The following is a 115,343-nucleotide window of genomic DNA, read 5'->3' on the forward strand; positions in this document are numbered from 1 at the left end:
GTCGGGGCGTCGTCACGCGATGTGCGGGGAACGCGCATCGCCGGACTCGGACGCGCGCCCGGGCCCGCGCCACGCCGCATCCGGCGAATCGTTCGGAAACGAAATGATGATCCGGTACCGTTGGCGCATAACGAACGAGTGAACTTCTGCACCATCAGTCACTGCAGCACCACCGCGGGCCGCGGCGCCCGGAGAGGAGACCCATGGACATCCACATGGCGATGAGCCAGTTCATCGCGGAGGACGGATCCTTCACCTTCCCGCCCACCATGTCCGTGCCCAACCTCGCCGAGATGGTGTTCTCCCTGGCCTCGCTGTCCGGCAACGTCGACGGCAACCAGCTCGACCACCTCGACTTCGGCTCCTCCCGCGACGGCGAGATCCGCTCCTTCACCCGCCGCGAGGTCAACACCCGCATCAAGGCCGTCGCCGCGCGCCTCCAGCAGGTCGGCGAGCCCGGCGACCGCGTCGCCATCCTCATGGGCAACTCCCCGGAGTACCTCTTCGGATTCCTCGGCGCCCAGTACGCCGGCCAGGTCTCCCTGCCGCTCTACGACCCCACCGAGCCCGGCCACGGCGACCACCTCGCCGCCGTCCTCGACGCCGCGACGCCCGTCACCGTGCTCACCAACCGCGCCTCCGCCCCCGCGGTCCGCGCCCTGTTCCGCGCGAAGCCGCAGGCCGAGCGCCCCCGCGTCATCACCGTCGACGCCCTGCCCGACACCCTCGCGGAGGACTGGGTCTCCGGCGAGGCCGACCCGAAGTACGCCGTCGGGCTCGACGACGAGACGTTCCTGCTGTTCACCTCCGGCTCCTCCCGCACCCCCGAGGGCGTCCGCATCACCTCCGGCTCGATGCTCGCCAACGTCTTCCAGATCTTCCACGCCGCGAAGCTCGAGACCCCGCTGCGCCTGGTCACCTGGCTGCCGTTCCACCACAACATGGGCATCATCCTCGGCGCCTTCGTCACCGCCCTCGGCCTGCCGTTCTCCCTCATGTCGCCCCGCGACTTCATCCAGCACCCCGACCGCTGGGTCCGCCAGCTGTCCAAGCGCAGCGACGAGGAGAACGTCTACACCGTCATCCCGAACTTCGCGCTCGAGCTGGCCAACCGCCACGCCGTGCCCGCCGAAGGCGACGGCGTCGATCTCTCCCGCGTCCGCGGCATCGTCGTCGGCTCCGAGCCGGTGACCGAGAAGGCGACCCGCGAGTTCATCGCCAACTTCACCCCCTTCGGCCTGCCCGAGGGCGTCATCCGCCCCTCCTACGGCCTCACCGAGGCGACGCTGCTGGTCACCACCCCGCAGCGCGAGGAGCGCCCCCGCGTCACCTGGGTCACCCGCGACTCCCTCGCCGCCGGCGAGCCGGAGCGCTGCGACGCCGGGGCCGACGGCGCCGTGCCGCTGATGTCCGTCGGCGAGGCCGCCGGCAACCAGCGCCTCGTCATCGTCGACCCGGAGACCCGCGAGGAGCTCCCGGACGGCCGCATCGGCGAGCTGTGGGTCGACGGCCCCAACATCCCGAACGGCTACCTCACCGACCGCGAGCAGTCGGAGCGCGTCTTCGGCAACCGCCTCGCCGCCGTCCGCGGCGACGACACCCGCGCCGCCGGCGTCGACGTCGCGGAGGCCGAGTGGATGGCCACCGGCGACCTCTGCGTCTTCCTCGACGGCGAGCTCCACATCACCGGCCGCATCAAGGACCTCATCATCGTAGCCGGCCGCAACCACTACCCGCAGGACATCGAGGCCACCGTCGACGCCGCCACCGACCACGTCCGCCCGGCGGTCGCCGCGGCGTTCTCCGTCGACGGCGCCGACGCCGCCGCCCGCGGCTTCGACGACTCCGTCGAGCAGCTCGTCATCGTCGCCGAGCGCGACCTCGGCCGCGACCCCTCCGGCGACGCGGCCGCCGCCGACGCCATCCGCGCCGCCGTCACCTTCGGACACGGCGTCCAGCCGGCCGACGTCCGGATCGTCGACGTCGAGGCCATCCCGCGCTCCTCGGCCGGTAAGATCGCGCGTCGGGTGTGCCGCGCCGCCTACCTCGACGGCCGGTACGACGACTGACGACGGCCCCCGCCGCGCCGCCCGCCCGGACGGCGCCCGGGGGACCATGACGAGGGCCCGCGGAGGCCGCGCCCCGGAGACGGGGCGGGCGCGCGGGCCGGCCTCACCCGCGGGCCGCGCACCGGATGCGCGGCCCGTCCGCCGCCCCGGGGCGGACGTCGACGACGGAAGGACACCAGCCGACATGCACGACGCACATCCGAACGAGGGCGCGATGACCGTCGCCGACATGCGGAGGTGGCTGCGCGAGTGGGTCGCCGACGCGACCGGGCTGCCCGTCGCCGAGGTCACCGCCGAACGGCCGATGGAGGAGTTCGGCCTGTCCTCCCGCGACATCGTCGTCCTGTCCGGCGAGCTGGAGAACCTGCTCGGCGAGCGGCTCGACGCGACCGTCGCCTACGAGTACCCCAGCATCGAGAAGCTGGCCGTCCGCCTCGTCGAGGGCGGCCGCGGCCACGCCGACGACGGCGCCTACGACGCGTTCCAGGAGGGCGCGGAGGCCGCCCGCGACCGCCGCGTCCGCGACTCCCAGCTCACCGACATGGACATCGCCGTCGTCGGCATGGCCGGCCGCTTCCCCGGCGCCGCGTCCGCCGACGAGATGTGGGAGATGTTCGCCGCCGGCCGCGCCGGCACCGGCGAGCCGCCCGCCGACCGGTGGTCCGAGTACTCCGGCGACCCGTCCGTCGCCGGGCGGCTCGCCGACGTCGACCTGCGCGGCGGCTACCTCGACGACATCGCCGGCTTCGACGCGGAGTTCTTCGGCCTGTCGCCGCTGGAGGCCCAGAACATGGACCCGCAGCAGCGCATCATCCTGGAGCTGGCGTGGGAGGCGCTGGAGGACGCGCACCTGCCGGCCTCCGGCCTGCGCGGGGAGCGCGTCGGCGTGTGGGTCGGGTCGACGAACAACGACTACTCCATGCTCGTCGCCGGCGACCCGACGGCGTTCCACCCGTACGCGCTGACCGGCGGCTCGTCGTCCATCATCGCCAACCGCGTCAGCTACGCCTTCGACTTCCGCGGCCCGTCGGTCCAGGTCGACACCGCCTGCTCCTCCTCGCTGGTCGCCATCCACCAGGCGGTGCGGGCGCTGCGCGACGGCGACGCCGACGTGGCGCTGGCCGGCGGCGTCAACATCCTCGCCGCCCCGCACGCCTCCCTGGCGTTCGGGCAGCTCGGCGTGTTCTCGCAGACGGGCAACATCCACGCGTTTTCCGACGACGCGTCCGGCATGATCCGCGCCGACGGCGCCGGCCTGGTGGTGCTCAAGCGCCTGGAGGACGCGGAGGCCGACGGCGACGACGTCCTCGCCGTCGTCAAGGGCTCCGCCGTCAACTCCGACGGCCGCTCCAACGGGCTCACCGCCCCCAACCCCGACGCGCAGGTCGACGTGCTGCGCCGCGCCTACGCCGACGCCGGCGTCGACCCGCGCGACGTCGACTACGTCGAGGCCCACGGCACCGGCACCATCCTCGGCGACCCCATCGAGGCGTCCGCCCTGGGCACCGTCCTCGGCCGCGGCCGCGACATCGACCGGCCGACGCTGCTGGGCAGCGCCAAGACGAACTTCGGCCACTCGGAGGCCGCCGCCGGCGTCGCCGGCGTCATCAAGGTCGTCCAGGCCATGCGCCACGACGTGCTGCCGCCGAGCCTGCACTTCAACGGCCCGAACCCGTACATCGACTTCGACGAGGGCCGCCTCGAGGTCGTCGAGGACGCCCGCGAGTGGCCCGAGTACTCCGGCCGCAAGATCGCCGGCGTCTCCGGCTTCGGCTTCGGCGGCACCAACGCCCACGTGGTGCTGGCGTCGCCGAAGCCCGCGGCCGACGGGCCGCGGCGGGCGGGTGCGGGCGCCGCGTCGCGTGCCGACGGGACCTCCTCCGGCGCGGGCTCCGCCGACGGCGCCGACGCCCCGGCCGCCGTCGACCTCGGCTCCGCCGCCGCGGACGCCCTGCCGTCGCTGCTGCCGGTGTCCGGCCTGCTGCCGTCGCGCCGCCGCGTCGCCGCCGGCGACCTGGCCGACTGGCTGGAGCGGGAGAACCCGGCGGGCCTCTCCGACGTCGCCCGCACCCTCGCGTCGCGCTCCCGCGGCCGCTCCGCCGCCGTCGTCTCCGCCACCTCGGCGGAGGACGCGACGGCGCTGCTGCGTCGCGTCGCCGACGGCTCGTCGGCGCCGGGCATCGTCTCCGCCGACTCGCCGGCGGCGCAGGGGCCGGTGTGGATCTTCTCCGGCTACGGCTCCCAGCACCGGAAGATGGGCAAGGAGCTCGCCGAGCTGTCGCCGGTCTTCCGCGCCACCCTGGAGCGCCTCGACGCGGTCATCCGCCACGAGGCCGGCTGGTCGCTGCTGGAGCTCATCGCCGACGACGAGAGGAACTACGACCTGGAGTCCGCGCAGGTCGGCATCACCGCCATCCAGATCGCGCAGGCCGACATGATGCGCGCCCTCGGCGCCCGCCCGGCGGCCGTCGTCGGCATGTCGATGGGCGAGATCGCCGCGGCCTACGCCGCCGGCGGCCTCTCCGCCGAGGACGCCATACGCGTCGCCTGCGCCCGCGCCCGCCTGATGGGCGAGGGCGAGGCGATGATCGGCGACTCCGACGCCGCCGGCGGCATGGCGATGGTCGAGCTGTCCGTCGACGGCCTCGACGCCCTGCTGGCGGAGCACCCGGAGTTCGCCGGCATCGAGCCCGCCGTCTACGCCGCCCCGGAGATGACCACCGTCGGCGGCCCGCTGGAGGCCATCGGCCGCCTCTGCGAGCACCTCACGGAGCAGGGCAAGATGGCCCGACCGCTGCAGGTCAAGGGCGCCGGACACACCTCCGCCCTGGACCCGCTGCTCGGCGAGCTGTCCTACGAGTGCTCGGACCTGGCGCCGGCGCCGCTGGCGGTGCCGCTGTTCAGCTCCGTCGACCGGGGCCGCACGTACCACGCGGGCGAGACGGTCCACGACGGCGACTACGTCGTGCGCTGCACCCGCGGTTCCGTGTGGTTCGCCGACGCCGTCGAGCGCGCCGTCGCCGCCGGCTACACGACCTTCCTGGAGTTCGCGCCGAACCCCGTCGCACTGATGCCGGCGATGGCGACCGCGTTCGCGGCGGGCGCCCAGGACGTGCGCCTGCTGCACGTCGCCAAGCGCAAGGAGCCCGCCGGCCAGTCGCTCGGCCACGTGCTGGCGACGCTGCACGCGCACGGCCACGACGTCGACCTGGCGCCGCTGGCGGGCGCGGGCCCGTGGGCGCCGGTGCCGGGCATGCGCTGGCGGCGCGAACGGCACTGGACGCCGGCGCGCCCGTCGTCGACCGGCCGCACGTCGCTGCCCGGGTCGCGCACGGTGCTGCCGGACGGCTCCGTCGCCTACGCCGCCCGCGCGGAGAACGCGCCCAGCGCCCACGCGGTCATCGAGGCGGTCATCGCCGACGCCCTCCCCGGCGCCGCGATCCTCGAGGTCGAGGAGCGCGACGTGCTGCCGCCGCAGGGCGACCTCACGACGCTGCTCACCCGCCACCCCGGCGGCGCGGTCATCGCGGTGCACGCGGTGGAGGGCGAGGTCACCCGCCCCGTCGCCGTCGCAGGCGTGACGACGGCCGGCTCGCGCGCCGGCCTCGGCGCCGCGCCGGGCGCCGCGGCCGGCGGTGCGGCGGGGGAGCGGCCCGGCCAGGGCGCCCCGGGTGCTCCGGCCGCCGACGCCGGCGTCGCGCGGACCCCCGCCCCGGGCGGCCTGCCCGGTGCGGCGGAGACCGCCGGCGGCTGGGAGCCGGACGGCGGGGTGCCCGTCGCCGACCACCTGCGGACCATCGTCGGCGAGGCCATGGGCTACGACGTCGACGACCTGCCGCTGGAGCTGCCGCTCATCGACCTCGGCCTGGATTCGCTGATGGGCATGCGCATCAAGAACCGCGTCGAGCACGACTTCGGCATCCCCGCGCTGCAGGTCCAGGCGCTGCGCGACGCCGCCGTCCGCGACGTGATCACCCTGGTCGAGGGGATGGCCGTCGACGTGCACGGGCCGGGCGCCGACCGCGGCGAGGCGGCGGGCGCGGGCGCGTCCGGCGGCCCGGCGGGTGACGCCGCCGCCGACTCGGCCGAGGACGCCGGTGCCGCCGACTCCGGCGCCGTGCCGCCCGCCGACGACGCGGTCCCGGCCCCCGCGCCGGACGCGGCCGCCGCGACCGACCCCGCCAACGCCGCCGCGACCGCCGGCGCCCCTGCCGGCGCCGCCGACCCCGCCCCCGGCCACTCCGGCATCGACGTCCCGCCGCGCGACGACGCGGAGCGCCTCGCCTTCGGCACGTGGGCGGTCGTGACCGGCGAGTCGGCGGGTGGCGTCGTCACGCAGCTCCCCCCGATCGGCGGTGACCTCGCGGACCGCCTCGCCGCGCGCCTCACCGAGCGCGTCGGCGCCGACGTCGCCGCGTCCGACGTCGCCGCCTGCGGCACCGTCGAGCAGCTCGCCGACCTGGTCCGCCCGCTCATGGAGGGCGAGGTCGACGGCTCCATCCGCGTCCTGCGCGAGCGCCCCGAGGGCTCCACCCGCCCCGCGATGTTCCTGTTCCACGCCGCCGGCGGCACCACCGCCGTCTACCGGCCGCTGGTCCGCCGCCTGCCCGCCGACATCCCGGTCTACGGCGTCGAGCGCGTCGAGGGCGACCTCGCCGACCGCGTCGCCGGCTACCTGCCGGACATCGAGCGGCTCGCCGGCGACCACGGCATCATCCTCGGCGGCTGGAGCTTCGGCGGCATCCTCGCCTACGAGGCCGCCCACCAGCTCCGCGCCAGGGGCGTCGACCCGGAGCTCATCGCGCTGCTCGACGTCGTGCAGCCCGCCGAGCCCGCCCCCGACACGCCCGAGGAGATGCACGCCCGCTGGGACCGCTACGCCGCGTTCGCGAACAAGACGTACGGCCTCGACCTCGAAATCCCGCACGACCTGCTGGATCAGCAGGGCGAGGACGGGATGATGGCGATGCTCGAGCAGATGCTGTCCATGATGGACGGCTCCAGCCACGGCCTCGCCGGCGGCGTCCTCGAGCATCAGCGCGCCAGCTTCGTCGACAACCGCATCCTCGGCGCCGTCGACTTCCGCGGCTGGTCCGACGTCACCGCGCCCGTCGTCCTCTTCCGCGCCGAGCGGATGCACGACGGCGCCATCGAGCTGGAGCCGCGCTACGCCGACATCCGGGAGGACGGAGGCTGGGCCGCCATCGTCGACGACCTCGAGATCGTCCACCTCCGCGGCGACCACCTCGCCGTCGTCGACGAGCCCGAGATCGGCAAGGTCGGCGCCTGGCTCACCCGCCGCCTCGGCGGGTAGCGCGCCGGCGCGCGGACGCGGCGCGGGTTCCCGCGCACCGCATCTCGCGTGACGACGGCTCCCGCCCGCGGCGCGGGCGCCGTCGTCACGCGGACGGCGCACCGCGGGATGCCGCTCCCCCGGGGGCTCCGCGGGGGCCCGGCGGAGCCCCCGGGGGAGCGGCGGCGGAGCTTCGCCCGCGGAACGTTCCGCGCGGCGCCGGGCCCGCCTCCCCGGAACCGGCGCCCCGCACGGTTAACATCGGGGCGTCGGGCGGCGACGTACCCCATGGGCGGCGCCGCCGCGCCGTGGACGGCACGCCCCGGCGCGACGACCACGGACCACCACGCACGCGAGCACACGGAAGGGGGCGACGGACGCCAGTGACCGACGAGAGGACCACCGACGCCGGAGCCCCGGAGGCTGCGGGCGCCGCGGCTGCCGGTGCCGCCGGCGCCGGCGCTGCGGGCGCTGCAGCTGCGGGCGCCGCCCCGGGCGGGCCCGCCGCCGACGCCCCGACCGGCGCCGCCGTCGACGCGGCGACCACCGCCGGCAAGCTCGCCGACCTGCGCCGACGCCTCGCCGAGGCGCACGACCCCGGCAGCGAGCGCGCCCGGAAGCGCCGTGACGACGCCGGCCTGACCACGCCCCGCCAGCGTATCGACCGGCTCGTCGACCCCGGCTCCTTCATGGAGCTCGGCCAGCTCGGCCGCACCCCCGACGAGCCCGACGCCCCCTACGGCGACGGCGTCGTCACCGGCACCGCCCGCGTCAACGGCCGCCCCGTCGCCGTGTACGCCCACGACAAGAGCGTCTTCGGCGGCTCCGTCGGCGTCACCTTCGGCCGCAAGGTCTGCGACCTCATGGACCTCGCCGCCCGCGTCGGCTGCCCCGTCATCGGCATCCAGGACTCCGGCGGCGCCCGCATCCAGGACGCCGTCACCTCCCTGGCCATGTACTCCGAGATCGCCCGCCGCCAGCTGCCGCTGTCCGGCCTGGTCCCGCAGATCTCCATCATGCTGGGCAAGTGCGCCGGCGGCGCCGTCTACGCGCCCGTGACCACCGACTTCGTCGTCGCCGTCCGCGACCGCGCCGAGATGTTCATCACCGGCCCCGAGGTCATCCGGTCCGTCACCGGCGAGGACATCACCGCCGCCGAACTCGGCGGTGCCGAGCAGCAGGCCCGCAACGGCAACGTCTCCTACGTCGCCGACGACGAGGACGACGCCTTCGACTACGTCCACGACCTCCTCGACCGCCTGCCCACCAGCTGCCACGAGCCGCTGCCCGCCTACTGGGCGCCGTCCGACGAGCTCACCGACCGCGACCGGTCCCTGGACACGCTGATCCCGGACGACCCGAACGCCGGCTACGACATCATGGAGGTGCTCGTCCGCATCTTCGACGACGAGGACTTCATCGAGGTCCAGGGCGACTACGCCCCCAACCTCGTCACCGGCTTCGCCCGCGTCGACGGCCTCACCGTCGGCGTCATGGCCAACCAGCCGATGCACCTCGCCGGCTGCCTCGACGCCGACTGCTCCGACAAGGGCGCCCGCTTCACGCAGATCTGCGACGCCTACGACATCCCGATCGTCTACGTCGTCGACACCCCCGGCTACCTGCCGGGCGTGCAGCAGGAGCGCGCCGGCATCATCCACCGCGGCTCCAAGCTGGGCTTCGAGCTCGCCCGCGCCACCGTGCCCAAGGTGACCGTCATCGTGCGGAAGGCCTTCGGCGGCGCCTACGCCGTCATGGGCTCGAAGAACCTCGGCGCCGACCTCAACTTCGCGTGGCCGACGGCGCAGATCGCCGTCATGGGCGCCGAGGCCGCCGTCATCATGCTGCAGGGCCGGCAGCTAGCCGCCCTCCCGCCGGAGCAGCAGCCCGTGGCGAAGAAGATGTTCGTCGACTTCTACAACGAGAACATGACCAGCCCGTACGTCGCCGCCGAGCGCGGCTACGTCGACGCGGTCATCGAGCCGCACCAGACGCGCGTCCAGCTCCGCCGGGCGCTCGAGCAGCTGCGCGGCAAGCACGTCGACGAGCCGCGCAAGAAGCACCCCATCAACCCGATGTAGGGCCGGCGGGGCGATGCGGGGCCGGTTTCGACCGTCTCCGCGCCCGCCACCGCGCGCTCGGTCCCGCCATCGTGGGCTCAGTCCCGCCACCGTGCGCTCGGTCCCGCCTCTTGCTCGCAGACAACCGCCCGCGACTGCGGACCGTGCACCGCCCGCCGCTCGCTCGCGCTCCGCTGCTCGTCCGCCGCGACCCGACGTCGTCCAGTGCGGCGCATCAACCGCGCTTCGCACCATTCCACCGGGCACTCGTGCGTTGCGTGCCATTCTGCCGCCGCAGGTCGGAAGCCGACCTGGGGTTTTGCCGGCCGCCGCGGCGGATTTCTGGCCACTTGTGCACGGGTGGGTGGCATTGCCCGGCACGACGGCCGCGTCCCCGCTTCGGTCGGGTGAACGGCCGCTTGAAAGGCCGGGTTTGCGCGTTGGAGCGTCCCGGGAAGGACACTCGTGCGTTGCGTGCCATTCTGCCGCCGCGGGCCAGAATGCGACCTGGGGTTTTGCCGGCCGCCGCGGCGGATTTCTGGCCACTTGTGCACGGGTGGGTGGCATTGCCCGGCACGACGGCCGCGTCCCCGCTTCGGTCGGGTGAACGGCCGCTTGAAAGGCCGGGTTTGCGCGTTGGAGCGTCCCGGGAAGGACACTCGTGCGTTGCGTGCCATTCTGCCGCCGCGGGCCAGAATGCGACCTGGGGTTTTGCCGGCCGCCGCGGCGGATTTCTGGCCACTTTTGCACGGGTGCCCGCGTATCGGGGCCGCAGCCCCTCCGGAGGGCATGGTCTGCGAGGTCGGCCTCGGCAGGAACGATCATCCCGTCCTCCGACTGCGAGCCCGTCGGCGAGCGGACGGTCGGAGCGTGAGTTCGGTCGTGCACGGACCGCGGGTGCGTGCGCCCGCCGGTGCCCGGGCCGTCGCCGTGTGAGCCCGTCGGCCCGGAGGCGGACGGCGTCAGGCCGCTCCAGGGCGCCCCGGACGCGGATTCACCCCCGCCAATCAACCCCGTGAATTACAACTTTCGCGCGCCCACCTGTGCCCATAGGCGCGCGCCGCCGAAACGTCATCGGTCATTGCGCCGAGTCGCCAAGCCCGCCGGCTACCCCCGCCTGGAAAGCGGAGGGTTTCGTCGAAAAGCACTGTCACGCTGGGGTAACGCGGAAGCCTCAACCCTGCTTCGGGGGTAAAAAATTTGTTCGGATGAATACCTTCCCGAGCGGCTCCGGCGGCCCCGGGTTTGAATGTCGCCGGGTCGGAAGCCGGGGGGATTCCGGTCCAGCCGCGGGGGGAACCGCGGCGACGTGGCTGCGTGCAGCTTGGGTAGGGGTGATACCCGGCGAAAGCCGCTCCGCAGCCACGTCGCCGCAGATGGGGGGGAACGATGTCCGGAGTGGGCGACGCGGCGGGCACGGGGCGCACGGCCCGTACGGCCGGCGGTTCCCGGGTGACGGTGGAGGTGCCGTCATCCGGGGGCCGCGGGGCGGCCGGGGCGGCCGGCGGGCGTGGCGGCACCGGCCCGGCAGGCGGGAACGTCCGCACATCGCATGTGGCGGAACACCCGTCCGGTCTGCTCATTCCGTCGGCGCAACCCGGCGACCCCGGCTGGCCGGAGGTGAAGGCCGCGCTCCGGGCGGATCACGCGGTGCGGCTCTACCCGGGTGCGTACGTCGTGGCGGGGGCCTGGGATACGGCGGACCATGACGAGCGTCTGCGCCTCTGCTGCATCGCCGCCGCGCTCGCGCATCCGGGGCGGCATCTCGCTGGGCGGGCCGCGGCGGTGGTGCGGGGGTTTCCGCTGCTCCGGCCGCTCGAGGCCATCGATCTCGCGCACGCCGGCCGGCATAACGCGGGCAGGGTGACGGCGGGGGCGCCGGGTGCTCCGCCCGTGCGGCTGCGGCACGTCCGCACGGCCCGGGCGGAGCTCGTCGACGGTGTCGCGTGCGCGTCCGCGGGCGACGTGATGGTGGATCTCGCCCGTGCGGACGCCTTCGACGAGGCCGTCGCCGTCGGCGACGCGTTCCTCCGCCGCGGGGGCTGTGTGACGGATCTGCTGACCGGGATCGTCTCCCCGGGAGGCCGGGTGCGGTCGCACGCGGCGATGGAGGCCCTGGCGGTCGCGTCGCCCTATTCGGAGTCGCCGCTGGAGTCGAAGGGCAAGGCGGCGCTGCATCGGGCGGGCATCGGCGGCTGGGTCCAGCAGGACATGCTGGTCAGGGTCGCCGACGACAAGCCGCTGGGTCGCGTCGATTTCTGGTTCCCGGCGGCCGGCGTGGTCCTCGAGCTGGACGGCCGCGTGAAGTACGACGGCGAGTTCGGCGAGCCCGCGGCGGTCGTCCATAGGGAGAGGCGGCGGGAGAAGCTGCTGGTGAACGAAGGCGTACCCGTCGTCCGCGGTGGTTTCGAGGAGCTTGACGACGGCTCCCTGCTCGCCGCCCTCGGCCGCGTCCTCGGGGAGGCCCCGCCGGGCGGGTACGGGGCGGGGAGGGTGCGGGGCTTTCATCGGCACCAGCCGCTGCCGAAGTCCGTGCGCGGCCACTGGGACAGGGCCTGACCGGCCGCCTCCCGGCCTGCACCCGGCGGGACGGCACCCGTGCAATTTGTGCCATCCTGCCTCCGTCCGGGCGAGGGCACTCGTGCGTTGTGTGCCACCCTGCCGCCGTGCACACGATCCCGACCTGGGCTTTTGTGGGCTGCCGTGGCGGATTTCTGGCCACTTTTGCACGGGTGGGCAGCATGGCCGGGTTCAACGGCGGCGACCCTCCGCCAAGGGGCGGCCGGCCGTCTGAAGGCGAAGGGGGTGCGTCTCGACGTCCCTCCGCCATTCGGGCGAGGGAACTCGTGCGTTGTGTGCCACCCTGCCGCCGCGCCCGCGATCCCGACCTGGGCTTTTGCAGGCCGCCGCGGCGGATTTCTGGCCACTTTTGCACGGGTGCCGGGTGCCGGACGCCGGAACCCCGACACGGCGTCGCGGCGTCTTGGTTGCGCCCCGGCGCCCCGACAACGCCCCCGCAAACGCCCCGGCACGCCGAACGGCCCCGGCCGGACGCGTGGTCCGGGCCGGGGCCGTGGCGTGCGGGGCCGTGGGGCGCGAGCAATACCGGCAGCGCGGCGAGTGCTACCGCGGCGCGAGCGGCGCCTGCAGCGCCATCGCTATCGCATCGCTACCGCACGCCCTCGAAGCGGCGGAGCACCCAGTTCTTGAGCGCCAGCATGAGGACGCCCAGGACGATGGCGGCGATGCCGAGGGAGATGAAGAACGTGCGCTCGGCGCCGGCGTCCTCCGGGTTGTAGAAGCCGGCGAGGGAGCCGGACAGGGCGGTGCCCATGGAGACGGCCATCAGCCAGACGGCCATCATGCGGGACGGGAACGCGTCGGGGGCGACCTTGGTGGCCAGGGAGTTGCCGACCGGGGAGAGCAGCAGCTCGCCCATGGTGAACAGGAACAGGATCCAGACGATGGCGATCATCGGCGTGGAGTTCGCCCCGCCGCCGGAGAACGGAAGGAAGAAGAACAGGGAGATGCCGATGATGATGTTGGCGATTCCGAACTTCACCGGGGTGGATGGCTGGCGGTTGCCCAGCTTGGTCCACAGGGCGGCGAAGATGCCCGCGAAGACGATGATGAACAGCGGGTTGAAGGACTGGACCATGCCCGGCGGGACCTCCCAGCCGAAGAGGTTGCGGTCGAGTCGCTGGTCGGAGTAGATGGCCAGGACGGTGAACTGCTGCTGGAAGATGCCGAAGAACAGGACGCCGGAGATGAACATCGGGATGAAGCCGATGAGGCGGTGCTTCTCGTGGTCGCGGGTGAGCGGGGAGAAGTACATCTGGCACCAGAGGGCGACGGCGGAGGCGAGGGCGACGAGGGTCACGAGGTTGGACAGCTGGTCGAGCGGGATGATGCCGCCGCCGATGAGCAGGACGATGGCGCCGACGACGATGACGGTGCCGGCGCCCCAGGGCAGGTACTGCTTGGCGGGCAGGGGGTTGGGGACGCCGTGGCCGGCGTCGCGGATGGTGTCCTTGCGCATCAGGATGTACTGGATGAGGCCGAGGGCCATGCCGATGGCGGCGATGCCGAAGCCCCAGTGGAAGCCCTTCCAGCCCCAGATGGCGTTGGTGATGAGCGGGCCGAAGAGGCCGCCGATGTTGACGCCCATGTAGAAGATGGAGAAGCCGGCGTCGCGGCGGGGGTCCTCGCGGCTGTAGAGCTGGCCGAGGACGACCTGGGCGTTGGTCTTGACGCCGCCGGAGCCGATGGCGATGCAGACGAGGCCGATGGCGAGGCCGGTGACGCCGGGGACGAGGGCCAGGGAGATGTGGCCGATCATGACGAGGATGGCGGACCAGAAGAGGGTCCGCTCGGATCCGAGGAGCCGGTCGGCGACGAACGCGGCGGCGAGGGCGGCCATGTAGACGAGGCCGCCGTAGGCGCCGACGATGGAGGTGGCGACGGCCTCGGGCATGCCCAGTCCGCCGTCGGTGACGGCGTAGTACATGTAGTAGACGAGGATGCCCTGCATGCCGTAGAAGCTGAAGCGCTCCCACATCTCCACGCCGAACAGGTTGGCCAGGCCCCAGGGCTGGCCGAAGAAGGTCCGTCCGCCGCGGTCGACGGCGGTGGCGCCGCCCGCGGTGCTGTGTGCTGAAGGTCGGGCGCCGTCGTGCGCCGGATCCGTCGGTTTTTCTGCCATGAACGGCATTATCCCGCGCCGTTGTTTCGCGGTCGTGACGGGGTCCCCTTATTTCCGCAGGATGTGCATCAGATCACACCGGGTGCGCGGGTGCCGGCGTCCGCGTCGTTGCTTTGCGACGCCTGCCGCGCCGGTGCGTCGGCGCCGGTCGCGCGGCGGTCCTGCCGGGGCGTCCGCCGCGGCGGGCGGGTGCCCGCCGCGGCCCGGCGCAGGTCAGCGGCGGCGGGCGACGGCGGCGGCGATGGCGCGCCAGCCGAGGAGCACGACGGCGCCCATGACCGTCGCGACGATGATGAACGACCAGTGGGGGAACGCGGCGTGGCGGATGCCCCAGATGCCGAGGCCGATGACGGCGGCGGACAGCCACACGATGACGCCGCCCCATCGGACGGGGCGCACGTGCTGCTTGAGGGCGACGGCGATGCCCCAGCCGGCGACGACGCCGAGGAGGAACGGCCACCACGTGTCCAGCACGTTGACGAGGGTGAACGGGTCCTCGGGGGTGTTGTGCGCCAGGCGGGCGAGGATGGCGAAGACGAGGATCGCCAGGACGTCGGCGATCATCGTGGCGCCGGCGGACGGGGTGCCCGCGGCGGGCGCGGTGGCGGGGGAGGTGTTCATCGTTTCTGCTCCTGGTCGGCGGTGACGTCGGGTGATGCGGCGGCCTCCAGCGTATCCCCGTCCGCGGCGTCCCGGGCCCCTGCGTCCACGGCGCCCGCCGGAGCGGCGGCGGCCGGGGCCCCGCCGCCGGACGCGGCCGCCGCACCGTCGGCGTCCCCGTCCGCGGTGCGGGGGTCGACGCCGTCGAAGCCCAGCAGGAAGACGGCCCAGCCGACGAAGGCGGGCAGCACGAAGGAGACGGCGCGGTAGAGCAGCACGGCGGCGAAGGCGTCGGAGCCGACCATGCCGCCGGCGACGAGGGTGCCGGTGAGGACGGCCTCGACGGGGCCGACGCCGCCCGGCGTCGCCTGGATGAACCCGGCGACCTTGCCGGTGACGAAGGCGAGCAGCACGCCGGTCAGCGAGACGCCGTCGACGCCGATCGCGCGGACGGCGGCGTAGAGGCACAGCACGTCGGCGAGCCAGTTGAGCAGGGAGAACGTGAAGACCTGGCCGAGGTGCGGCAGCGTCAGCCGGACCTCCGTCAGCTGGGCGATGCGGGCGGCGAGGGCGTCGCCGCCCTGCTCCGCGGGCCGGCGGCGCAGCCGGTTGACGCCGCCGAGGATCCAGCGGGCCAGCTTCTCGATGAGGGTGGTGTTCCGGGAGAACCACCACAGCGCCAGCGTCAGCGCGAGCACGGCGACGCCGGTGGCGATGAGCATCGTCGGCGCCGGCTGCCGGCCGATGAAGAAGAGGCTGACGACGGCGAGCGCCGCCAGGCCCAGGAAGCTCAGGGCGCCGGAGAACACCACGAACCAGCTGACGACGACGGCGGACGCGCCCCACTGCAGCTGCCGACGCACCTGCAGGGCGGTGGCGAAGGCGACGCCGCCGGGCACCGACACCGACCAGGCGTTGGCGGTGAGGGTCAGCGCGTTCGTCGACGCCATCGTCGCGCGGCGCACGCCGGCGGCGCGGAACAGCAGCCGCATGACCTCGGCCATGGCGAAGAACGCCACGGCGATGGCGAGGACGGAGGCGAGGACCCAGCCGGGCTCGGCGGTCGTCAGGGTCAGCCAGCCCTCGGCGATGAGCTCGCGGTTGGCGTACGCGAGGACGGCGCAGACGATCAGGACGACGGCGCCGACGGCGACGCGCAGCACCCGGCGCATGGCCGGCGACGGGCCCTTCATCGGCCCTCCTTCGGTCCGGTGCCGTAGACGCCGGCGCGGTCGGCCGGGCCCTCGCCGGGGCGGGGGCCGGGGCCGGGCAGGGCGCGCGGCCGGCCGGGGGCGACGCGGCGCGCGGGTGCGCCGGACGGCTCCTCCGCCTCGTGGGCGCCGTGGCGGCGGATCGGGGCGTCGTCACGCACGGCCACCTGCGCACCCGCATCCGCGGGGGCGACGGCGATGGCGCGCGACCCCGCGGCGGCCGGGGCGTGGGGCTCCGCGGAGGCGGACCCGGAGGACGCGGACGCGGCCGGAGCCGGGGTGGCGTCGGCGGCCGGGGCGGCCGGAACCGGGCCCGCCGGCGCCGCCGACCCGTGGCCGAGCCGGCGCGAGATGCGCGTGACCCAGGCGGGCGCCCACCAGCAGTCGTCGCCCAGCAGCTTCATCACCGCGGGCACGAGCAGCAGGCGGATGACCGTCGCGTCGAGCGCCAGGGCGGCGATCATGCCGAAGGCGATGTACTTCATCATCACGATGTCGGAGAACGCGAACGCGCCGGCCACGACGATCATGATGAGCGCCGCCGCCGTGATGATGCCGCCCGTGTTCGCCGTGCCGAACCGCACCGCGTGCTCCGTCGACGCGCCGTCCTCCCGGTCCTCCACCATGCGGGAGACCAGGAAGACCTCGTAGTCCGTCGACAGGCCGTAGATGATGGCGACGATGAGCACGAGCACCGGGCTCATCAGCGGGCCCGGCGTGAAGCCCAGCAGGTCCGCGCCGACGCCGCCGACGAACATCGCCGTCAGGATGCCGAGCGTCGCGCCGAGGCCCAGCGTCGTCATGATGACGGCCTTCGCCGGCAGGATGACCGACCCGAAGACGAGCGCCATGAGGATGAACGTCGCCACCGTCATGTACAGCAGCATCAGCGGCAGGGTGGCGAACAGCGCCTCGATGGACTCGATCTCCATCGCCGGGGTGCCGGCGACGAGGACCTCCGCGTCGCCCGGCGGGTCGATGGCCCGCAGCTCGTCGATGATGCGGTCGTTGTCGGCGCGGTCGGCGATGCCGGCGGACAGGACGGTGACGCCGTCCTTCGTCGGCTGCGCCACCTGGAACCGGCCGGTCAGGCCCTCGATGCCCGCCGTCTGCTGGACGACGTGGCCGACGGCCGACGGGTCGCCGCCGTCGCGGACGACGAGCTTCACCGGGTCGGTGCGCATCGTCGGGAACAGCTCGTCGAACCGCTCCTGCGCCACGCGGGTCGGCTCGTCCGGCGGCAGGTACGTCTCGTTGATGCCGCCGAAGCGGATGCCCGCCATCGGCAGGGTCAGCGCCAGCAGCGCGATGCAGATGCCGACGGCGACGGTGCGCGGCCGCTTCATCGCCCACCGCGGGATCCGGCCCCACGCGCTGTTCATCTGCTGCTCGCGGGTGCGGCCGGCGCGGCGCACCGACCACTTGTCGATGTTCGGGCCGAGCAGCGCGAACAGCGACGGCAGCACCGTCAGCGACAGCAGCGCCGCCAGGCCGACGGCCGACATCGCGCCGTAGGCGACCGACTTGAGGAACGCCTGCGGGAACAGCAGCAGGCCCGACAGCGCCACCGCCACCATCGCGGCGGAGAACACCACCGTCTTGCCGGCGGTCGCCGTCGTGTTGGCGACGGCCCGCGGCACGGGCACGCCCTCCGCCATCTCCTCGCGGAAGCGGGACACCATGAACAGGCCGTAGTCGATGGCCAGGCCGAGGCCCAGGAGCGTGACGACGGACTGCGCGAACGTGTTGACCTGCGTTACCGACGCCAGGACGGAGAGGATGCCGAGCGAGCCGGCGATGGACAGGATGCCGACCGTCAGGGGCATCGCCGCGGCGATGACGCCGCCGAATACGATGAGCAGCAGCACCGCGACGACGGGCAGGCCGATGAGCTCGGCGCGCTTGATGTCGCCGGCCATGCCCTCGTCGAGCGCGCCCGCGATGGGGGTGGCGCCGGCGACCTGCATGTCGATGCCCTCGGCGGGGATGGCGTCCTCGATGGCCCGGTAGTTCTTCAGCACCTCGTCGGCGGTGCCCTCCAGGCCGATGGCGACGAACGCCGTGCGCTTGTCGGGCGTCGCCTGCTGCGCGAAGCCCGTCTCGAAGTAGCTGGTGACGTGCGCGATGTTCGCGTCGTGCTCCGCCGCCAGGCGGTGGAAGTGGTCGTTGACGCGCTGCGCCAGCGCCGGGTCGTCGACCGTCGTGCCCTCCGGCGCGTCGACGAGGACGATGACGTCGCCCGAGTCGTCGCGGCCGAAGACCTCCTGCTCGATCTGCGCCGCCCGCGTCGACTCGGAGCCCGGGTCGTCCCAGCCCTCCGTGTCCATCCGCTCGCCGAGCTTCGTGCCGGCCAGCAGGTACAGGGCGAGGATCCCCGCCACGACGACGACGGGGACGAGGATGCGGTGGCGGGCGGCGACGGCGCCCCAGCGGAAGAACACGGCCGGCTACCTCCCGGCGACCAGATCGGTGAGCGGGCGGAACGGCTGCAGCCAGGCGCCCTCGTCCGGCAGGGAGTCGAGGTCGGCGCGCGGCAGCGGCTCCCGGAACACCCCCTCGATGTCCTCCAGATCGATGAACTCGATCATGTCGGACTGCTGGGCCCACGCCGCGTGCTCGTGGAAGCCGATGACCGTCACCGGGACGTTCGCCGCGGCGAGCTCCTCCAGGCGGTCCTGGAAGTTGCGGCCGTCGGCGCTGGCGACGACGACGCTGCGCAGCACGCCCTCGCCGTCGCGGCGGTCGATGTGGTCGATCATGTCGGGGTCGATGTCGTCGTCCTCCGACTGCTTCGGCTTCGCGAACACGGCGAAGCCGACGTTGCGCAGCGCCTCCACCCACGGGCGGATGGTCTCCGCGCCGCCGGGGGCGACGTTGGTGAAGACGGTGGCCTCCGGCTCCACGTCCTCGCCGAGCTCCTCCGACAGGCGCTCCGCGCGGGCGACGAGCCACCGGCCGACGGCGTCGAAGCGCGGCCGGTGCGCGGCGGTCGGGCGGGTGCCCAGCAGGGAGCCCAGGCCCATGTCGATGTTCGGCGCGTCCCAGACCAGCAGCAGGGTCGGGAAGTCCTGGGGCGCGGAGCGGTACTGGTGACGCTGGACGCTCATCGGGGATCCTCCTCGTCGGCCGTGGCCGCGCCGCCGGCCGGGCCGGTGGCGGCGTCGCCGGACGCCGCGGCGGCGGCGCCGGCGCCGGCGCGGTTCTCGTCGTCACGCGCGACGACCTCGGCGGCCACGCCCTCGCGGCGGCGCCACACGTACTCGTGGATGCTGTAGTCCATGTTGAGGCCGCGGGCCTCGAACTTCGTCGTCGGGCGGTCGAGCAGCAGCGGGGACTCCGGCCACGGCCACGGCATCGGCTCCAGCGCCGGCTCCACGCCGACGAGCTCGTCGATCCACTCGGCGTAGCCCGGGTGGTCCGTCGCCACGTGCAGGACGCCGCCCGGCGCCAGGCGCGACGCGATGAGCCGCAGCGTGCCCGACTGGATGATGCGCCGCTTGTGGTGGCGGGCCTTCGGCCACGGGTCCGGGAAGAACACGCGCACGCCGGCGAGCGAGCCGGGCGCGATCATGCGCTGCAGCACCTCGACGCCGTCGCCGCGGACCATGCGGATGTTGTCCACGCCGCCGCGCACCGCCGCGCCCAGCAGCTTCGCCAGGCCCGGGCGGTACAGCTCCACCGCGATGATGTTGTGGTCGGCCTCGCGCGGGGCCATCGCGACGGTGGAGGTGCCGGTGCCGCAGCCGATCTCCACGACCGTCGGGCCGGGGCGGCCGAACCACTCCTCCACGTCGATGACCTCGTCGGACAGCGTCCGGCCGTAGCGGTCCCAGTTCTCGTCCCAGGTGCGGGCCTGGTTGTCGGTGAGGGTGCCGCGGCGGAAGGACACGCCGCCGATGCGCGGGTAGTCCAGGTCGCCGCCGAACTCGGTCTGCGGCGGGCGGCCGTAGGGCAGCGCGCCCTTGCCGAACTCCGCCTCGTGGTCGTGGGCGGCGGTGCCGGGGGCGTCGGTGGTGGCGGCGTCGGTCGCGTGGCCGGCGTCGGCCGCGGTCGCGTCGGTGCCGCCGGGAACGTCGGCGGCGTCGGGAATATGAGGATTATCGGTAGTCATCGCGTCCATTGTGGCCGATGAGGGTGGCCTCGCCCCAACCCCGGGTGGGCGCGTCGCCGCATCGTGGACGCCCCGCGGCCGCCGTCTTCCGTTTCCCGCCCCGGTGTGGACAACCCCGGGAGGGCCCTCGCGCCGGGCCCCGCGGGCGGCGATGATGGCCCGCGACGGCGGCCGCCGGGCCGCCCGGGGAGGGGAACCCATGCTGGCCGACGGGGCATCCGACGCGGACGCGATCGACGCGGACGCGGCGCTGCGGGACCGGGCGGTGGCCTGGCTCGCCGCGGCGCCGGCCGCCGACCCCGCCGCACCCGCGGTGGCGGAGGCCCTGGAGGACGCGACGGGCGCGCCGTGCGTCGTCGTCCGCGGGCCCGCCGGGTCGGGTGCGGCGGATCTCGCCGCCGCGCTGGCCGCCGAGCCCGCCGCCCGCGGCTGGCGGGTGCATGCGGAGGAGGGGACGGTCGCCGCGCGCCACGCCGACGCCGCGGTCGTCCTGGACCGCGACCCCGCCCGCCCGCCGCGGCCGGGGGAGGCGGTGGCCCGGCCGGGCGCGGACGCCCCGGGCGTCGCCGCCGCGGTCGCGGAGGTGCTTGACGACGGGGCCCGCGTGGCCGCCGCCCGCCGCACCCGGCTGCGCGCCGGGCTGGCGGAGGCCGCGGCGGCGTGCCCCGATTCCCGCGACGGCCTGGAGGCGCTGCTGTGGGCGTGACCGTGACCCTGACCGGGCCCGCGGCGGGGTGGGCCGACCTCACCGCGCTGCGGGCGGCGGGAGTGGAGACGACGGAGGGCCGCCATCCCGTCGTCCTCGTGGCCGTCGACGCGGCGCTGGAGCCCGCGCCCGCCGATCTGGAGCTCATCCGGGCGGTCAGCGGCGCCACCGGCCGCTGCGCCGTGGTCCTGGCGGGCGACGATCCGGCCGGCCGGTGGCGCGCCGCCGTTCCGGCCCCCGTGCCCGTCGCCCGGCCGGACGCCGCGCTGGCCCGGGAACTGGAGCTCATGGCCGCCGCCCCGCCGGACCCCGTCGACCCGACGCCGGGGCGGCTGCGGCGGGAGGGCCTGCGCCGGGCCCTGGAGGCGGAGCGCACCGGACGCGCCGCCCGCCTGCGCGCGGCGGAGCGGGAGTGGCGGGCCGCCGTGCCCGCCGCCGTCGCCGACGCGCTGGACGGCGTCGCCCCCGACGCGGACGCCGCCCGCCGCATCCGCGACGCCGCTGACCTGGACGCCGCGTCGCGCCGGGCGGCGCTGCGGGTGGCCGACGCCCTCGGGACGGACCCGCCCGCCTGCCCGCCGGCGGCGGACCCGCCGCGCCGGGCCGCGGCCGCCGACGCCGCCCTGGCGCTGCTGGCGCTCGGCGCCGGACTGGGCGCGGGCCGGATGCTGGCGGAGCCGCTGGCTGCGGTCGGGCTGCCGGACGCCGCGGTCGCCGTGGCCGCGGCGGTGGCGGGGCTGGTGACGGCGGGCATCGTCGTCGCCGCGCGGCTGCGCGCCCGCGGCGACGCCGGGCGCTCCAGCTGGATCGGCGCGCACCTGGTGCGCCTGCGCCGGGCGTGGGAGCGGGATCTGGCCGGGCTGGAGCCGCCGCCCGCGCCGGCGGGCTGGCGGGCCCGGCACCTGGCGGCGGAACTGGAGGGGGAGAGGCGATGACGGACATCTTCGACGCGCTGGCGGGCGACTGGCCCGGTGGGCCGGGCGACACCTCGGGCCCGGCCGGCGCCGACGGTGGCGCGCACCCGGAGCCGGGGGCGGGCGCCGCGCCGGGCGGCGCGGACGGCTTCGGGGCCGGCGCGGGCGGCATCGGCGCGGGCTCCGGCGGCGGCATGCTCGTCCGCCTCGGCGACGCGGTGCTGGACCTCGGGCCGGTCGACGCGGAGCCGGGGGTGGCCGACTCGGTGACGCTGGCGGACGACGACGGGCTGACGATTTACACGGACACCGACGGCGACGGGACGGTCGACGAGATCGTCACCGTGCGGTTCGACGGGACGTGGGAATCGTGGGACACCTCGGACGCCCCCACGGACGGGGGAGGGGCCGGGCGGGCGGCCGGTTCCTGGGGTGCGGCGGACTGGGAACTTCGGGAGTCCGGAACATGGGGGTGACCAGCGGGGGAGACGACCCGCGCAGTTCGGGCGGGAAACGCCGTGGTCGTGCACAAAGTTGCATGCGAGGGGGCGGCGGAAACGGGCGGGCGTCGGTAGCCTTGAACCCGAGACGGGAATCGACAAGTCAGGAGAACTGATGTCCGCAACCACCATCCCGGGCCTGGAGGGCCAGGCCCCGACCGAGAACGCCGAGCTGCTCCGCTGGATCGCCGAGGTCGTCGAGCTCACCACCCCGGACAAGGTGGTGTTCTGCGACGGTTCCGACGAGGAGTGGAACCGCCTCACGGAGGAGCTCGTGGAGAAGGGCACGCTGATCAAGCTCAACGAGGAGAAGCGCCCGAACTCCTTCCTGGCCCGCTCCAACCCGGCCGACGTCGCCCGCGTCGAGTCGCGCACCTTCATCTGCTCCGAGAAGGAGGAGGACGCCGGCCCGACGAACAACTGGTTCGACCCGGCCAAGATGAAGGCCGAGATGACCGAGCACTACCGCGGCTCCATGAAGGGCCGCACCATGTACGTGGTGCCGTTCTGCATGGGCCCGATCACCGACCCGGAGCCGAAGCTGGGCGTCCAGCTCACCGACTCCCCGTACGTGGTGCTGTCCATGCGCATCATGACCCGCATGGGCCAGGACGCGCTGGACAAGATCGGCCCCGAGGGCGACTTCGTGCACGCGCTCCACTCCGTCGGCGCCCCGCTCGCCAAGGGCGAGGAGGACGTCGAGTGGCCGTGCAACGACGAGAAGTACATCACCCAGTTCCCCGACACCAAGGAGATCTGGTCCTACGGCTCCGGCTACGGCGGCAACGCCATCCTGGCCAAGAAGTGCTACGCCCTGCGCATCGCCTCCGTCATGGCGAAGGAGGAGGGCTGGATGGCCGAGCACATGCTCATCCTGAAGCTGACCTCCCCGGAGGGCAAGAACTACCACGTGTGCGCCGCCTTCCCGTCGGCCTGCGGCAAGACCAACCTGGCGATGCTCACCCCGACCATCGAGGGCTGGAAGGCCGAGGTCGTCGGCGACGACATCGCCTGGCTGAAGTTCGGCGAGGACGGCCACCTCTACGCCGTCAACCCGGAGAACGGCTTCTTCGGCGTCGCCCCGGGCACCAACTACGACTCCAACCCGAACGCCATGAAGACCATGGAGCCGGGCAACACCCTGTTCACCAACGTCGCGCTCACCGATGACGGCGACGTCTGGTGGGAGGGCATGGAGAACAAGCCGGACCACGCCATTGACTGGAAGGGCCACGAGTGGACCCCGGATTCGGATGAGCCGTCCAGCCACCCGAACTCCCGCTACTGCACCCCGATCGCCCAGTGCCCGGTCGCCGCGCCGGAGTACGACGATCCGAAGGGCGTCAAGGTCGACGCGATCCTGTTCGGCGGCCGCCGCCCCGACACCGTGCCGCTGGTGACCCAGTCCTTCAACTGGCAGCACGCCACCTTCATCGGCGCGACCCTGGCCTCCGGCCAGACCGCCGCGTCCGCGGAGGCCAAGGTCGGCTCCCTGCGCCACGACCCGATGGCCATGCTGCCGTTCATCGGCTACAACGTCGGCGACTACCTGCAGCACTGGATCGACATGGGCGTCAAGGGCGGCGACAAGATGCCGCCGGTCTTCCTGGTCAACTGGTTCCGCCGCGGCGACGACGGCCGCTTCCTGTGGCCGGGCTTCGGCGACAACTCCCGCGTCCTGAAGTGGATCGTCGACCGCATCGAGGGCCGCGTCGACGCCCGCGAGACCGTCGTCGGCCACACCGCCAACGCGGAGGACCTGGACCTCACCGGCCTGGATACCCCGATCGAGGACGTCAAGGAGGCGCTGCGCGCCCCGGCCGCCAAGTGGCAGGGCGACCTCGCCGACAACGAGGCGTGGCTGAAGTCCCTCGGCGACCGCGTCCCGCAGGAGATCTGGGACGAGTTCGAGGCGCTGAAGAAGCGCGTCGAGGACAAGATCGCCGCGAACAAGTAAAGGCGATTCCCGCACGGACGCCCGTCCCCGCGACCACGGTCACGGGGGTGGGCGTTCCCGCGTCTCCGGGGCCCTTCGCCGACCGGCCCCGAACCCCGCCGGCGACCGCCCCGACCGGGGTGGCCGCGTAATCGGCGTGTCGCGTGCGGGTTTAGGATGGAGGGCAGGAGGAGGTGCCCGCCGTGCAGTTGACGATGTTCTCGGACCTGGCGCTGCGCATGATCATGCGCATGGCCGTCGAGGACGACGGGACCCGCTTCACCGCCGCCGGCGTCGCCGACGAGCTGCACGCCTCCCGCGCCCACGTCTCCAAGATCGTCACCCGCCTCGCCGACATGGGCGCCGTGACGTCCGTGAAGGGCCGCGGGGGCGGCATCTACCTCGCCGACGGCGCCCGCGACATGACCGTCGGCCGCATCCTCCGCGACCTGGAGGCCGGCGAGGTCGTCGACTGCATGCACCTCGACTGCCCGATGCTGCCCGCCTGCGGCCTCCGCGGCGAGCTCGCCCGGGCGCAGGAGGCGTTCTTCCGCCACCTCGACGGAGTGCGCATCGGGTCGCTCGTCGAGCGCAAACCCGTGGCGCTCGGCACGAGCATCGGGGTGCGCTCGCCGCTCTAGCGCAGGCTCCGCACGGGGCCCGGCGTCGTTCGCGTGACGACGTGCCGGGCCCGTTTTTTGTTCGCCACCAGCAGTGGACGCCGTTCAAGCGCACTATCTGAACGGCGATCAGACGGGGATGCCCCGCCGGTGCCCGCGTACGCGGAGATGAAGGCGTCCGGCCCGTCGGCCGAGTCGATCCGGAGGTCGGAGGGGATGCCCTCCGGGAACCAGGCGCCGTCGGCGCTGGCGATGACGCCGCCGGGGCGCACCAGCCGCGACCAGGCGCGCAGCGCGCCGACGGGGTCCGGCAGCGTCCAGAGGACGTAGCGGGATGCGACGGCGTCGAAGGGCGGGGTGACGGTCACGCCGTCCTCGCCGGTCCCGCCGCCGGCCGAGGCGCCGTCCCCGCCGAGCGCCGCCGCCGGGGCGAGCGCGTCGCCGTGGACGAAGCGGGGTCCGTCGCCGGCGAGGCGCGCCCGCCGCAGCATGCCCTCGGCGGAGTCGAGGCCCGTCACGTCGTGGCCCGGGCCCGCCAGCAGGTGGGTGAGGAACCCGGAGCCCGTGCCGACGTCGAGGATCCGCGCAGGTCGCGGCGGCAGGACGGAGCCGAAGACCGCCGCCCACGCCGCCCGATCGTGCGGCGCGCGGGGCGTGTCCGCCTGGCCGCGGTGGTAGGCGTCCGCGCGGCCCGACCAGTACCGGTCGAGGCGCGCCTGCAGTCGGTCCGCAGCCGGGCATGCGGGCGCGTCGGTCCGCAGCCGATCCGCGTCCGCGGGGGACCCGCCGCCGGCCCGCGGCTCATTCGCGGGGGCGCCGGCGGCGCCGCCGCCATCTCGCGGCGGGCTCCCGGCGGCGTCGGGAACGGAAGGGGGCGGGGGGGACGTCGTCACGCATCGAACAGGGAACCTACCTGCGCAGATGCGCGGACGGGGGTGGACCGCGACTTCTCAGGCGCCTTTAATGCGCAGCGCCAATGCGCCTTTAGTGCTACGCTCCCGGACATCGTCAGAACGACGCGGCCATCCACCCGAGGAGGTTCCAGCCATGACCGCCACCATCAACGCCCCCATCACCGTCAAGAAGAGCGCCCTGTCCCCGGAGCACGCGGAGATCGTCCGCGCCACCCTCCCCGCCGTCGGCGCCGCCATCGGCGACATCACCCCGAACTTCTACCGCCGCATGTTCGCCGCCCACCCGGAGCTCATCGCCGACACGTTCAACCGCGGCAACCAGAAGCAGGGCGCCCAGCAGCGCGCCCTCGCCGCCTCCGTCGCCACCTTCGCGACGATGCTCGTCGACCCCGAGGCCCCCGCCCCCGAGGAGCTCCTCGCCCGCATCGGCCACAAGCACGTCTCCGTCGGCATCCGCGAGGACCAGTACCCGATCGTCCACAAGCACCTGTTCGACGCCATCGAGGAGGTCCTCACCCCCGACGTCTTCCAGGGCGACGTCCGCGCCGCCTGGGACGCCGTCTACCTGGAGATGCAGCGCGTCCTCGTCGACTTCGAGAACGGCCTCTACTCCGAGCGCGGCGTCGCCGCCGGCGACGTCTTCCGCGCCGCCCGCATCGCCCGCCGCGAGGAGCTCGGCGACGACGTCCTCCGCCTCACGTTCACGCTCGACGACGGCACGGTCCCCGAGTTCCGACCCGGCCAGTACATCTCCGTCCGCTGGACCATGGCCGACGGTGCCCGCCAGCTGCGCCAGTACTCCCTGACCGGCGTGCCCGGCGAGCCGCTCAGCGTCGCCATCCGCCGCGTCGACTCCGTCGGCGACGACCCCGCCGGCGAGGTCTCCACCGCCCTGTGGGAGCAGGCGCACGAGGGCGACGCCATCGAGATCTCCCTGCCCGCCGGCGACCTCGTCCTCGACGAGGACGCCGACACCCCGGTGGTGCTCATCTCCGCCGGCATCGGCGCGACCCCGATGCTCGGCATGCTCGCCCACCTCGCCCGCACCGGCTCCCGCCGCCGCGTCCTGGCCCTCCACGCCGACCACTCCGAGGCCCGCGACGCCCTGCGCGCCGACCGCGACGCCGCCGTCGCCGAGCTCGCCGACGCCGACGCCCGCACCTGGTACGCCCCCGAGCTGATGAACCTCGCCGACGTCGACCTGCCCGCCGACGCCGACTACTACCTGTGCGGCGGCAACGGCTTCCTCCAGGCCGTCCGCGACCAGCTCGCCGAGGCCGGCGTCGACCGCGACCGCGTGCACTTCGAGCTGTTCGGCCCCAACGACTGGCTGCTCGACCGCTAGACCCGGGCGGCGCGGCCGCGCTCCCGCGGCAGCCCTCCCCGTGCGACCCACTCCGGTCCGTCCCGCCCCGCGCGGCACGGGCCGGAGTCGTCGTCTCCGGGGCCGGGGCCCGGTGCGCGCGGACGACGCGTGCGGCCGCGTCGTTCCCCGGCGCGGGTCTGGTGTGCGCGAACGGGGTCCCGGCTGCCGAATGCCCTCCATCCTGCGGGGTCGTCGCCCCGCCCCTTCCCGGATGGACCGGTTCCGGCAAACGGGACCTACATATACCGGGGTCCCATCCGCCGAAACCGCTCCGTCTGGCGCCAGGGGGCGGCGGGTGGGGTGGCCGCGGGCGTTCTAACGGGGTCCCGTCCGCCGAAACCGCACCGTCCACGGTGGGGGAGCCCCGCCCCGGCCCCGCCCCGGCGCCCCGTCTCCCCGCGGCGGGGGCATAATGGCCGCCATGAGCGACAACCACGAGTCCACCGACGGCCGCTACGACGCTGGCATCCGCGTCCGCCGCGACGTCATGGGCGACGACTTCGTCGACGCCGCCCTGTCCCGCAACGCCGGCACCGACGGCGAGGACCTGCAGCGCCACATCACCGAGACCGTCTGGGGCTCCGTCTGGACCCGCGAAGGACTGGCCAAGCGCGACCGCAGCCTCCTCAACATCGGCATGCTCGTAGCGCTGCGCGCCACCGGTGAGCTCCGCGGCCACGTCCGCGGCGGCCTGCGCAACGGCCTCACCCGCGAGGAGATCGTCGAGGCCGTCATCCAGACCGCCGGCTACTGCGGCGCCCCCGCCGCCCTGTCCGCCATGAAGGTCGTCCAGGAGGTCCTGGTCGAGGAGCTCGGCGAGCGCGGCGAGTAGCTCTCACCGACGGACGCCCGCCGCGGCCGCCCGCCCGCGGCCGTCCGCCCGCGGTTCGCGTGGGCGCGGCCGCCGGGCGGTGTCCGTCGTCACGCGACGACGCGGGCGCGCCTCAGCCCGCCATCTCGAGCAGCAGGCCGCGCAGCAGCTCCGCCGCGTCGGGCAGCGCCGCGAGGAACGCGTCGGCGCCCTCCGCCGCCTCGTCGTGGATGATGCAGTACTCCACGTGATCGGCGTGCGGCGTGTAGTTCACGCCGAAGCCGCCCTCGACCGTCGGCGCGAAGGCGTAGCGGACGATCTGGGCGTCGGAGCCGATGGACGTCGTCGACAGGAAGCCAGTGCGCGCCGCGGCGATGCCCGGGTCGTCGAACAGCGCCGGGATGGCGTCGAGGCGGCCGCGGGCGACGGCCTCCTCCGCCGTGAACCGCAGCGCCCACAGGTGGCGGTCGAAGCCGGCGCCGGCCTTGCACGCCTTCACCCAGCCGCGGTGGGCGTCGAGCGCCGCGCGGAGGAGATCGGCGGGGGAGGCCCCGTCGTCACGTGAACCGGCGAGCGCACGCGCGAGCGCCACCGCCTCCGGCGTCACCGCGCGCAGGCACTCGGTGCGGCCGGCGCGGTATTCGCGCATGTCGACGGCCTCGTACACCGCGCGCACCCGGCCGAACGCCAGCTGCTGCGCGATGGACAGGATGAACTGGGCCAGCGCGTCGGCGCTGACCTTGAACGGCAGCTCGTCGGCGGGCACGCGGGGGACGTCGAGGATGCGGACGCGCAGCCGGCCGGCCGCGCCGTCGTAGGCGGCGATGCGCTCGCGCAGCTCGCCGGCGGTCTCCGCGTCGGGGGCCCAGCGCAGCTCCTCCGGCTCCGGGGCGTCGGCCGCGCCGGACATCACCGTCGTGCCCTGCAGCCGGCGGATCGCGGTGACCAGCGTGGCGCCGTCGACCGTCGAATGCTCGACGTGCAGGCACGACCACCCGCCGTCGACCGCCAGCTCGTACGTCACCGGCTTGTACGCCCAGGCGTGGCCGGCGTCGAACGCGCAGCGGCGCAGCAGCTCCGCCTCGTCCGCGTCGCCCTGGTCGACGAGGTTCACCATGCACAGGAAGTCGGCGAGCCGCTCGTGCGCCGCCGCGTTCGCCGGGTCCTCCAGCATGCGGTCCAGCAGCGGCGCCAGCTCGCTCGAGCCCAGGTGGGACGGCGCGAGGAAGGGCACCGCGTCCGCGTCGCCGTCCGCGCCGGCGAGCTCCAGGAGCTTTGCGACGGCACCCCGCAGCGCATCGACCGGAAGCGGATGGCCCCGGTCGTCCGACACGCGCACCGCCCACACGCGGCCGTTCCGGGAGACGCCGACCTCGCGGTTCGCCGACCCCGACACGTCGCGCAGCACCATGTCGCCGCCCTCCGCGGGGACGCGGACGCCGCCGGCGAGGCACTCCCACTGGCCCGGGTCGGTGAGGTTGCCGCGGGCGTCGACCTCCGTCGGCATCAGGCCGCCGGCCTGCAGCAGGTGCAGCGAGGCGATGCGGTGCAGCGCCTCCGCCACCCGGTCGACGCCCTCCCCGGCGGTATCGAGGCGGAACCGGAAGCCGACGTTCGTCGTCAGCGGCAGCGGCGTGCGGACGGTCAGGTAGTCCTGCAGCCACCGGCCCGCCAGCCAGCTCGAGCCGTTCGCGGCGCGCTCGGCGGCGAAGTCGAGGAGGCGCTCCTGCAGCGCTGGGCCCTCGCCGTCCTCCGCGATGAAGGCGTCGAACGCGGCGCGCGTGGCCCGCGTCGTCGCGTCGTCGGCGACGGCGGACACGGCGCGGACGACGCGGTCGGCCGTGTCGGCGAGCTCGGGGACGGGCAGGGGCTTGCCGGCGCCCGGCTGGGCGCCCGTGGTCGCGGTGGCGGTCATTCCTCCAGGTTAGCGCCGCCGCCGCGGCGGGGGAGGGGGCGGCGCGCCGGTCGGCGGCGCGTCGCCCCGTCGTCGCGCCCCTACTTCGCGGCGGCCTCCGGCGGATCCAGCGGCATGCCGGACTTCGCGCGGTAGAACGGCACCTCCTCCTGGGAGATCGGCGCCAGCGGGGTGCGGCCGGCGATGAGGTCGGCGGCCTTCTCCGCGATCATCATCGTCGGGGCGTAGATGTTGCCGTTCGTGATGCCCGGCATGACGGACGCGTCGACGACGTAGAGGCCCTCGGTGCCGTGGACCTGCATCGTCTCCGGGTCGACGACGGCCATCTCGTCGTCGGCGGGGCCCATCATGCAGGTGCAGGACGGGTGCAGCGCCGTCTCGGCGTCGCTGCGGACCCACTCCAGGATCTCCTCGTCGGTCTGGACGGCCTCGCCCGGGGAGGTCTCGCGGTCCCAGTACTCGCGCATCGCCGGGGTGTCCAGCAGCTTGCGGGAGGTGCGGATGGCCTCCACCCACTCGCGGCGGTCCTGCTCGGTGGCGAGGTAGTTGAACACGATCTCGGGCTTCTTCGCCGGGTCGGACGACGTGATGCGCACGTGGCCCTTCGTGTCGGAGTACATCGGGCCGACGTGGAACTGGAAGCCGTCGTCGCCGTCCGGCTTCGTGCCGTCGTAGCGCATGGCCAGCGGCAGGAAGTGGAACATGAGGTTCGGGTAGGCCTCGTCGTCGTTGGAGCGGGCGAAGCCGCCGGCCTCGAAGTGGGACGTGGCGACCGGGCCGGTCTTCGTCAGGATCCAGCGCAGGCCGATGAACGGCCAGCGCCACTTCTCCAGCCAGCGCTGGGAGCTGACCGGCTGGGTGCAGTTGTACTGGACGTAGACCTCGAGGTGGTCCTGCAGGTTCTCGCCGACGCCCGGGAGGTGCTTGACGACGTTGACCCCGACCTCGTTGAGCAGCTTCTCGTCGCCGATGCCGGACAGCTGCAGCAGCTGCGGGGAGTTGAACGCGCCGCCGCAGAGGATGACCTTGTCGGTGCGCACCTGGTGGGTGCGGCCCTTCCAGCGGTACTCGACGCCGACGGCCTTGGTGCCCTCGAAGATGACGCGGGTGGTGTAGGCGCGGGTGCGCAGCTCCAGGTTCGGGCGGTCGAGCACCGGGTGGAGGTAGGCGCGGGCGGCCGACAGGCGGGTGCCCTTGTCGATGTTGGCGTCGAACGGGCCGAAGCCCTCCTGGCGGTAGCCGTTGACGTCCGGGGTGTAGTGGTAGCCGGCCTGCTCGATGGACTTGAAGAACGCCTCGAACAGCGGGGAGTCGGCCGGGCCGCGCTTCATGCGCAGCGGGCCGTCGTGGCCGCGGCGCGGATCGTCGTCGGAGCCGAGGGCGGTCTCCATGCGCTTGAAGTAGGGCAGGCAGGACTCCCAGCCCCAGTTCTCCAGGCCCTTGCGGTTGCCCCACTTCTCGTAGTCCATGGGGTTGCCGCGCTGGAAGATCTGGCCGTTGACGGAGGAGGAGCCGCCGACGACCTTGCCGCGCGCGTGGTAGATGCGGCGGCCGTGCATCTCCGGCTCCGGCTCCGACTCGTAGCCCCAGTCGTAGAAGCGGTTGCCGATGGGGAAGGAGAACGCCGAGGGCATGTGGATGTACAGGTCCCACAGCGAGTCCATGCGGCCGGCCTCGAGGACCAGTACGTCGGTGGTGAAGTCGTCGGACAGGCGGTTCGCCAGCACGGAGCCGGCGGAGCCCGCGCCGACGATCACGACGTCGCGGTGCTCGACGGTCGCGGGCCGGCGCCTCCTGCGGAAGCCGGCGAGGGGAAATGCAGCCATGGTTCCTCCTGTGTTCTCACGTCTCGGCCCCGGTCGCCCGCGACGGCGTCGTCGCGGACCCGGGGCCGGCCCCGCCCGGCCGGGCGGGTGATTCCCGTTCAGTTTCCCACAGGCCGATGCCCCCGGTCCACCCCGTCGCAACGCACCGCGGCGACCCGGCGCTTCCCCGCGCGAACTGCGGCGATGGTTCGTTTTCAAAATGAAGGGCGTCCGCGGCGGCTCCCCCGGAGCCGCCGGCGGACGTACCGGCCATTCCCCCGCGGGGGCATCGCCGCCATCGTTTCCCCTGGTGGTGTAGGTGGGCCCCGTCCGGTGACAAGCGGCCGATCGGAAACAACCGGTAAACCCTATACACTTTTTCGCGCACGTTATAGAGAGAACCCCGACACCCCAGAGGGAGTCCCCATGGTCGAAGGAAATCCGCCCGGGCGAGATTCGTCACACGCCCCCGCCGTACCCGTCGACGACGACGCGTCCCGGTCGCGCCACGTCGAACCCCCGAAGGTCAACTGGCCGGTGTTCCTCATCTCCGGCCTCGGCATCATCGCCATCGCGCTGTGGGCGATCCTCGCCCCCGAGCACGCGGCCGACACGCTGGCCAACATCGTCGCCACCGTGTCGAAGAACATGGGCTGGTTCTACATCCTCACCGCCACCATCGTGGTGGTGTTCATGATCGGCATCGCCCTGTCGAAGGCCGGCACCATCAAGCTCGGCCCCGATCACGCGAAGCCGCAGTTCCGCCTGTTCTCCTGGGCGTCCATGCTGTTCGCCGCCGGCATCGGCGTCGACCTCATGTTCTTCTCCGTCGCCGAGCCGGTCGCCCAGTACTACGGGCCCCCGTCCGGCGACGCCGAGACCGTCGAGGCGGCCCGCCAGGCCGTCGTCTACACCCTGTTCCACTACGGCGTCACCGGCTGGGCGATGTACGCGCTCATGGGCATGGCGTTCGGCTACTTCGCCTACCGCCAGAACATGCCGCTGGCCATCCGCTCCGCGCTGTACCCGATCTTCGGCAAGCGCATCCACGGCCCCGTCGGCGACGCCGTCGACGTCGCCGCGATGCTCGGCACCGTCTTCGGCGTCGCCACGTCGCTCGGCATCGGCGTCGTCCAGCTGAACTACGGCCTCAAGGTCCTGTTCGGCGTGGAGGAGGGCGTCTCCGCGCAGATCGCGCTCGTCGTCCTCGCCGTCGTCGTCGCCGCGTTCTCCGCGGTCTCCGGCGTCGACAAGGGCATCCGCCGCCTGTCGGAGATCAACGTCGGCCTCGCCATCGCGCTGGCCCTCTACATCCTCATCACCGGCAAGACGTCGTTCCTGTTCGACGCCCTGGTCATGAACGTCGGCGAGTACGTCTCGTCCTTCCCGTCCATGACCATGGACACCTACGCCTTCTCCGGCGCGCAGGAGTGGCTGAACGCCTGGACCCTGTTCTTCTGGGCCTGGTGGGTGGCGTGGGCGCCGTTCGTCGGCCTGTTCCTCGCCCGCATCTCCCGCGGCCGCACCCTGCGCCAGTTCATCGCCGGCACCCTGACCATCCCGTTCCTGTTCATCCTCATGTGGGTGTCCATCTTCGGCAATTCCGCGCTGTCGATCGTCCTCGGCGGCGACGACGAGTTCGGGCAGCTCGCCGTCGATCACCCGGAGCGCGCGTTCTACCTGCTGCTCGGCGAGTACCCGTGGCCGGTCGTCGTCATGGTGATCGCGTCGCTCATCGGCCTGCTGCTGTACATCACCTCCGCCGACTCCGCGGCGCTGGTCATGGCGAACTTCACGTCGAAGATCACCGACTCGCAGCAGGACGGCAAGGCGCTGTCCCGCATCTTCTGGGCCGTCGCCGTCGGCGTCCTCACCGTCGCCATGCTCTTCGTCGGCGGCGTGCCGACGCTGCAGGCCGCGACGATCGTCATGGGCCTGCCGTTCGCCTTCGTCATCTACATGATCATGTACAGCCTGTTCACCAGCCTGCGGCTCGAGCACTACCGCACCCGCTCCCGCACCCTGGCCATGTACGGCGCCATGTCCGGCCGCGCCTCCGGCGGGCCGTCCTCCACCGACTGGCGGCGCCGCCTCGCCCGCTCCATGTCCTTCCCCTCCGCCCGCCAGGTCGCCCGCCACGTCGACGCCGTCGTGGCCCCCGCCCTGGAGCAGGTCGCCGAGGAGCTGCGCGGGCGCGGCGCCGACGTGGATCTGTACCGTGGTCCCGTGGAGGACACGGGCATCGATCAGCTCGACCTGCACGTGAAGTTCGACGACGAGCGCGACTTCCGCTACCAGGTCTACCCGACCGCCCACCCCGTGCCATCGTTCGCCGGCCGCGTCCACCTGGACCACGACGGCGACCGCGAGTACTACCGGCTCGAGGTGTTCACCCTCACCGGCTCCCTCGGCTACGACGTCCACGGCTACACCGAGGCCCAGATCATCGAGAACGTCCTCGACCTCTACGAGGGCCACATGGAGTTCCTGCACCTGCAGCGCGACCTGCCGGGTGCGTCCGACGTCTCCGACAACGCAGATCCGGTCCGCGAATGGTCCGGCGACTACACCAAGGAGGACTGACCACATGACCGACGCCACCACGTCCGGCCAGAACGCCCCGCTGAACCCCGTCGACCACGGGGGCCGCACCATCTACGTCGACGGCGAGTGGGGCCCCGCCGACTCCGGCGAGACCCGGACCATCACCTGCCCGGGCACCGGCGAGGTCGTCGCCGAGGTCGCCGAGGGCGGCCGCTCCGACGCGGAGCGCGCCATCGCCGCCGCCCGCGCCGCCTTCGACGGCGGCTGCTGGGACGGCGTCACCGCGTGGGACCGCGGCGAGCTGCTGCGCCGCGTCGCCGACGGCATCGAGGCCCGCAAGGACGAGTTCGCCCGCGCCGAGTCCACGGACACCGGCAAGCGCGTCCCGGAGTCCGAGGTCGACATGGACGACATCATCGGCTGCTTCCGCTACTTCGGCACCCTCGCCGGCCACGACGCCGGCCGCGTCATCGACGCCGGCGACCCGACCGTCGTCGCCCGCGTCGTCCGCGAGCCCGTCGGCGTCTGCGGCCTCATCACCCCGTGGAACTACCCGCTGCTGCAGGTCGCCTGGAAGGTCGCCCCCTGCATCGCCGCCGGCAACACCTTCGTGCTGAAGCCCGCGGAGCTGACCCCGCACACCGCCATCCTGCTCATGCAGGTCCTCGAGGAGGCGGGCCTGCCGAAGGGTGCCGGCAACCTCGTCACCGGCGCCGGCGCCGAGGCCGGCGCGCCGCTGTCCTCCGACCCGCGCGTCGACATGGTGTCCTTCACCGGCGGCCTGGTCACCGGCCGCCACATCGCCGCCGAGGCCGCGGCGACGGTGAAGAAGATCGCCCTCGAGCTGGGCGGCAAGAACCCGAACATCATCTTCGCCGACGCCGACTTCGAGGCCGCCGTCGACAACGCCCTCAACGCCGCGTTCCTGCACTCCGGCCAGGTGTGCTCCGCCGGCGCCCGCCTGGTGGTGGAGGAGTCCATCGCCGAGCGCTTCGTCGACGCCCTCGTCGAGCGCGCCGGGCACATCCGCCTCGGCGGCCCGCTGGACCAGGAGGCGGAGACCGGCGCCCTCATCTCCGAGGCGCACCGCGACAAGGTCCACGCCTACGTCGAGCGCGCCCGCGAGCAGGGCGCCCGCGTCCGCTGCGGCGGCCGCTTCGCCGAGGGCCCGTCCGCCGACGGCTCCCTCGACCTCGCCTCCGGCTGGTACTACGAGCCGACCGTCATCGACCGCTGCACCCGCGAGATGGACTGCGTCCACGACGAGGCGTTCGGCCCGACCGTCACCGTCGAGACCTTCACGACGGAGGAGGAGGCCATCGAGATCGGCAACGACACCATCTACGGCCTCGCCGGCGCCGTGTGGACCACCGACGCCGGCCGCGGCGAGCGCGTCGCCGCCGCCCTGCGCCACGGCACCATCTGGATCAACGACTTCGGCCCGTACTTGCCGCAGGCCGAGTGGGGCGGCATGAAGGCCTCCGGCGTCGGCCGCGAGCTCGGCCTCGCCGGCATGGAGGAGTACACGGAGCAGAAGCTCGTCTACCGCAACACCGCCCCGGCCGTCACCGGCTGGTTCGAGGACCGCCGCGGCGAGTAGCGGATAGGGCGGGGCTGCGGCCGGGGACGGGCGCCTCGGCCGGCCCCGGTCCCCCGGTCCGCGCTGGCGTTTCGGACGCCGGGGCGGACGGGCCTTCCCGTCCTTCGTGAAGACGGACGGTTTTCGGCGGTCGGGACCCTGTTCGGGGAGGTGGGTGTCCCGCCGTCAGCCGTCGAGGCGCCTGGCGACGAGCAGCGCGTCGATCGCCCCGTCGCGCTCGACCGGCCCGCGCGCGAGGATCTCCCACGCGCCGTCGGCGGCCCCGTCCCCGCCGGGCGCGCCCGGGCTGCCGGAGGTCCCGTCGACAAGTGCGGCGGCGATCTCCGCCGACGTGAACCGCACCTCCTGCCCCGGGCCGTGGCGCGGCTCCGGCTCCGTGGCGCAGTGGCCGACGACGAACAGCAGCCCGCCGGGTGCGACCGCCGCGGCGAGGGTGCGCCAGAAGCGGGCGCGGTCGGCGTCGGGGAGGTGCAGGTAGGCGGCGACGACGAGGTCGGCGGGCGCACCCGGCCGCCACCGCCGGACGTCCGCCTGCACGTACGACGCGCGCAGGCCGCGCGATTCGAGGAGTTCGCGGGTCTGCCGCAGGCCGGTCGCGGAGAAGTCGACGGCGGTGACGTCCCACCCGTGCTCCGCGAGCCACGCGGCGTTGCGGCCCTGGCCGGCGCCGACGTCGTAGGCGGTGCGGGGCGGGGCACCGGCGTCGTCGCGGGCGAACGGGGTCAGGTGCTCGACGAGCAGCGCGTTCGCGTCGCCGTAGCGCGCGGGCGAGGACGCGAAGCGGTCGTCCCAGAAGGTCGAATCCATGCCCTGGAGGGTATACGCGTGATGCGTGACGACGGCGCCCGCCGCCGCCCAGGTGCACCCCCGCACGCGGAATACCGTCACCGCGCGGTCGCCGCACGCGCGCCCCGCCCGCGCGGACCCGGGCCCCGCGGCCCGCGCACGAAAAACGGACCGGTTCCGGCGGACGGGACCCCGGTTTACCAGGGTCCCGTCCGCCGAAACCGGTCCGTCTGCGCGGAAGGCGCGGCGGGCGCGCGAAGGAAGGCCCGCGCCCTGCGCCCGGTCCGCGCGCCCTATGCGCTGCCTACGCGCGGCCCGCGTGCGCGGCGACGGCGTCGAGGCCGGCGTGCGTGAGGTGCAGCGTCAGGTTGTACGGCAGCTTGTCGTCGATGACGCCGACGATCCAGCGGTCGGCGGAGCACATGTCGTGGCCGGTGGACATCGGCTTGAGGTCGACGAACTCGACGCCGGTGTCGCCGGCGGCCTGGATGACGGCCCACTGCAGGCCGTCCTCGATCTCGCGGATGTTGATGCCGGGGGTGCGGGCGCCGCCGGGGCCGAAGTTGACCAGGCAGACGCCGCCGTCCGGGGCGGAGATGGTAGGGAAGCCGACGAGCTTGATGCGCGCGTTCGGGGCGGCGGCGCGGATCTGGTTGACGGTGTCGCGGACGGCGACGCGGAGGTTCTCCTGGATCTCCGGGACCGGCATGCGCTGGTTCAGCACGTACGGGTAGGTGTCGTTGGCGCCGGCGAGGAGGACGACCTGGGAGGTGCCGGCGTCGAGGGCGCCGGACTCGGTCGCGCGGCGGACCTGCTCGGCGATGCGCATGCCGCCGGTGCGGAAGGAGGCGCCGGCGCAGGTGTAGTCGTCGGTGTGCAGGCCGGAGGCGGCGGAGTAGCCGGCGGCGAAGCGGCCGTCGGTGGGGCAGTCGGCGGCGTTGGCCTGGCCGGGCTGGGAGGCGCGGGCGTAGTCGACGAGGCTCGGGTTCGCGGTGAGCGAGTCGCCGAACGCGACGGCGTTGCCCGGGGCGGCGGCGGCCATGGGGGCCGCCGCGGCGAGCATGCCGGCGGCGGCGAGGCCGGCCAGGATCGGACGGATGCGCATGTGGGGCCTTCCTTCGGTGGTGCGGCTGCGGACGCGGGGGCGGCGTCCCGGGCGCGGGCGCGCGGGGGCCGCGGCGTTCCCCCAGGGTAGCCGTTGCCGGTTCGTTACGAAAATCGGATTGACGGTAAAACTAGCAGGTTTCACCCCCGCACGCGAGGGGTTGGTGGTGCGGATGGTGCGCAGGCGCTTCCGCGTGACGACGGCCTCCGCGTCACCCGCCCGCCCATCGTCCCGGATGGTCGGGTCCCCGTGCGTGACGACGACCCCCGCGTCACGGGGACGCGGGGGGCGCGGGGGCCGGGCCCGCCTGGCCCGGCGGTCGGCGCCGCCCGCGCGGGTGCGCGGGGGTCGCCGGCCGGTTTCCCGGGCCGGCGGCGGGGACTAAGCCCCCGGCCGGCCGGGGAGGGGGCTAGCCCTTCAGGGACGCCGGCGGGGTGAAGCGGTCGCCGTAGCGCTCCGCCAGCTCCTCGGCGCGGGCGACGAAGCCCTCGACGCCGCGGCGGTCGGCGTTGCCCTCGCCGGAGATGACGGTGGCGCCGTCGTAGTTGGTGATGAACTGGCGGGTGCCGCCGGTCCACGCCGGGTAGCCGATGCCGAAGATGGAGCCGATGTTGGCGTCCGCGTCGTGCAGGACGACGCCCTCGTCGACGCACTTCTGCGTCTCGATGGCCTCGATGAACAGCATGCGGTCGGCGAGATCCTGGAGGTCGGACTCCTCCGGGGCGACGGAGCCGCCGCCGAGGTGCTCGCGCAGGCCCTCCCACAGGCCGGCGCGGCGGCCGTCGGCGTACTCGTAGAAGCCCTTGCCCTCCAGCTTGCCGGGGCGGTCGAACTCGCCGAGCATGCGCTCGACGATCTCGGTGACGCCGCCGTCGTCCAGCGTGCGGCCCTCGGCCTCGGCGGCCGCGCGGTTCTCGTCGCCGATCTTCTTGATCAGCTTGAGGTTCAGCTCGTCGGCCAGCTGCAGCTGCGGGGCCGGGTAGCCGGCCTGGCGGGCGGCGGCCTCGATGACGGCGGGCTCGTGGCCCTCGGCCAGCATGCGGATGGCCTCGTTGATGACGGTGCCGATGACGCGGGAGGTGTAGAAGCCGCGGGAGTCGGTGACGACGATCGGGATCTTGCGGATCTGGACGGCGAAGTCGAGGGCCTTGGCCAGGATGGCCGGGTCGGTCTCGTCGCCGGAGATGATCTCGATGAGCTGCATCTTGTCCACGGGGGAGAAGAAGTGCAGGCCGATGAAGTCGCCGGTGCGCTTGACGTGGGAGGCGAGCTCCGTGATCGGCAGGGTGGAGGTGTTGGAGCCCAGCACCGCGGTCTCCGGCACGGCGGCCTCGATCTCGGCGTGGACCCTGTGCTTGAGCTCGGTGTTCTCGAAGACGGCCTCGATGACGAGGTCGACGTCGGACATGTCGTCGTAGGACTCGGTCGGGACGATGCGGTCGAGCAGTGCCTTCGACTTCTCCTCGGTGGTGCGGCCGCGCTCCAGCGCCTTGGCCTCGAGGCCCTCGGAGTAGGCCTTGCCGCGCTCGGCGTTCTCCAGGGAGACGTCCTTCAGCACGACGTCCATGCCGGCCTTCGCGCAGACGTAGGCGATGCCCGCGCCCATCATGCCGGCGCCGACGACGGCGACCTTCTTGAACTCGGTCTTCGGGTACGGGGTGCCGTCGGCCTGCAGCGGGCGGGAGCCGCCGCCGTTGCAGTGGTTCAGGTCGAAGAAGAACGCCTGCATCATGTTCTTCGACTGGGTGCCGCACACGAGCTCGGTGAAGTAGCGGGACTCGATGCGCAGGGCGGTGTCGATGTCGACCTGGGCGCCCTCGATGGCGGCCTGCATGGCGCGGCGCGGGGCGAGCATCGGAGCGCCCTTGAGCTGCTTGGTGAGGTTGGCGGGGAAGGACGGCAGGACGGCGCCGAGCTTCGGGTTGGTCGGGGTGCCGCCCGGGAAGCGGAAGCCCTTCTCGTCCCACGGCTGCGCGGCGCGGGCCTCGTCGGAGGCGAGCCAGGCGCGGGCGTGGTCGAGGAGCTCGTCGGCCGGGACGACCTCGTCGACGAGGCCGGTCTTCAGGGCCTGGGCGGGCGCCATCTGCTTGCCGGTCAGGATGACCTTCATGAGGGCGTCCTGCAGGCCGAGCATGCGGGTGACGCGGGAGATGCCGCCGCCGCCCGGCAGCAGGCCGAGGGTGACCTCGGGCAGGCCGATCTTGGCGGAGCGGGAGTCGACCGCGATGCGGTGGTTGGCGGCGAGGGCGACCTCGAGGCCGCCGCCGAGCGCCGCGCCGTTGATGGCGGCGACGACGGGGACGGGGAGGAGCTCGATGCGGCGGAGGCCGGCCTTCATCTCCTCGACCATCTCGAACATGTCGCGGGCGTCGTCGGCGCCCGCCTTGGACATCTGCTTGATGTCGCCGCCGGCGAAGAAGGTCTTCTTCGCGGAGGTGATGATGACGCCGGTGACGTCGCCGGAGCCGTCGCCGACGGCCTCCTCGAGGCGCTGCGCGACCTCGGTGAGGTCCTTGCGGAACGTCTGGTTCATGGTGTTGACGGGCGCGTTCGGGTCGTCCATCGTCAGCGTGACGACGCCGCCCTCCTGCTCCCACCGGAACATGCTGTCGGTCATGGTGCGTTCTCCTGGGTGTCTTCGTTGATGCGTTCGGGTGGGAGGGGCTAGACGCGCTCGATGATGGTGGCGACGCCCATGCCGCCGGCGACGCACAGCGTCATCAGGGCGTAGCGGCCGCCGGAGCGGTGCAGCTCGTCGATGGCGGTGCCGGTGATCATCGCGCCGGTGGCGCCCAGCGGGTGGCCCATGGCGATGGCGCCGCCGTTGATGTTGAGCTTCTCGTCGTCGATGCCGAGCGAGCGCTGGGCGTGCAGGACGACGGCGGAGAACGCCTCGTTGATCTCCCAGACGTCGATGTCGTCGACCGTGAGGTTCGCCTTGGCGAGGACCTCGCGGACGGCCGGCTCGATGCCGGTGAGCATGATGGTCGGCTCGACGCCGTTGACGGCGGTGGCGACGACGCGGGCGCGGGGCTCGAGGCCCATGTCCGCGCCGGCCTTCTCGGAGCCGACGAGGGTCATGGCGGCGCCGTCGACGATGCCGGAGGAGTTGCCGGCGTGGTGGAGGTGCTGGACCTGCTCGAGCTGCGGGTACTTCTTCAGGGCGACGGCGTCGAAGCCGCCCTGGGAACCCATGCCGGCGAACGCCGGGCGGAGGCCGGACAGCGACTCGGCGGTGACGCCGGCGCGGACGGTCTCGTCGTGGTCGAGGATGGTCATGCCGTTCTGGTCGACGACCGGGACGACGGAGCGGTCGAAGCGGCCCTCCTCGCGGGCCTTCGCGGCGCGCTCGTGGGAGCGGGCGGCGAACGCGTCGAGCTCGTCGCGGGTCAGCCCGTCGAGGCTGGCGATGAGGTCGGCGGAGATGCCCTGCGGGACGAAGTCGGTGGCGAAGGAGACCTGCGCGTCCATGGCCATGGCGCCGCCGTCGGACATCATGGGGACGCGGGACATGGACTCGACGCCGCCGGCGAGGACCAGCTCGTCGAAGCCGGAGCGGACCTTCTGGGCGGCCAGGTTGATGGCGGTGAGGCCGGACGCGCAGAAGCGGTTCACCTGGACGCCGCCGGTGCGGTACGGCAGGCCGGCGACGAGCGCGGCGGTGCGGGCGATGTCGGCGCCCTGGTCGGCGACGGGGGTGACGCAGCCGACGATGAGGTCGCTGATGCGCTCCTCGTCCAGGTCGGGGAAGCGGGTGCGGAGCTCGTCGATGAGGCCGACGAGCAGCTGGACGGGGCGGACCTCGTGCAGCGAACCGGTCTTCTTGCCCTTGCCGCGCGGGGTGCGGATGGCCTCGTAGATGAAGGCCTCGCCGCCCGCGGGGATGGTGGGGTTGGTCATGGGGTTTCGTGTCCTCGCGCAGTAGGTGACGATGTGTTGCACGTCACTGTATCCCCGCCATTTCCGCCGCGGCAACGCAATGACGTGTATTCCGGCAGAAGCACCCCCGGACGCCCGCGCGACCCCGCTACCGGCGGCGCAGGACCAGCACGAGGTTGCTGACCGCGACCTCGCGGAAGGCGGGGACGCGCGTCATCCACCACGCCCACCACGGGTGGTAGCGGGGGAACGCGGCGAGCAGATCGGCCTCGCCGGAGCGGTCCATCTCCCGGCCCCACTCCAGGCCCTCGCGGCAGTGGACCTTGAACAGGGACTCGCCGTAGTAGTTCTTCGGCCGCTTCCCGTGCTTCTCCTCGTACATCCGGCGGGCGCGGTCGCCGCCGAGGTAGTGCGTCAGCCCCATCTCGTGGCCGCCGAACGGGCCGTACCAGATGGTGTAGCTGTAGACGACCAGGCCGCCGGGGCGGGTGACGCGCAGCATCTCGCGGCCCATGCGCCACGGCTCCGCCACGTGCTCCGCGACGTTGGAGCTGTACGTCAGGTCGAAGGCGCCGTCGCGGAACGGCAGCTCCAGGCCGGAGCCGCGCACGGACGACTCCAGGCGGATGCCCGCCGCCGCCATCTCGCCGACGTCCGGCTCGCAGGTGACGTAGTCGGCGCCGCGACGGGCGAACGCCTCGGCGAAGTAGCCCGGGCCGCCACCGACGTCGAGGATCCGCGCCCCCGTCAGGGGGGAGTCGACGATGCCCGCGCCGGGGGCGTCCGCGGAGGCGGGGCGCAGCTCGCCCTCGGCGATGCCCTCCAGCAGCGACACCGTGTCATCGGCCAGGTGGCCGTAGAAGCGGGCGGGCTCCGGCTGCTCGTACTTGAAGGAGTCCAGCAGCCCGAAGGACCTGCGCAGCGTCGCGTGCGGGGTGAGCGTGCGCAGCGGGGCGGGGACGATCCGGTCGCGGAATGCTTCGATCACGGGATCAAAGGTATACCGGAAGAACCGGCGCGTTAGACTGCGCCGTCATGAAGATTCTCCTGCTGTGCTGGCGCGACACCGGCCACCCCGAGGGCGGCGGCTCCGAGCGCTACCTCGAGCGCGTGGCCGAGCACCTCGCCCGCCGCGGTCACCGGGTGGTCTTCCGCACCGCCGCCTACGCCGGCGCCCCGCGCCGCTCCACCCGAGCGGGGGTGCGCTACTCCCGCGCCGGCGGCAGCTACGGCGTCTACGTCCGCGCCGGGCTGTCGATGCTCGCCGCCCGCGCGGGCCTCGGATCCATCGCCCGGGAGCTGGGCGGCCGGCCCGACGTCGTCGTCGACACGCAGAACGGCATCCCGTTCATGGCGCGCGTCTTCTCCGGCGCCCCGACCGTGCTGCTCACCCACCACTGCCACCGCGAGCAGTGGCCCGTCGCCGGGCCGCTGACCGGCCGCATCGGCTGGTTCATCGAGTCCGTCGTCTCCCCGCTGGTCCACCGCGGCTGCCGCTACGTCACCGTGTCCCTGCCGTCGGCCGACGACCTCGAGGGCCTCGGCGTGCGCCGCGACGCCGTCACCGTCATCCGCAACGGCGTCGACCCCGTCCCCGACGGACCCGGCGCCGAGGCCGCGGCGGCCGCCGCCGCGGAGGGCGACGACGCCGCCGGCATGACCGCCATCACCGGCTCCGCCGCCGGCCCCCGCCTGGTCACCCTGTCCCGCCTGGTGCCGCACAAGCGCATCGAGCACGCCATCGACGCCGTCGCCGCGCTGGCCCCCGAGCACCCCGGCATCGTCCTCGACGTCATCGGCTCCGGCTGGTGGCGCGACGAGCTGCTCGACTACGCCGGCCGCCGCGGCGTCGGCTGCCACGTCATCTTCCACGGCCAGGTGTCGGAGGAGGAGAAGCACGCGATCCTCGCCCGCGCCGACCTGCACCTCATGCCGTCGCGCAAGGAGGGCTGGGGCCTCGCGGTCATCGAGGCCGCCCAGCACGGCGTCCCCACCATCGGCTACGCCTCCTCCGCCGGCCTGCGCGACAGCGTCGTCGACGGGGAGACCGGCGTCCTCGCCGGCGACGCCCCCGGCGACCTCGTCGGGGAGGTCCGCCGCCTCGTCGCCGACGACGACCTGCGCCGCCGCCTCGGCGACGCCGCCCGCCGCCGCGCGGAGACGTTCAGCTGGGACGCCACCGCCGAGGCGATGGAGCGCGTCATCCTCGACGTCGCGGAGGGCTGACGCCGCGGGCGGGTGCCGTCGTCACGCATCGTGCGGTGCGCGCGCGATCGCGCGCGCCGCGTGACGACGGCGGCCCCGCGCCCGCCTCAGCGCCGCGCCCGGGAGGCCGCGGCGCCGGCCCCGCGCAGCGCCGCGGCGAGCGGGCCCGACAGCAGCAGCGCCGCCCAGATCGTCAGCCCCGCCCACGCCGGCGCGCGGTCGGCGTCCGGCGTCCGCGCCACGGCGCCGGGGACGTGGAAGAGCGTCAGCGCCGCATCCGAGTACACGCGATCGAGCTGCGCCAGCACGCGCTCGGAGGCGCCGACCTCGCCCGGCGAGTTCTCCAGCAGCACCCAGCCGACGCCCTCGGCCCGCAGCCGCTCCACCGCGTCGCCGGGGGCGTGCAGCAGCACGTCCTGGACGCGGGAGGCGCGCGTCGCCTCGCCCTCTACCAGGCGGCCGCCGACGGCGAGATCGCCGGTGGACAGCACGTCGGCGGGAAGGATCTTCGTCGCCGGGTCCAGCACCGGCCGGCCCGCGATGGTGCGGTAGGTGCCCGCCGGCAGCACCGCCACGTCCTGGTCCGTCATGGCGACCAGGCCCGACACCGGCTGCCAGCCCGGCCACGACGCCACCGGCCGCAGCGGCGCCACCGCCGCCGGCAGCTCCGGCACCGCGACCATGATCATCAGCGCCGCCGTCGCCGCGGCCAGCGGCCGGCGGGGCCGCGGCAGCCGCGCCGCCAGCGCCGTCGCGCCCGCCGCCGCGAGCACCGCGTAGCCCGGCAGCGCCAGCGCCACCCACTTCTGCCCGTCGCGCAGGATGCCCGCGCCGGGCACGCCCGCGATGAGCCGCTCCATCACCGCCAGGCCCGGGCCGGTCGCCGCCAGCGCCGGCAGCACCACCGCCGCGGCGGCCAGGACGATGAGGCGGCGGCGCACCGCGATGGCCTCCGGGGCGCCGACGCCCGCGCGCACCGCGCCCGGCGCCCACGCCCGGCGGGCGCCCGCGGCGAGCAGCGCCAGCAGGGCCATCACCGCCAGGGCGGCGACGCCGTGCTCCCGGGAAGCGGGCACGACCTGCGAGTTCCAGATGCCGCCGAGGCCCGCCAGCGCCCCGAGCGTGCCGACGAAGTGCTCCGCCCGCGCCGCGAACGCGTGCGCCCCCTCCGGATCGGAGGCGGCGCCCGAGGCGCCGGCCGGGCCCGCGACCATCGCGGCGACCGTGACGACGAGCCACGGGGCGGAGGCGACGACGCCCGTCGCCAGGGCGAACAGCCGGTCCCGCCACCCGCGGGCGGCGACGACGGCGACCGCGGTGGCCAGCAGCGCGCCCGTCGGGGTGATGCCCGCCGCGGCCATCGCCGTCGCCCGCCACCAGCGGGCGCCGACCGCCCCGGCCACCGCGACGGCCGGCAGCAGCACCGCCCCCAGCACCAGCGACCACTGGCCCTGCAGCAGCCGCTCCACGACGAAGGGGTTCCACAGCGTCACCGTCACCGCGGCGATCTGGCCGACCGGGCCCGCGGTCAGCAGGCGCCGCACGAGCTCCGCGGCGCAGACGCCGCCGGCGATGAACGCCGCGAACAGCAGGAACGACGCCACCCGCGCGGCGCTGGTGACCTGCCCCGCCAGCGCCAGCAGCGCGTCCTGCGGCGTCGCCCGCGCGGGGGAGCCACCGACGCCGAGCGCCGCGTCGGTCAGCGCCGGATGCGCCGGGACGACCATGTCGCGCAGCAGCAGATCGCCCGGCAGCGCCAGCGGCCACAGGGCCAGGACGGTGAGCAGCAGCGTCCACGCGATGGCGGCGACGTGCACCGTGCCGCGGGGCACGGCGCCGGGGACGAAGGCGGCGGTCGCGCCGCCGGGCGCTGCGGGGTTCCTCGTGCTCACGCGGCAATCCTATGTTTTTCGGGGGCGGGCGTGCGGGGATGCGGCGGAGCGGAGGCGGCCGGTCCCGCCGGCCCCGGGATCGGCGGCGCCCCGCCACCGGGGTCTCCGGTGGCGGGGCGTCGGCGTGCCGGGCGGGGTGCGCCGTGCGGCGCGGGGCCGCAGGGCCCGGCGGTGAACCTGCCCGCGGGTGGCGGGTGCGGTGGACGCGGGGGCGTCGGCTAGCTGCGGCGCGCGCCGATGATGCCGGCGACGACGAGGACCAGGCCGATGATGCCCAGGATGATCGGGGCGACCGTGCCGAAGGTGCTCAGCTTGCCGGCGGACTCCATGGCCTTGCCGAGCTGGTTGGACTTGGTCTGCTCGGACCACTGGGCGACGAAGTCCATGGCGGTGCGGTCGCGCTCGCGCTCCTCCTTGGCCCGGTCCGGGCCGGCGATGCGCTTCGCGTCCTCCTCGTCCTCGGCATAGAACTGGAAGATGTGCTCCGTGCCGTTGACGATCATGCCGGTGGTCGGCTCGACGCGGACGGTGCGGACGTTGGCGTACCAGCGGTCCATGGTGACGTCCTCGTCGCCCTCGAGGCCCCACTTGTGGGCCGGGAAGGTCAGGCGCAGGGAGGCCATGTGGTTCTTGTCGGCCTCGGTCAGCTCGCGGCCGTTGGCCGTCTGGTGGGCCTTGAAGGACTCGTACAGGTTCACCGGCTCGATGGTCATCTCGTACTTGTAGACCGTCTCGCCGTCCTGCTCCTCCTCCGCGATGAAGTCGATCGGCTGCTCGATGAGGCCGACGACGTCGTAGTACGGGTAGGACTTCTTCTCGGCGCCCATCGGGAACTGGTACTGGATGCCCGGACGGGTGAACTCCTGCAGCTGGTCCGCGCCCGGCTGGTTCGGGTTGTGGTACTGCGTCGTGGAGATCGGCTCATCGACCGGGAAGGACGTGTAGCGGTCCAGGGTGATGCGGTCGATGGTCGCGTTGACGAGGTTCTTCGGCTCCTCGCGGTCGCCGCGGAGGATGGTGGTGCCGACCTCGAGCGTCACGACGTCGCCGTCGGACGGCTCCTCGGTGTGGACGTGGCGGTTCGACTGCAGCGGGGTCTGCTCGTTGATGAAGCAGTGGACCGGCAGATCCTCGCCCTCGCAGCGGGGATCGTTCTCGCGGCCCTTGACCGGCTCGTTCTTGCCCAGGGCACCGGAGTCGAGGAGCGAGCCCTCGCGCTGATCGGTGATGGTGGTGCTGACGGTGTCCAGCGGGATGGACTTCAGCTTCGGGACCAGGAAGGCCGGCAGCAGCACGGCCATGACGACGAGCGCTGCGCCGACGATGATCGCGATATGCGACAGGGTTTTCTTCATGTGTTCAGCAACTTTCCGTTCGCGGGGCAGGTTTCACAGCGGAAACTTAGCAGGGGTGACGGTTCCGGGGCGGAAAACTCGTAACATCCTGTCATGCACTCATGAAAATCATCTGCGCATCGCCAATCCGGCCCGGTCGGGGGAGGCGCCGGACACCCCCGTGCCCGCCCGTTTCCCCAGGTCGGGGATATGGCGGCCGCGCGGATGGCAGAGTGGCCCCCACGTCCCGGCCGGTTGCCCGCACGGCCCGGGGACTTTCCGACGACGCAGTGAGGAGCGGCCCGTGAATCACCCCCGCGAGACCTCCCCCGGCCCCGAAACCGCCGGTTCCACCGCGGATTCCGCCGCCGGCGACGCGACCGGCGCCGTGTCCGGTCCCGCGGCCGCGGCCCCGGCAGGCGCGGCCGGCTCGGCCTCCGCCTCCGCCGCAGCCTCTGCTTCCGCCGCGGCCTTCGCCGCCGTCGTCGCCCGCGAGTCCGACGGCATCGCCCCCGACTCCGGCGACCGCCGCGTCCCGGACGTCACGCCGCCGTTCCGCCCCGGCTTCCTGCCGGCGCTGGAGGGCCTGCGCGCGGTGGCGTCGCTGGGCATCATCGGCACGCACGTCGCGTTCCAGACCGGCCACGACGTCGGCGCCCTGTGGGAGCGCATCCTCGGGCGCTTCGACTTCTTCGTCGCCGTGTTCTTCACCCTGTCGGGTTTCCTGCTGTGGCGCTCGAACCGGGCGTCGCGCGGCGCCGCGCACTGGGGGAACTACTACCGCAAGCGCGCCGCCCGCATCCTGCCCGCCTACTGGGTCCTGGTCCTCGTGGTCCTGCTGGCGTTCCCCGTCGGCGCGGACGCCGGCTGGCGGGCGTGGCTGGCGAACCTGACGCTGACGCAGGTGTTCGTCGCCGACGGCCTGCACGGCGGGCTGACGCACCTGTGGTCGCTGTCGGTGGAGGTGTCCTTCTACGTCGCGATGCCGCTGTTCGTCATCCTGCTCGGCCGCATCGATCCGGTCCGCGGGCAGTGGGCGCGGATCGGCGCGCTGGCGGCGCTGTCGGTGCTGAGCTTCGGGTGGGCGTGGCTGCCGCTGCCGTACCCGGACGGGGTGAACCCGCACATCCAGCCGGCGGCCTACTTCTCCTGGTTCGCGGCGGGCATGGTGCTGGCGGAGCTGGAGTCCCTCGCCGGGCACCCGGATCCCCGCCGGCGGGCGCAGCTGGAGGCGATGCAGCGCGCGGCGTCGCACCGCTGGATCTGGCTGCTCGTCGCCGCGGGCGCGCTGACGCTGGCGGCGGTGCTGGGCCCGGAGGGCCTGGTGGAGCTGACGGACTGGGAGTTCCTGCGCCGCACGTGGTGCGGCCTGGTCTTCGGCGCGGCGATCATCGGCCCGTGGGCGCTGGCCCCGGAGTCGCGGGTGCTGGCCAGCCCGGTGATGCAGGCGCTGGGCCGCTGGTCCTACGGCATCTTCCTGTGGCACATGGCGCTGCTGTCGGTGGCGTTCCCGCTGCTGGGCATCAACCTGTTCGACGGCGGCCTGGTGCCGGTGTGGCTGGCGACCACGGCGCTGAGCATCCCGGTCGCGGCGGCGTCCTACGCGCTGGTGGAGGAGCCGGCCCGCCGGTGGCTGGGCAGGGTCTGGGCGGCGCCCAGGAGGGACAGCGCGGCGACCAGCAGGAGCTGAACGCCCCACGTCGCGGCGAGGTAGCCGGACTCCGGCCACGGCGCGCGGGAGGCGATGACGCCGGCCAGGGCGACCAGGCAGCCGGCCCCGACGGCGGCGAGCCCCGGCGCCCGCCGGCCCCACGTGGCGGGGGCGCGGCGGCGGGCGACGGCGGCGGCGACGGCCGCGCCGCCCTGGACGACGGCGGTGACGGCCAGCCCGGGCAGGCCCGCGACCAGGAACGACAGCACCGCGGTGACGGCGGGCGCGACGGCGGCGGGCAGGTCCGCGCCGCGCGTCCCCGGCGCATGCGCCGCCGGCTGCGGGTCGGGGGTGAATCGCCTGACGACGATCGCCGCGACGGCCATGACCGCCGCCAGCACGGCGCCCGCCAGGATGCCGCCGCGCCACGTCGATTCCGCGGGGAAGTCCACGGCGAACGCCCCGGACACGCCGGCGGGGACGATCCACGCCTGCTGCCAGCCGTCGACGAGCGTCGGCCGCAGCTCCACGCCGCCGACGGTGGCGCGCAGGCCCTCGTTGGCGGAGACGGGCCGCCAGATGACGCGGTCGACGTCGGCGGGGGCGACGTCGCCGGCGACGGTCTCCCCGGCCACGGGGGCGGGAGGGTAGGCGGCGACGTCGGTCAGCGCGACCCAGCGGGCGGGGGAGGAGACGACGTGGGGGCCGGCGGGCAGCGCGACCTCGGCGCCGCAGGCCAGCTCCTCGCCGTCGCCGACGCGGACCCACGAGGAGTCGGCGCCGCGGCGGCAGGCGTCGGAGTCGACGCGCAGCGTCACGTCGCGCGGCAGCTCGACGAGGCGGCGCATCGTGCCCTCCGGGATCTCCTGGCCCAGCAGCCACCGCACCGGGTGGGTGCCCTCCGGGGCCGGGGGCACGGCGGGCACGCGGGCCGGGGTGACGTCGGCGCCGGAGGAGCCGATGAGGCGGACCTCCGACAGGGCGAAGCCCAGCGGCGCCTGCGTGGCGGTGACGCGCACGGTCGCGGTCGGCCCGCCGGGCACGGCGACGTCGGCGGTCTCGCCGGGGAAGACCTGCGCGGACGTCGACGCGGAGTCGGTGCGCACCTGCACGCGGAACGGCCGCTCCGCGCCGGTCAGCCGCACCTCGCGCAGGTCCGTCGCCTCCGGCAGGGTGAACTCGACGTACTCGGCCTGGCCGTGGCCGCGCGCCGGCTTCCACCACGTCGACGGGTCGCCGTCGACCAGCGCGGTGACGGAGTGGGCGGGCTCGGTGCCGCCGAAGTTGTAGGGGTCGTCGGCCTCGGAGGAGGCGGCGACGGTGCCGCCGGACTCGATGACGGACGTCTCCGCGGCGCCGGCGACGGGGTAGTCGGGCACCGGGTTCGGCACCCGCGGCTCGTCGTCGTCCGGGCGGATGGCGGTGACGGCGTCGACGACCTCGCCGTAGTTGCGGGACCGGGTCGCCGGGGTGTCCGTCACCGTCACCGGCACCGGGTGCTGCCGGGCGGCGGTCAGCGGGGCGGTGGCGTCCTGCGCCAGGACGCGGGCGGAGGAGAAGCCGTCGACCTCGTCGAGGCGCGGCAGGACCTCCGGGCCGCCGGCGACCAGCGGCGGCGCGTCCGCCGGGGCGATGCGCGGCGCCAGCGCGTCGCCGGCGCCCTCGACCTCCCACACGACGAGGCCGCCGCGGGAGGCGTCGCCGAAGTCGGCGACCGGGCGCAGCCCCGGCGACGCCGCCAGCGTCCGCCCGATGGCGGCCGGGTCCGCGGTGCGGCCCGTGGCGCGGAAGTCGTGCTTGACCAGGACGTGGCCGACGCCCTGGGCGCGCAGCGTCGCCGCCAGCGTCGGCACGCCCTGCCCGCGGGAGATGGCGTCCTGCAGCCCGTCGAGGCCCCGGATCGCCTCCGGCGGCACCAGCGGCACCGCGTCGCGCACCGCCCACGGCACCTCCGCCAGCGGCTGGATCGGCTCGTCGCGGGTGAAGCCCCACTCCTGGTCGCCGAACGGCATCGCCGGCTCCACCAGGGTGCGGGAGCCGCGCCCGTGCTCGTTCAGCCAGTCCGCGGCCTCCGTCCAGTAGGCGGGCACCTGCTCGAACGGGCGGCCCGGGGCCAGGCGGCCCGTCCACGCCGGCGCCGTCGCGCAGACGGCGATGACCAGCACGGCCATCGCGCCGATGGCCCGGGGGTGCTTCTCCGGGTGCAGCCACGGCGCCAGGCGGGCCGCGCGATCGGCGCGGGCGCCGCCCTCCGCGGCCGCGGCGGCGTCCCCGTCGGCGCCGGCGGGGGAGCCGGGGCGGTCGCCGTCGTCACGCGCATCCGCGGCACCGTCCGCGGGCGCATGCGGCGGCAGCACCCGCGACGTGAGGTGCGCCAGGCCCATCAGCAGCGGGATGCGCCACACGGAGTCGAACTTGTGGACGTTGCGCAGCGCGGCGCCCGCGCCGTCGAGGAACGCCCGTCCCGGCTCCTCCAGCGGCGCGAACGGCCACGTCCACGACGCCATCGCGGCGATGCCGACGGCGCCGACCAGCCACCAGGTGAGGCGCTGCGGCATCGACCGCATCGCCAGGCCGGCGACGCCGACGGCGGCGACCGCCATCGTCGCGACGACGAAGAACGGCTGGGACACCAGCGCGTTGCCGCCCTCGCGCTCCACCGACACGAACGGCGCCCACGACGTCGCGCCGCGCAGCACCTCGGCCAGGTTCAGCCAGCGCGTCGTCACGCCCGCCGACTCGATGTAGTCCGTGAACGGCGGGGAGTAGCGGCCGAGCAGCAGCAGCGGAATCAGCCACCACACGCTCACCAGCGCCACCGCCGGGATCCAGGCGGCCAGCAGCCCCCACGCCCGGCGGCGGGCCGGGCCGAACAGGGCCGCGGCGAGGACCAGCACGCCCGCGACGACGCACGCCGCCGCCGTCGACGTCGCGTTGACCGCGCCCGTCAGCAGCACCGCCATCGCCGACGACAGCGCGGCCCGGACCACCTGGCCCTGCGACGTCGACCCCGGCTCCGCCCGCAGCAGCCGCACCAGCGGCACCGCGATCCAGGGGGCCAGGGCGACGGCCCACGCCTCCGACGAAATCGCCGACAGCGTCGAGACGATGCGCGGACCCACGGCGTACAGCAGCGCCGCCAGTACCCGCGCCCCGTGCCGGCCGACGCCCGCGGCCTCCGCCAGCCGGTAGAACCCCGTGAACGCCGCGCACAGCAGCAGCGACCACCACAGCGCCTGCGCGATCCAGGCGGGCAGCCCCGTCGCGTCCGCCAGCGCGAAGAACGCGCCCTGCGGGAACAGGTAGCCGTACGCCTGGTTCTGCAGCTGCCCCAGCGGCATCGTCTCCGACCAGATGGACAGGGACTGCGCCAGGAACCCCGCCGGATCCTGCGACAGATCGTGCTTCGTGTCGGCGACGATCCGCCCCGGGGACTGGATGAACCCCAGCAGGATCAGCGGAACCCACCATCCGGCCAGGGCGCGGATCGGCGCCCTGCGGATGGTGGGTTCGGCTGGCACGGGGGTCGGCGGGGAGGGGCGGCGGCTAGCGCTCGCCGTACTCGGTGCCGCCGAGCAGCGCATCCTCCTCGGCGACCCGCTGGGTGGCCTCGGGGATGTCGGTCTGGTGCATCGCCTGGCCGACGCCGAAGATCAGGGCGCCGCCCAGGAGGGCGCCGACGAGGGCGCTGGCCAGGGCGGGGCCCATGCTGCGGCGGGACTCGGACTCGGTCTCGTAGGGCATTCGTCGCTCCTTCGGTGGGCGGCCCCGTCGCGGGGCCCGCTCGTGGTGACGGTGGTGTCGGTGATGGCTTCGTGTCCCGGCGCCGCGGGTGCGGCTCCGGCGCGCCGCGTGGGCGGCGGACGTGAAGGACTGTAGTACGGCAAAACGTTTCGGGGGCAATTTCGGGAAATTCCCCCGGGGGTGGGGGCCCCGGCGGTGCGCCGCGGCGCCGCCGGTCCCGCTATTTCTCCGGCGGGACGATGAAGACGGGCTTGCCCGAGTTCTTCAGCACGGCCTCCGCCGTCGACGTCGTCAGCAGCCCCCGCAGGCCGGAGGAGCCGCGGGTGCCGGAGACGATGACGTCGACGTCGAGCTCCAGCGCCGCGTCGACGATGGCGGACCAGATGGAGGACTCCGTCTCCACCAGGTACGGCTCCGCGTCGAAGCCGGCCTCCTTGGCGACCTGGACGCCCTCGCGGCTGATCCGCTCCGCCTCGGCCTGCGCCGGGTCGTCGCCGCCGGAGTTGACCCACTCCGGCTGCGGCATGCCGGACGTGCCGGCGGTGCGGGCCGCCTGGCGGCCCATCGGCTCCCAGGCGGTGAGGATGTACGCCACGTCGACGCGCATGAAGCGCGCGGCGGCGGTGAGCGCCCGGCGGGCCTCCTCGCTGCCGTCGTAGGCGATCAGCATGGAATCGGGCATGTCGGTCGTGCCTCCTCGGATGGGTCGGTGCGGACGGCGCGCGGACGCGCCGCGACGTGCGCCAGCTTAGGCGGGCGCCTCCCGCGCGGGCCGCCGCCGGGGGAGCGCCCCGGGGTGGGGCGCCGGGGCGCCGCGGTGTGCGCCGGGACCGGGTGCTCGGATGCGCCGGCGGACGGCCCGCGCGGGATCAGACGTCGATGGCGGGGTGCAGCCTCGATATCGACCATGTCCTGTCGCGGTTGGCGGCCAGCGCCGTGATGCCCAGGAACAGGGCGATGACGAACAGCATGGCGGCGATGGATATCCACAGGCGCGCGTCGTAGGTGCCGTACATGACCTGCCGGAAGGCGTCGACGGAGTACGTCATGGGCATGAACGGGTGGATCCACTGCAGCAGCTGCGGCTGCGTCTCCGGCGGGTACATGCCGCCGGAGGACACCACCTGCACCATGAGCAGCGACAGCGACGTCACGCGGCCCGGGCCGTTGCCCAGCAGTCCGTTGAGCGCCTGGTTGATGGCGGTGAACATCATGGCGACGAGCATCGCCAGGGCGACGACGCCGATGACGGAGTCGGGGCGGAACGGGGTGATGGCCATGGTGAAGCCGACGACGCACAGCGCCTGGCAGATGGCGATGACCGCGCCGGGGGCGAAGCTGTCCAGGGCGGTGCGCACCGGCGAGGAGCCGGCGGAGACCTGGCGCTGGGACAGCGGGCGGATGACGAGGTAGGTCATGAGGCCGCCGACGAACAGGGCCATGGAGAAGAACATGGGCGCGAGTCCCGAGCCGAAGGTGTTCTGGCCGGCGGTGTTGTTCTGGCTGACGCCGACGGGGCCGCCCATGACGGTGGCGAGCTCCTGGCGCTGCTGCGGGTCCCAGTTGGGTACCTGGCTGGTGCCCTCCCGCAGCTTCGTCGCCAGTTCGCGGGCGCCGTCGGACAGACGGACGGCGCCGTCCTCGGCGCGGCCCGTGCCGTCCTTCAGCGCGTTGGCGCCGTCGAGCAGCTGGGTGGCGCCGGTGTTGAGCATGACGGAGCCGGCGTGGAGCCGGTCGGCGCCGTCGGCCAGCTGGTGGGCGCCGTCGTCGATCCGCGCGACGCCGTCGACGAGGCGGCCGATCTGCTCGCCGCTGCCCTCCAGGGTGGCCATGCCGGTGTTGAGCTCGGAGTTGGGGTCGTTGAGCTGCTGGTCCAGCATCGCCGCGGTGTCGGCGGCGTTGTTGATGTCGGTGACCAGCTGGGACTCGGGGCCGGCGGCGCCGTTGGTGAGGTCGCGGGCGACCTGGTCCAGCTGGGCGACGACGCCCTGGACGGCGGGGTTGTCGACGGGGCGCAGCTGGTCGGCGAGCGCGGTGATCTGCTGCGCGGACTGGCCCTGCGCCTCGGCGGCGCCGTTGGCGACGTCGCGGGCCTGCGACAGCGACTGGTTGGCGCTGGCGGCGGTGGCGCCGGCGTTCTCGATCTGGCCGGAGAACTCCGCGATCTGGCCCTGCATGTCCTCCAGCTGCGCGGCGCCCTGGTCGACGTTGGTGCGCAGCTCGGAGGTGCCCGCGGCCAGCTGCTTGGCGCCGTCGCTGAGCTCGGCGGCGCCGGCGGTCAGCTGGGTGGTGCCCTCCTTGTTGCGGACGAGGCCGTCCTGCAGGCGGCCGGCGCCGTCGTCGAGCTGCACGATGCCGTCGCGCAGCTGGTCGGCCCCTCCAGCGACGCGTTCGGCGCCGTCGGCGGCCATGGAGACGCCCATGCCGGCGTTGAGCATGCCGACGAGGAGCCGGTCGACGGCCTGGGCGCCGATGCGGTCGCCGACGGTCTGCAGGACGACGCGCATGGCGTTCTCGCCGATGACGGAGGAGAGGTAGCCGTTGCGGTCGTTGTAGGTGGCCAGCAGCTTCGCCTGCTCGGGCTTGTCGCCGGAGGCGGAGGTCACGGCCTCGGAGAAGTTCTCGGGCAGCTCGACGGAGAAGTAGTACTCGCCGGTGCGGACGCCCTCCAGCGCCTCCTGCCTGGACACGAGGTGCCAGTCCAGGGCGTCGTTGGCGAGGATGCCGTCGGCGACCTGCTTGCCGGCGTTGACGGGCTGGCCGTTCATCGACGCGCCGCGGTCGGAGTTGACCAGCGCGACGGGCAGCCCGGAGAGGTTGCCGAACGGGTTCCAGAAGGACCACAGGTACAGCGTGGAGTACAGCAGCGGCATCAGCGTGATGGAGATGAGCGTCAGCTTGCCCATCGTGCTGCGGCTGAAGCGGCGCAGCTCGTTGCCGACCTTCATCGCGGGGATCACGGCAGGACCTCCTTGGCCGCCTCGGCGGCGTCGTCATCGTCGTTCGTGCGGACGCGGCGGATGAAGCCGCCGTCGGCGGGGTGGATGTGGCCGGCGTCCGCGTCGATGCGCATCTGCCGGTGCGCGGGGACCAGGGACTCGGGCAGGGGGTTGACGGCGTTGACGACCACGGGGATCTCCTCCGCCAGCTCCTTCAGCCGGGACAGCAGCCAGAGCCGCTCCTCCAGCTCGTGGACCTGCTCGAGGTCGTCGACGATGAGCATCTCCTGCTCCGTGCCGTGCGCGGGCCGCAGGGCCAGCGCGATGCGCAGCAGGTGCCGGTCCAGGGACGGCAGCTGGGAGACGAACGCGTCGAGCGGCGGCAGGTCGCGGTCGCCGTAGATGGGCCCGGCGATCTCCTCCAGGTAGTCCTCGTCGACCTTGGGCGGGAACCACAGGGGCGTGCGGGTCCAGTACCGGTACTCGCGCAGGGTGGCGCGGACGGTGAGGTTGCGCTCCAGCTCGTCGAGCTGGTCGACGCCGGCGATGGCGACGTGGCGGCGGATGTCGCGCCGCTTCTCCATGCCGAGCACGCGCAGCCGCCCGCCGGTGGGCTTCATGCGGCCGGCGAAGGTGAGGGCCAGCGCGGTGCGGCCGGAGCCGCCGCGGCCGGACAGGACGGTGAGGCCGGTGGCGGGCACGGCGACGTCGATGGGCCCGTAGACGGGGCCCTCGGAGCCGTGGACCTCGAGGGATTCGGCGACGATGCCCCACCGGTCGTGGCGCTCGTCCATGAAGTCGTGGGGGATGGGGGCGCGCTCGGCGTGCTCCCCGTAGGGGTCGTAGTCGTCGTGCGGCGCGCGGTCGCGGTCGTCGTCCGCGTGGGCGCGGGTCGCGTCGCGCGTGACGACGGCACCCGCCGCGGCGCCGGCCCCGGCGCCGGCGGCGACGGCGGGGAACCGGGCGGTGGCGCCGTCGTCGTAGGGGTCGTCCCCGCCGTAGGGGTCCGCGTCCCCGGCGGCCGGGGCGCCGGCGGCGTGGTCGCCGTAGCCCGCGCCGGGCTCGGCGGCGCCGGCGTAGCCGGTGGCGGGGTAGCCGCCGTAGCCGGCGGAGCCCCAGGCGGTGCCCCAGTCGGAGGGCTCCGCGGCCTGGTCGCCGATCACGTACGGGGAGGCGCCGTCGCCGTCGCCCTCCCCGGTCGCGCCGCCGTGGGCGGGGGCGTCCCCGCCGTCGCCGGCGTCGTCCCCGGCAAGGTCGGCGGCGACCGCGTCGGCGAGGGTGCCGCGGCCGTCGGCGGCGGCGTGGCGGCCGCCCTCGTCGTCGGCCGGGGACTCGTCGACGAGCTCGGCCTCGAGGACCGGCTGCGCGCCGGGCGCCGGGGCGTCCGCGTCGCCGCCGAAGCGCACGTCGAGGGCCTCGGCGGTCACCGCGGTCGCGGCGGGGGCGTCGCCGGCCGTCCCCGCGTCGTCCCCGCCGACGGGGTGGCGGCCCGGCACCGCGCCGCCGGAGCTGCGGGAGGTGAGGTGGCGCATGACGGAGCGCGCGCCGTCGCCGCGGCGCCGGCGGCCGGGGCCGCCGTCGGGCGGTTCGATGCCGGCGTCGTGGTGCGGGGTCTCGGTCATGCGGTTCCTCCGGGCGTGTTTCGCGCGTACGACGTCGCCGTGCGGCGGTAGCGCCCCGGGCGGGCGCGGTGACGGCGACGACGGCGTACGGGGGATGTTACCTGTGGTGCCGAAGTGTTTAAAGGTGAAGGTGTGATTCGTGTGAAAAGGCGGGTCCGTCCCGCCCCCCGGCTCCCCCGCGGCGCGGGAGGCGTCGTCACGCACCATCCGCGCATGCGGAAACCCCCGCGCGGCGGCCGGTGACCGCCACGCGGGGGCGCGTGGAGCCGATGACGGGAATCGAACCCGCGCTGCCTGCTTGGGAAGCAGGAGTTCTGCCATTGAACTACATCGGCCGAAAGCATCGCCCCCGAACCGGTCGGGAACGTTCTTCCGCCCATAATGTAGCACCCCCGCGGCCGCCTCCGGAAAGGCCCCGGTCCCGGCGCGGTAGGCTGGCGCCGTGCTGCTCTCCGATCACGATCTCCGCGCCGCCCTCGCCGCCGAGGGCGACGACCGCCTGGGCATCGAGCCCTTCGACCCCGCGATGGTGCAGCCGTCGTCCATCGACGTCCGGCTGGACAGCCTGTTCCGCGTGTTCAACAACTCGCGCTACACGCACATCGACCCGAAGGAGCCGCAGGAGGAGCTCACCACCCTCAACGAGGTCGGCGACGGCGAGGCGTTCATCCTCCACCCCGGCGAGTTCGTCCTCGCCTCCACCCTGGAGCGCTTCACCATCCCCGCCCACCTCGCCGGCCGCCTGGAGGGCAAGTCCTCCCTCGGCCGCCTCGGCCTGGTGACCCACTCCACCGCCGGCTTCATCGACCCGGGCTTCTCCGGCCACATCACGCTGGAGCTGTCCAACGCCGCGAACCTGCCCATCGCCCTGTGGCCGGGCATGAAGGTCGGCCAGCTCGCCATCTTCCGGCTGAGCTCCCCGGCCGACGAGCCGTACGGCTCCGGCGCGCTCGGCTCGAAGTACCAGGGTCAGCGAGGTCCCACGCCGTCGAAGGCGTACCTCAACTTCCGGGACTGACGGGCGCGGGGCGTCTCCGCGCGCCCGGTCAGCCCCGGGGCTTCGGGGCGAACAGCCCGATGATGGCGGCGATGAGGCTGCCGAAGATCGCGACCGCGGCCTTGGCCAGCGGGATGTCCGACGGCGCGGTGCCGAGGAACCACAGGATTCAGCCGACGGCGCCGATGAGCGCGACGACCGCGAGCGCCCAGCGGCGCGCCGCGAAGCCGATGACCGCCAGCACCGCCGCCGCGGCGACGGGCGCGACCCCCGCGGCGCGCGCGAGCGCGTCCATCTCCCCGTAGACGCCGATGAAGAACGCGACGAGCGCCACCAGCGTGATGGCGGAGACGATCCGGATGATCGGGGTCGTGCGCATCGGGTGCCTCCCGGGTGTCGGCCGGCCCGGGGCCGGGGTGCGTGGGACTCCGGGTTAGGCCGGTGAAACCACGTGCGGCAACGGTTCGCCCGGCTCCGGTCGGTGAACCACGGGTAACGCGCGGGTGAGCCTTCCGCGTACTGCGCATTAACGCAGGTCAGAACGTTGTTCCGGGGGTGTTCCACGGGTCGCGGGCCCGTCGCCGCCGGGTCATACTGGCGGGCATGCGAATGACAGTCATCGGCACCGGATACCTGGGTGCGACGCACGCCGCCTCGATGGCCGAACTCGGCCACGAGGTCCTCGGCGTCGACGTCGACCCCCGCAGGATCGAGGCGCTCGCCGCCGGCGAGGTCCCCTTCTACGAGCCCGGGCTCCCGGAGCTCCTGCGGAAGCACGTGGACTCCGGCCGCCTGCGCTTCACGACGGACTACGCCGAGGCCGCCGAATTCGCCGACCTGCACTTCATCGGCGTCGGCACGCCGCAGGTGAAGGGCTCCCACGCCGCCGACGTCACCTACGTCGACGCAGTCATCGACTCCCTCGTCCCGCTGCTGTCCGGCGAGCACGTCATCCTGGGCAAGTCCACCGTGCCGGTCGGCACCGCCGCCCGCCTGCAGGAGCGCGCCGACGCGCTGACCGCCGACGGCGGCGCCGACGTCGAGATCGCCTGGAACCCCGAGTTCCTCCGCGAGGGCCGCGCCGTGGAGGACACGCTGCGCCCCGATCGCATGGTCCTCGGCGTCTGCCGCGTGCGCGCGGAGTCCGGGACCTCCCGCGCCGAGGCGGCCGCCCGCGAGTGCTTCGGCCCCATCCTGGAGACCGGCTGCCCCTTCATCGTCACCGACCTGGCCACCGCCGAGCTGGTGAAGGTCTCCGCCAACGCGTTCCTGGCGACGAAGATCAGCTTCATCAACGCCGTCTCCGAGATCTGCGAGATCGCCGGGGCCGACGTGACCGTGCTCGCCGACGCGATCGGCATGGACCCCCGCATCGGCCGCCGCTTCCTCAACGCCGGCCTGGGCTTCGGCGGCGGCTGCCTGCCGAAGGACATCCGCGCGTTCATGGCCCGCGCCGGCGAGCTCGGCGCCGACCAGGCGATGACGTTCCTTCGCGAGGTCGACGCCATCAACATGCGGCGCCGAGAGAAGGCCGTCGGCCTGGTGAAGGACACCTTCGGCGGCAACGTCCTGGGCCGCCAGGTCGCCGTCCTCGGTGCCGCGTTCAAGCCGGAGTCCGACGACGTCCGCGACTCCCCGGCCCTGTCCATCGCCGGCCAGCTGGCGCTCGCCGGCGCCGACGTCCGCGTCCACGACCCGCAGGCCATGGACAACGCCCGCCGCATCTTCCCGACGCTCGACTACCGCGACACGATCCGCGACGCGCTCGAGGGCGCGGAGCTCGTCGTCGTCGCCACCGAGTGGAACGTCTTCCGCGAGCTCGACCCGGCCGAGGCGGGCGAGCTGGTCGCGGAGCGCCGGCTCATCGACGGCCGCAACTGCATGCCCGTCGACGCCTGGCGGGAGTCCGGCTGGGAGGTCACCTGCCTGGGCCGCGGCTAGGGGGCCGTCGCTTCCCCCCTCCCCCCCCCCAACGGACGGACCCCGTTCCGGCCGCCCGCACCCGGATGCACCGGGGTCCGGGAGGCCGGAACGGGGTCCGTTCGCGTGGAGGTGGAGGCGCGGGGCGCCGCGCGGGGGCGCCGCGCAGGGGACGCCGCCCTTGCTTCGCCCCTACGCCGCCGCGCGCCGGCGCCGCCGCGTCCGCGCCGCGGCCGGGCGGGTGCGGCGCCCGTGGGCGGTGATCGCCGCGATGGCCGTCGTCAGCGGCACCGCCAGCACCAGGCCGAGCGCGCCGACGCCGGAGCGCAGCAGCTCGGTCGCCACGACGTCGCTGGTCAGCATGTGCCCCAGCGGCCGGTCGGAGGCCGTGATGAGCAGCAGCAGCGGCAGCGTCGCGCCCGTGTACGTCAGCACGAGGGTGTAGACCATCGACGCGATGTGGTCCTGGCCCACCCGCATCGCGGAGCGGAACAGCGCCGCCGCGGAGGCGTCCCCGTCGGCCTCCGCCAGCTCGGTGACGGTGGAGGCCTGGGCGATGGTGACGTCGTTGAGCACGCCCAGCGCGCCGACGATGAAGCCCGCCAGCAGCAGGCCCGTGACGTCGACGGCGGGGAAGTGGATGTGGATGAGCAGGTTGTCCTCGTCCGCGAGCCCGCGCAGCGCCGTCGACGCGATGGCCGCCTGCGCCAGGAACGCGGAGATCGCCAACGCCAGCAGGGTGCCGGCCATCGACGCCGCGGACTTCCAGTTCACGCCGTGGACCAGCGGCACCGCCACGAAGACGATGATCGCGCCGGCGACGACCGCCAGGGCCGTCGTCGGGCCGCCGCGCAGCAGCGCCGGCAGCAGGAAGCCTGCGATGACCACGAGCGTCACGCCGAGGCCCACGAGGGAGCGGACGCCGCGCCACGCGCCGACCAGCACGATGCCGATGACGGCGACGGCCAGCCACACCAGCAGCGGGGTGGTGCGCTCCATGTCCATGAACGTGTAGAAGTTCGTCGCCGGCGGGGCCTGCGCCTGCGCCGGGTTCCCGGGCTGCCCCGGAGCCGGGGCGGGGTTCGCGGGGTCGGCGGGGGCGCCGGGCATCATCGTCGGCGCGCCCGGGGCTCCCGGGGCGGCGGGGGCGGGCAGCTCCTCGACGGCCAGCCGCACCTCCTCGCCGGGGTGCAGGTCGGGGTCGCCGGGTACTCCGGCGGTCTCGATGAGCGTCTTCGAGCCGGCGTCCGCGCCCTCGTCGATGCGCACGATCGCCCGGTCGCACTGCTGCGGCGCGGGCGCCCCGGCGATGGTCGGCGGCTCCTCCGGCGCCCCGGTGAAGACGTGCCCGGCGGACGGGGAGCCGCAGGCCCCGCGCGTCTCCTCGACGACGGTGCCCGCGACGGTCCGCGCCGACAGCAGCGACGACCGCTGCATCGGCTGGTCCGGCGTCGGGGGCTCGCCCTTCGGCCACAGCAGGATCGCCCCGACGACGGTCGCCAGCAGCGCGACGACCAGTGCGACCAGCAGCGCGGTGCGCGCGGGGGTGCGGGCGCGGGTGCCGTCGCCGACGTAGCGCGGCTCGTCCGCCGCGCCGCCGTTCGCGGTGTCCTCGGTTCCGGTTGCGCGTGACGACGTCCGCCGTGCCTGCGCGGACGCCGCGGGCTTCGACCCGGGCGGCGGGGGGATGTCCTCGCGGCGCAGGCGGGTGCGCCCGGGGCGGTCGGCCGTGCCGGACGGGCGGTCGGCGGCGTCGCCGTCGCCGGGTCCCGCGGTGGGCGCGGAAGGGGCGGCGGGGGAGGCCGGGGAGCCCTGGGACGCGGCGGATCCCGCCGGGCGCAGCGGCTCCGGAGGGCCGGCCGGGGCCTCGCGGCGGATGCCCCACGGGTCGGCGGACGGCCGGAAGGCCTCGCCGCCGGCGGCGCCGGACCCCGCCGGGGCGGAGGAGCCGGACGGCTGCGCCGATTGCGCGGGCTGCCCCGGCTGCGCGGTCCGCGCCGGTCGTTCGGCCGGCGCCGGCCGCTCGGGCACGCTCGCCGGGCGCGGCCCCGACGCGTCGACGCGCGGCAGCCGCCCGGTCGTCTCCCGCAGGTCGCGGCCGACGCCCCAGTTCACCGGGCGCCGCCCGGCGGGGCGGGCGCCGCCGCCGGCGGGGGAGCCGCCCTCGCGCGGCGGCGTCGACGGGTCGCCGACGCGCGGGATCGCCGCGGTCGTGCCCGCGTCCTCGTGGGGCGCGCGGCGGACGTCGTCACGCGCGATGCGGGGCACGTCGTCACGCGCCACCCGGGGCACCTCGGCGCGGCCCGCGCGGCGGACGTCGTCACGCGGACGATCCGGCGCGGGGCGCGCGTCGCGCGCGCCCGCCGACCCTCCGGGCCGGGCGTCGCGGGGTTCGGGTGCGGAATGCCTGCCCATGGGGTCCCTCCGTGCGTCGTGGGGCGGGTGCCGGACCTACTGCTTGTAGCTGGCCAGGAAGTTGCCCAGCCGCTCGATCGCCTCCGCCAGCTCGCTCTCCAGCGGCAGGGTGACGATGCGGAAGTGGTCGTGCGTTGGGAAGTTGAAGCCCGTGCCGCCGACCATGAGGATCTTCTCCTCCTTGAGGATGTCGTACATCAGCTTCTGGTCGTCGTGGATCTCGTGGACCTCCGGGTCCAGCTTCGGGAACGCGTACAGCGCGCCCATCGGCTTCACGCAGCTCACGCCCGGGATCTCGTTGAGTTTCTCCCACGTCACGTTGCGCTGGCGCAGGAGGCGCCCGCCCGGCAGCACCAGGTCGTTGATGGACTGGTAGCCGCCCAGCGCCACCTGGATGCCGTGCTGCGCGGGCACGTTCGGGCACAGGCGGGTGCTGGCGAGGAGGTTGACGCCCTCGATGAAGCCCTGCGCGTGGCGCTTCGGGCCGGTGAGCACCATCCAGCCGGCGCGGTAGCCGGCGACGCGGTACGTCTTCGACAGACCGTTGAACGTGACGGTCAGCAGGTCCGGCGCGAGCGTCGCCAGGCTGACGTGCTCGGCGTCGTCGTACAGGATGCGGTCGTAGATCTCGTCGGCCAGCAGCACCAGGGAGTGCTCGCGGGCGATGTCGACGATGCCCTCCAGCAGCTCCTTCGAGTACACCGCGCCGGTCGGGTTGTTCGGGTTGATGACGACGATGGCCTTCGTCCTGTCCGTCACCTTCGACCGGATGTCATCCAGATCCGGGTTCCAGTCGTTGGCCTCGTCGCACATGTAGTGCACCGACGTCGCGCCCGTCAGCGTCGTCGCCGCGGTCCACAGCGGGTAGTCGGGGGCGGGGATGAGGACCTCGTCGCCCTCCTCCAGCAGCGCCTGCGTCGTCATGGAGATGAGCTCCGAGACGCCGTTGCCCAGGATCACGTCGTCGACGTCGAAGCGCGGGAAGCCCGGCACCATCTCGTAGCGCGTGACGACGGCGCGCCGCGCCGAGTAGATGCCCTTGGACTCGCTGTAGCCCTGCGCGTGCGGCAGGGCCCGCACCATGTCCTGGACGATCGTGTCCGGGGCGTCGAACCCGAACTTCGCCGGGTTGCCCGTGTTGAGCATCAGGATGCGGTGCCCGTCGGACTCCATCTTCTCCGCCAGCTCCGTCACCGGGCCGCGGATGTCGTAGAGCACGTTGCGCAGGCGGTGCGGCTGCTCCAGGGGGCGCAGCGGGCTGCGGCGCGGCCGTGCGGCGCCGGACGACGAGGCGACCTTCGCGGCGCGGGCCTGCTCCGCCGCGGCGGCCTTCCGCTCGCCGGAGTCGTGGGCGACCTGCTCGGTGCCCTGCGTGTCGTTCGTGTCGTCGGTGCCGGTGTCGTTGCTCACGCGTCCAGCATGCCACCCGGGGTGGTCCGGCGACACCTGATCGTCGGACGGGCGCGGCGCGGGGCGCTTTCCGTGCGGGGCGGGGGAGGGGCGGCGGAGGGGTGCGCGGGCGCGGGTTCGCGGGTGCGCGGGTGGTGCGTGACGACGGCACCCGCCCCCGGATCGCCGGAGCGGCCCGGCGGACGAATCCGTCGGGCCGCTCCTGCGGTGCACCCGCCCCGGGCGGGCGGGCGCGGGGCCTAGCGGCCCTCGGCGTTGCGGCGGGCCGTGCCCGGCAGCGGGATGCCGCGGCCGGTGGTCGGCAGCTCCGCGGCCGGGGCCGTCGGGGCCGGGGCCTCGTCGGCGGCCGGCTCCTGGGCCGGAGCCTCCTCGGCGGGCTCCTCCGCCGGGGCCTCCTCGACCTGCGGCTCCTCCGCCGGGGCCTCCTCGGCGGCCGGCTGCGCGGCCGGGGCCGGGGCGGCCTTCGGCGCGGCGCCGGCCCGGCGGGCGCCGCCCGGCAGCGGGACGCCGGCGGCGGTGGTCGCCTGGGCCGGGGCCTCCGGCTGCGCCGGGGTCTCGGCCTGCGGGGCCTCGGCGGCCGGAGCCGCCGCAGCCGCACCCGGCTTCGGGGCGCCACCGGGCTTCGGGGCGCCGGAGGCCTTCGCGCCGCCCGGGGCCGGAGCACCGCCCGGCTTGGGCGCGCCACCCGGCTTCGGAGCACCGGAGGCCTTCGCGCCGCCCGGAGCCGGAGCACCGCCCGGCTTCGGAGCACCACCCGGCTTCGGGGCACCGCCCGGCTTGGGCGCGCCGCCCTTGGCACCACCCGGAGCGGGGGCGCCGCCCGGCTTGGGCGCGCCGCCCGGGGTCGGGGCGCCGCCCGGCTTGGGGGCACCGCCCGGAGCGGGAGCGCCACCGGGCTTCGGGGCACCGCCCGGAATCGGGGCGCCACCGGGCTTCGGGGCACCACCGGCGGCGCCGGCGGCGGCACCGGCAGCGGCGCCCGCGGCGGCCGCACCGGCGGCCTTGCCGCCCTTCGGCTCCTCCTTCTCGGGCTCCGGCTCCGGCTCGGGCTCGGGCTCCGGCTCGACGTAGCCGCGGACCGGCTCCTCGAGCCACGCCGGCTCCTTCGGATCCGGCAGCTTGCCGTCGACGAGCACGGAGTCGCGGAACATCTGGGCGATGTCGACGACGTCGGGGGCCTTGCCCTCCTCGGCGACGGCGCGGACGCCGTCCGTCATCATCGTCTTGCAGAACGGGCAGCCGATGGCGATCTGCTCGGCGTTGGTCGCCAGCGCCTCCTCGGTGCGGTTGACGTTGATGCGGGAGCCGATGGTCTCCTCCATCCACATCCGCGCGCCGCCGGCGCCGCAGCAGAAGCCGGTGTTGCGGTTGCGGGGCATCTCCACCAGGTTCGCGCCGGAGGCGCCGATGAGCTCACGCGGAGCCTCGAACACCTTGTTGTGGCGGCCCAGGAAGCACGGGTCGTGGTAGGTGACCTGGCGGCCCTGGCCGGAGGCGACGGGCTGCAGGCGGTTCTCGCGGATCAGCTGGTTGAGCAGCTGGGTGTGGTGGACGACCTGGTAGTGGCCGCCCAGCTCCGGGTACTCGTTCTTCAGGGCGTTGAAGCAGTGGGCGCAGGTCACGACGATCTTGCGCTGCTTCGGGGGCACGCCCTCGAAGACCTCGCCGAGCTGCTCGATGTTCTGCTCGGCCAGGACCTGGAACAGGAACTCGTTGCCGGCGCGGCGGGCGGAGTCGCCCGTGCAGCCCTCGGCCTGGGACAGGACGGCGAACTTCACGCCGGCCGTGTACAACATCTCGGCGACGGCCTTGGTGGTCTTCTTGGCGTTGTCGTCGTACGCGCCGGCGCAGCCGACCCAGAAGAGGTACTCGGTGTCGTCGAAGTTCTCGATGTCCTCGCCCCACACCGGGACGACGACGCCGTCCTTGCGGACCTCGTCGATCCACTCGGAGCGCGTGGAGGCGTTCTGGCCCCACGGGTTGCCCTTGGTCTCGAGGTTCTTGAACAGGCCGGCCAGCTCGGTCGGGAACTCGGACTCGACGAGCACCTGGTAGCGGCGCATGTCGATGATGTGGTCGATGTGCTCGATGTCGACCGGGCACTGCTCGACGCAGGCGCCGCAGTTGGTGCAGGACCACAGGACGTCGGGGTCGATGACGCCCTCCTCGCCCTCGCCGACCAGCGGCTTGGACAGGACGTCGTGGTCCTCGGCGGACTCGCCGGCCAGCAGGTACGGCGCGGAGTCGAACATGTGGTCGCGGAGGTTGTTGACCAGCAGCTTCGGGGACAGCGGCTTGGCGGTGTTCCAGGCCGGGCACTGCTCCTGGCAGCGGCCGCACTCGGTGCAGGACGTGAAGTCCAGGAGGGCCTTCCAGGAGTGCTCGTTGACGACGCCGGTGCCCATGGAGAGGTCCTCGTCCTCGCTCTCCATGGCCTCCTCGAGGTTGAGGATCTCGCCCTTGGCGGTCAGCGGCTTGGCGGCGCCGAGGGCGTTGTAGCCGTCGGCGTTGCGCTTCAGCAGGATGTTCGCGAACGCCAGGAAGCGGTGCCAGGCGACGCCCCACTGCAGGTTGCGGCCGACGACGTACAGCCAGATCATGCCGGACAGCAGCTTCACCAGGGCGAAGATGGAGACCATGATCCCGGAGGCCGGGAGGATCTGGGCGATGAAGCCCGTGACGAAGTTCGACCAGTGGATCGCGTGACCCTGGTCGTAGGTCGCCAGCTTGGCGGCCTTCACCATCACCATGCCCAGGCCCTCGATGAGGACGACGGCCTCGACGAAGTAGGCGGCCTTGGCGTTGGAGCCGTAGAAGCGGCTCAGGCGCTCCTTGCCCAGGTTGGTCTGGCGGACGATGATCAGCGCGGTGATGCCGAGGACGGTGCCGAGGCCGAGGATCTCGTCGATGAAGTGCCAGAGCGTCAGATCCTTGAGGATCGGCCAGCCGCCGGCCGGCCAGAAGGTCTGGATGTACGCCTCGAACCAGACCAGGGCGCCGAGGAGGAAGCCCACCATGACGAACCAGTGGGCCACGGCGACGCCGGGCTTCTTGGCCATCTTGGTGTGGCCGAACACCTCGCGGATGACGGTGACGATGCGCTTGCCCCAGTCGCCGGTGTGGCCGTAGGTCTTCTGGCCCACCATGATCGTGCGGACCATGTGGATGAAGCCCTTGATGAACACGAACCAGCAGGGCAGGGAGAGCAGTACGCCGATGACGCCGACGGCGATGGTGAAGCCGTTCATCTCCACCACGCCCGCCGGCGCCTCGGCCAGGTTGAGCTCGCTCATGAGGTTCCTTTAAACGGGTCGTCGCGCGGCTGCGCGAACAGGACTGGCGTCGCCTGCCGCGGGTCCGGGCGGCGGGGTGAGGGGCCGTCCGGACCCGGCCCGCGACGAGGGATCGCCACGGCCGGCACGCGATTTAGTTCTCCTGTGAGTTGTATCACGAGCACCCCGGATCCTCTTAATGGAGACCTGAACGGGGGCCCGGGTTCGTGGCCAACCTCACGATCGGCCGCGTTTCGTAGGGTTGCCTAACGATGGATGCCGCCTGACCTGGGGTAACGCTGTTCACGAAAAAATTCCCGGAAAAAGTTGAGCGGATCGGGAACAACTTCGGAACGTCGCGGGTTCTAACGGGTGCAAGGGTTGAGCGGAATGGGCTCAAGGAAACTTGACGGGCCGGATGGCCGTCGGCAAGCTTGAGTCACCGGCGCTCAGTCCGCCGCAACGAACAACGCAACGAACGAACACCTGCCGCCGCGGGCGGCACATGGAAACGGGAGGAATCAATCATGGGACGTGCAGTCGGCATCGACCTCGGCACCACCAACTCCGTCGTGTCGGTCCTGGAGGGCGGCGAGGCGAAGGTCATCGCCAACTCCGAGGGCTCGCGCACCACTCCGTCGATCGTCGCCTTCGCCAAGAACGGCGAGGTGCTGGTCGGCCAGTCCGCCAAGAACCAGGCGGTCACCAACGTCGATCGCACCATCCGCTCCGTCAAGCGCCACATGGGCACTGACTGGACGGTCGAGATCGACGACAAGAAGTACACCCCGCAGGAGATTTCGGCGCGCACGCTGCAGAAGCTGAAGCGCGATGCGGAGTCCTACCTGGGCGAGGACGTGACCGACGCGGTCATCACCGTCCCGGCCTACTTCTCCGACGCGGAGCGCCAGTCCACCAAGGAGGCCGGCCAGATCGCGGGCCTCAACGTGCTGCGCATCGTCAACGAGCCGACCGCGGCCGCGCTGGCCTACGGCCTGGAGAAGTCCGACAAGGAGCAGACCATCCTGGTCTTCGACCTGGGCGGCGGCACCTTCGACGTGTCCCTGCTGGAGATCGGCGACGGCGTCGTCGAGGTCCGCGCCACCGCGGGCGACAACCGCCTGGGCGGCGACGACTGGGATCAGCGCATCGTCGACTGGCTGGTGGAGAAGTTCAAGACCGCGCAGGGCATCGACCTGACCAAGGACAAGATGGCCATGCAGCGCCTCCGCGAGGCTGCGGAGAAGGCGAAGATCGAGCTGTCCAGCTCGCAGCAGACCTCCATCAACCTGCCGTACATCACGGTCGACGCGGACAAGAACCCGCTGTTCCTGGACGAGACGCTGTCCCGCACCGAGTTCCAGCGCATCACCCAGGATCTCCTGGACCGCACCCGCAAGCCGTTCCAGCAGGTCATCGCCGACGCGGACATCCCGGTGTCCGACATCGACCACGTCGTGCTCGTCGGCGGCTCCACCCGCATGCCGGCCGTGTCCGACCTGGTGAAGGAGCTGACCGGCGGCCGCGAGCCGAACAAGGGCGTCAACCCGGACGAGGTCGTCGCCGTCGGCGCCGCCCTGCAGGCCGGCGTCCTGCGCGGCGAGGTCAAGGACGTGCTGCTGCTCGACGTCACCCCGCTGTCCCTCGGCATCGAGACCAAGGGCGGCGTCATGACGAAGCTCATCGAGCGCAACACCACCATCCCGACCAAGCGCTCGGAGACCTTCACCACGGCGGAGGACAACCAGCCGTCCGTCCAGATCCAGGTCTTCCAGGGCGAGCGCGAGATGGCGCAGGCCAACAAGCTGCTCGGCTCCTTCGAGCTCGGCGGCATCGCCCCGGCCCCGCGCGGCGTCCCGCAGATCGAGGTGACCTTCGACATCGACGCCAACGGCATCGTGCACGTCACCGCGAAGGACAAGGGCACCGGCAAGGAGAACAAGATCACCATCCAGGAGGGCTCCGGCCTCTCCCAGGAGGAGATCGACCAGATGATCAAGGACGCCGAGGCGCACGCCGAGGAGGACAAGAAGCGCCGCGAGGAGCAGGAGGTCCGCAACTCGGCCGAGTCCATGACGTACCAGACCCGCAAGTTCGTCGAGGAGAACGGCGAGAAGGTCCCGCAGGACGTCAAGGACCGCGTCGAGGAGGCCGCGAAGGGCGTCGACGAGGCGCTGAAGGGCTCCGACCTGGAGGCCATCAAGGCCGCCGTCGAGAAGCTGTCGACCGAGTCCCAGGAGATGGGCAAGGCGATCTACGAGGCCGAGGCCGCGCAGGGCGCCGCCCAGGCCGACGCCGGCGACGCCCAGTCCGCCTCCGCGCAGGACGACGTCGTGGACGCCGAGGTCATCGACGAGGACGAGAAGGACGGTAAGTAGGCCATGGCCGATCGAACCGACGACATCGACGACGCCGTCGTCGACGCCGAGGTCATCGACGACCAGGACGTCGCGGCGGACGCCGCCGGCGCGGACGACGCGCAGGCCGCGGAGGCTGGCGCCGCCCCGGAGGCGGACGACCCGGCCGCGGCGGTCCGCGCGGAGCTCGACGAGCGCACCGCGGACCTGCAGCGGGTCTCGGCGGAGTTCGCCAACTACCGCCGCCGCGTCGACCGCGAGCGCGAGGCCGACTGCCTCTCCGCCCGCGCGTCCGTCGCCGCGGAGCTGCTCAACCTGGCCGACGACGTCGACCGGGCCGAGCAGCACGGCGACCTGGGCGACGGCACCCCGCTGCGGCACTTCGCCGACAAGCTGCGCCAGACCCTGGCGTCGCTGAAGGTGGAGGCCTTCGGCGAGGAGGGCGAGCCCTTCGACCCGGACGTCCACGAGGCCGTGCAGGACATGTCCTCCGGCGACGACAAGGCCCTGGGCGCGGTGCTGCGCAAGGGCTACCGCATGGACGGCCGGCTCCTGCGGACGGCGATGGTCGTCATCGCCGACGCCCCGCAGGCCGGCGACGAGGGCGCGGACGCGCCCGAGTCCTGAACGCCCCGCCGGTCCGCGCCCGATGGCGCGGGCCGGGAGGGCGATGACCCCACGGCACCACAGGACCACGGACGGAAAGGAGGAGGTGCCCGATGACCCAGCGTGAATGGGCCGACAAGGACTACTACGCGGACCTGGGCGTCTCCCAGTCCGCCGGCCAGGACGAGATCAAGAAGGCGTACCGGAAGCTCGCCCGGGACAACCACCCGGACACGCACCCCGGCGACGCCGCCAAGGAGGACCGCTTCAAGCGGATCTCCGAGGCGTACTCCGTGCTGGGCGACGCCGACAAGCGGCGGGAATACGACGAACTGCACGCCGCGCTGCGCTCCGGGGGCTTCCGCTTCCCGGGGCGGGGGGCCGGCGGCCCCAGGGGAGGGGCCGGGGCCGGCCCGGGCGCCGCCGGCGGGTTCGATTTCAACGTCTCCGATCTCTTCGGCGACGCTACCTCCGGTGGCGCCGGAGCTGGCTTGGGTGACTTCCTCGGCGGATTCATGGGCCGAGGGGGAGCCGGCGGCTTCGGGTCGGGCGGGGCGCGCTCCCAGCGCCCCCGCCGGGGCGCGGACGTCGAAACGGAGATCACCCTCGACTTCCGCGAGGCGGCGCAGGGCGTCACCATCCCCCTGCAGCTGACCAACCCCTCGCCGTGCACGACCTGCCACGGGTCGGGCGCGAAGCCCGGGACGTCGCCGACGACGTGCCGGACCTGCAGCGGCACCGGGTTCGTCAACGAGCAGCGCGGCGCCTTCGGCATGTCGCGTCCGTGCCCCGACTGCGGCGGCACCGGCACGATCATCGAGGAGCCGTGCACGGACTGCGGCGGCACCGGCGTCACCACGCGCCGGCGCAGCATCACCGTCCGCGTGCCGGCCGGCGTCGTCGACGGCCAGAAGGTCCGCCTGGCGGGCCAGGGCGAGGCGGGCCTGCGCGGCAAGCCCGCGGGCGACCTGTTCGTCACCGTCCACGTCCGCCCGGACGAGATCTTCACCCGCTCCGGCGACGACCTGGAGGTCACGGTGCCGGTCAGCTTCGGCGAGCTCGCGCTCGGCGGCACGCTGACCGTCCCCACCCTCGACGGGAAGGTGCGGGTCCGCGTCCCCGCGGGCACCGCCGACGGCAGGACGCTGCGCGTCCGCGGCCGCGGCATCCCCAAGCGCAACGGCACCCCCGGCGACCTGCTGGTCACCGTCCGGGTGCAGGTCCCGCAGAAGCTCGACGACGCCGCCGCCTCCGCGCTGCGCGGCTACGTCGAGGCCGAGCGGGCCTCCGGCTTCAGCCCCCGCGAGGGCTGGGCCGGCAACAAGTAGGCCCGCGGGCCCGATTCCGCCGGGCCCGGGGCGTGCCCCGGAAAGGAGGTGACGGACATGGACGGGACGACCGACGCGACGTCGGCCGGCCGCGGCGCGGCCGCGGGCGGCGAGCCCGGCGACCGGGCGGACCTCGGAGGCCGTGCCCGCGAGACGCGGGTGTACGTCATCTCCGTGGCCGCCGAACTGGCCGGCATGCACGCGCAGACGCTGCGCAACTACGACCGGCTCGGCATCGTCACCCCGCGCCGCACCCGCGGCGGCGGGCGCCGCTACACCGATCGCGACGTCGACAGGCTGCGCGAGGTGCAGCGCCTCTCCCAGGAGGAGGGCGTGAACCTCGCGGGCATCAAGTCCATCATCGAGCTCTCCGCCCGCGTGGAGGAGCTCGAGGACGAGAACGCCCGGCTGCGGGAGAAGCTCCGCGCCGCCGAGGCGGCCCGCGGCCGCCCCCGCGGCGAGCTGGTCCACGTGCCCCGCTCCACCGCGGTGGTCATGTGGGACCGCGACGCCCGCCGCCGGCGCTGACGACGCCCGCCGCCCGACGCCGCCGCCATCCGCGACCCGGATGGCGGCGGCGTCGTCGCGTCCGGGGCGCGGCGGTTCCGGCACCCGGTGCATGCAGCCGGAGGGGAAATGAATATTATTCCCGCATGAGCATTGACGCGACCGGGGCCGGACCCGGGGACCAGCAGGCCCAGCGCCACAGGGTCGACGCCCACGACGCCGTCGACGAGCAGCCCATCGCCCGCGGCATGTCCGACGACGGCAACGACGGTGAGCACGGCCGCATGACCGCCGGCGCCTTCGCCATGAAGGTGCTCAACGGCATCTCCATCGCCGTCGTCGTCGCCCTGGTGCCGCAGGCGCTGCTCGGCGAGCTGTTCAAGGCCCTGCTGCCGGTGTTCCCGGCCGGCCAGACCATCATCGACCTCGTCGTCCTGTCGGCGTCGATGATGCCGGTGCTCATCGGCGTCCTCGTCGCCATGCAGTTCAACCTGTCGCCCATCCAGACCGCCTCCGTCGGCATCGCCGCGGTGTGCGGCTCCGGCGTCGCCGTGCCGGACCCGGAGGGCGGCTTCCACCTGCAGGGCACCGGCCTGGTCATCAACACGGGTCTCACCGCGGCCATCGCCGTGCTGGTCATCCTGCTCATCGGCGACCGGCTGCGGAACTACACGATCCTGCTCCTGTCGACGATCGTCGTGGTCGTCGCCGGCGGCATCGGCTGGGTCGTCACCTTCCCCGTCATCAAGGTCTTCACCGAGTGGCTGGGCAACCTGGTCAACGGCGCCACCACCCTGCAGCCCATCCCGATGGGCATCGCACTCGCCGTGCTGTTCGCCATCATGATCGTCTCGCCGATCTCCACCGTCGGCGTCGCGACGGCCATCTACATGTCCGGCGTCGCCTCCGGCGTCGCGAACCTCGGCTGCGTCGCCGCCGGCTTCGGCCTGCTGGTCGCCGGCTGGCGCTCCAACGGCATGGCGACGTCACTGCTGCACGTCCTCGGCTCCCCGAAGGTGCAGATGGCCAACGTCCTGTCGAAGCCCCTCATCTTCCTGCCCATGGTCTGCTCCGCCGCGGTGCTCGGCGGCCTCGGCGGCGCGCTGGGCATCTCCGGCACCCCGATCTCCGCGGGCTTCGGAGTCTCCGGCCTCGCCGGCCCGCTGGCCGCCCTCAACGCCGAGGGCTGGGGCTGGACCGGCGGCAACATCGCCATCGTCGCCGTCATGTTCTTCGTCGCCCCGATCATCCTGTCGGTCCTGTTCCGCTGGATCTTCGAGGACCTGCTGAAGTGGACCCGCGCGGAGCAGTACAAGCTCGACTTCGCGTAAGCCCCGCCCTGCCGCCTCCGCGCGCCGACCGATGACCGCGCGCAGCCCGGCGACCGCGCGTCGGACAGCGACCGCGCGGCGGCCGACGCTGCGCGCATCCGGCCTCCGCCGTGCACCCGCCCGGCCCCGTCCCCGCCGTCACGAGCGGGGCACGGGGCCGGGCGGGTCCCGTCGCAAAGCATCCTCGAGGGCATCGCCGATGCCCTCCAACGTGGCGCGCTCCCGGAAGTAGGAGCCGTGCGCGGGTATGGCGCCGCGGCCGCGTTTCCGGGGCGCCGGGATGTGCCGGGCCCCGGCGTCGGGCGAGTACGGCGGGACCCCGCGGCGAGTGACCTGCGGCTCGACCCGGATGAGATCCTCCGGCGCCACCGCCGCCCACGTCCGCGCTCCGTTGCCCCGCGGATCCCGAAGCCGGCCCGACCGATCCCGCAGGCGCAGATCCTGCACCGTCGACACGCCCGGTCCCATCGCCGTCGGGCCGAGGAACGACAGCGAGTCGGCGCGCAGCCCCGGCCCGGTCGCCGCCTGCGACGTCACCAGCGCACCGTGGCTGTAGCCCATCACGTGCAGGTGGGCGCCGGGGTTGGCCTCCGTCACCGTCACGGCGGCCGTCCGCAGGCGGGCGGCCGCCCCCGGGTAGTGGGCGTGGGCCGCGGCCTCGACGACGTCCGACGGGGCGTCGTGCATGAACAGCACCACGGCGGTCTCCGCCCCGTCGCCCCCGGTCGCGGACAGGAGCGCCGCCACCCGCTCCTCCTGCGGAGGCAGATCGTCGATGGAGCTGCCGGTGCCCGGCACGAACAGGATGACCCGGTCAGCGTTCGCGACGTCGCCGTAGCCCACCAGCGTTATCCCGTCCCGGGCGTCGAGGACCCGGCCCGGCGGAAGCGTGGATCCGGCGGCCGGCGCCGCGTGCCCGGCTGCGTCCCCGGTCGCCGCCGCGAGCCCGCCGCCGCCCGGCGGCAGCATCGTCAGCAGCCGCTCCGCCAGCTCCGCGTCGAGCCGCAGCACCCGCGCGAGCTGCGCCCGGTCGTGCGTGGCGGATCGGAGCGCGGCGACGGCCATCGCCAGCGGAACCGCCCCTTCCGCCAGGGCGTGCGCCACCTGCTCCAGCATCATCGCGTCCCGGCCCAGCGCATCCGCCGCGGAGCCGATGGCGTCGACCGCGGCGTCGCGGATGCCGCCCTCCAGGCGGCCGTCGGAAAGCCGCGCCAGACGCGCCGTCCGGCCCGACTCCCCGGCGACCACCGCGGCGGCGGAGCGCCACCCGCCGGCGGCCGCCGCCAGCTCCGCCACCGCCCAGTCCCAGGGATTCCCGCTCACGGCCGCGCCCCCTCCGGCGCCGGGCCGCAGCGCAGCGCGCCGGCGACGCCCCGGTCGGCCTCCTCCACCGACGCGGCGATGCGCCGGGCGACGCCGCCCAGCCGATCCAGCCGCCCGGCCTCCCGGCCGAGCTCCACCCGCCACGCCGTCAGCAGCCGGTGCGCCGCGGCCGCGGCCCGCGAGCCCGGCATCCCCGCCGGCGGCGCCGCCCGCGAGAGCGCGTGATCCACGGCCCGCGCCCGGGCCTCCAGGTCCCCGGCCAGCGCCCGCAGCGCCGCCGGGGACAGGTGCAGCGTCTCCCCGCCCGTGAGGTTCTCCATGGCCCGCATCCTCCACCGCCCGTGGACGGCGGACGCCGGGGGAGGCGCCCCGCGGCGGGCGATCGTGGACGGCGGCCGGGCGGTGGACAACTCCGGTCCGGGCGTCGCCCCGACCTGTAGCCTGGCCGCATGCGCATCGCCTTGGCACAGATCGACCAGTACGACGACCCGCAGCGGAACCTGGAGACCGTCCGGGAGGGCATCCTGCGCGCCGGCGCCGCCGGGGCCGACCTGGTCGTCTTCCCCGAGGCGACGATGAAGGCGTTCAACACCGGCCGCCTCGACACCGTCGCCGAGGAGCTCGACGGGCCCTTCGCCTCCGCCGTCCGCGCCGCCGCGGAGGAGGCCGACGTCGTCGCGGTGCTGGGCATGTTCCGCCCCGCCGACTCCGTCGAGCGCGACGGCAAGGAGCTCGCCCGCGTCCACAACACCCTCCTGGTCGCCGGCCGCGGCATCGACGAGCACTACGACAAGATCCGCCTCTTCGACGCGTTCGGCTTCCGCGAGTCCGACACCGTCGCGCCGGGCGACCGCCACGTCGTCGTCGAGGTGCCCGTCGGCGCCTCCGGCACCGGGCTCGGCGGCGACGGCGTCCGCCGCGTCGCCCGCGTCGGCCTGGGCACCTGCTTCGACGTCCGCTTCCCGCAGCACTTCCTGCGCCTGGCGCAGATGGGCGCCGAGGTGCTGGTCCTGCCCGCCTCCTGGAACGACGGCCCGGGCAAGCTGCGCCAGTGGCGCGCCCTGACCGCCGCCCGCGCGCTGGACACCACCTGCTTCGTCGCCGCCGTCGACGCCGCCCGCCCCGGCGGCTCCGCGAAGGCCGGCAAGCCGGAGGGCCCGACCGGCATCGGCCACTCCGCCGTCGTCGGCCCCGACGGCGCCATCGTCGCGGAGGCCGGCTACGCCCCGCAGTTCCTCGTCGTCGACGTCGACCTGGACGAGGTCGCGCGGGTGCGCCGCGAGATCCCGGTGCTCGACCTGCTCGGCTCGGACCCGGAGGTCGACGGCGGCATCGGGGAGGGCGGCGCCCGGCCGTGACCCTCACCGTCGCGACGCTGGCGGCCCGCCCCGACCTGGGGCTGACGCTGCTCACCGCCCGGCGGGAGGCCTGGACCACGAGGTCGTAGCCGCCGAACGGGGCGTGCGGGTCGACGCCCGCCGTCTCGGAGTTCACGTGGAGGATGCCGACGTGCAGCCGCTCGGAGGCGTCGAACGTCGCCGCCAGGGAATCGGTGAACACCGCGGCGGGCAGGCCGTACTCGCCGAGGTCGGCGACGCGGAAGGCCTCGTCGGCGTCGTCGACGACCAGCACCGCGAGGACGGGGGCGAACAGCTCCTCGGTCCAGAGCGGGTCCTCCGGGGAGGACACGCGGACGACGGTCGGCTCCATGAAGTGGCCGCCGGGGCAGTCGGCGACGTCGGGGATCCCGCCGCCGGCGAGCAGTTCGGCGCCGTCGCCGACGGAGGCGCGGACGGCGGCGACGGCGGCGTCGCGCGGGCCGGCGTCGATCATCGGGCCCATGGTCACGCCGTCGGCGAGCGGGTCGCCGGTGACGCGGGCCCGGACGCGCTCCAGCAGCGCCGCGACGAAGTCGTCGGCGACCTCCCGGACGACGGCGACGCGGGACGTCGCCGTGCACTTCTGGCCCGTCGAGTTGAACGCGCCGTTGGCGACCTGCTCCGCCGCGTGGGCGAGGTCCGCGTCGGCGAGGACGACGGCGGGGTTCTTGCCTCCCATCTCCGCCTGCACGGGGATGCCCTCCGCCGCGCAGGCGGAGGCGATGGAGCGGCCGACGCCGGTCGAGCCGGTGAACGTCAGCGCGGCGACGCGCGGGTCGACGAGCAGCGCCCGCGACGCGTCCGTCGGCGCGACGACGAGGTTGAGCACGCCGGCGGGCAGCCCGGCCCGGTCGAGGGCCTGCGCCAGGCGCATCGCCAGCAGCGGCACGGACTGGGCGGGCTTCCAGACGACGGCGTTGCCGTGGATCAGCGCCGGGGCGGCCTTCCATGCGGGGATGGCGATGGGGAAGTTGAACGGGGTGATCATCGAGACCACGCCGACGGGGCCGCGGACGACGGCGATGCGCTCGCCGCGGCGCGGGGAGTGCAGGATCTCGCCGTTGTCGCGGTCGGCCTCGCCGGCCTGGAACTCCAGGACGGCGGCGGCGCGGAGGACCTCGCCGACGCCCTCGGGGCGGGTCTTGCCCTCCTCCGCGGACAGCTCCGCGCCCCACTCCTCCGCGTGGTCGCGCAGGACGGCGGCGAGCTCGTCGCCCGCTGGGTGCCGGCGATCCCGCAGTGGCTCACCGCCGTCGTCATCCTGGCGGTGATGCTGGGCGTCAACCTGCTGTCGGTGAAGAGCTTCGGCGAGGCCGAGTACTGGTTCGCCGGCATCAAGGTCGTCGTCATCGTGGCGTTCATCATCGCGGGCGCCGCGTTCCTGCTCGGCCTGTGGACGGGCAGCCCGGGGGCGCCGGAGCCCGGCGTCGGCAACCTGTTCTCGCACGGCGGCTTCGTGCCGGAGGGCGTGCCCGCCATCTTCGTCGGCGTCGTCACGGTCATCTTCTCCATGACGGGCGCGGAGCTGGTCACCATCGCCGCGGCGGAGTCGTCGCACCCGGCGGACGCGATCCGCCGCACGACGCAGACCGTCGTCGTCCGCATCCTGGCGTTCTTCGTCATCTCCACCGCGCTGCTCGTCGCCATCCTGCCGTGGGACGAGTACACGGCGGGCGTCTCGCCGTTCATCACGGCGCTCGACGCGATGGGCCTGCCGTACACGGCCGACATCCTCAACTTCATCGTCCTGGTGGCGGTGCTGTCGTGCCTGAACTCGGGCCTGTACACGGCGTCGCGCATGATCTTCACGCAGGGCCGCAACGGCGACGCCCCCGCGTGTATGACCCGCGTCAACGGCCGCGGCGTGCCGGTCGGCGGCATCCTGTTCTCCGTCGTCGTCGGCTTCATCTGCGTCGCGGCGGTCTACGTGTGGCCGGAGACCATCTTCCTCTACCTGGTCAACAGCTCCGGCGCGGTCGTGCTGTTCGTCTACGTGTTCATCGGCCTGTCGCAGATCCGGCTGCGCCCGCGGCTGGAGGCGGAGCTGGCGGGCTCGGGCGGCCTGACGTTCCGCATGTTCGGCTGGCCGTGGAGTCCGGGCCTGGTCACGGCGATCATCGTGGTCATCCTCGGCGCGATGGCGTTCAACCCGGACATGCGCCGCGTAGCTGGTGCAGTCGCTGGTCGCGCTGGCGGTGGTCGTCGCCATCGGCGCGTTCCTGCAGAAGACGGGCATCCGCGGCCGCTACGAGGGTCTGCCGGCGACGCTGCCGGAGGGCGTCGACGCCGACGACTACTCCCCGGGCCGCGTCTACGAGAACCCGGAGCACCTGTCCCACGTCGGCGACCGGGGCGGCAGCTACGTCGACTTCGGCCACCACCACGAGCGGCACATGCGGGAGCGCGGTTCGCGCGGGTGATCGCGTGACGACGTCCCCCGCACGGCGGCGGCCCCCGCATCGCGTCGGCGATGCGGGGGCCGCGGGGTTCCCGGCGGGGCCGGGGGAGGGGCGTCCCCTTACAGGGAGGCCTCGTAGATGCCCTTGACGGAGTCGGCCAGGGTGGCGTCGAACTCCTCCTGGGACTGGTTGGCGTTCAGGCCCTCGGTCAGGGCGCGGGAGAAGGAGGCGATGAGGCCCGGGTTGCGGGACAGGCGCTCGTTGGCCTCGTCGCGCTCGTAGCCGCCGGACAGGGCGACGACGCGCATGACCTTGTCGTGCTCGATGAGCGGGGTGTAGAAGCCGTCCTCGGTCGGGATGGACAGCTTGATCATCACCGGCAGGTCGCCCTCGAGGGCGTCGAGGCCCTTGAGCAGCTCGTCGCGCAGGATCTTCTCCGCCTCGGCCTTGTCGGCCGCGTTGATGTCGACCTCCGGCTCGATGATCGGGATGAGGCCGTGGCCCAGGATCTGCTTCGCGACCTCGAACTGCTGGTCGACGACGGCCTTGATGCCCACCGGGTTCGCCTCGGCGATGAAGGAGCGCATCTTGGTGCCGAAGATGCCCTTGGCGACGGCGCGCTCGCAGAGCTCGTCCAGGCCCGGGTTCGGCTTCATGACCTGCGCGCCGTTCTCCAGCTCGGCAAGGCCCTTGTCCGTCTTCAGCAGCGGGACGACGCCCTTCTTCTCCCAGAGGTACTGGGCGGTCGGGATGCCGTCGATCTCGCGATCCATGGTCATCTCGAACAGGATGGCGGCGATGATCTTGTCGCCGGTGAAGGAGTCGGACGTGATGATGCGGGTGCGCATCTCGTGGACGAGGTCGAACATCTCGGCGTCGCCGGAGTACTGGTCCTCCTCGATGCCGTACAGGCGCAGGGCCTTCGGGGTCGATCCGCCGGACTGGTCCAGGGCGGCGATGAAGCCCTTGCCCTCGGTCATCTGCTTGGCCTGCTCGGTGTTCATACAGTTCCTTTCCTTGCTGGAACGCGGTCGGCTTCAGCCTAGTGAAGAACGGCCCGCCGCGCCGCCGGCGGAGCCCCGCGGGGCACCCGTTGCCGGAGGTTGTCCGCCGGGGCGGGTGCCGTCGTCACGCGAACGGTGATGTGATGCACATCACCGACGGTTCCGGGATTGAGTGGAACACGCTCAACTCGCATCGCGTTGCAGGGGGTGAGCGGTTACCATCGGGCCCGTACTTGAGCATCACGCGCTCAAGAACGGGGGCCGGGCACGGCGCACCCGGGCGACCGCGCAACGAACACAGGCGAAAACCCAACGAAAGCAAGGAAAGGACGCGGACATCATGGCGTTCACCCCCACCACCAAGACGAACGAGGCGCTGCAGGCCGCGCTCAAGGCCGCGTCCGCGGCGGGCAACCCCGACATCCGCCCGGCGCACCTGCTCGTCGCCCTCCTGGAGCAGGAGGACGGCATCGCCGCCCCGCTGCTCACCTCCGCCGGCGTCGAGCCCGGCGCCACCCTCACCCGCGCCCGCGAACTCGTCGCGGGATACCCCAGCGCGTCCGGGGGCAACATGGCGAACCCCCAGTTCAACCGCGACGCCCTCAACGCGCTGACCGCCGCCGAGGAGCTCGCCGGCGAGCTCGGCGACGAGTACGTGTCGACGGAGGTGCTGCTCATCGGCATCGCCACCGGCGACTCCGACGCCGCCCGCATGCTGCAGGAGTCCGGCGCGACGCCCGACGCCCTCAAGGCGGCGCTCACCTCCGTCCGCGGCAACCGCAAGGTCACCACGGAGAACCCGGAGGAGCAGTGGCAGGCGCTGGAGAAGTACGCCACCGACCTCACCGCCCGCGCCCGCGAGGGCAAGATCGACCCCGTCATCGGCCGCGACCAGGAGATCCGCCGCGTCGTGCAGGTGCTGTCGCGCCGCACGAAGAACAACCCGGTGCTCATCGGCGAGCCCGGCGTCGGCAAGACCGCGATCGTGGAGGGCCTCGCCCGCCGCATCGTCGCCGGCGACGTCCCCGAGTCCCTGAAGGGCAAGACCCTCATGGCCCTCGACCTGGGCTCCATGGTCGCCGGCGCGAAGTACCGCGGCGAGTTCGAGGAGCGCCTGAAGGCGGTGCTCGACGAGATCAAGGAGTCCGACGGGCAGATCATCACCTTCATCGACGAGATCCACACCATCGTCGGCGCCGGCGCGACCGGCGAGGGCTCCATGGACGCCGGCAACATGATCAAGCCGATGCTCGCCCGCGGCGAGCTGCGCCTCGTCGGCGCGACGACCCTCGACGAGTACCGCAAGTACATCGAGAAGGACGCCGCCCTGGAGCGCCGCTTCCAGCAGGTCTACGCCGCCGAGCCGAGCGTGGAGGACACCATCGGCATCCTCCGCGGCCTCAAGGAGCGGTACGAGGTGCACCACGGCGTGCGCATCACCGACTCCGCCCTCGTCGCCGCCGCGACCCTGTCGGACCGCTACATCACGTCGCGGTTCCTGCCGGACAAGGCCATCGACCTCGTCGACGAGGCCGCGTCGCGGCTGCGCATGGAGATCGACTCCTCCCCGGAGGAGATCGACTCCGCCGAGCGCATCGTCCGCCGCCTCGAGATCGAGGAGATGGCGCTGGAGAAGGAGACCGACGCCGCGTCGAAGGACCGCCTGGTCAAGCTCCGCGAGGAGCTGGCCGACGAGCGGGAGAAGCTCACCCAGCTGAAGACCCGCTGGCAGAACGAGCTGAACTCCATCGACGACGTCCGCGCCATCCGCGAGGAGCTCGACGCGCTGCGCACCGAGAGCGAGAAGGCGGAGCGCGAGGGCGACTACGGCCGCGTCGCCGAGCTGCGCTACGGCCGCATCCCCGAGCTGGAGCGCCGTCTCGCCGAGGCGGAGGAGTCCGTCGAGCAGTCCGACTCCGGCGACTCCATGCTGAAGGAGGAGGTCACCACCCAGGAGGTCGCCGAGGTCGTCTCCGCCTGGACGGGCGTGCCCGCCGGCAAGATGATGCAGGGCGAGACCGAGAAGCTGCTGGCCATGGAGTCCGTCCTCGCCGGCCGCGTCGTCGGCCAGGAGGAGGCCGTGGTGGCGGTGTCCGACGCGGTGCGCCGCGCCCGCGCGGGCGTCGCCGACCCGGACCGGCCCACCGGCTCGTTCCTGTTCCTCGGCCCCACCGGCGTCGGCAAGACCGAGCTGGCGAAGGCCCTGGCGGAGTTCCTCTTCGACGACGAGCGCGCCATGGTGCGCATCGACATGTCCGAGTACGGCGAGAAGCACTCCGTCGCCCGCCTCATCGGCGCGCCCCCCGGCTACGTCGGCCACGACGCCGGCGGCCAGCTGACCGAGGCCGTCCGCCGCCGCCCCTACACCGTCGTCCTGTTCGACGAGGTGGAGAAGGCCCACCCGGACGTCTTCGACGTGCTGCTGCAGGTCCTCGACGAGGGCCGGCTGACCGACGGCCAGGGCCGCACGGTCGACTTCCGCAACACCATCCTGATCCTCACCTCCAACCTCGGCGCCGGCGGCGACCGGGAGCAGGTGATGGCGGCGGTGAAGACGGCGTTCAAGCCGGAGTTCATCAACCGCCTCGACGACGTCGTCATCTTCGACGCCCTGGAGAAGGACCAGCTCCGCGGCATCGTCGACATCCAGATCGCCGCGCTGGCGAACCGCCTGGCGCAGCGCCGCCTGGTGCTCGACGTCGCCGACGACGCGAAGGACTGGCTGGCCGAGCGCGGCTACGACCCGGCCTACGGCGCCCGCCCGCTGCGCCGCCTGGTGCAGAAGGCCATCGGCGACGAGCTCGCCCGGCGCCTGCTGGCCGGCGACGTCCGCGACGGCGACCGTGTCGAGGTCACCGTCGCCGACGGCGGGGAGAAGCTGCGGGTCGTCGGCTTCGACGAGGCCGGCGAGCGCCGCGTCCCCGCCGACGGGGCCGCGGGCGCGCAGGACGGCTTCGCGGACGAGCCGCGTGACGACGCGGCCGGCGACGAGTAGTCCCCGCCGCGTCCGGCGCACGCGCGCCGGCGTCCCCCGCGCCGGCGCCCGGCGCACCCGGGCCCCGCGCACCCGGGCCCCGCATGACGGCGCCCGCCCCCTTCCCCGGGCGGGCGCCGTCGTCACGCGCACCGGCGCCCCACCGCGCCGGACCTGCGCGATCCCGCGTGGCGGACGTCCGCGGCGCGCTACCGTGGAGGCCATGAGCGACTACGCCTGCCGCCCCGCGACCGACGCCGACCGCCCCTTCCTGGAGTGGATGTACGCGCTGACGGAGACCTGGGGCGACGACACCCGGCCGCTGCCGGGCAACTACTTCGGCACCCGCATCCGCTACGTCGGCGGGTGGGAGCCGGACCAGGGCGGCGTCGTCCTGGAGCTGCGCGGCGACGGCGACGAGCCGGAGGAGGCGGAGGAGATCCTCGCCGCCTCGGAGCAGGGCGCCCCGTTCGGCGTCGAGGACGGCGCGCTGCCGGTCGGCGCGGCGTGGCTGCGCACCTTCCCGCAGGACGACCCCGGCGCCGGCTGGTACCGCAACGGCTGGCCGGAGATGGCCATCGCGCTGCGCCCGGGCCTGCACGGGCAGGGGCTGTCGAGTGTGCTGCTGGAGGGGTTGCTTGCCGACGCCCGCCGCCGCGGCTACCCCGGCGTCACTCTGGCGGTGGAGCACGGCAACGACCGCGCGGCGCGCGCGTACGAGAAGGCGGGCTTCCGCCACGTCGGGCCGTCGCACCGGCCGAAGCACGACGTGATGGTGTTCCCGTTCGACTGAGCGGGCGCGCCGCGGCACCGTCGTCACGCGCACCGGCGCGCCGGCCGCATTCCGCGCACTCGAGCCCCCGCCCCCGCACGACCCCCGCCCCACCCGGGCGGGGGTCTTTTGCGCGCATGTGCGCACCTGCGCGGGCGGCGCCGGGCTATATTCGCGTCCACCCGGGGCCGGGAACGGCCGCGAGGGCGCCGACGGAGGCGCCGCCGCACCCGGGCGCCGCGCCGGGCGGGCCACCGCCCCCGGCACAACAGAACATCGACCCACCTGCGGGAGCGCCCACCGAGCCGGCGCTGAGAGGACACCGGGAACCGGGTGTCGACCGTCGAACCTGAATCCGGGTAATGCCGGCGAAGGAAAAGGAAGAAACGCCCATGAGCGATCAGCCCGCCATGCCCGCGTCCGCCGAGGGGGACGGCGCCCGCCGCCCGCGCACGGCCCGCGCGGCCCGCCCCACCCGCGCCGCCCGTTCGGAGGCGCCCGCCGACGGCTCCGTGACCGTCGGCCCCCTCATGCAGAGCGAGAAGATCCACCGCGATATGCCGTTCGCCGCCGCCTACGACCCCGCCTCGGGCGACCGCGACGTCGTCCTGCGGGTGCCGGAGCGGCGCATCCACCTCACCGACGGCACCCACCTGGACGTGCCGGACACCTCCGGCCCGTACACCGCCGAGGGCTTCGAGCCGGACCTGCGCGGCGGCCTGCCGCGGGTGCGCGACGCGTGGCCGAAGCCCGCCCCGGCGCCGGCGTCGGAGGCCCGCCCCGACGACCGGGCGGCGACGCAGCTGGCGTGGGCGCGCGCCGGCGTCGTCACGCCCGAGATGGCGTTCTGCGCCGCCCGCGAGGGCATGGACGCGGAGACCGTCCGCGCGGAGGTCGCCGCCGGCCGCGCCGTCATATGCGCCAACCGGAACCACCCGGAGCTGGAGCCGATGATCATCGGCAAGCGGTTCTCGGTGAAGATCAACGCGAACATCGGCAACTCCGCCGTGACGTCCTCCATCGGCGAGGAGGTGGAGAAGATGGTGTGGGCGACCCGCTGGGGCGCCGACACGATCATGGACCTGTCGACTGGCCGGGACATCCACGAGACCCGCGAGTGGATCCTGCGCAACTCCCCGGTGCCCGTCGGCACCGTGCCCATCTACCAGGCCCTGGAGAAGGTCAACGGCGACCCCGCGAAGCTGACGTGGGAGATCTACCGCGACACCGTCGTCGAGCAGGCGGAGCAGGGCGTCGACTACATGACCGTCCACGCCGGCGTGCTGCTGCGCCACGTGCCGCTGGCCGCCGACCGCGTCACCGGGATCGTCAGCCGCGGCGGCTCCATCATGGCGGCGTGGTGCCTCGCGCATCACCGGGAGAGCTTCCTGTACGAGAACTTCGCGGAGCTGTGCGACATCCTCGCCGCCTACGACGTGACGTTCTCCCTGGGCGACGGCCTGCGCCCCGGCTCCATCGCCGACGCCAACGACGAGGCCCAGTTCGCGGAGCTGCGCACCCTCGGCGAGCTGACCCGCATTGCCCGCGACCGCGGGGTGCAGGTGATGATCGAGGGGCCGGGCCACGTGCCGCTGCACCGCATCGACGAGAACGTGACGCTGGAGGAGGAGCTGTGCGGCGAGGCGCCGTTCTACACGCTCGGTCCCCTGGCCACGGACGTGGCGCCGGGCTACGACCACATCACGTCCGCCATCGGCGCGGCGCGCATCGCGCAGATGGGCACGGCGATGCTCTGCTACGTCACGCCGAAGGAGCACCTGGGCCTGCCGGATCGCGACGACGTGAAGACCGGCGTCATCACCTACCGCATCGCCGCGCACGCCGCGGACCTGGCGAAGGGCCACCCGCGGGCGCGGGAGCGGGACGACGCGCTGTCGAAGGCGCGCTTCGAGTTCCGCTGGCACGACCAGTTCGCCCTGTCCCTCGACCCGGAGACGGCGATGGCGTACCACGACGAGACGCTGCCGGCGGAGCCCGCGAAGACCGCGCACTTCTGCTCCATGTGCGGCCCGAAGTTCTGCTCCATGCGCATCAGCCGCGATGTGCAGGACTACGCGAGGGAGCACGGGCTGGACACCGTCGAGGCCATCGAAGCCGGCATGGCGGAGAAGGCCGACGAGTTCGCCGCGTCCGGCGGGCGCGTCTACCTGCCGGTCGTCGGCACGTCGTAGGCCCGGGTCCGCGCGCCGCGTGCGGGTGCGCGCGTCGCGCGCTCCCTGCGTGACGACGCCCCGGGCGGCGGCCCGCCGGCCGCGCGGCGGCGCCGGGGCGGCTCGGGGCCGCGCCGGGCCCGCCGCTACCCTGGCCGCATGCACGAGTTCCGCTGCCGCCGCGCCGCCGAGTCCGACCGACCCTTCCTGTACTGGATGGACGAGGTCGCCGAGCTGATGGGCGACGAGTCGAAGGACCTGCCGCCGGACTACGCCGAGACCCGGGAGCGGTACGTCGGCAGGTGGACCCCGGAGCAGGGCGGCGTCGTCCTGGAGATGACCGGCCCGGACGGGGCGGCCCTCGACGCCGCGGACCCGGAGGTCGCGGAGCTGCTCGGGGCGTCGTCACGCGGGGCGGCGTTCCCCGTCGCCGGCGGCGCGCTGCCCGCGGGCGCCGCGTGGCTGCGCGTGGCCGACGGCGACGACGCCGGCCGCGGCTGGTTCTCCCCGGAGTACCCCGAGGTCGCCGTCGCCCTGCGCCCCGGCCTGCTGGGCCGGGGGCTGTCGCGGCCGCTGATGGACGGCGTGCTCGCCGCCGCCCGCGACATCGGCTACCCGGGCGTCAGCCTGTCGGTGAAGGACGTCAACGTCCGCGGCGTGAAGGCGTACCTGCGGGCCGGCTTCGAGGTGGTCGATCGCGTCGACGACCCGCTGCACGGCTCCTACGCGGTGATGCTGCACCGCTTCGGCGCGGGGGAGTAGCCCCGGAAGCCGGCCGGCGGCCGCTCGGCCTAGAGCCTGATCTTCCGGTCCGTCGTCAGCTTGCCGTTGACGAAGCGGGTGAGGAAGCCCGGCGACATGTGGGCGCCCGCCCACAGGACCTTCGCCTGCAGGCCCGCGGGGTAGTGGACCTTCGTCGGGGACTTCGGCTCCTGGTCGAGGTTCTTCTCCACGACCTCGAGGATCTGGTCGCGGACGTCGTCCGGCGTCAGGCGGACGCCCATGCGGCGGGTGCCGCCGGTGGAGACGCCGTCGAGCATGCCCGTGTCCGTGAACAGCGGCATGACGGAGCGGACCGTGATGCCGTGCGGGAACCACTCGACCTCGAGGGCCTCGGTGATGCCGCGGACGGCGAACTTGGAGGCGGAGTACGTCGCCATGTCCGGGGTGCCGTAGATGGCGGCGGCGCTGGACATGTTGACGACGAGGGGGCGGCGGCCCTCGGCGACGCGGGCCTTGAGATGCGGGAACGCGGCGCGGCAGCCGTGGATGACGCCCTTGACGTTGACGTCGATGATGGCGGAGTCCGTCTTGTGGTCCGAGTCCTCGAACGCGCCGCCGTAGAGGATGCCGGCGTTGTTGAGCAGGAGGTCGAGGCCGCCGGCCTGGGCGGTGAAGTCGGCGAGGACGGTCTCCCACGCCTGCGGGTCGGTGACGTCGAGCGTGCCGACGACGGCGTTCGGCCGGCCCTCGGCCCAGGCCTGGTCGCCGGAGACGTCGTAGACGCCGACGGTCCAGCCGTCGGCGAGGAGCTTTTCGGCGACGGCGCGGCCGATGCCGCGGCCGGAGCCGGTGACGAGTGCGGTGCGGGGTGCGTTGCTGGAGGTCATGCGGCCAACACTAGAGCGCGGGGCCCGCGCCACGTGGCCGAATCGTTGCAGTCTTCCTACACTTCGGGGCATGACCCTCAGCCTTTCGGCGCGCGAGCTCCGCGACCTCATCCAGGCCGGCAAGCGCATCGTCGTCCTGGACACCCGCTGGTCGATGGACCGCAGCGCCTACGACCTGTACACGATGGCCCACATCCCGCTGGCCATGTACTGCGACCCCGAGTTCGACCTGGCCGGCATCCCGGGCCGCGAATTCGGCCGCAACCCGCTGCCGGACGTCGAGCAGATCGAGCGGGCCGTGCGCCGGTGGGGGCTGACGAAGGGCCAGACCGTGGTCGTCTACGACGGAGGCTCGGGCCTGTTCGCCGCCCGCGCGTGGTGGATCCTGCGCTGGGCGGGCGTGGAGGACGTGCGCGTCCTCGACGGCGGCCTGCCCGCCTGGGAGAAGGCGGGCTTCCAGGTCGCCGGCGGCCCGGGCAGCCTGCGCCACTCCGGCGCGATGGACGTCACCGTCGGGCACATGCCGACGGTGGAGGTCGACGAGGTCGCGACGTGGCCGGAGCACGGCATCCTGGTCGACGCCCGCGAGCCGTCGCGCTACGACGGCATCCGCGAGCGCCTGGACCTGCAGGCCGGCCACATCCCGGGCGCGGTGAACATCCCGGTCAAGCACCTGCACGTCGACGGGTTGATGCGCTCGCCGGAGGAGATCCGGGAGAACCTGGCGTCGTTCGGCATCGAGGATGGCTCGAAGGTCGCGGTGTACTCCGGCTCCGGCCTGCATTCGGCGCTGTTCATCGCCGCGATGCACCATGCGGGAGTGCCGGGGGCGTCGCTGTTCGTCGGCGGCTGGTCCATGTGGGCCGGCGACCCGAAGCGCCCGATCGCCCGCCGCTGACGCCGGGCCCGCGGAGGGCGGCGCCGCGCCGTGCGCCGCCCCCGCGCCGGGCGTCATGCGCCCGCCGCCGCCCGCCGGGAGGGGCGCGCCGGGACGGGGGAGAGGGGGCCGATTCGCCGGGGCGATGTCGGGGCACGCTCTACACTTGGCGGCGATGGAAATCTTGATTGTGGTGCTGGCCGTCGCGCTGGTCGCGGGCGGCGTGGTCCTGCTGCTGGCGGATCTGCGGCGGCGCGGCGCGTCCGGCGGTTCGTCCGGCCGCGGGAAGCCCGCCGCGGCCCCGGAAACCGCAGGTCGCGGCCGTGAGGATGAGCCGGTGGCGGAGGCCCCGGCGGAGCCCGCGGAGCTGCCCGCCGCCGAGCGGCTGCGGGAGCTGCCCGCGGAGCCGGAGCGCCTGGCCGCGTTCGAGCCGGTTGCGGCGGATGCGGGGGAGCCGGAGGAGCGTGACGACGTGCCCTCCGCGGCTCCCGTCCCCGCCGCCGACGGGGAGCCGGCGCCGCTCGCCGGGGAGGCCCTGGAGCCCGAGCCGGTCGACGAGCCTGAGACGGCCGATGATCCGGAGCTCGCCGGCGACCCCGAGCGTGCCGATGAGCCGGAGACGGCCTCCATTCCCGCGCCGCTGCCGGACGAGGAGCCGGAGCCCGTGCCCGCGCCGGAGATCGCCGACGGGCCGGGACCCGAGGAGCGCCTCCTGCCCGCCCACGACGACGACGCGGACTCGCGCGTCTTCCACCCCTGGGATCGCGGCACCCGCGTCGAGGCGCCGTCCGCCGGCGGCGCCCACCGCAGGCCCGAAGCCGATGCGGAGCCGGAGGCCGTCGAGGAGCGGGTGGTCGACGACGAACCGGTTGACGACGAGCGCCCGAACGTCAATCAGTTCGTCGCAGCAGCTGATGGCGCGGACGATCGACGCGGACGCCGCGAGCTCGTCGACGGCGTCGATGAGGCCGACGATGGCCCCTGCGCCGACCTTCTGAACCCCGTTCAGGACGAGTATCCGGAGGAGGCCCCGGAGGCCGACCTGCCGGACGCCGCCGGCATCGACGACGCCGACGAAGCCGGCGCCGACGACGGGATGGACGACGCCGACGCGGTGGACGCGGACGATGCGCCGGAGGAGGCCCCCGCCGTCGTCGACGCCCGCGAGTCCGTCGCCCCGTCCATGGCGCGCCACGAGCCGGCCGCCCGCCACGGCGGCATCGCCGGCCTCGTCGACCGCATCCGCCCGTCCCGCCACGGCCGCGGCGCCCGCCGCGCCTGGGCCCGCGAGATCAACGGCGAGTTCAGCCGGACCGAGCCCGCCCCCGCCGCCGGGTGGGAGCGCACGCCGGAGGGCGCGCCCCGCGACGTCGTCACGGGCTTCTCCCACGGCCGCGAGCTGCGCCTCGCCGACGTCGGCGGCCGCACCGTCGTCGCGCTGCGCCGGGAGACCGGCTCCGACGTCGTCCTCGAATTCGCCCGCGACCGCGGCGACGGCCTGAGCCTGGTGGAGGAGGTGCCGGGCGGCTCCGTCGCCTCCACCGACCCCGTGCTGGTCCGCCGCCTGCTCACCGCCGCGGAAATCGACTCCGTGCGCCGCATGCCCGGCTGCATCGACGCCCTGTGGGCCGAGGGGGAGTGGGCCATCGCCCTCCTCGCCGACGACTCCGGCCCCGACGACTGGGACGAGGCGCTGCCCGCCGTCGCCGAATTCGCCGACGTCGCCCGCCGCCTCCCGCCCTCCGACGGCGACCGCGTCCTCGACCCGTCGACGTGGGACCCGACCCGGCCGCACGCCGGCGACGCTCCCGTCGACCGCGGCGCCGCGCCCGCCCCGGCCGCCGCCGGCCCGATGGACCGCCACCTGCGCGCCGTGCCCGAGCACGACGCCCCGGAGGACGTCCACGACGAGGACCCGGTGTGGCGCCCCGCCCCCGTCGCCCCGGCCGAGCCCGTCGACATGCCCACCCGCTCCGTCGGGCGCCGCATGGGCGACGGCGAGTTCCGCGACCTGGGCTCCGACGAGGGCGATGCGGCGGGCCTGCCCGCCCTCGGGCAGGATCCGGATCACCAGCGCTCCCCGCGCACCGGCGTCCGGCTCCGGCGCACCGACGGCGGCCCGTCCGGCATCTTCGCCGACGGCATCGCCGACGACGACCCGGACCGCGCCGGCGACCGCGACGACAACGACCACGACGACACCGACAAGGAAGGCACCGAGCGATGACCGCACCCTCCGTCGACCAGCAGAAGAAGGACCGCCTCGCGCAGCTCGTGCGCGAGCTCGCCGTCGTCCACGGCAGGGTCACCCTGTCCTCCGGCAAGGAGGCCGACTACTACGTCGACCTCCGCCGCGCGACGCTCCACCACGAGGCCTCGCCGCTCATCGGCGAGCTGCTCCGCGAGCTCACCGCCGACTGGGACTACGTCGCCGTCGGCGGCCTCACCCTCGGCGCCGACCCCGTCGCCACCGCCGTCATGCACGCCGGCGACGACGTCGACGCGTTCGTCGTCCGCAAGGAGGCGAAGAAGCACGGCATGCAGCGCCGCATCGAGGGCCCGGACATCGTCGGCAAGCGCGTCCTCGTCGTCGAGGACACCACCACCACCGGCAACTCGCCGCTCACCGCCGTCGCCGCCGTCCGCGAGGCCGGCGCCGAGGTCGTCGGCGTCGCCACCGTCGTCGACCGCGCCACCGGCGCCGCCGACGTCATCCGCGCCGAGGGCCTCGAGTACCGCAGCCTCCTCGGCCTCGACGACCTGGGCCTGGCCTGACGACGGGGACCGTGATGGAACTGCGGAAGCTCCGCGACGCGTTCGTCGACCGCACCCGGGAGGGCCTCGGCGCCCTCGTCTCCGTCGTCGGCGACCCCCGCCGCGAACCCGAGATCCTCGGCTACGCCGGCGCCTGGGGCGTCAACGTCGTCTCCTCCCTCGCCGGCTGGGAGACGCCCCGCAGGACGTCGAAGGCGCTGCTCATGCCGCTGCTCGCCGCCGGCGTCGTCCGCCGCCGCCGCGACATCGGCGCCGACGGCACCGCCACCCTGCTCGCCGGCCTCGCCGGCGCCTGGCTCGGCGACGTCCTGCTCATGCCCGAGGACCCGCCGCTCAACCGCGGCTCCGCCGCCTTCACCGTCACCCAGCTCGCCCACCAGCGGCTGATGTGGCGCAACGGCGCCCGGCCCTCCGCCGCGGCCATCGGCCTGCGCGCCCCGGCCGCCGTCGGCGGCGCCGCCCTCGTCGCCGCGCTCCGCCCGCGGTTCCTGCCGGCCGCCGCGCTGTACGGGCCGCTGCTCGGCTTCACCGGCGTGCTCGGCGACGACCGCGCGCTCGTCGCCGGCGCCGGCCCCGTCGACCGCGACGCGGCCACCGGACTGCCCGTCGCCAGCCCCTCCTACGGCATCTCCCACGGCGCCAACGTGTTCATGGTCTCCGACGTCATCCTCATGGCCCGCAGCCTGTTCACGAAGCCGAACAGCGGCATCGTGCGGCGCGCCATGGACGCCGCGCTGATGGACACCTACTGCCTCGCCCAGCTGCTGCTCGTCCGCGGCCTGACCGACGCGGAGATCCGCCGCACGGCGGGGGAGCGCCGCGCCGACGGCGGGGCCGGGGACGCCACCGCGCACGGCGAGGGGGCGGGCGCCGGGGCGGAGGACGTCGTCACGCGCGACGCGACCCCGTGACCGCGCCGGACCCCGCGCCCGGCCCCACCGAGTGGGGCGAGGGGCGCGTCGGCGTCGGCCCGTGGGCCGAGGAGCACCCCGGCGAGCCCGCGCCCGACGACCCGCGGTACGACCCCGAGCTCCTCGCCGGCGGCGACCGCCGCAACGTCGTCGACGCGTACCGCTACTGGACCCGGGAGGCCATCCGCGCCGACATCGACGCCCGCCGGCATCCGCTGCACGTCGCCATCGAGAATTTCGAGAACGACATGAACATCGGCACCGTCGTCCGCACCGCCAACGCGTTCGCGGCCGCGGCGGTGCACATCGTCGGCCGGCGCCGCTGGAACCGCCGCGGCGCCATGGTCACCGACCGCTACCAGCACCTCCTGCACCACCCCACCGTCGACGACTGCGTCGCGTGGGCGCGCGAGCGGGGGCTGGCCGTCGTCGCCGTCGACAACGTCCCCGGCTCCGTCCCGCTGGAGACCGCGGAGCTGCCGCGCGACTGCCTCCTGCTGTTCGGGCAGGAGGGCCCCGGCGTCACCCCGGAGGCCCGCGCCGCCGCCGACATGACCGTCTCCATCGCGCAATTCGGCTCCACGCGGTCCATCAACGCGGGCGTCGCCGCCGGCATCGCCATGCACGCCTGGGTCCGCGCCCACGCCGACCTCCGCGACGCGTGGTGACCGCGCCCGGGAGGCGCGCCCCGCGGGGTCCGCGCGGGGGAGGGGGTGTCGCGTGACGACGTCCGCCGCCCCTCGGCGTGACCGTTTCGTGACACGACGCCTATCATGGGGCGGAGCACGCCGCCGCGGCGCACGCGCCGCCGGACCAGGGAGGATGATGGGGCGATGATCGGACCGACGAAGACGGAGGCCGGCAACTGGGCCTACCGCGCCGACGTCGCCGAGCAGGCCATCCGCGACCGCCACGCCTCCCGCCTGTGGGGCCTGGCGCGGACGAACCTCGGCGTCGTGTCGTGGCCGCCGCCGACCCGCCACAAGCTGTTCCTGACGTGGCACTACTGGTGGCAGGCGCACTACGTCGACTGCCTCGTCGACGCGTCGCTGCGCCTGCCGACGAAGGCGAAGGCCCGCGCCGTGCGCAACACCATGCGCGCCATCCGCCTGCGCAACCTGGGGAAGCTGGCGAACAACCGCTACTACGACGACCGCGCCTGGATGGCCCTGGCCATGCTGCGCGTGCAGGAGCTGCAGGGCCGCTCCCGGCCGCTGCGCGGCTTCCGCGGCCTCGTCGACGCGCTGACCGCCGGCATCGACTCCGACCTCGGGGTGCTGCCGTGGCGCGAGCAGGACCTGTTCTTCAACGTCCCCGCCAACGGCCCCGCCGCCATCCTCTTCGCCCGCCTCGGCCGGCTGGACGAGGCGACGGCGATGGTCGACTGGGTCTTCGCCAACCTCGTCGACGGCAAGGGCCTCATCATGGACGGCATCCGCCTGTCCATGAGCGGCGAGGAGACCGTCCGCACCATCTACTCCTACAACCAGGGCGTCATGATCGGCGCCTGCCTGGAGCTGGCGCTGGCGTTCGAGGAGCGCGGCGAATCCGCCGCCGCCACCCGCCAGCTCACCCGCGTCCACCAGCTGGTCCACGCCGCGGCGACGCACCTGGCGACGTCGAAGTCCGTCATCCGCGGCGGCGGCTCCGGCGACGGCGGCCTCTTCGACGGCATCCTCGTGCGCTACCTCGCCCAGGCCGCCATGCGGCTGCCGCAGGAGGACCGCATGAGCCGCGCCACCCGCCGCATCTGCCGCCGCCTGGTGCTGCAGAGCGCCGAATCCGCCTGGCAGCACCGCCTCGAGGTCGACGGCCTGCCCCTGTTCCCCGGCGACTGGAACGACGACGCCGTCTTCCCCCGCGGCGGCGGCTTCATCAGCGCCCCCTCCGGCGGCGACGCCGCCGCCGAACGCTGCCTCTCCGTCCAGCTGTCCGGCTGGATGCTCATGGAGGCCGCCGCGGCCGTGTCCTCCGACTCCGTCCGCGAGGAGGACGGCGCCAAGCGCGGCCCCGAGGAGGGCGACCCCTCCGCCACCCGCGAGCCGTAGCCGCCGCGGCGGTGCCGGCGATGCGCCGGCGGCGGGCGCCGTCGTCACGCGGGGCGGCGACGCGCGGGGGCGGAGCGTGGCACGCGCGCGACCGGCCCCGGACATGACGGCGGGCCCGGCCCGGGCAGGAGACGGGCGCCCGGGCCGGGCCCCTTACGTCCGCCGCGTCCCCGGGGTCAGGAGAATCCCGGGGGCGGCGGGGTCCTTACTCGCCGCGCAGGGCGCGGTCGATGCGATCGTGGGCGTCGAGGATCTCCTGCGGCATGCCCTCGAACTGGTCGAGGTGCTCCTTGCGGGAGTCCATCTCCTGCAGCCAGCGCTCGCGGTCGATGTCCAGGATGGCCTCCAGGTCCTCGACGGAGCCGTCGAAGCCCTCGAGGTTCAGCTCGGAGACCTGCGGCACGACGCCGACCGGGGTCTCGCGGCCCTCGACGCGGCCCTCCTTGAAGTCCACCAGCCACAGCAGCGCGCGCAGGTTGTCGCGGTAGCCCGGCCACATGAAGCGGCCGTCCTCGCCGCGGCGGAACCAGTTGACGTGCGCGAACACCGGCATGTCGCCGCCGGCCTCCTGCACGCGGCCCAGGATGTCCAGCCAGTGGGCGGCGTAGCGGCCCTCCGGGTACGCCATGAACGGGCGCATCGACATCGGGTCGTAGCGCAGCTGGCCCTGCTTGCCCTCCGCGGCGAACGTCGCCTCGGCGCCCAGGGTCAGGCCGTCGTACACGCCCTCCGCCGCGTCGCGGAACGCGCGGATGAGCGGCTCGCGGTCGCGGACGCGGCCGCCGAAGATGATGGCGTCGATCGGCACGCCCTCGGCCGCCTCGTAGTCCGCGGCGATGTTCGGGACGTTCGCCAGGGAGGTGGTGAAGCGGGAGTTCGGGTGCGCCCACTCGTCGCCGTCCTCGCCGGAGCGCTGCCGCTCCTCCGGGCGGTCGGCGATCGGCGCGCTGGTCCAGTCCAGCCAGCCGTCGACGTCGGCCGGCGGCTCCGGGGTCAGGCCCTCCCACCACACGTCGCCGGTCCTCTCGTTGTAGGCGACGTTGGTGAACAGGGTGCGGGAGCCCTCGGCGATGGCGTCCATCGCGCCCGGGTTGGTCTTGCGGTTCGTGTTGCCGGCGACGCCGAAGGCGCCGTACTCCGGGTTCATGCCGTACAGGCGGCCGTCCTCGCCGACGCGCAGCCACACGATGTCGTCGCCGTAGAAGTCGACGCGGTACTTCCCCTCCAGGCCGTCCGGCGGGAACATCATCGCGAGGTTCGTCTTGCCGGACGCCGACGGGAAGCCGCCGCAGATGTGGCGGCGTTCGCCGGTCTCCAGGTTGGTGATGCCGATGAGCATGAACTGCTCCGCCAGGAAGTCGCCGGAGGCGTGGCCGTCCCAGCAGGCCTGGCGCAGGCCGTGGGCGATCTTGCCCAGCAGCGCGTTGCCGCCGTAGGAGGAGCCGAAGTGCAGGATGGTGCGCTCGTCGGCGACCGTCGCGAAGAGGCGCTTGTCGTCGTCCGTGCCCTGGCCGAGGTTCGGCAGGTCGCCGGTGACGTGGACGGCGCGGACGAAGTGGTCCGGGTCCTCCAGGCCCGTCAGGTGCTCCGCGCCGACGCGCGCCATGCGGATCATGTGCAGGCAGACGGTGCGGTTGTCGGTCAGCTCGACGCCGGCGGCCCACTTCGCGAACGGGGAGTCCGCCGGGGACATGAGGTACGGCAGGACGTACATGGTCTTGCCCTCGTAGGCGCCGTCCATGCGCTCCAGCTGCGCCTCGGTGACCTCGTCGGCGTCGCGCCAGTTGTTGTAGACGCCGCGGTCGGCCGGGTCGTGCGTGGCGACGACGGTGCGCTCCTCCGTGCGGGCGGTGTCCTTGCGGTAGGAGCGGGAGTACCACCGGCCCTCGCCGGCCGGGAGGATCTCGCCGTCGGCCAGGGCCGACTCGATGAGGCGGTCGTCGTCGGCGGCGGAGATGACCTCGATGGAGTCGGGGCGCAGGATTCCCGCCCACTTCTCCGTGAAGGAGATGATGGACGGGTTGTCGATCCCGGCCTCCGAGAGGACGGACCGGACGTCGATGGCGCCGGCGGTGTCGGACATGGTGGAAACCTCCAAAATTACGGTGCTACGAAACCATGACTTAGCCTAACCGTAATTCGGGGCGCGCCGCAGGAGGCCGCGTCGCGCCACTCCCGGATGGGATCGGCGTGCGGCGGCCGCGTGATGCGCGGCGCGCGGGAATCGGGGGTGGGGTCGCGTTCGCGGGGCGTCGTGCGCGTCGGCGCCGGGACGGGCGGCCGTCGCGCTGCACCGCGCCGCGGGCGAAAGGCCCCCGGACATGCCGGAACCCCGGCCCGATCTTCCCATCGGGCCGGGGTTCGGCGTGTCGCGCCGGAGGCGGGGCGGAAAGGACGAATCGCGTTCCCGCATCCGGGTGCGTGGCACCCTGCGCGACGGCGGCAGCCCGGACCGGAGGGATCCGGCTCCGCCGTGGAGCCGTTGCGCCGACCGGCCGCCCCACAATCGCGGCCGTGAAAGTTCGGTGCAACGAAACCGGGTTTGAGGGTAACGGAAACTGTGGCGGAGCGCACCCCGGAACCGCGGGGCGGGGGTTCGGACGGGGGCGGCGCCGGGGGTACTGTGGCCGCATGCGTTTCTACGACTCCGACACCGTCCGCGCCGCCCTCAGCGTCGGCCGGGCGACGTACGTCCTGCGCGAGGCGCTGCTGGACGGCGTCGATCCGGCCCTCGACATCCCGAGGACCGGCGAGGACGTGGGGGAGGGCAAGCAGCTGCTGACCATGCCGTCGGCCTCCCGCGACCACGCGGGCGTGAAGCTGCTGACCGTCCACCGCGGCAACGCCGAGCGCGGCCTGCCCACCATCCAGGGCGTCTACGTGCTCTACGACGGCGACACCCTCGCCCCGACCGCCATCCTCGACGGTCCGGCCGTCACCGAGATCCGCACCCCGGCCCTGTCCTTCGCCGGCATCCTCGAGATCGTCCGCCGCCGCCGGGAGAACGCCCGCGTGCTGCGCGAGGCCTCCGGCCCGGTGACCCTGCGCGTCGCCATCGTCGGCGGCGGCCCGCAGGCCGTCGGCCACGCCTCCGGCGTCATGGAGCTGTTCGGCGGGGAGGACGACGGCGACGTCGAGCTGACCTTCGTCGTCCGCACCGAGCAGGAGATCGACTGCCCGGTGCCGCACGAGGTCGCCACCGAGCTGCCGGAGGGCGCCGACCTCATCATCTGCGCGACGTCGGCCTCCGAGCCGGTCATCGCCGACGCCGACGTCACCGACCACGCCGTCGTCGTCGCCATGGGCGCCCATCACCCGGAGCGCCGCGAGGTGCCGGGCGAGCTCGTCGCCCGCTCCTCCGTCATCGTCGAGGACCCGCGCGTCGCCCGCGAGGAGTGCGGCGACATCGCCCTGGCCATCAAGGAGGGCAACCTCGAGGACGGCGCCTGGTCGACGCTGCGCGACGTCGTCGTCGAGCCGGGCCTGGCCGCCGAGATCGCCGATGCCAGCGGCCCGGTCGTCTACAAGACCGCGGGGCAGGGCTGGGAGGATCTGGCCTGCGCCGTCGAGATCGTCGCCCGCGCCGACGCCGCGGCCGACGCGGAGCAGGGCGGGGCCGCGGGCGAGTAGCGTCCGCGTGCGGGGCGCCGGGGCCCCCGCACCCGCCGGGGCCCCGTCGCCCCGGCTGGCACAATGGCCGCATGGACTTCAACGACATGCTGGCCCCCAAGCCCGTCGAGCTGCCGCCGTTCCCGGAGGCGGACTCCGCCCGCGCCGGCGGCGCCGCCCCGGAGGACGTCGTCCGCGCCTGCCCGCGCGACTCCCGCGCCTGGGCGGAGCTGGCGGAGGCGTCCCTGGCGGCCGGAGAGCCCGTCGCCGCCTACGCCTACGCCCGCACGGGCTGCCACCGCGGCCTGGATCACCTGCGCGGCAACGGCTGGAAGGGCTTCGGCCCGGTGCCGTGGTCGCACGAGGGCAATCGCGGCGTGCTCATGGCCATCTCGGCCCTGGCGAAGGCCGCCCGCGCGATCGGCGAGGACGACGAGTACGACCGCTGCCTCGCGCTGCTGCAGGACTGCGACCAGTCCGCCGTCGCGGCGACCAACCTGTAGGCGCCGCCGGGGAAGCGCCATGTCACGACGGGGAGACCACGGCGACGCCGCCGATCACCTGGAGACGCTGCGGCATCCGGCGTCCCGGGCCGCGGCGGCGGTGCGGCGGCGCACCCGCCCGCGCACGCGGTTCCTCACGGGCCTGCACCGGGTCCGCACCCGCTGGCTGCTGATCCTGCAGGCGGCGGTGGCGGCGGGCCTGGCGTACTGGTTCGCGCTGGACGTGCTGGGCCACGCGCAGCCGTTCTTCGCGCCGATGGCGGCGTTCATCGGCCTGTCGGTGATGTCGTCGGGGCCGCGGATCAACAACGCGGTGGAGCTCATCGTCGGCGCGGCGCTGGGCGTCGGCGTCGGCGACGTCATCATCGGCGTGCTCGGACCCGGGGTGTGGCAGCTGGCGGCGGGCGTGCTGTCGGCGATGATCGTCGGCGTGTTCATCGGCCGCGGGCCGCTGGTGGTCAACCAGGCGGCGTCGTCGGCGGTGCTCATCGCGACGATCATGCCGCCGGGCACGGCGCCGACGTACGAGCGGATGGTGGACGCCCTGGTGGGCGGCATCATCGGCGTGCTCGTGATGGCGGTGGTGCCGCGCAACCCGATTTCGGAGTCGCGCCGGTCCATCGCCTCCGTCCTGGAGCTGGAGGCGGACATCCTCTACGACGTCGCCCGGGGCCTGGAGGAGTCGGACACGCCGCGCATCCGCGCCGCGCTGCAGATCGGCCGGGCGTCGCAGGGCGACGTCAGCGCGATGATGCAGGTCGTCGGCGGCGGCGCGGAGCAGGCGCGGGTGTCGCCGCTGTGGTGGGGGCGGCGCCGGCAGCTGCGGACGTTCGCCCGCATCGTCAACCCCGTCGACAACGCGATGCGCAACACCCGCGTCCTCGCCCGCCGGGCGATCACGGCGACGGAGGACCACGTGACGGTGTCGCCGCGCATCGTGTCGCTGGTGAAGGGCGTGGCGTCGTGCGCGCAGATGGTGCGCCGCCTGCTGGATGATTCGCCGGTGCTGCCGGGCGTGCCCGCGTGGGGCGTCGCCGCGGATCGCGCCGACGAGCGCGCGACGGGCGGGGCCTCCGCCGCGGACGCGCTGCGGGACGCGCGCCTTCTGCGTGACGACGGGGACCGCGCCGCTCCGCCGCGCACGGGCGACGGCGACGCCGCCCCGGGGGAGCACGACGGGGAGGACCGCCGCCCGGTGGGGACGGTGACGCAGGAGGACGCCATCCGGGCGCTGCGCGTCCTCGCCGCCCGCATGGACGTCTCGGCCGTCGAGGGCGCCACCCTGTCGGAGACGGTCATCTTCGCGCAGTGCCGCTCCATCGTCGTGGACCTGCTGCAGGTCTGCGGCCTGTCGCGCCTGTCGGCGGTGGCGGCGCTGCCGCCGACGACGGAGCGGCCGGCCATGACGCCGGAGGTGTGGGACGGCGACGACCGCTGAGCCGCGGCCACGCGGCGGCGCGGGTGGCGTCGTCACGCATCACGCGCGGCCACGCGGCCGGCGGCGGCGCGCGGCGCCCCGCGCACCCCGCCGCCCCGTGCTACCGCACCAGCTGCAGGTCGCGGAGGTGGCGGTACAGCGTCGCCTTCTCGCGGGGGCGCTTCGCCTCGACGCCGTCGCGGACGTAGCGGAAGCCCGGCCCGCCGATCTGGACGGCGCGGGCGACGATCGGCTCGTGCATGCTGCGCGGCATGCCGACGGCGTCGGTGAGCCCCTCGTCCGGGTCGGGGCCCGCGGCGCGGCGCCCGCCGAACAGGCGGCCGAGCAGCCCCGGCCGCCGCTCTTCGCCGTCCGACGGCGGCGGCACCTCCGCGGCGACGAGGCCCGGGGCGTCGGGCGTCGGCCGCACCTGCACGCCGTGGGCGGTGCCGCTGAACAGCTCGTGCTCGCCGGCCCACACCTCGCCGACCAGCCCGCCGCGCGACGACGGCCCCGTCGCGTCCGGGCCCGTGAACAGGGCGTAGCCGACGATGGCGGCGCCCGTGTCGTCCCGGATCGCCGGCACCGGATCCACCGGCCGGGAGATCGCGGCGACGCGGTCCAGCCCGTCGCCCAGCCCCCAGTTCCGCGTCGCCGGCGTCGCCCCGCCCGGCACGTGCGCGACCTCCACCCACAGCAGGTTGCGGCGCATCAGGTGCGTGACGACGGCGGCCAGCGCGGCGTCCGGCCCCGCCACGACGACGCGGAGCCGCTCCGACGGGCGCTGCGGCGCGAGCTCCGGCGCGCCGAGCTCCTCCACCTTCTTCCGCTTGCCGATGTCGGCCGGGGTGGGCGCGTCGTCGACCGGCAGGACCTCCTTCGCCAGGTCCTCCAGGAACGCCAGATCGCCGCGGCCCGGGCGGACGGGCAGGTCGCGCTCGGCGACGTCGGCGTCGGCGAGGCGGGTGGCGTCGGCCAGCAGCGTCGCCGGGTCCAGGTCCGCCAGGGTCAGGTCGGCGCCGGTTCCGCAGCGCAGCACGACGATCCTCATGGTCGTCGAGTGTATCGGCGGGGGCGCGGTGCCCGCGGGCGCCGGGCGGCGTCTAGGATGTGACGTGGTCAACGGCCCCCGGGGCGCGGTGCCGGGCGCGACGCGCGTCTGCGCGGCCGCGCGGAGGCGGGGAAGCCGGAGCCGGCGCGGCGAGGGACGTCCGCCGGCTGTCATCGAGACGGGAATGAGAGGCGCATGTCCGCAATCATCATCGTGGGCGCCCAGTGGGGCGACGAGGGCAAGGGCAAGGCCACCGACATCCTCGGCGGCCTCGTCGACTACGTCGTCAAGCCCAACGGCGGCAACAACGCCGGCCACACCGTCGTCGTCGGCGGCGAGAAGTACGAGCTGAAGCTGCTGCCGGCCGGCGTGCTGTCGGAGAACGCGACGCCGGTGCTGGGCAACGGCGTCGTCGTGAACCTGGAGGCGCTGTTCGAGGAGATCGACGGCCTGGAGGCCCGCGGCGCCAATGCGTCGCGCCTGCGCATCTCCGCCAACGCGCACCTGGTCGCGCCGTACCACCAGACGCTGGACCGCGTGACGGAGCGGTTCCTGGGCAAGCGCGCCATCGGCACCACCGGCCGCGGCATCGGCCCGACGTACGCCGACAAGGTCGGTCGCATCGGCATCCGCGCCCAGGACCTGCTGGACCCGTCGATCCTGCGGCAGAAGATCGAGGGCGCGCTGAACCAGAAGAACCAGATCCTGGTGAAGCTGTACAACCGCCGCGCCATCGACGTCGACGAGGTGTTCGACTACTTCATGGGCTACGCCGAGCGGCTGAAGCCGATGATCATCGATTCCGCCACCGAGCTGAACAAGGCGCTCGACGAGGGCAAGCACGTCCTCATGGAGGGCGGCCAGGCGACGATGCTGGACGTCGACCACGGCACCTACCCGTTCGTGACGTCGTCCAACCCGACGACGGGCGGCGCGTGCGTCGGCGCGGGCATCGGCCCGACGCGCATCACGTCGACGCTGGGCATCATCAAGGCGTACACGACCCGCGTCGGCGCCGGCCCGTTCCCGACGGAGCTGTTCGACAAGTGGGGCGAGTACCTGCAGACCACCGGCGGCGAGGTCGGCGTGAACACCGGCCGCAAGCGCCGCTGCGGCTGGTACGACTCCGTCCTGGCCCGCTACGCGTCCCGCGTCAACGGCTTCACGGACCTGTTCGTGACCAAGCTGGACGTGCTGACCGGCATCGGCGAGATCCCGATCTGCGTGGCCTACGACGTCGACGGCGTCCGCCACGACGAGATGCCGATGACGCAGTCCGAGTTCCACCACGCCACCCCCATCTACGAGACGATGCCGGCGTGGGACGAGGACATCACCGATTGCCGCACGTTCGAGGAGCTGCCGGAGAAGGCGCAGGCGTACCTCAACCGCCTGGAGGAGCTGTCCGGCTGCCGCATCTCCTACGTGGGCGTCGGCCCGGGCCGCGACCAGACCATCGTCATCAACGATCTGCTGCCGCAGGAGTAGCGGTGGCCGGCCCGTGGCCCCCGCTGCCGGACGTGATCCCGGCGGGTGACGGGCTGGAGCTGCGCCGCGTCGCCCCGGGTGACGCGGCGTTCGCCGATCTGGTGGAGGCGGCGGTGCCGCCGGGGGAGCGCGCCGCGACGTTCCGCTTCTTCACGCGGCGGCCGTTTCCGCTGCGGGAGTTCGTCGCCGCCGATCCGGGGCGCCGCACGTGGGCCCTGGTGCGCACGCGGGGTTCCGCGTCCGCAGGGGATGCGCGTGACGACGCCTCCCGCGCCGCGTCGGGTCCGGCGATCCCCGGTGCCGGGGCGGATGCGCGTGACGACGGCGCCCGGGACGTCGAGCCCATCGCCTGCACCAGCGTGTACGACGCCTCCGAGGGGGAGGGGCGCGTGACGCTCGGGTTCACGTGGGTCGTGCCGGAGTGGCGCGGCCGCGGGGCGAACCAGGCGCTGAAGGCCGCGATGTTCCGGGCCCTCGCCGATGCCGGGGTGCGCGAGGCGTGGTTCCGGGCGGACGTCGAGAACACCCCGTCGCTGAAGGCGATGGAGCGCGCCGGCGCGGCGCGGATGCACGTCGAGGACGCGCCGCGCGTCTACGACGACCGCGTCTCGCAGTCGGTGTTCTACCGCCGGGTGCTCTGAGGCCCGGCGGGGCTGCCGTCCCCAGGGGGTGCCGGCTGCTCTGACGCCCGGCGGGGCGGTTGCCCCCAAGGGGCGTCGGCTGCAGGTCGGCTGTCCGCGGGCTCGTGTCCCTCCGGGCGACTGCTGGAATGGGGTCCCGTTCACCGAAACCGCTCCGAACTCGGCGTCCCGCCGCCCTGCGCCCTCGCCCTCGCCGCAGATGGACCGGTTTCGGCGGATGGGACCCCGGTATACGTGGGTCCCGTTTGCCGAAAGCGGTCCGTCCTGGGCGGGCGGGCCGCCGAGGCGCGCCGCAACGGGGTCCCGTCCGCCGAAACCCGTCCCGTTCGCCGAAAGAGGTCCGAACCGCGTCGTGCCGGTCACCGGCGGTGTCGCCAACCGGGTCGTCGCGACCCGCTTGCGGGCGCCCGCCTCCAGGTCTCGACCCACTTTCGGCCGTTCCGACCCAGTTGGAACGGGGTCGGAACGGCCACAAGTGGGTCCGGCCTCGTGGCGCGTGGGTCTGGCCTCGTGGTGCGCCGGAGGAGACCTCGTGGAGCGCCGGAGGAGGGAGTCTCCGACAGGTGGAGTTGCGCCATTCTGCAAATAGATCATTGCGCATGTACGCAAATGATGGCAGGATGGCCTCATGTTCACCGCGTTTCGCAGCCTCACCTACCGTCGGCTGTACCTCGCCCAGGTCATCGCCCTGGCGGGCACCGGCCTGGCCACCGTGGCGCTCGGCCTACTCGCCTACGACTTCGCGGGCGACGACGCGGGCCAGGTCCTCGGCACCGCGCTGATGGTGAAGATGGTCGCCTACGTCCTCGTCGCCCCGTTCGCCTCCGCCCTGGTCGCGAACCTGCCGCGCAAGGCGGTGCTCGTCGGCGCCGACGTCCTGCGCGTCGCCGTCGCCGCCGCGCTGCCGTTCGTCACCGCGACGTGGCAGATCTACGTGCTCATCTTCGTGCTGCAGGCCGCGTCGGCGACGTTCACGCCGACGTTCCAGTCCGTCATCCCCGACGTGCTGCCGGAGGAGGACGACTACACCTCCGCGCTGTCCCTGTCGCGGCTGGCCTACGACCTGGAGGCCATCGTCTCCCCGATGCTCGCCGCGGCCCTGCTGCTGGTCGTGCCGTCGTCGGCGCTGTTCGCCGGCACGTCGCTGGGCTTCGCCGCCTCGGCCGTGCTGGTCCTGTCGGCGGTCATCCCGGCGACGGGGTCGGGCACCCGCGGGGAGGGCGACGCCGACCGGGACGACGGGCCCGCCGAGCGCCCCTTCCTCGAGCGCGTCCGCCTCGGCGCCGCCCTGCTCCTGCGCACCCCGGCGCTGCGCCCCGTCCTGGCGCTCAACATGGCCGTCGCCGCGGCCGTGTCGTTCGTGCTGGTCCAGACCGTCGTCGTCGCGGGCTCGGTGCTCGGCCTGCCGGAGTCCGGCGTCGCGTGGCTGCTGTTCGCCAACGGCGCGGGCTCCATGGCCGCGGCGATCGCCCTGCCGCGGCTGCTGCGCCACGTGCCGGAGAAGCGCGTCATGCTGCCGGCGGCCGCCGTGCTCGCCGCTGCCGTCGCCGCCACGCCGCTCGCCCTCGACGCCGCGTCGGTCGCCGGGGTCGCGGTGCTGTGGGCGGTCATCGGCGTCGCGTGGTCGGCGGTGGAGACGCCGGTCGGCCGCATCATCCGCCGCAGCGTCGACGGCGCCGACCTGCCCGCCGCGTTCGCCGGTCAGTTCTCCCTGTCGCACGCCTGCTGGCTGGTCGCCTACCCGCTGGCCGGGTGGCTGGGCGCCGCGCACCTCGACGCGACGGCGCTGCTGCTCGCCGGGATCGCGGCCGCCGCCGCCGTCGCCGCGTGGTGGCTGTGGTCGCGCGCCGACCGCGCCGCGTCGCAGCCGCGGACGCGTGACGACGGGATCCGCCGCCGCGAGTCCGCCGCCTGCGGCGCCGCCTCCGGCGACTGACCGCCCCGTCTGCCCCGGACCGCGGCCACCCGCGCTCGCCCCGGGCCGGCGCCGCCCGGCCGGCCGCGCCGCCGCCCCCGCGCGCCGGGGGCGGGGAGCCGGGGCGGTGGACGTCGCAAAGCACATCACCCCCGGACGGGCCCGCGCCACCTGCCTTTTCCGGCCCCGCGCCCGCGGACGCCGCGGCACCCGGGCACAATGGCGCCCATGCCCGCCATCGAACCCCGCGGACCGCGGAAGTCAGCCCCCGCCGACGCCGAACTCGACGCCTCCGTCGACGTGCTGCGACTGCTCGCCGAGCGCACGCGCCTGGCCATCCTGGCCATGCTCGACGGCACGGAGATGAGCGTCTCCAGCATCGCCGAGTCCCTCGGCCGCCCCGTGCCCGCCGTGTCCCAGCACCTGGCGAAGCTGCGCGCCGGCGGCCTCGTCGTCTCCCGCCGCGACGGCGCGACCGTCTTCTACGGCCAGCCCGACGAGCACATCAGCCTGCTGGTGAACAACATCCTGTACTACGCGGAGCACCTGCTCTACGACGCGCCGCCGCACCACGGGGACGCCCGGTGACCCGCCGCCTCGTCGCCGACGTCGACACCGGCATCGACGACATGCTGGCGCTGGTCTACCTCGCCGGCCTGCACCGGCTGGGGGAGGTGGAGCTCGCCGGCGTCACCGCGACCGCCGGCAACACCACCGTGTGCCGCGCCGCCGCGAACTCCCGGTACGTCCTGGACCTCTGCGGGCTGGGCGACGTGCCGGTCGCCGCGGGCCACGGCGCCCCGCTGCGGGTGCCGCTGGTCACGACCCCGGAGACGCACGGCGAGTTCGGCCTGGGCTTCGTGCGCCCGTCGAACGCCGGGGGCGCGGAGTCCTGCGGGATGGACGGGGCCGCGCCCGGGCTCTGGTCGGCGGCGCTTGCCGACGGCCCCTGCGACCTCCTGGTCACCGGCCCGCTCACCACGGCGGCGCGGCACCTGGACCTGGTCCGCCGCTTCGGTCGGCTGACCGTCATGGGCGGCGCCCTCGACTATCCGGGCAACACGACGCCGACGGCCGAGTGGAACTTCCACGTCGACCCCGACGCCGTCGCCGCGGTGCTCGGCGCCGAGGGCGTGCCGGAGCCGCTGCTGTGCATGCTGCAGGTGACGGAGACCGTCACCGTCGACCCCGGCGACGTCGACCGCTGGCGCGGTGTGGGCCTGCCGGACGACCTCATGGAGGTCATCGCGGAGGCGCTGCGGTTCTACTTCGGCTTCCACCGCGGCGAGGGCCTCGGCTACCTCGCCCAGGTCCACGACCTGCTCGCGGCGATGGCCGCCTGCGGCACCGTCGACGCCCCCGCCCGCCCCGCCCGCGTCCGCGCGGTCGAGGGCGACCGCGGCGCCGTCGCCGAGGAGCCCGGCGAACCGGACTGCGCCGTGCTGGGCAACGTCGACCGGGACGCCGTCATCGCGGAGTTCGAGCGGGCGCTGGCGGCGCTGGCGTCCTAGAGGCGCGCCGGCCGGGGGACGGGTGCCGTCCGCGTCAGGCGATGCGCGCGTGCAGCTCCGGCAGCTCGCCGCGCTGCCACGGCGCCAGCCCCAGCAGGCGGGCCGTCTCCCTGACGACGGCCATCGCCTCCGCCGGGCGGTACCACGCCACGTCCCAGTGGCCCGTGCCCGCCACCACGGCGGCGCGGCCGGCGCGGTTGGGCCGCCGCGACCACAGCAGCGCCCGGCCCGAGAAGTCGGAGCGCAGGTCCGCCTCGCCGCGGAAGCGCGTCGGCAGGGACACCGCGCCGGCGCGGCCGTCGAGCAGCACGCCGCCGGCGACGGTCAGCGCCACCGGCTCGCCCGTGGCGGGGCACAGGGAGCGGATCTCCACCGGGCCGTCCAGCACGACGCCGGCCAGCAGCGCGCCGAACGCCGACCACGCGTGGGCCGTGCCGCCCGGGTGGGCGATGACGTGGTTGGTGCGGTGCAGCGTGATGATGCTGCCCTCCACCTCGCCGCCCGACCACTCGGTGCCGGGGAAGCCGGCGATGATCTCGTCGGCCCCGGTGCCCAGCTCCGCCGGATCGACGGGGCTGCCGCAGGCCAGCTCCCGGACCAGCGCGAGCCACGTGTCGGCGGCGTCGGGGGAGGTGAATCCGAACGCCCGGTCCAGACGGTGGGCGAGTTCGGCGGGGTGTTCCTGGATTCGCATGCCCGTGGACGGTAGGCGCCGCCCGCGCCGGGGCGAAGCGTCCCGACGGAATCCTGACGGGGGGGGGGCGGCGCGGGGCGGCCCCCGGTCGCCGTCGGGCGGATGACCGGCGTGCCGCCGGAGCCGTCCGCGGGGTGCCGCCGCCGGGGGTGCCGTCCCCGGGGGAGAGGGGCCCCGCCGGTAGGATCGGGCGGCGACCTGCCCCGATTCACCGGACGCGATCCACCGGACACGATCACCCGGACGCGAACCGCCGGTGACGACCCACGTCCCGAAGGAGCCCCGCCGCATGTTCACCCCCGCCGCCACCGGCACCCCGTACACCGACGGCGCCATCCGCGTGCTGCTCCTCGGCTCGGGCGAGCTGGGCAAGGAGGTGGCCATCGCCTTCCAGCGCCTCGGCGTCGAGGTGCACGCCGCCGACCGCTACGCCCACGCCCCGGCCCACCAGGTGGCGCACCGCTGGTACGAGCTGGACATGACGGACCCGGAGGCGATCCGCGAGCTGGTGGACCGCGTCCGCCCGCACTTCATCGTCCCGGAGATCGAGGCCCTGGCCACCGACGCCCTCGCGGAGCTGGAGGCCGAGGGCGCGGCGACGGTCGTGCCCACCGCCCGCGCCGCCCAGCTGACCATGAACCGCGAGGGCATCCGGCGCCTGGCGGCCGAGGAGCTGGGCCTGCCGACGTCGCGCTACCGCTTCGCCTCCGACGTCGACGAGTTCCGGGAGGCGGTGCGGGAGATCGGCCTGCCGTGCGTCGTCAAGCCCGTCATGAGCTCCTCCGGCAAGGGCCAGTCGATGGTCCGCTCCGACGAGGACGTCGACGCCGCATGGGAGTACGCGATGAGCGGCGCCCGCGTCTCCAACGCCCGCGTCATCGTCGAGGGCTTCGTCGACTTCGACTACGAGATCACGCTCCTGACCGTCCGCTCCATCGACCCGTCCACCGGCGAGCCGGCGACGTGGTTCTGCGAGCCCATCGGCCACCGCCAGCAGGACGGCGACTACGTCGAGTCCTGGCAGCCGATGCCGATGTCCCAGATCGCGCTGGACAACGCCCGCTCCGTCGCGGCCCGCGTCACCGGGGCCCTCGGCGGCCGCGGCATCTTCGGCGTGGAGCTGTTCGTCCGCGGCGACGACGTGTGGTTCAGCGAGGTCAGCCCCCGCCCGCACGACACCGGCCTGGTCACCATGGGCACCCAGCGGTTCAGCGAGTTCGAGCTGCACGCCCGCGCCATCCTGGGCCTGCCGGTCGACGTCACCCTGACCTCGCCGGGCGCCTCCGCCGTCGTCTACGGCGACGTCGAGGCCGAGGCCCCCACGTACTCGGGCCTCGCGCAGGCGCTGGCGGTGCCGGAGGCGGACGTCCGCATCTTCGGCAAGCCCGTCGCCCACGAGCGCCGGCGCATGGGCGTCGCCGTCGCCACCGCGGAGGGCGTCGACGAGGCCCGCGACCGGGCCCGCGCCGCCGCCGCGGCCATCCGCGTCGAGGGGTAGCCGCGCGGCCGCGGCCCCCGGCGGCCCCGCCGGGGAGGGGGCCGTCGTCACGCAGCGGAAAACCGCCCGCGAGACAAAGGACCCGCCCGCCGCGATGATGCGGCGGGCGGGTCCCGTCGTGTCCGGGGCGCCTAGCGGGGGCCGTCGCCGAGGGCGTCCGGGCCCTCGTCCACGTCGTCGACGCCGTACGGGGGCCGCTCCTCGAGGGCGGCGCGGGCCTCGTCGTAATGCGACTGCAGGCGCGCGAACACCACCGTCGCGATGAGCGTGATCGCCAGGACGATGAGCGTCGGGACGAGCGCGTGGGTGGACAGCCACATCGCCACGGTCATGACGATGCCGAGGAGGAGGACGGCCAGGGCGTTGCCGGTGAACTTCATGCCCTCCACGATACGTCCCGCATGCGCGCGGCCCGGCCCCGCGGGTGGGTGCGGGGCCGGGCCGGCGGTGCGGTGGGCGGTGGGGGCGCGCGGAGCGGGGTCCGCGCGCCGGTGCGGGGTGCTGCGCTACGCCTGCTTTTCGACGGGCGCCTCCGCCGACCACGGGAAGACGATCCACTCGTCGGTGCGCTTCCACACGTAGTCGGGGGAGATGACCGACGCGGACTTCGCGTACAGCACCGCGGAGCGGACCTCCGCGCCGTGCTTGGCCAGCAGCTCCAGCACCAGGTGGAGGGTGCGGCCTGAGTCGGCGACGTCGTCGACGACGAGCAGGCGGCGGTTGTCGATGGAGTCGACGTCCAGCAGCGGCTCCAGCAGCACCGGGTCCGGCAGGGTCTCGTGCACGTCGGTGTAGAACTCGACGTTGATCGCGTCGGAGAGCTTCACGCCCATCGAGTACGACAGGGCGCCGGCGGGCAGGAGGCCGCCGCGCGCGACGGCGATGATGATCTCCGGCTCGTAGCCGCTGTCGACGATCTGCTGGGCGAGCTCCCGCTGGGCGGCGCCGAAGCCCTCCCAGGTCAGGAGCTCCTTCTGCTCCAGGTCGCTGGAATCCGCATGGTAGGCCATGTCCCGAGCATAGCGGCGACGGGCCGCCGCGGTGGCGGCGCGGTGGCCGCGCGGTGGCGGCGCCGCCTACTCCGCGTACGCGGGCTCGAGGTCCAGGGCCGCGGCGACCATGTCCTCCCACTCCACGATCTTCTTGCGCTCGCGGCCCTCGGCCTCGCCGGCGGCGCGCTCGGCGGCGTCGAGGCGGTGCCAGCCCTCCCAGTCGACGACGCGGATGCCGCGGGCGGCGAGGTGGTCGTCGACGGCGTCGGTGGTGGCGTACGCGGGCTTCGGGGCCTCGAGGCGCCCGGCGTCGTGGTCCTCCAGCAGGTTGGCGATGACCTCGTTGGCGTCGCCCTTCGTGTTGCCGATGAGGCCGACGGGGCCGCGGCGGATCCAGCCGGTGGTGTACAGGCCGGTCAGCGCGTTGCCGGCCTGGTCCAGGACGCGGCCGCCGAGGTCCGGGATGGTGTGCGTGGCCTCGTCGAACGGCACGCCGGCGACGGCGTCGGAGCGGTAGCCGACGGCGCGGTAGACGGCGCCGACGTTCCAGTCCGTGTACCTGCCGGTGCCGCGGACGCCGCCGTTGCCGTCCGGCTCCGTGCGCTCGGTGCGGAAGCCGGTCACCTTGCCGTCCTCGCCGAGGATCTCGACCGGGGACTCGAAGAAGTGGATGTGGAGCTTGTGCGGGGCGCCCTTCGGCTCGCGCATCGCGTAGTTCTCGATGATGGAGCAGACCTGGTCGACGACCTTGGAGTTGCGGCGCGCCTCCTCGCCGGCGGCGTCGTAGTCGATGTCGGCGCCGTCGACGACGACCTCGATGGTGTCGGAGTGGTCGAGCTCCTTCAGCTCCATCGGGGTGAACTTCGCCTGGGCGGGGCCGCGGCGGCCGAAGACGTGGATCTCGCGGGCGCGGTTGCGGGCCAGCCCGTCGTGGACGTTGTCGGCGATCTCGGTGACGTGCAGCTCCTCGGCGGTCTTCGCCAGGATGCGGGCGACGTCGAGGCCGACGTTGCCGACGCCGACGACGGCGACGGAGTCGGCGGTGAGGTCCCAGTCGCGGGAGAACTCCGGGTGGGAGTCGTAGAAGCCGACGAACTCGCCGGCGCCGTGGTGGCCCTCGAGCTCCGCGCCGGGCACGTCGAGGTCGCGGTCGCCGACGGCGCCGGTGGCCAGCACCACGCCGTCGTAGAAGCGCTGCAGGTCGGAGACCTGGATCTGCGTGCCGACGTCGACGTTGGCGAGCAGGCGGACGCCCGGCTTGTCCATCACGCGGTGCAGGCTCTTGATGATGCCCTTGATGCGCGGATGGTCCGGGGCGACGCCGTAGCGGATGAGGCCGAAGGGCGCGGGGAGGCGCTCGTAGATGTCGACGGCGACGTCGCGGCCGGACTTCAGCAGGGCGTCGGCGGCGTAGACGCCGGCGGGGCCGGAGCCCACGACGGCCACGCGCAGCGGACGGTCGGAGGCGGGGTTCTGGTCGGTCATGGGGTTCCTCACGGTCGGTCGGGGCCGGTCCGCGCTCGCGTCCGACGCGGACCCCGGGGAGGGGCGGGGCCGCGCCGGGCCCGGGGAGGGGCGGCGCGGCCCCCGTTCCGGGGCCTTCTGCGCAGCTGTTGACTATCGCGAACCGACCTGTCTACTCTGACGGGCGTCAACAATAGACAGGCCAGTCTGTAATTGGCAACCCGGTTCGCCGGGCGGGCCCGCGGAGCGCGGCCCGCACGGCGGTCCAGAACCCCCACCCCGACCCGGAAGGGCCAGCCCCCATGGAACGTCTCATCATCTTCGTCCTCATCGGACTCGGCGCCCAGCTCGTCGACGGCACCCTGGGCATGGCCTTCGGTGTCACCGCGACGACGCTGTTCATCCTGTCGGGCACCGGCGCGGCGACGGCGTCGGCCGTCGTGCACGTCGTGGAGGTCGGCACGACCTTCGCCTCCGGCGTCTCGCACTGGCGCTTCGGCAACGTCGACTGGCGGCGCGTGCTGCAGCTCGGCCTGCCGGGCGCGATCGGCGCCTTCGCCGGCTCGACCTTCCTGGTGAACCTCGACATGGAGGCCGCCACGCCCGTGACCTCGACGATCCTGCTGGGCCTCGGCCTGTGGGTGCTGGTGAAGTTCGCGTTCCTGTCCGCGCGGCGCCGCACGGCGCGGCCCGCGTGGGGCTGGCGGCGGCTGGCGCCCCTGGGCCTGGCCGGCGGCCTGCTGGACTCCACGGGCGGCGGCGGCTGGGGGCCGGTGACCACGTCGACGCTGATGAGCGCGGAGAACGATCAGCCGCGGAAGATCATCGGCACCGTCTCCGCCTCGGAGTTCCTGGTCGCGTTCGCCGCGGTGCTCGGCTTCCTGCCGCTGCTGCGCGACGAGTTCGCGGCGCACGCCGGTCCCGTCATCGCGATGCTCGTCGGCGGCGTCATCGCCGCCCCCATCGCCGCCTACCTGGTCGGGCGCGTGAACCCGCGCCTGCTCGGCATCGTCATCGGCGGCGTCCTGGCCGGGCTGAACATCCGCACGCTGCTGGCGCCGCACGTGCCGGGCGTCGTGCTGGCGCTGCTGCTGGCCGCGTGGGCCGTCGCGGTGCTGTCGGTCCTCGCGTGGGCGCGCCTCCATGACGCGCCGCGGGGCCTGCGCGAGCGCCACGGGCTCGAGGAGGAGTCCGGCGATCGCGTGACGACGGGGGCCGCCGCGGCCCCGGCGGGCGCACGCGGTGCGGCGCAGGACTTGCGATAGACAACCCGGTCTGTCTATTCTGGCCGGGATTCCGGACTAGACCGGACGGTCTAAAAATTCACGGACGCGAAGGACATCACCCATGACGACGGCGACGAAGACGGCGCGCAAGCCCCGCACCCGCAAGCCCAAGCCCCAGGGCCAGTGGCTCGTCGACGGCCGCGAGCCGCTCAACGACGACGAGCGCATCAAGCAGGAAGACGCCGGCCTCGGCGTGAAGCAGCGGGTCATCGACCTGTACTCCAAGCAGGGCTTCGACTCCATCCCCGCGGAGGAGCTGGCCCCGCGCTTCAAGTGGATCGGCCTGTACACCCAGCGCCGCCAGGACCTGGACGGCGAGCACACCGGCGTGAAGACCAACGCCGAGCTGCAGGACAAGTACTTCATGCTGCGCATCCGCCTCGACGGCGGGCAGACCAGTGCGGCCGGCATCCGCGCCATCGGCGAAATCTCCCGCGACTTCGCCCGCGGCACCGCCGACTTCACCGACCGCCAGAACGTCCAGCTGCACTGGATCCGCATCGAGGACATGCCGGAGATCTGGGACCGCCTCGAGGCCGTCGGCCTCGACACCCACTTCGGCTGCGGCGACGTCCCCCGCGTCATCCTCGGTTCCCCGGTCGCCGGCGTCGCCGCCGACGAGGTCATCGACGGCACCCCGGCCATCCGCCGGATCAAGGAGGAGTACCTCGCCACCGACGAGTTCTCCAACCTCCCCCGCAAGTTCAAGTCCGCCGTCTCCGGCAGCCCGCGCCTGGACGTCACCCACGAGGTGCAGGACGTCGCCTTCGTCGGGGTGAACCACCCGGAGCACGGTCCCGGCTTCGACGTCCACGTCGGCGGCGGCCTGTCCACCAACCCGATGCTCGCCCAGCGCATCGGCGCGTGGGTGCCGCTCGACGAGGTCCCCGAGGTGTGGGCCGGCGTCTGCCGCATCTTCCGCGACTACGGCTACCGCCGCCTGCGCAACCGCGCCCGCCTGAAGTTCCTCGTCGCCGAATGGGGCGCCGAGAAGTTCCGCCGGGTGCTGGAGGAGGACTACCTGGGCCGCCCGCTCATCGACGGCCCCGCCCCCGAGCCGTGGGAGGGCGACCGCGACCACATCGGCGTGCACCGCCAGGCCGACGGCCGCAACTACGTCGGCGTCAAGCCCGCCGTCGGCCGCATCCCCGGTGACGAGCTCATCAAGCTCGCCGACGTCGCCGAGAAGTACGGCATCGACCGTATCCGCACCACCGTCATGAAGGAGATCATCCTCCTCGACGTGGAGGACGGCGACGTCGAGCCGCTGCTCGCCGACCTCGACGCCATCGGCCTGTCGGCGACGCCCTCGGCGTTCCGCCGCGGCGTCATCGCCTGCACCGGCATCGAGTTCTGCAAGCTCGCCCTGGTCACCACCCGCCAGCGCGGCATCGACCTGGTCAAGGAGCTGGAGGAGCGCATCGGCGACCTCGACTCGCCCATCTCCATCGCCCTCAACGGCTGCCCCAACGCCTGCGCCCGCACCCAGATCGCGGACATCGGCCTCAAGGGGCAGATCGTCACCGACGAGGACGGCAACCGCGTCGAGGGCTTCCAGGTCCACCTCGGCGGCGCCCTCGGCGTCCACGCCAACTTCGGCCGCAAGCTGCGCGGCCACAAGGTCACCAGCGCGGAGCTCGGCGACTACGTGGAGCGGCTCGTCGTCAAGTACGAGGAGCAGCGCGAGGACGGCGAGACCTTCCGCAGCTGGGTCGCCCGCGCCGCGGAGGAGGATCTGCAGTGAGCCACGGAACCACCGGCAAGGGCCGCGGCGCCGCGGCCGGCGACGGCCGGCTCGGCATCGGCGGCCGCTCCGCCCACGGCAACCCCAACCGCGGGGCCGTCATGCACTGCCCCTACTGCGGCGGCGACGACCTCTGGCCCGACTACGAGACCGACTACGCGTGGCGCTGCACCGAATGCTGCCGCGTCTTCACCGTCAAGCTCCACGGACACGTCCCGCGCGACGTCACCCCGGCCGACCGGATGACCGTGGAGGTGGGCGCATGAGCATCGTCACCGTCAACACCGCCGAGCTCGTCGCGGGGGAGGACCGGCTGGCCGACCCGGCCGTCGCCAAGCGCCTCGCGATGCTCGCCCTCGACCACGCGCGCAAGCTCGAGTCGTACGACGCCGGCGAGATCCTCGAATGGGGCGCCGAGCACCTGCAGACGCCGCTCGCGGTGACCCTGTCCATGCAGGACACCGTCCTCGCGGAGCTCGCCGCCCGGCACGCCCCCGACGCGGACCTGGTGTTCCTGGACACCGGCTACCACTTCGACGAGACCCTCGACGTCGCCGGCGAGGTCGCCGAGCGCTACCCCAACCGCCTCCTGTCCGTCGTGCCGGAGCGCACCCGCGCCCAGCAGGACGCCGAGGAGGGCCGCGACCTCTACCGGACCGACCCCGGCCGCTGCTGCGACCTGCGCAAGGTCCGGCCCCTGGCCGCCATGAAGCTGCCGTACGAGGGCTGGGTCACCGGCCTCAAGCGCGTCGACGCCCCCACCCGCCGGAACACCCCGGTCCTGGAGCTCGACCGCACCGGCCGCATCAAGCTCAACCCCCTGGCGGCCTGGACCGACGAGGACGTCGAGCGCTTCATCGACGACAACGGACTCATCGTCCACCCCCTCACCCGCGCCGGCTACCCCAGCATCGGCTGCGCCACCTGCACGGCCCGCGTCGAAGCGGGCGACGACCCCCGTTCCGGACGATGGTCCGGGACCGAGAAGACGGAATGCGGACTTCACCTGTGACCACCACCCTGACCACGAACCAGACCGACCGAACCGACCGGGCCGCGGCCGACGCGGCCGAGGGCGCGAACACCGGCGCCGCCGCCCACGCCGCCGGGGCCGCCCCGGGCGACGCCGTCCTCGACCCCCGCCTCGCGGAGCTCGAGGCCGAGGCCATCGACATCATCCGGCAGACCGCCGGCCAGTTCGACCGCGCCGCCCTGCTGTTCTCCGGCGGCAAGGACTCCGTCGTCGTCCTCGAGCTCGCCCTGCGCGCCTTCGCCCCGGCCCCGGCGCCGCTGGAGCTGCTCCACGTCGACACCGGCCACAACTTCCCGGAGGTCCTCGAGTTCCGCGACCGCGTCGCCGCCCGCCCCGGCGTCACCCTCCACGTCGCGGAGGTCCAGGACTGGATCGACCGCGGCGTCCTGCAGGAGCGCCCCGACGGCACCCGCAACCCGCTGCAGACCATCCCGCTGGTCGAGACGATCGCCGAGCGCGGCTACGACGCCGTCCTCGGCGGCGCCCGCCGCGACGAGGAAAAGGCCCGCGCCAAGGAGCGCGTCTTCTCCGTCCGCGACTCCTTCGGCGGCTGGGACCCCCGCCGCCAGCGCCCCGAGCTGTGGGGCCTCTACAACGGCCGCCACGCCCCCGGCGAGAACGTCCGCGTCTTCCCCATCTCCAACTGGACCGAGGCGGACATCTGGGCCTACATCGACGCCCGCGGCATCGAGCTGCCGCCCATCTACTTCGCCCACGAGCGCGAGGTGTTCAACCGCAACGGCATGTGGCTCGCCCCCGGCGACTGGGGCGGCCCCCGCGACGGTGAGGAGCTGGAGGTCCGCACCGTCCGCTACCGCACCGTCGGCGACATGTCCTGCACCGGCGCCGTCCTGTCGGAGGCGTCCACCGTCGCGGAGGTGATGGAGGAGATCCGCACCTCGACCCTGACCGAACGCGGCGCCACCCGCGCCGACGACAAGCTGTCCGAATCCTCGATGGAGGACCGCAAGAAGGAGGGCTACTTCTGATGTCCGCCCCGACCGCCACCGCACCCGCCCCCGCCGCCGCGGCGGGCACCGTCGACAAGCGCGACGCCGCCACGCGCCGCACCCTGCGCCTGTGCACCGCCGGCTCCGTCGACGACGGCAAGTCCACCTTCGTCGGCCGCCTCCTGCACGACACGAAGAACATCCTCGCCGACCAGTACGAGGCGGTGGAGCGCACCTCCGCCGCCCGCGGACTCGACGCCCCCGACCTGTCGCTGCTGGTCGACGGCCTGCGCGCCGAGCGCGAGCAGGGCATCACCATCGACGTCG

The 115,343-nt window shown here is 74.0% G+C and carries 84 protein-coding genes, 1 tRNA gene and 1 pseudogene (1 of these 86 running past the window's edge); 49 read left to right on the top strand and 37 right to left on the bottom strand.

Annotated elements, in window-relative coordinates:
• The first annotated feature begins 203 nt into the window (after nt 1–203).
• From QQS41_RS10175 to QQS41_RS10190, 4 genes are all read left to right on the top strand, one after another.
• Complete coding sequence (locus QQS41_RS10175; RefSeq protein ID WP_448852617.1) at nt 204–2,069, top strand: AMP-binding protein; 1,866 nt, start codon at nt 204–206, stop codon at nt 2,067–2,069.
• A 184-nt stretch (nt 2,070–2,253) separates the two neighbouring features.
• A complete protein-coding gene (pks13, locus tag QQS41_RS10180) occupies nt 2,254–7,383 on the top strand; it encodes a polyketide synthase Pks13 (protein ID WP_448852618.1) in 5,130 nt (1,709 codons plus the stop codon).
• Between the two features lie 545 nt (nt 7,384–7,928).
• A complete protein-coding gene (locus tag QQS41_RS10185; RefSeq protein ID WP_448852885.1) occupies nt 7,929–9,443 on the top strand; it encodes an acyl-CoA carboxylase subunit beta in 1,515 nt (504 codons plus the stop codon).
• A gap of 1,533 nt (nt 9,444–10,976) precedes the next feature.
• Nucleotides 10,977–11,981, top strand: coding sequence for a hypothetical protein (locus QQS41_RS10190; RefSeq protein WP_448852619.1), 1,005 nt, complete (start codon nt 10,977–10,979; stop codon nt 11,979–11,981).
• A gap of 610 nt (nt 11,982–12,591) precedes the next feature.
• Here QQS41_RS10190 and QQS41_RS10195 read toward each other — a convergent pair.
• The 6 genes from QQS41_RS10195 to trmB form a co-directional block, all read right to left on the bottom strand.
• Nucleotides 12,592–14,133, bottom strand: coding sequence for a peptide MFS transporter (locus QQS41_RS10195; protein ID WP_448852620.1), 1,542 nt, complete (start codon nt 14,131–14,133; stop codon nt 12,592–12,594).
• 204 nt (nt 14,134–14,337) lie between these two features.
• Nucleotides 14,338–14,745: a DUF3054 domain-containing protein gene (locus QQS41_RS10200; protein WP_448852621.1), complete on the bottom strand. Its 408-nt coding sequence runs from the start codon at nt 14,743–14,745 to the stop codon at nt 14,338–14,340.
• Nucleotides 14,742–15,917 (bottom strand): lysylphosphatidylglycerol synthase transmembrane domain-containing protein, encoded by a 1,176-nt coding sequence (locus tag QQS41_RS10205; RefSeq protein ID WP_448852622.1) that lies wholly within the window; start codon nt 15,915–15,917, stop codon nt 14,742–14,744. Before QQS41_RS10205 ends, QQS41_RS10200 begins: the two co-directional genes overlap by 4 nt.
• Nucleotides 15,914–18,376 carry an MMPL family transporter gene (locus QQS41_RS10210; protein WP_448852623.1) on the bottom strand — a complete coding sequence of 821 codons (2,463 nt, stop codon included), beginning with the start codon at nt 18,374–18,376 and terminating at the stop codon, nt 15,914–15,916. Before QQS41_RS10210 ends, QQS41_RS10205 begins: the two co-directional genes overlap by 4 nt.
• 6 nt (nt 18,377–18,382) lie before the next feature.
• Nucleotides 18,383–19,042: an NYN domain-containing protein gene (locus QQS41_RS10215; protein WP_448852624.1), complete on the bottom strand. Its 660-nt coding sequence runs from the start codon at nt 19,040–19,042 to the stop codon at nt 18,383–18,385.
• The gene (gene trmB, locus QQS41_RS10220) at nt 19,039–19,890 is read right to left on the bottom strand and encodes a tRNA (guanosine(46)-N7)-methyltransferase TrmB (protein ID WP_448852886.1); all 852 of its coding nucleotides are present in this window, start codon (nt 19,888–19,890) and stop codon (nt 19,039–19,041) included. The genes QQS41_RS10215 and trmB overlap by 4 nt, the downstream gene beginning before the upstream one ends.
• Nucleotides 19,891–20,245: 355 nt before the next feature.
• Here trmB and QQS41_RS10225 point away from each other — a divergent pair, with 355 nt between their 5' ends.
• From QQS41_RS10225 to QQS41_RS10245, 5 genes are all read left to right on the top strand, one after another.
• Entirely contained in the window at nt 20,246–20,752 is a 507-nt protein-coding gene (locus QQS41_RS10225; protein WP_448852625.1) for a hypothetical protein, read from the top strand.
• The gene (locus tag QQS41_RS10230) at nt 20,749–21,687 is read left to right on the top strand and encodes a hypothetical protein (protein ID WP_448852626.1); all 939 of its coding nucleotides are present in this window, start codon (nt 20,749–20,751) and stop codon (nt 21,685–21,687) included. Before QQS41_RS10225 ends, QQS41_RS10230 begins: the two co-directional genes overlap by 4 nt.
• Nucleotides 21,684–22,142 (top strand): DUF6802 family protein, encoded by a 459-nt coding sequence (locus QQS41_RS10235; protein WP_448852627.1) that lies wholly within the window; start codon nt 21,684–21,686, stop codon nt 22,140–22,142. The genes QQS41_RS10230 and QQS41_RS10235 overlap by 4 nt, the downstream gene beginning before the upstream one ends.
• Nucleotides 22,143–22,281: 139 nt before the next feature.
• Nucleotides 22,282–24,123, top strand: coding sequence for a phosphoenolpyruvate carboxykinase (GTP) (locus tag QQS41_RS10240; RefSeq protein ID WP_448852628.1), 1,842 nt, complete (start codon nt 22,282–22,284; stop codon nt 24,121–24,123).
• 182 nt (nt 24,124–24,305) lie between these two features.
• Nucleotides 24,306–24,743, top strand: coding sequence for an Rrf2 family transcriptional regulator (locus QQS41_RS10245; RefSeq protein WP_448852629.1), 438 nt, complete (start codon nt 24,306–24,308; stop codon nt 24,741–24,743).
• On the opposite strand, the gene QQS41_RS10250 is transcribed toward QQS41_RS10245, so the two are convergent.
• Entirely contained in the window at nt 24,740–25,615 is an 876-nt protein-coding gene (locus QQS41_RS10250) for a class I SAM-dependent methyltransferase (protein ID WP_448852630.1), read from the bottom strand. The genes QQS41_RS10245 and QQS41_RS10250 overlap by 4 nt on opposite strands.
• A 154-nt stretch (nt 25,616–25,769) precedes the next feature.
• Between QQS41_RS10250 and QQS41_RS10255 the strand changes: the two genes are divergently transcribed.
• Entirely contained in the window at nt 25,770–26,981 is a 1,212-nt protein-coding gene (locus tag QQS41_RS10255; RefSeq protein WP_448852631.1) for a globin domain-containing protein, read from the top strand.
• Between the two features lie 442 nt (nt 26,982–27,423).
• A complete protein-coding gene (locus tag QQS41_RS10260) occupies nt 27,424–27,834 on the top strand; it encodes a carboxymuconolactone decarboxylase family protein (RefSeq protein ID WP_448852632.1) in 411 nt (136 codons plus the stop codon).
• Between the two features lie 112 nt (nt 27,835–27,946).
• Here the strand turns inward: QQS41_RS10260 and QQS41_RS10265 are convergent, their stop codons facing one another.
• Nucleotides 27,947–29,728: a choline/carnitine O-acyltransferase gene (locus QQS41_RS10265; protein WP_448852633.1), complete on the bottom strand. Its 1,782-nt coding sequence runs from the start codon at nt 29,726–29,728 to the stop codon at nt 27,947–27,949.
• Between the two features lie 80 nt (nt 29,729–29,808).
• Nucleotides 29,809–31,554: a choline dehydrogenase gene (betA, locus tag QQS41_RS10270; RefSeq protein WP_448852634.1), complete on the bottom strand. Its 1,746-nt coding sequence runs from the start codon at nt 31,552–31,554 to the stop codon at nt 29,809–29,811.
• A gap of 405 nt (nt 31,555–31,959) precedes the next feature.
• On the opposite strand from betA, the gene betT reads away from it, so the two are divergent.
• Together betT and QQS41_RS10280 are read left to right on the top strand one after the other, a co-directional pair.
• Nucleotides 31,960–34,116, top strand: a complete 2,157-nt coding sequence (gene betT / locus QQS41_RS10275; protein WP_448852635.1) for a choline BCCT transporter BetT — start codon at nt 31,960–31,962, stop codon at nt 34,114–34,116.
• Between the two features lie 4 nt (nt 34,117–34,120).
• On the top strand, nt 34,121–35,677 hold the full coding sequence (locus QQS41_RS10280) for an aldehyde dehydrogenase family protein (protein ID WP_448852636.1): 1,557 nt from the start codon (nt 34,121–34,123) through the stop codon (nt 35,675–35,677).
• A 165-nt stretch (nt 35,678–35,842) separates the two neighbouring features.
• On the opposite strand, the gene QQS41_RS10285 is transcribed toward QQS41_RS10280, so the two are convergent.
• The 5 genes from QQS41_RS10285 to QQS41_RS10305 all read right to left on the bottom strand — a co-directional run bounded on the left by QQS41_RS10285 (nt 35,843) and on the right by QQS41_RS10305 (nt 42,435).
• On the bottom strand, nt 35,843–36,484 hold the full coding sequence (locus tag QQS41_RS10285; protein WP_448852637.1) for a class I SAM-dependent methyltransferase: 642 nt from the start codon (nt 36,482–36,484) through the stop codon (nt 35,843–35,845).
• Between the two features lie 283 nt (nt 36,485–36,767).
• Entirely contained in the window at nt 36,768–37,568 is an 801-nt protein-coding gene (locus tag QQS41_RS10290; RefSeq protein WP_448852638.1) for a GDSL-type esterase/lipase family protein, read from the bottom strand.
• A gap of 409 nt (nt 37,569–37,977) precedes the next feature.
• The gene (locus QQS41_RS10295) at nt 37,978–40,185 is read right to left on the bottom strand and encodes a 3-hydroxyacyl-CoA dehydrogenase NAD-binding domain-containing protein (protein ID WP_448852640.1); all 2,208 of its coding nucleotides are present in this window, start codon (nt 40,183–40,185) and stop codon (nt 37,978–37,980) included.
• 47 nt (nt 40,186–40,232) lie between these two features.
• Nucleotides 40,233–41,468 (bottom strand): acetyl-CoA C-acetyltransferase, encoded by a 1,236-nt coding sequence (locus QQS41_RS10300; protein ID WP_448852641.1) that lies wholly within the window; start codon nt 41,466–41,468, stop codon nt 40,233–40,235.
• Between the two features lie 127 nt (nt 41,469–41,595).
• Nucleotides 41,596–42,435 (bottom strand): class I SAM-dependent methyltransferase, encoded by an 840-nt coding sequence (locus tag QQS41_RS10305; RefSeq protein ID WP_448852642.1) that lies wholly within the window; start codon nt 42,433–42,435, stop codon nt 41,596–41,598.
• Nucleotides 42,436–42,482: 47 nt separating this feature from the next.
• Here QQS41_RS10305 and QQS41_RS10310 point away from each other — a divergent pair, with 47 nt between their 5' ends.
• Nucleotides 42,483–43,673, top strand: a complete 1,191-nt coding sequence (locus QQS41_RS10310) for a glycosyltransferase family 4 protein (protein WP_448852643.1) — start codon at nt 42,483–42,485, stop codon at nt 43,671–43,673.
• Nucleotides 43,674–43,759: 86 nt separating this feature from the next.
• Here the strand turns inward: QQS41_RS10310 and QQS41_RS10315 are convergent, their stop codons facing one another.
• Together QQS41_RS10315 and QQS41_RS10320 are read right to left on the bottom strand one after the other, a co-directional pair.
• The gene (locus tag QQS41_RS10315; protein WP_448852644.1) at nt 43,760–45,544 is read right to left on the bottom strand and encodes a hypothetical protein; all 1,785 of its coding nucleotides are present in this window, start codon (nt 45,542–45,544) and stop codon (nt 43,760–43,762) included.
• A gap of 218 nt (nt 45,545–45,762) precedes the next feature.
• Nucleotides 45,763–46,899, bottom strand: coding sequence for a DUF3068 domain-containing protein (locus QQS41_RS10320; RefSeq protein WP_448852645.1), 1,137 nt, complete (start codon nt 46,897–46,899; stop codon nt 45,763–45,765).
• A gap of 283 nt (nt 46,900–47,182) precedes the next feature.
• Here QQS41_RS10320 and QQS41_RS10325 point away from each other — a divergent pair, with 283 nt between their 5' ends.
• The gene (locus QQS41_RS10325) at nt 47,183–48,568 is read left to right on the top strand and encodes an acyltransferase family protein (RefSeq protein WP_448852646.1); all 1,386 of its coding nucleotides are present in this window, start codon (nt 47,183–47,185) and stop codon (nt 48,566–48,568) included.
• Here QQS41_RS10325 and QQS41_RS10330 read toward each other — a convergent pair.
• The 6 genes from QQS41_RS10330 to QQS41_RS10355 all read right to left on the bottom strand — a co-directional run bounded on the left by QQS41_RS10330 (nt 48,478) and on the right by QQS41_RS10355 (nt 57,169).
• The gene (locus QQS41_RS10330) at nt 48,478–52,050 is read right to left on the bottom strand and encodes an alpha-(1->3)-arabinofuranosyltransferase domain-containing protein (RefSeq protein WP_448852647.1); all 3,573 of its coding nucleotides are present in this window, start codon (nt 52,048–52,050) and stop codon (nt 48,478–48,480) included. The two genes, QQS41_RS10325 and QQS41_RS10330, sit on opposite strands and share 91 nt — an antisense overlap.
• 25 nt (nt 52,051–52,075) lie before the next feature.
• Nucleotides 52,076–52,273 (bottom strand): DUF2613 domain-containing protein, encoded by a 198-nt coding sequence (locus tag QQS41_RS10335; protein WP_448852648.1) that lies wholly within the window; start codon nt 52,271–52,273, stop codon nt 52,076–52,078.
• A gap of 220 nt (nt 52,274–52,493) precedes the next feature.
• A complete protein-coding gene (locus tag QQS41_RS10340; RefSeq protein WP_448852649.1) occupies nt 52,494–52,955 on the bottom strand; it encodes a universal stress protein in 462 nt (153 codons plus the stop codon).
• A 187-nt stretch (nt 52,956–53,142) separates the two neighbouring features.
• Complete coding sequence (locus QQS41_RS10345) at nt 53,143–55,233, bottom strand: YhgE/Pip family protein (RefSeq protein ID WP_448852650.1); 2,091 nt, start codon at nt 55,231–55,233, stop codon at nt 53,143–53,145.
• Complete coding sequence (locus tag QQS41_RS10350) at nt 55,230–56,834, bottom strand: hypothetical protein (protein ID WP_448852651.1); 1,605 nt, start codon at nt 56,832–56,834, stop codon at nt 55,230–55,232. The genes QQS41_RS10345 and QQS41_RS10350 overlap by 4 nt, the downstream gene beginning before the upstream one ends.
• Before the next feature lie 261 nt (nt 56,835–57,095).
• Nucleotides 57,096–57,169 (bottom strand) — tRNA-Gly (locus tag QQS41_RS10355).
• 107 nt (nt 57,170–57,276) lie between these two features.
• On the opposite strand from QQS41_RS10355, the gene dcd reads away from it, so the two are divergent.
• On the top strand, nt 57,277–57,852 hold the full coding sequence (gene dcd, locus QQS41_RS10360; RefSeq protein WP_448852652.1) for a dCTP deaminase: 576 nt from the start codon (nt 57,277–57,279) through the stop codon (nt 57,850–57,852).
• Between the two features lie 148 nt (nt 57,853–58,000).
• On the opposite strand, the gene QQS41_RS10365 is transcribed toward dcd, so the two are convergent.
• A complete protein-coding gene (locus QQS41_RS10365; RefSeq protein ID WP_448852653.1) occupies nt 58,001–58,210 on the bottom strand; it encodes a hypothetical protein in 210 nt (69 codons plus the stop codon).
• 224 nt (nt 58,211–58,434) lie between these two features.
• Here QQS41_RS10365 and QQS41_RS10370 point away from each other — a divergent pair, with 224 nt between their 5' ends.
• Entirely contained in the window at nt 58,435–59,772 is a 1,338-nt protein-coding gene (locus QQS41_RS10370; protein WP_448852654.1) for a UDP-glucose dehydrogenase family protein, read from the top strand.
• 171 nt (nt 59,773–59,943) lie between these two features.
• Here QQS41_RS10370 and QQS41_RS10375 read toward each other — a convergent pair whose 3' ends face one another.
• From QQS41_RS10375 to QQS41_RS10385, 3 genes are all read right to left on the bottom strand, one after another.
• Nucleotides 59,944–61,188 (bottom strand): YibE/F family protein, encoded by a 1,245-nt coding sequence (locus QQS41_RS10375; RefSeq protein WP_448852887.1) that lies wholly within the window; start codon nt 61,186–61,188, stop codon nt 59,944–59,946.
• Nucleotides 61,189–62,202: 1,014 nt separating this feature from the next.
• Nucleotides 62,203–63,420: a pyridoxal phosphate-dependent aminotransferase gene (locus QQS41_RS10380; RefSeq protein ID WP_448852888.1), complete on the bottom strand. Its 1,218-nt coding sequence runs from the start codon at nt 63,418–63,420 to the stop codon at nt 62,203–62,205.
• Nucleotides 63,421–63,815: 395 nt separating this feature from the next.
• Complete coding sequence (locus QQS41_RS10385) at nt 63,816–66,869, bottom strand: (Fe-S)-binding protein (RefSeq protein ID WP_448852655.1); 3,054 nt, start codon at nt 66,867–66,869, stop codon at nt 63,816–63,818.
• Between the two features lie 506 nt (nt 66,870–67,375).
• Between QQS41_RS10385 and dnaK the strand changes: the two genes are divergently transcribed.
• From dnaK to QQS41_RS10410, 5 genes are all read left to right on the top strand, one after another.
• Nucleotides 67,376–69,226, top strand: a complete 1,851-nt coding sequence (gene dnaK / locus QQS41_RS10390; protein WP_448852656.1) for a molecular chaperone DnaK — start codon at nt 67,376–67,378, stop codon at nt 69,224–69,226.
• A 3-nt stretch (nt 69,227–69,229) separates the two neighbouring features.
• Complete coding sequence (grpE, locus tag QQS41_RS10395) at nt 69,230–69,832, top strand: nucleotide exchange factor GrpE (RefSeq protein ID WP_448852657.1); 603 nt, start codon at nt 69,230–69,232, stop codon at nt 69,830–69,832.
• A gap of 92 nt (nt 69,833–69,924) precedes the next feature.
• Nucleotides 69,925–71,139 carry a molecular chaperone DnaJ gene (gene dnaJ, locus QQS41_RS10400; protein ID WP_448852658.1) on the top strand — a complete coding sequence of 405 codons (1,215 nt, stop codon included), beginning with the start codon at nt 69,925–69,927 and terminating at the stop codon, nt 71,137–71,139.
• Nucleotides 71,140–71,196: 57 nt separating this feature from the next.
• On the top strand, nt 71,197–71,667 hold the full coding sequence (locus QQS41_RS10405) for a heat shock protein transcriptional repressor HspR (protein ID WP_448852659.1): 471 nt from the start codon (nt 71,197–71,199) through the stop codon (nt 71,665–71,667).
• A 284-nt stretch (nt 71,668–71,951) separates the two neighbouring features.
• A complete protein-coding gene (locus QQS41_RS10410; protein WP_448852889.1) occupies nt 71,952–72,977 on the top strand; it encodes a PTS transporter subunit IIC in 1,026 nt (341 codons plus the stop codon).
• A gap of 138 nt (nt 72,978–73,115) precedes the next feature.
• Here QQS41_RS10410 and QQS41_RS10415 read toward each other — a convergent pair whose 3' ends face one another.
• Together QQS41_RS10415 and QQS41_RS10420 are read right to left on the bottom strand one after the other, a co-directional pair.
• Nucleotides 73,116–74,300 (bottom strand): alpha/beta hydrolase, encoded by a 1,185-nt coding sequence (locus QQS41_RS10415; protein ID WP_448852660.1) that lies wholly within the window; start codon nt 74,298–74,300, stop codon nt 73,116–73,118.
• Complete coding sequence (locus QQS41_RS10420) at nt 74,297–74,620, bottom strand: hypothetical protein (protein WP_448852661.1); 324 nt, start codon at nt 74,618–74,620, stop codon at nt 74,297–74,299. Before QQS41_RS10420 ends, QQS41_RS10415 begins: the two co-directional genes overlap by 4 nt.
• Nucleotides 74,621–74,749: 129 nt before the next feature.
• Here QQS41_RS10420 and QQS41_RS10425 point away from each other — a divergent pair, with 129 nt between their 5' ends.
• Nucleotides 74,750–75,658, top strand: coding sequence for a nitrilase-related carbon-nitrogen hydrolase (locus tag QQS41_RS10425; protein WP_448852662.1), 909 nt, complete (start codon nt 74,750–74,752; stop codon nt 75,656–75,658).
• 145 nt (nt 75,659–75,803) lie between these two features.
• Here the strand turns inward: QQS41_RS10425 and QQS41_RS10430 are convergent.
• Nucleotides 75,804–76,919 (bottom strand): annotated as a pseudogene (locus QQS41_RS10430) (aldehyde dehydrogenase family protein); the annotation flags it as partial.
• A gap of 27 nt (nt 76,920–76,946) precedes the next feature.
• Here QQS41_RS10430 and QQS41_RS10435 point away from each other — a divergent pair.
• Complete coding sequence (locus tag QQS41_RS10435; RefSeq protein ID WP_448852890.1) at nt 76,947–78,107, top strand: hypothetical protein; 1,161 nt, start codon at nt 76,947–76,949, stop codon at nt 78,105–78,107.
• A gap of 90 nt (nt 78,108–78,197) precedes the next feature.
• Here QQS41_RS10435 and QQS41_RS10440 read toward each other — a convergent pair whose 3' ends face one another.
• A complete protein-coding gene (locus QQS41_RS10440) occupies nt 78,198–79,082 on the bottom strand; it encodes a fructose bisphosphate aldolase (protein WP_448852663.1) in 885 nt (294 codons plus the stop codon).
• Nucleotides 79,083–79,419: 337 nt separating this feature from the next.
• Here QQS41_RS10440 and clpB point away from each other — a divergent pair, with 337 nt between their 5' ends.
• The 4 genes from clpB to QQS41_RS10460 all read left to right on the top strand — a co-directional run bounded on the left by clpB (nt 79,420) and on the right by QQS41_RS10460 (nt 85,761).
• Nucleotides 79,420–82,077, top strand: coding sequence for an ATP-dependent chaperone ClpB (clpB, locus tag QQS41_RS10445; RefSeq protein WP_448852891.1), 2,658 nt, complete (start codon nt 79,420–79,422; stop codon nt 82,075–82,077).
• A 202-nt stretch (nt 82,078–82,279) separates the two neighbouring features.
• The gene (locus tag QQS41_RS10450; RefSeq protein WP_448852664.1) at nt 82,280–82,849 is read left to right on the top strand and encodes an N-acetyltransferase family protein; all 570 of its coding nucleotides are present in this window, start codon (nt 82,280–82,282) and stop codon (nt 82,847–82,849) included.
• Nucleotides 82,850–83,385: 536 nt separating this feature from the next.
• The gene (gene thiC / locus QQS41_RS10455) at nt 83,386–85,020 is read left to right on the top strand and encodes a phosphomethylpyrimidine synthase ThiC (RefSeq protein ID WP_448852892.1); all 1,635 of its coding nucleotides are present in this window, start codon (nt 83,386–83,388) and stop codon (nt 85,018–85,020) included.
• 138 nt (nt 85,021–85,158) lie between these two features.
• Nucleotides 85,159–85,761, top strand: coding sequence for a GNAT family N-acetyltransferase (locus QQS41_RS10460; RefSeq protein ID WP_448852665.1), 603 nt, complete (start codon nt 85,159–85,161; stop codon nt 85,759–85,761).
• Between the two features lie 29 nt (nt 85,762–85,790).
• On the opposite strand, the gene QQS41_RS10465 is transcribed toward QQS41_RS10460, so the two are convergent.
• On the bottom strand, nt 85,791–86,609 hold the full coding sequence (locus QQS41_RS10465) for an SDR family oxidoreductase (RefSeq protein WP_448852666.1): 819 nt from the start codon (nt 86,607–86,609) through the stop codon (nt 85,791–85,793).
• 70 nt (nt 86,610–86,679) lie between these two features.
• On the opposite strand from QQS41_RS10465, the gene QQS41_RS10470 reads away from it, so the two are divergent.
• The 6 genes from QQS41_RS10470 to QQS41_RS10495 all read left to right on the top strand — a co-directional run bounded on the left by QQS41_RS10470 (nt 86,680) and on the right by QQS41_RS10495 (nt 93,220).
• Nucleotides 86,680–87,507 carry a sulfurtransferase gene (locus QQS41_RS10470; RefSeq protein ID WP_448852667.1) on the top strand — a complete coding sequence of 276 codons (828 nt, stop codon included), beginning with the start codon at nt 86,680–86,682 and terminating at the stop codon, nt 87,505–87,507.
• Between the two features lie 154 nt (nt 87,508–87,661).
• Nucleotides 87,662–89,713, top strand: a complete 2,052-nt coding sequence (locus QQS41_RS10475) for a hypothetical protein (protein ID WP_448852668.1) — start codon at nt 87,662–87,664, stop codon at nt 89,711–89,713.
• Nucleotides 89,710–90,261: an orotate phosphoribosyltransferase gene (gene pyrE / locus QQS41_RS10480; protein WP_448852669.1), complete on the top strand. Its 552-nt coding sequence runs from the start codon at nt 89,710–89,712 to the stop codon at nt 90,259–90,261. Before QQS41_RS10475 ends, pyrE begins: the two co-directional genes overlap by 4 nt.
• Nucleotides 90,262–90,275: 14 nt before the next feature.
• The gene (locus QQS41_RS10485; RefSeq protein ID WP_448852893.1) at nt 90,276–91,172 is read left to right on the top strand and encodes a lysoplasmalogenase family protein; all 897 of its coding nucleotides are present in this window, start codon (nt 90,276–90,278) and stop codon (nt 91,170–91,172) included.
• Nucleotides 91,169–91,840: a TrmH family RNA methyltransferase gene (locus QQS41_RS10490; protein ID WP_448852670.1), complete on the top strand. Its 672-nt coding sequence runs from the start codon at nt 91,169–91,171 to the stop codon at nt 91,838–91,840. Before QQS41_RS10485 ends, QQS41_RS10490 begins: the two co-directional genes overlap by 4 nt.
• A 165-nt stretch (nt 91,841–92,005) precedes the next feature.
• Complete coding sequence (locus tag QQS41_RS10495) at nt 92,006–93,220, top strand: glycoside hydrolase family 76 protein (RefSeq protein ID WP_448852671.1); 1,215 nt, start codon at nt 92,006–92,008, stop codon at nt 93,218–93,220.
• 205 nt (nt 93,221–93,425) lie between these two features.
• Here QQS41_RS10495 and QQS41_RS10500 read toward each other — a convergent pair whose 3' ends face one another.
• Nucleotides 93,426–95,303, bottom strand: coding sequence for a phosphoenolpyruvate carboxykinase (GTP) (locus QQS41_RS10500; protein ID WP_448852672.1), 1,878 nt, complete (start codon nt 95,301–95,303; stop codon nt 93,426–93,428).
• Between the two features lie 548 nt (nt 95,304–95,851).
• Between QQS41_RS10500 and QQS41_RS10505 the strand changes: the two genes are divergently transcribed.
• The 3 genes from QQS41_RS10505 to QQS41_RS10515 all read left to right on the top strand — a co-directional run bounded on the left by QQS41_RS10505 (nt 95,852) and on the right by QQS41_RS10515 (nt 98,770).
• Nucleotides 95,852–96,850 (top strand): ornithine cyclodeaminase family protein, encoded by a 999-nt coding sequence (locus tag QQS41_RS10505; protein WP_448852673.1) that lies wholly within the window; start codon nt 95,852–95,854, stop codon nt 96,848–96,850.
• A gap of 71 nt (nt 96,851–96,921) precedes the next feature.
• Entirely contained in the window at nt 96,922–97,332 is a 411-nt protein-coding gene (locus QQS41_RS10510; RefSeq protein ID WP_448852674.1) for a DUF3151 domain-containing protein, read from the top strand.
• A gap of 19 nt (nt 97,333–97,351) precedes the next feature.
• Nucleotides 97,352–98,770, top strand: a complete 1,419-nt coding sequence (locus tag QQS41_RS10515; protein WP_448852675.1) for an FUSC family protein — start codon at nt 97,352–97,354, stop codon at nt 98,768–98,770.
• A 100-nt stretch (nt 98,771–98,870) separates the two neighbouring features.
• Here QQS41_RS10515 and QQS41_RS10520 read toward each other — a convergent pair whose 3' ends face one another.
• Complete coding sequence (locus QQS41_RS10520; protein WP_448852676.1) at nt 98,871–99,800, bottom strand: hypothetical protein; 930 nt, start codon at nt 99,798–99,800, stop codon at nt 98,871–98,873.
• Nucleotides 99,801–99,995: 195 nt separating this feature from the next.
• Between QQS41_RS10520 and QQS41_RS10525 the strand changes: the two genes are divergently transcribed.
• From QQS41_RS10525 to QQS41_RS10545, 5 genes are all read left to right on the top strand, one after another.
• The gene (locus QQS41_RS10525) at nt 99,996–101,288 is read left to right on the top strand and encodes an adenylosuccinate synthase (RefSeq protein WP_448852677.1); all 1,293 of its coding nucleotides are present in this window, start codon (nt 99,996–99,998) and stop codon (nt 101,286–101,288) included.
• Nucleotides 101,289–101,320: 32 nt separating this feature from the next.
• A complete protein-coding gene (locus QQS41_RS10530) occupies nt 101,321–101,929 on the top strand; it encodes a GNAT family N-acetyltransferase (protein WP_448852678.1) in 609 nt (202 codons plus the stop codon).
• A gap of 628 nt (nt 101,930–102,557) precedes the next feature.
• Complete coding sequence (locus QQS41_RS10535; RefSeq protein WP_448852679.1) at nt 102,558–103,865, top strand: MFS transporter; 1,308 nt, start codon at nt 102,558–102,560, stop codon at nt 103,863–103,865.
• Between the two features lie 207 nt (nt 103,866–104,072).
• Nucleotides 104,073–104,432 carry an ArsR/SmtB family transcription factor gene (locus QQS41_RS10540; RefSeq protein WP_448852680.1) on the top strand — a complete coding sequence of 120 codons (360 nt, stop codon included), beginning with the start codon at nt 104,073–104,075 and terminating at the stop codon, nt 104,430–104,432.
• Entirely contained in the window at nt 104,429–105,355 is a 927-nt protein-coding gene (locus QQS41_RS10545) for a nucleoside hydrolase (protein WP_448852681.1), read from the top strand. Before QQS41_RS10540 ends, QQS41_RS10545 begins: the two co-directional genes overlap by 4 nt.
• A 34-nt stretch (nt 105,356–105,389) precedes the next feature.
• Here the strand turns inward: QQS41_RS10545 and merB are convergent, their stop codons facing one another.
• Nucleotides 105,390–106,049 carry an organomercurial lyase gene (gene merB / locus QQS41_RS10550; protein ID WP_448852682.1) on the bottom strand — a complete coding sequence of 220 codons (660 nt, stop codon included), beginning with the start codon at nt 106,047–106,049 and terminating at the stop codon, nt 105,390–105,392.
• Between the two features lie 289 nt (nt 106,050–106,338).
• Between merB and purT the strand changes: the two genes are divergently transcribed.
• On the top strand, nt 106,339–107,547 hold the full coding sequence (gene purT / locus QQS41_RS10555) for a formate-dependent phosphoribosylglycinamide formyltransferase (protein ID WP_448852683.1): 1,209 nt from the start codon (nt 106,339–106,341) through the stop codon (nt 107,545–107,547).
• Between the two features lie 131 nt (nt 107,548–107,678).
• On the opposite strand, the gene QQS41_RS10560 is transcribed toward purT, so the two are convergent.
• The 3 genes from QQS41_RS10560 to QQS41_RS10570 all read right to left on the bottom strand — a co-directional run bounded on the left by QQS41_RS10560 (nt 107,679) and on the right by QQS41_RS10570 (nt 110,024).
• A complete protein-coding gene (locus QQS41_RS10560; RefSeq protein ID WP_448852684.1) occupies nt 107,679–107,927 on the bottom strand; it encodes a hypothetical protein in 249 nt (82 codons plus the stop codon).
• 126 nt (nt 107,928–108,053) lie between these two features.
• Entirely contained in the window at nt 108,054–108,557 is a 504-nt protein-coding gene (locus QQS41_RS10565) for a phosphoribosyltransferase (protein ID WP_448852685.1), read from the bottom strand.
• 66 nt (nt 108,558–108,623) lie between these two features.
• Nucleotides 108,624–110,024 (bottom strand): FAD-dependent oxidoreductase, encoded by a 1,401-nt coding sequence (locus QQS41_RS10570; RefSeq protein ID WP_448852686.1) that lies wholly within the window; start codon nt 110,022–110,024, stop codon nt 108,624–108,626.
• Nucleotides 110,025–110,305: 281 nt separating this feature from the next.
• Here QQS41_RS10570 and QQS41_RS10575 point away from each other — a divergent pair, with 281 nt between their 5' ends.
• The 6 genes from QQS41_RS10575 to QQS41_RS10600 form a co-directional block, all read left to right on the top strand.
• Entirely contained in the window at nt 110,306–111,268 is a 963-nt protein-coding gene (locus QQS41_RS10575; RefSeq protein WP_448852687.1) for a sulfite exporter TauE/SafE family protein, read from the top strand.
• A gap of 82 nt (nt 111,269–111,350) precedes the next feature.
• Entirely contained in the window at nt 111,351–113,033 is a 1,683-nt protein-coding gene (locus QQS41_RS10580; RefSeq protein WP_448852688.1) for a nitrite/sulfite reductase, read from the top strand.
• The gene (locus tag QQS41_RS10585) at nt 113,030–113,299 is read left to right on the top strand and encodes a hypothetical protein (RefSeq protein ID WP_448852689.1); all 270 of its coding nucleotides are present in this window, start codon (nt 113,030–113,032) and stop codon (nt 113,297–113,299) included. Before QQS41_RS10580 ends, QQS41_RS10585 begins: the two co-directional genes overlap by 4 nt.
• Entirely contained in the window at nt 113,296–114,045 is a 750-nt protein-coding gene (locus QQS41_RS10590) for a phosphoadenylyl-sulfate reductase (RefSeq protein ID WP_448852690.1), read from the top strand. The genes QQS41_RS10585 and QQS41_RS10590 overlap by 4 nt, the downstream gene beginning before the upstream one ends.
• Nucleotides 114,042–115,055, top strand: a complete 1,014-nt coding sequence (gene cysD, locus QQS41_RS10595) for a sulfate adenylyltransferase subunit CysD (protein ID WP_448852691.1) — start codon at nt 114,042–114,044, stop codon at nt 115,053–115,055. The genes QQS41_RS10590 and cysD overlap by 4 nt, the downstream gene beginning before the upstream one ends.
• Nucleotides 115,055–115,343 carry the beginning of a sulfate adenylyltransferase subunit 1 gene (locus QQS41_RS10600; protein WP_448852692.1) on the top strand. 1,028 nt of this gene lie beyond the right edge of the window, so only the first 289 of its 1,317 coding nucleotides appear in the window; it begins with the start codon at nt 115,055–115,057; the stop codon falls past the right edge of the window. The genes cysD and QQS41_RS10600 overlap by 1 nt, the downstream gene beginning before the upstream one ends.

It is taken from the genome of Corynebacterium sp. 335C (assembly GCF_053525695.1).

What these genes read in the sequence shown, in the direction of transcription:
- QQS41_RS10570 (WP_448852686.1), bottom strand. Translation starts at nt 110,024, where the DNA reads ATGACCGACCAGAACCCCGCCTCCGACCGTCCGCTGCGCGTGGCCGTC.
- QQS41_RS10265 (WP_448852633.1), bottom strand. Translation starts at nt 29,728, where the DNA reads ATGACCGCCACCGCGACCACGGGCGCCCAGCCGGGCGCCGGCAAGCCC.
- QQS41_RS10405 (WP_448852659.1), top strand. Translation starts at nt 71,197, where the DNA reads ATGGACGGGACGACCGACGCGACGTCGGCCGGCCGCGGCGCGGCCGCG.
- QQS41_RS10590 (WP_448852690.1), top strand. Translation starts at nt 113,296, where the DNA reads ATGAGCATCGTCACCGTCAACACCGCCGAGCTCGTCGCGGGGGAGGAC.
- QQS41_RS10215 (WP_448852624.1), bottom strand. Translation starts at nt 19,042, where the DNA reads ATGAGCGTCCAGCGTCACCAGTACCGCTCCGCGCCCCAGGACTTCCCG.
- QQS41_RS10335 (WP_448852648.1), bottom strand. Translation starts at nt 52,273, where the DNA reads ATGCCCTACGAGACCGAGTCCGAGTCCCGCCGCAGCATGGGCCCCGCC.
- QQS41_RS10375 (WP_448852887.1), bottom strand. Translation starts at nt 61,188, where the DNA reads ATGCAGCGGTCGTCGCTGCTGTCGGCGCGGACCGTCGCGGGCACCGTC.
- QQS41_RS10450 (WP_448852664.1), top strand. Translation starts at nt 82,280, where the DNA reads ATGAGCGACTACGCCTGCCGCCCCGCGACCGACGCCGACCGCCCCTTC.
- QQS41_RS10440 (WP_448852663.1), bottom strand. Translation starts at nt 79,082, where the DNA reads ATGAACACCGAGCAGGCCAAGCAGATGACCGAGGGCAAGGGCTTCATC.
- QQS41_RS10340 (WP_448852649.1), bottom strand. Translation starts at nt 52,955, where the DNA reads ATGCCCGATTCCATGCTGATCGCCTACGACGGCAGCGAGGAGGCCCGC.
- QQS41_RS10200 (WP_448852621.1), bottom strand. Translation starts at nt 14,745, where the DNA reads ATGAACACCTCCCCCGCCACCGCGCCCGCCGCGGGCACCCCGTCCGCC.
- QQS41_RS10495 (WP_448852671.1), top strand. Translation starts at nt 92,006, where the DNA reads ATGATCGGACCGACGAAGACGGAGGCCGGCAACTGGGCCTACCGCGCC.
- pks13 (WP_448852618.1), top strand. Translation starts at nt 2,254, where the DNA reads ATGCACGACGCACATCCGAACGAGGGCGCGATGACCGTCGCCGACATG.
- QQS41_RS10465 (WP_448852666.1), bottom strand. Translation starts at nt 86,609, where the DNA reads ATGACCTCCAGCAACGCACCCCGCACCGCACTCGTCACCGGCTCCGGC.
- QQS41_RS10475 (WP_448852668.1), top strand. Translation starts at nt 87,662, where the DNA reads ATGGAAATCTTGATTGTGGTGCTGGCCGTCGCGCTGGTCGCGGGCGGC.
- QQS41_RS10505 (WP_448852673.1), top strand. Translation starts at nt 95,852, where the DNA reads ATGCGTTTCTACGACTCCGACACCGTCCGCGCCGCCCTCAGCGTCGGC.
- QQS41_RS10460 (WP_448852665.1), top strand. Translation starts at nt 85,159, where the DNA reads ATGCACGAGTTCCGCTGCCGCCGCGCCGCCGAGTCCGACCGACCCTTC.
- QQS41_RS10260 (WP_448852632.1), top strand. Translation starts at nt 27,424, where the DNA reads ATGAGCGACAACCACGAGTCCACCGACGGCCGCTACGACGCTGGCATC.
- merB (WP_448852682.1), bottom strand. Translation starts at nt 106,049, where the DNA reads ATGCGAATCCAGGAACACCCCGCCGAACTCGCCCACCGTCTGGACCGG.
- QQS41_RS10350 (WP_448852651.1), bottom strand. Translation starts at nt 56,834, where the DNA reads ATGACCGAGACCCCGCACCACGACGCCGGCATCGAACCGCCCGACGGC.
- betA (WP_448852634.1), bottom strand. Translation starts at nt 31,554, where the DNA reads ATGGCTGCATTTCCCCTCGCCGGCTTCCGCAGGAGGCGCCGGCCCGCG.
- purT (WP_448852683.1), top strand. Translation starts at nt 106,339, where the DNA reads ATGTTCACCCCCGCCGCCACCGGCACCCCGTACACCGACGGCGCCATC.
- QQS41_RS10525 (WP_448852677.1), top strand. Translation starts at nt 99,996, where the DNA reads ATGTCCGCAATCATCATCGTGGGCGCCCAGTGGGGCGACGAGGGCAAG.
- QQS41_RS10510 (WP_448852674.1), top strand. Translation starts at nt 96,922, where the DNA reads ATGGACTTCAACGACATGCTGGCCCCCAAGCCCGTCGAGCTGCCGCCG.
- QQS41_RS10255 (WP_448852631.1), top strand. Translation starts at nt 25,770, where the DNA reads ATGACCGCCACCATCAACGCCCCCATCACCGTCAAGAAGAGCGCCCTG.
- QQS41_RS10225 (WP_448852625.1), top strand. Translation starts at nt 20,246, where the DNA reads ATGCTGGCCGACGGGGCATCCGACGCGGACGCGATCGACGCGGACGCG.
- QQS41_RS10235 (WP_448852627.1), top strand. Translation starts at nt 21,684, where the DNA reads ATGACGGACATCTTCGACGCGCTGGCGGGCGACTGGCCCGGTGGGCCG.
- QQS41_RS10195 (WP_448852620.1), bottom strand. Translation starts at nt 14,133, where the DNA reads ATGCCGTTCATGGCAGAAAAACCGACGGATCCGGCGCACGACGGCGCC.
- dnaK (WP_448852656.1), top strand. Translation starts at nt 67,376, where the DNA reads ATGGGACGTGCAGTCGGCATCGACCTCGGCACCACCAACTCCGTCGTG.
- QQS41_RS10385 (WP_448852655.1), bottom strand. Translation starts at nt 66,869, where the DNA reads ATGAGCGAGCTCAACCTGGCCGAGGCGCCGGCGGGCGTGGTGGAGATG.
- QQS41_RS10580 (WP_448852688.1), top strand. Translation starts at nt 111,351, where the DNA reads ATGACGACGGCGACGAAGACGGCGCGCAAGCCCCGCACCCGCAAGCCC.
- thiC (WP_448852892.1), top strand. Translation starts at nt 83,386, where the DNA reads ATGCCGTTCGCCGCCGCCTACGACCCCGCCTCGGGCGACCGCGACGTC.
- betT (WP_448852635.1), top strand. Translation starts at nt 31,960, where the DNA reads ATGGTCGAAGGAAATCCGCCCGGGCGAGATTCGTCACACGCCCCCGCC.
- QQS41_RS10575 (WP_448852687.1), top strand. Translation starts at nt 110,306, where the DNA reads ATGGAACGTCTCATCATCTTCGTCCTCATCGGACTCGGCGCCCAGCTC.
- QQS41_RS10520 (WP_448852676.1), bottom strand. Translation starts at nt 99,800, where the DNA reads ATGAGGATCGTCGTGCTGCGCTGCGGAACCGGCGCCGACCTGACCCTG.
- dnaJ (WP_448852658.1), top strand. Translation starts at nt 69,925, where the DNA reads ATGACCCAGCGTGAATGGGCCGACAAGGACTACTACGCGGACCTGGGC.
- QQS41_RS10240 (WP_448852628.1), top strand. Translation starts at nt 22,282, where the DNA reads ATGTCCGCAACCACCATCCCGGGCCTGGAGGGCCAGGCCCCGACCGAG.
- QQS41_RS10370 (WP_448852654.1), top strand. Translation starts at nt 58,435, where the DNA reads ATGCGAATGACAGTCATCGGCACCGGATACCTGGGTGCGACGCACGCC.
- QQS41_RS10295 (WP_448852640.1), bottom strand. Translation starts at nt 40,185, where the DNA reads ATGACCGACAGCATGTTCCGGTGGGAGCAGGAGGGCGGCGTCGTCACG.
- QQS41_RS10175 (WP_448852617.1), top strand. Translation starts at nt 204, where the DNA reads ATGGACATCCACATGGCGATGAGCCAGTTCATCGCGGAGGACGGATCC.
- QQS41_RS10540 (WP_448852680.1), top strand. Translation starts at nt 104,073, where the DNA reads ATGCCCGCCATCGAACCCCGCGGACCGCGGAAGTCAGCCCCCGCCGAC.
- QQS41_RS10285 (WP_448852637.1), bottom strand. Translation starts at nt 36,484, where the DNA reads ATGGATTCGACCTTCTGGGACGACCGCTTCGCGTCCTCGCCCGCGCGC.
- QQS41_RS10470 (WP_448852667.1), top strand. Translation starts at nt 86,680, where the DNA reads ATGACCCTCAGCCTTTCGGCGCGCGAGCTCCGCGACCTCATCCAGGCC.
- QQS41_RS10300 (WP_448852641.1), bottom strand. Translation starts at nt 41,468, where the DNA reads ATGACCAACCCCACCATCCCCGCGGGCGGCGAGGCCTTCATCTACGAG.
- QQS41_RS10515 (WP_448852675.1), top strand. Translation starts at nt 97,352, where the DNA reads ATGTCACGACGGGGAGACCACGGCGACGCCGCCGATCACCTGGAGACG.
- QQS41_RS10320 (WP_448852645.1), bottom strand. Translation starts at nt 46,899, where the DNA reads ATGAAGAAAACCCTGTCGCATATCGCGATCATCGTCGGCGCAGCGCTC.
- grpE (WP_448852657.1), top strand. Translation starts at nt 69,230, where the DNA reads ATGGCCGATCGAACCGACGACATCGACGACGCCGTCGTCGACGCCGAG.
- QQS41_RS10290 (WP_448852638.1), bottom strand. Translation starts at nt 37,568, where the DNA reads ATGCGCATCCGTCCGATCCTGGCCGGCCTCGCCGCCGCCGGCATGCTC.
- QQS41_RS10280 (WP_448852636.1), top strand. Translation starts at nt 34,121, where the DNA reads ATGACCGACGCCACCACGTCCGGCCAGAACGCCCCGCTGAACCCCGTC.
- pyrE (WP_448852669.1), top strand. Translation starts at nt 89,710, where the DNA reads ATGACCGCACCCTCCGTCGACCAGCAGAAGAAGGACCGCCTCGCGCAG.
- QQS41_RS10535 (WP_448852679.1), top strand. Translation starts at nt 102,558, where the DNA reads ATGTTCACCGCGTTTCGCAGCCTCACCTACCGTCGGCTGTACCTCGCC.
- QQS41_RS10565 (WP_448852685.1), bottom strand. Translation starts at nt 108,557, where the DNA reads ATGGCCTACCATGCGGATTCCAGCGACCTGGAGCAGAAGGAGCTCCTG.
- QQS41_RS10560 (WP_448852684.1), bottom strand. Translation starts at nt 107,927, where the DNA reads ATGAAGTTCACCGGCAACGCCCTGGCCGTCCTCCTCCTCGGCATCGTC.
- QQS41_RS10485 (WP_448852893.1), top strand. Translation starts at nt 90,276, where the DNA reads ATGGAACTGCGGAAGCTCCGCGACGCGTTCGTCGACCGCACCCGGGAG.
- QQS41_RS10365 (WP_448852653.1), bottom strand. Translation starts at nt 58,210, where the DNA reads ATGCGCACGACCCCGATCATCCGGATCGTCTCCGCCATCACGCTGGTG.
- QQS41_RS10205 (WP_448852622.1), bottom strand. Translation starts at nt 15,917, where the DNA reads ATGAAGGGCCCGTCGCCGGCCATGCGCCGGGTGCTGCGCGTCGCCGTC.
- QQS41_RS10500 (WP_448852672.1), bottom strand. Translation starts at nt 95,303, where the DNA reads ATGTCCGACACCGCCGGCGCCATCGACGTCCGGTCCGTCCTCTCGGAG.
- QQS41_RS10420 (WP_448852661.1), bottom strand. Translation starts at nt 74,620, where the DNA reads ATGGAGAACCTCACGGGCGGGGAGACGCTGCACCTGTCCCCGGCGGCG.
- QQS41_RS10310 (WP_448852643.1), top strand. Translation starts at nt 42,483, where the DNA reads ATGAAGATTCTCCTGCTGTGCTGGCGCGACACCGGCCACCCCGAGGGC.
- QQS41_RS10425 (WP_448852662.1), top strand. Translation starts at nt 74,750, where the DNA reads ATGCGCATCGCCTTGGCACAGATCGACCAGTACGACGACCCGCAGCGG.
- QQS41_RS10410 (WP_448852889.1), top strand. Translation starts at nt 71,952, where the DNA reads ATGAAGGTGCTCAACGGCATCTCCATCGCCGTCGTCGTCGCCCTGGTG.